Genomic DNA, 112,824 nt, shown 5'->3' on the forward strand with positions numbered 1-112,824 from the left:
CCTGAACGCTGCGACGACTTCCGACGATCGTCGCATCATCGAGGTCCAGTGACAGTATGCCGCCGGACCTCGATGATTCGACCGATCGTCGGCGTATCAGACCGCTTCGGGGACGTGCTCGGCGGAACCTCCGAGTTCAGTGACGAGACCTTGAACTTCTGCGAGAAGATCACCACGGAGGTCACGGGGCGACATCGTGACACAGGCAGACCTTCACCGCGGCGGCCGCAGCAACGGCGTGCTGCGCGCCGTTGCCCATGAACTTGGTGACCGATCCGGCGACGTGGGTGACGCTGATGTGCTTGCCCGCGGCGAGCAGATTGTCGACCCCGTCGGGGTATAGGCAGCGGAGCGGAATCTCGAATGGCAGACCGTCCCTGGTGTCCCACTTCCAGTCCTTGAGCCGGAAATCGTATGTCTCGTGTCCCGGATAGTGCAGACAGAATGCCCCGGAGTTCCAGGCCACGACGTCGTCGAACTGCCGATGGTCGCGGATATCGTTCTCGGTCACAACGTACGCGCCCCGGTATCGACGGAACTCGCCCTGACCGGGGACATGCGCCACCCAGTCGAACGTCAGGTTCGCGTAGGTCTCCGGTTCGAGCTGTTTGACGTTCGCAAGTGTCCCGTACACGGCACGGAACAGGTGATCACGGATCCGCTCAGAGTCGGAGTAGGGATCGAGGTCCTGCCCGTACTCCCAGAAGTGAGTCAGCGGCTGAAGCATCCGACGACGGATGTCCGGATCCGGGGTACGGGCGTGACCTGCGACGGGTCCGGGCGCGTTGTCGATCCCCGGGACGCTCGAGCTGGCCGCCGAGATTCGCATAGTCCTTGGCGACGGTCACCGCCCACGGCACGGCGGGGAACCTCGTGGGTTCATCGGCGTCGCGGGTCCGGAAGAACAATGTGTTGCCGTGGTGGTACTCCCCGCGCTGGTCCGGCGCGAGCGGTTCGTTGTACTCGCTCCGACTCTCCGCGCCGAACATCGTCTCCACCGCCTGCGAGGAGGCCGAGTTTCGCGGGTGCCGGTGCAATCGATGAAGAATCGCCCGCGAAACCGGGTCTCGACTCCGGAACGTGCGGCTCTCGCGTCGATCGACGTGATTCGGTCGCAGTTCCCGGCGAAGGTCGAAGACCTGCTGCTCGACGAACACCGAGATCGTCCGCTCCGCGGTGAGGACTTCATCGCGGCGAGTTCACCCGTCGCCGATCGAGCGGCCAGTTCGTCGACCGAGCGGTCCCGTCTCGCCGCGCGGGGTGAGACCCGATCTCGGTGCTCGCGTTGCCGCCGAGGACAGGCCGATTCTGGACGAGCGCGACACGCAATCACCGATCGGCCCGCGGCGAGCGCCGCCGCACAGCCGGTGATCCCGCCGCCCACGACGACGACGTCGAACTCGCCGCCGTCGACAGGCTCGTCGGGCAGGCCACGGAGACGTCGCCGCCACGTTCCTGGCGTCGGGCCCGCACCGTCGACAGGAAGATCGTCTCACGGTGGTCAGGTAGATCGCGTCGCATCGGCCGTCGAACCCAGTGAGGTCGGTGAGCGTCACCGACACCTCCCCGACCGCGAGATCGACGACGCCTGCGTCCGCCCAGCTCCAGTCCAGCCCGTTCGCCCCGAACTCCATCGGCAGGCGTACCCCGTCGATGGTCACGGCGAACCGGCCCGGGTGATGAGACGGCACCCAGTCCTTGGCGCGCACCCCACACCCGATAGCACCCCGCCGCCGCGACGTCGATCAGGGTGGTCGCGTCAAGCGACCGGCGCGCCGAGTCCGTGGGCCAACAGGTACGACGCGCCCATCTCGAGATCGAACTGGGAGTCGAGGGTCCATCCACCGAAGTGGTCGAACCCGGCGGCCGGCACCAGGATGCCGGTCACGACGCGACCCGTCCGCGATCGCCGAGAACCCGCTCTCGCCCAGTCCTGCGTCCTCCGCAGAGGTCAGCAGGTCGGCCGCCGCGTGCAAGAGGTCGGCGCGACGGCCCGCCGACCGCATCGCGTCCCGGCACAGTCGCGCTCCGGCGGCGAAGACCGCGACGGTGGCCTGGTCGGTGTCATGCCTCCCCGTTTCCACGGCATGCGCCACATCGTCTGTCGCCGACCCGAGCAGCCCGATCACGGCGTCGGTCACACCGCGGAGGTCGCCGACAGCGATCCCTGGTCGAGTGCGTACGACGCCGCCTCGACGTATGCGGCGAGCGCGGTGATGTAGAAGCCTCCGGCCATCGTCACGTCGAGGACACTCGCGCCGCGAGGGTCGGCCGACACGTGCGACGACGGTCGAGCGACGCGAGGGCCGCGGAGTGCTCGGACCACGCGTGCACCGAACCCGAGTAGAGGATCAGCGCGTCTGAGGTGCCGATGTGCTGCGGATAGCAGAGGATCGCGCCGTCGAGATAGTCGATGCCGCGCTCCCCTCGCCCATACGCTCATGGCCTCCGCCTCGTCGGGACTGCCTGTCCCGACGTTCACCAGGGCCGCCGATCCCCAGTCGACGACCGATGCGAGGACGTCTCGCGTTGTGTCGTAGGTCGACGTGCAACTCAGGACGATCCGCGCCTGGCGAACCGCCCCCGAAAGGTCGGCGACCGCGGTGACGCCGCCACCGACTGCCTCCGCCTTGTCCGACGTCCGGTTCCACGCGGCGACGGCGTGACCCTGCACTGCGAGGCTGCGGGCGAGCGCGGTCCCCATGAGACCGCAGCCGACGACGAGCACGTCATGCGCACCCATCGTCAGGCCCCGATTTCGACGGTCGAGTCCACGGCTACCTCGTAGAGAGGGATCGACGGGTCGGGCTGGTCATAGAGCGGCGACAAGGCCTCCATGAGCAGTTCGAACGGGACGATCTCCTCCGGCGTGTTGACGCCGGGGCGGCCGATCTGGCCGCGCAGGATCATCCGGGCCGCCATCGCGGCTGGGATCGCGGTGGCCCCGGCCATCCGGCCGGGCGACCAGCGGGTGGTCCCGACGGCCGCTCGTGCCGGCTGACCGTCCTTCTCGCCCTCCGCGAGCGCCCACAGACTCGGGGTACGGAGTGTCTTCGGCGCGTCGGCCGGGCGCTGGACACCGTTCTCGACTTTCAGTGCGGCCTCCCGCGCCGACAACGTTCCGTCGTCGACGGCGGCCATGATCGGCGCGACTGAGTCGAACCACCAGGCCGGTCCGGCCATCACGTTGTAGCAGGTCTGCAGGTCCGGGAACCGACGAGGCAAGGTCACCGTCTCGGGGTGCCCGATGGTCCGAACGCCGATCTCGCCGATGCCCGGGTACCGCAGGGTGAGCGGCTGCAGTGGCGCGACGAGGGCGGGTCGCCCGTCTTCGAGAACCTGCACGGTCCCGGTGCATTCGTGGACGAGATGCAGCAGCGCCGCGGCCGGACGTGGCCCGCCGGGTTCGCTCTCGGTGCCCGCGACCACCCAGCCGGTGTAGAGGGCGTGCACCGTGTCGAGTTCGTCGGCCGCCCGCACCGCCAACACGTTCGACACTCCTGGGCTGGCGCCCATTCCGATCAGTGCGGTGACGCCTGCGGCCCTCGCGCGGTCGTGCCATTCCAGGGCGGCGAGCGTCGGCTCCCAGTCGTCGTTGATGTCCACGTAGTCGACGCCTGCCTCGATCGCGGCGCTCAGGACGCGTTCGCCGAAGATCGTGAACGGGCCGAGCGCGCTGACCACCACCGACGACCCGGCGAACAAGGCAGCCAGATCGTCCGTCAGGGCGTCGACGACGATCTCCTCGATCTTCCGACGGTCGTCGCCGAGGTCGAGGGCCGCCAGCGGCGCCATGTCTCGGTCGAGGACCCGGACCTGGTCGACGTCGTCGAATCCGGCCAGGGTCTCCACTGCTTTGCGACCCATCGCGCCGGCTCCGCCGACAACTGTTACTCGCATCTTCTTCTCCTTGTATGTCAGCTGAATGTGAGGACGCCGTCGTCGACCGAAGCGAACAGATCGAGCGTGTCGGCGTAGTTCTGCGGATTGATCCACGGCGCCGCATCGCCCTGTCGCGGAAGCAGGCCCTCCGCACGACGCAGGTAGCCGGAGTCGACACCGGAGATGAACGGCAGCGCGGGCTGCTCGCCGTCGGTGAGGTCGGCGACCATCTTCTCGGCGCCGATGTCGTCCATGTGGAATCAGGACCCGACACCAGTAGTCGGTCAGCGCCTCGATGCGGAGAGTCCACGAGGCGTTGATGAAGCCGAAGGCGTACACGAGGTTGGGCACGCCGGAGATCGCGGCGCCCTTGTACGTCCACTCTCGTCCGATCTCCACCGGCCACCCGTCGACGTCGAATTCGGCTTCCCCGCCGAAGCACCACATCGAGTCCAGTCGCTTTGACGATGATGTCGGCCTCGACGCGGGTCCGTCGGCCATCGTCAATCCGGTCGGGGTGATCCTGTCGATCGACCCGGTCACGACGTCCGCCCTGCCGTCGCGGACGGCGTGGAACAGATCCGAGTCGGGGACGACGCATATCCGCTGGTTCCACGGCTCGTAGGTCGGAGTGAAGTGCTGCTTGCGCACGTCCTCGCCGATCTGTGCGTCAATGGCGTCGAACAGCGTCGCCTTGAACGCATCCGGGTCGCCTTTGGCCTGCGCATACACCTCCTGCTGGTTGCGAAGGTTGCGCAGGCGGATGCGCCGGAACGTCTCCTCCGGGCCGACGGTGCGGCGCAGTTCGTCCGCCTCCGGGTCGTCGCCGGTCTCGATGTGGATGTAGGTGGGCGACCGCTGGACCATCGTGACGTTCGCGGCGTCGCGCGCCAGGTTCGGGACGAGGGTGATCGCGGTGGCCCCGGACCCGATGACAGCCACCCGCTTGCCGCGGTGGTCCAAATCGTCGGGCCAGTTCTGGGCATGGAGCATCGGCCCGTCGAATGTGTCCTCGCCATCGATCGTCGGCTCGAATCCTCCGCGGTAGCTGTAGTACCCGCTCCCGAGGAACAGGTGCCTGCATCGGATGACGTCCTCGCCTACGGGCGAGTCGACCACAAGCGTCCACCGGTTGAGTTCGCTGTTCCAGGACGCCTCGGTGAGCCGCGACGAGAACCGGATGTGCTTGTCCACGCCGAACTCTGCCGCGGTGTCGACGAGATACTCCACGGATGGCGCCGCCTGCAGCGATCGCCTCCGGCCGCAGCCACGGCCGGAATGAATAGCCGAGGTGTACAGTCACTGTCGGACCTGATGCCCGGGTACCGAAACAGATCCCAGGTGCCGCCGATGGACGCCCTGGCCTCCAGCACCGCGTATGACTTGTCCGGGCAGTTCTGGCCGAGTGCGACCGCGGCTGCGATGCCGGAGATCCCGGCGCCGACGATCACCACGTCGAGATCTAGTGTGTTGTCGCTGGTCATAGTCGTGCGTCCTGTTCCTGATAGTCGCGGGCCACCGCACGGCGGTCGGCTTTTCCCGAAGCGGTGCGAGGCAATTCGTCGTAGACGCGCCAGTGCTCGGGGACCGCGTAGTCGGGCAAGGTGTCGGCGAGCAGGCGACGAGCGGCGTCCACGTCCAGTGCGGTGTCCGGCCGCAGGATCACCGCGACGCCGACCCGCTGCTGCAGCATCGTGTCGGGTATCGCGAACACCGTGGCCTCGGCAATCGCCGGAAGCTCAGCGACCTTCGACTCGACGTGTGCGGGCAGCACCTTCTCGCCGCCTCGATTGATGACGTCGTCGACGCGACCGGTGAGCCAGAGCAGACCGTCCTCGTCGAGCCGCCCGAGGTCGCCGGTCCGCAGCCAGCGGCCGCTGATCTTGGACGAGGTCAGTCCGGGCTGACCCCAGTACCTGCTCATCCGTGTGGGTCCGGCCACCCACACCTCGCCGTCTACGATCCGAAGCTCGACCCCGGGTGCCGGCCTGCCGACCGATTCGCCCTTCTGCGAGATCAGCTCCGGGGGCAGGATCGTCGCACCCGAGGTGAACTCGGTGAGGCCGTACCCATGCAGGAGGGTGAGGTGCGGCCAGCGGGCGAGCAGTTCGTCCGACCAGGACGCGGGCATCGGGCTGCCGCCGAACAGGACCGACTGTGCACCCGCATAGACGACGTCGGCGTCGGGCGCGACCATGAGGAGCCGCAGAATGCTGGGGACAGCCGTCAGGAACGTCGCCTGCCGTCGACGGAGTTCATCGATCGCGTCCGTCGTCCGGTAGCGACGCAACAGGTGGGTCGTGCCTCCGGACACCAGCAGTGCCCCGAGCTGATCGTTGAAACCGGTGTTGTGAAAGAGCGGTACAAGCACCAGGGTGCTGTCGTCCGCCGTCAGGCCCGCACTGTCGGCGATCAACCGCGCGCCTGCGAGGATCGCGGCATGCGACAGGACCGCGCCCTTCGGCACCCCCGTGGTCCCGGATGTGAGCTGACGACCGCATCGTCAGCGGCATTCGGCCACGGATGGTCGTCTGCCAGTGCCGGGTGACCGGTGGCGGCGAGGTCTTCCACACGCATCCTCGGGCGGACCGTGTGCTCAGCCAGCTCTCGGTGGTCGTCGTCGAACAGGACGGTCACCGCGTCGAGCAACGCGCACTGATCGCGGAACTGGTCGGCGTTGAGTCGGTTGTTCGCGGGCGAGACGATCGCGCCCAGCCGCAGTCCGGCGAGGTAGGCGATCACCCAGCCCACGGTGTTGTGCCCGATGACGACTATTCGATCGCCGGGTCGTACGCCCTCCGCGGACAGCAGTCCCGCGGCGCGGGACACCTGTTCACGCAGGTCCGCGTAGCCGAGTTCGGTGTCGCCGTCCACGAGCGCTCCGGCTCGGGGAGTCAGATCGGCCCGGGCCCACACCGCTTCGATCAGAGTGCTCATGACAGTCCTCCTACCGGGAGGGTCCGCGCTCGATCGACGACCCACTCGAAGCACGGGTCGACGTCCAGGATCGCCTCCGGATGCCACTGGAGTCCGAGGACATCACGGCCAGGGAGTTCGATGGACTCCACAACACCGTCCGGGGCGCGGCCCGAAGCGACCAGCCCGGTGCCGAGCTCTGCCACGGCCTGGTGATGCCACGAATTGACGGCGGCCCGCTCGCCGTACAGGCGTGCGGCGAGGCTCCCCGGTTCGAAGTCGACCGGATGCTCCAACTCCGGGCGCACGTCGGGCATGCTCGCCAGCGAGGCATGGGTGACGCCGGTGTCCGGCAGGTCGGGAATCAGCGTTCCGCCGAGCGCGACGTTGAGCACCTGGTGACCGCGGCAGACGCCGAGGATCGGGATGCCGCGGTCGAGTGCGGCCCGGACCAACGCGATCTCGTAGTCGTCGCGCCGCCGGTCGATCGCGAGGACCTCGCCGTCGGTCTCATACTCGGACGGCGGGCCTCCCCACACCTGCGGATCGACGTCCTGGCCGCCCGTGACGATGAGCGCGTCGATCCGCTCGACGATCTCGTCTCCCACGCTCTCGTACGGCAGTTGGACGGCGAGTCCACCCGCGGCCGACACCTTCACACCGAACTCGGACCAATACATGTCGGCGCGTCCGGACGCCCATCGCGGGTCGAGTCCGACGAGGCCGGTGCCGGAGATCCGACGGCCGGTGATGGCGACGAGCGGTTTCATCTGTCTCTCCTGACGTCGACGACGACGCGGGTGACCCCACCGTCGCGCATGCGGTCGAATCCCTCATTGATCTCGTCCAGGCCGACGAACGCCGACAGCATGTCGTCGAGGTTCAGGCGGCCCTGCTCGTAGAACCGGACGTAGCGGGGGATGTCGGTGGGGAATCTGTTCGATCCCATGAAGGAGCCCTGCAGTCGCTTCTCAGAGACGAAGAGCTCGGACGCCGCGATCGTGAGCGGCTGCGAGTCCGGCACCAGACCGAGCACCGTGGCGGTGCCGCCGGGGCCGAGCATCGCGAACGACTGCTCGACCGTCGTCGCATAGCCGATCGCTTCGAAGGAGTAGTCCACACCACCGGTGAGATCACGGACCTCGGCGACCACGTCGGACGACTTAGCGTCCACCACGTCGGTAGCCCCGAAACCGCGAGCGGCTTCCAGACGAGCGAGGTCGGTGTCGACGGCGACGATCGTCGCGGCGCCCGCGAGACGGGCGCCCTGGATCGCCGCGATCCCGATCCCGCCACAGCCGAGTACCGCGACGCTCGACCCCGGCTTCACCTCGGCGCTGCGGAACACCGCACTCATACCGGTGACGACGGCGCAGCCGAGGACTGCGGCCGGCGCGAGTGGCATGCTGTCGGGAACTCGGACGAGTGACCTCTCGTGCACCACCATCGCGGTGGCGAACGCACCGATTCCCGCCGTCGGATGCACCGACCTTCCATCGGCGTCGGTCAGCACGGGCGTCCGACGCTCGCGCATGCTTCCCCGCCCGGTGCACAGGGTGAGACGACCGTCGAGGCAGAAGCGGCACTCGCCGCAGTACGCACTCAGACAGGTGACGACGTGGTCGCCGGGCCGCAGCGAACGCACCCGGTCGCCGACACGTCGCACCACACCGGATGCCTCGTGGCCGAGCACTGTCGGGCAGGTCGCGGGCCAGATCCCCTCGATCTCGTGGAGGTCCGAACGACAGAGGCCTGCGAAATGAACGTCGACGAGCACTTCGTCGGGAGCCGGCTCGTCGAGCACCAAGGTCTGGGTCACGAGTCGGCCGGGCGCCTCGGCCAGGACCGCCGCGGTGACGTGTTCAGGCATGATTCCTCCCGAGGGCGATCCACGTGTGCTTGAGATGGGTGTACTTGTCGAGCGCGTACACGCCCTTGTCTGCGCCGTTGCCGGAGAGCTTCCGACCGCCGAACGGTGTCGACGGCACGCCCTCCTCATACGAGTTGACCCAGACGTTGCCTGCCTCGATGCCACGCGACATCCGGTGGATGCGCGAGACGTCCGACGTCCACACCGATGCGGCGAGGCCGAAGTCGGTCTCGTTCGCCATGCTCAGTGCCTGCGCCTCGTCGTCGAACGGCGCGACGGCGACCACCGGGCCGAAGATCTCCTCACGGACGATCTGCATGTCGGCACGAACATCGGTGAAGACAGCGGGTGCGACCGTCGACCTGTCGGGATCGAGTGCGTCCGCCGAACCGGCGGCGAGCCTTGCTCCGGCGCGCAATCCGGAGTCGATGTACTCCAGGACGGTGGCGCACTGGCTGCGACTGCTCAACGGACCGAGGTCTGTCGCCGGGTCGAGCGGGTCGCCTACGGTCAGTCGCGCGACACGGTCGCAGATCCCGGCGAGGACATCGTCGTAGACGGCCCGCTCCACGTACAGCCTGGTCCCGGCCGTGCACATCTGGCCGCTGTTGAAGGTGAACGCCCACACCGCGGTGTCGATCGCCTTCTCCAAGTCCGGCGCGTCGGCGAAGACGATGTTCGGAGACTTCCCGCCGAGTTCCAGCGACACCGTCTTGCCGTTCGACGCCGCGGAGTCGGCGAGCAGGCCGAGGCCGACCTCGGTGGACCCGGTGAACGTCAGACACGACACCGCGCTGTGCCGGGCGAGCGCCGTGCCGACAGTCGAACCACGACCCGTGACGACGCTGAGCACACCGTCGGGAAGTCCGGCCTCACGACTGAGTTCGGCGAGGCGCAGCGACGAGGCCGACGTCTGCAGCGCCGGTTTGAGGACCACGCTGTTGCCGGCCATGAGTGCGGGAGCGATCTTGAGCATCGCCAGGCTGAGCGGGAAGTTCCACGGCGTGATCGCCGCGACGACACCGACCGGTTCCCTGGTCACGAGCGCGAGTGCATCGGGCAGGCCGCGCGGCGAGGAGTCCATGAGCTTGTCTGCCAGCTCGCCGTACCAGCGGAGTGTCTTGGCGGTGCTCGCCACTTCGATGTCGCGAGCGTCGCGGACCGGCTTGCCCATCTCCCTCGAGACGAGGACTGCCAGTTCGTCGGCGTGGACTTCGATGAGCCCGGCCCACGCGATCAGCACCCGGCCGCGTTCGGCGGGTGAGACGCGAGACCAGGAGCCGGCGGCGAATGTCGCCCCGGCGTCCGCGACCACCCGGTCGACGTCGTCCGACGCGGCCGCCGGGACGGTGGTGAAGTCGGAGTCGGTCCACGGGTCGTGCAGGGCGAGAGTGTGACCGCCCGCAGCCTCGGCCCACGCGCCCCGCCCCCACATCCCGTGCGACGACGGAATTGCGGCGGCGAGGTCGCGCCAGGTGGTCGCGTCGGACATCAGGCCGTCACTCCCGCGCGCAGGCCCGCGTCGGCGGTGTCGCCGAGGACGACCCCCGGATCCGCCATCTCACCGTTGTATTCCACCCAACCCATGTACGGGTTCGACGCCGCGTACCCGAGGAGGCCGAGGATCTCCCCCGGGATCTCGCGGGCCTCGTCGAGCGTCATCGACAGGTAGTGGTTCTCCTCCTGCCGCAGGTAACCGCGGCAGATCCCGAAGATCACACCGGTCCGGTCGGAGTCGACGGTCCGGTTCTGGCCGCCGCCGTGGTAGGTGCCGCCGAGCCACATCACCGCCGAACCGGCAGTCATCTCGGCGGGGATGGTCTCCTCGACCGTCGGCATCCGCTCGTCGTCCCACAGATGACTACCGGGGATCACGCGGGTCGCACCGTTCTCCTCGGTGAAGTCGGAGACCGCCATCATCATGCCGATCGCATCGGTGGGTCCGGGGTGAACGGTGTAGAAGATGCTGTCGTCGCGATGCAACGGCTGCAGGCCCTGACCGGGGCGGATCTGGATGCACTGGGTGGCGCCGATCTGGAGCGTCGGCGTCTCGTCGACACGATCCTGGCCGTACCACATGCCTTTCGGTGGGCAGAGGAAGTGCTGCGCGGCACCCTGGAAGACCGGATTGAGCGCGGTGGAGTCCAGGGCGCGGGTGTGCTTGAAGATGCGTCCGAGGCGGCGGGTGCTGGTACCCGCGAAGTACTCGTCGGTGCCGGACGGGGTGGCGTCCATCGCCGGCAGGATGTCGGCGCGGACCTGGTCGAGCTGCTCCTCGCTCAAGAGGTTCGGCAGGCGGACGACACCGTCCTCGGCGAGGATCGTGATTGCTTCGTCCGCGGTTGTGGCATCGCGAAGAGTGGTCATGACAGTGCTTCTTTCGTGAGGATGTGGTTGGTGGAGACTCGGGCTCAGGCGAGCTCGAAGTAGCGGTTGGACTCCCAGACCGAGATCTGGTCGTCGTTGCGATCCGTCTCGGTGTGGAACGTGAGCCATTCCCACCGGCGGGTGCCGACCCAGTAGTCGACGAATTCCTCACCGAGGTATTCGCGAAGCACGGTGTCGTCGGCGAGAGCGGCGACGGCCGAGTACAGGTCGGCGGGGACGCGCGGAGCGACCTCGTCGGGGGCTGCCCAGGCCATCAGCTCGTACGCCGGCGGAGGCATCGCCTTACTGTCGATACCCGCGAGTCCGGCGGCGAGGAAGGTGGCGAGAGCTAGGTAGGTATTGGAGTCGGCCGAGGGCAGGCGGTACTCCAGGCGTGTCGCGCCCGGGCCGGCCATGACGGCCCGCACCGCGCACGACTTGTTGCCGACACCCCAGGTCAGAGTGGTCGGTGGGCCTTCCAGATCGATGAGCCTGCGATACGACGTGATCGTCGGGAGCGCGAAGCTCGTACACGCCTTCAACGAGCCCATGACGCCGCCGAGGAAGTGGAGCATCGTCGCGCTCGGCTGCTGCGGATTCGCGGAGTCGAAGAAGACGTTGCCGTTCTCGTCGCAAACCGACACGTTCAGGTGCGAGCCCTGTCCGTATTCCGTCGACCACTTCGACATGAAGGTGATCGACCGGCCGAGTGAGTAGGCCACCTCGCGCATCACCTGTCGGGTGCGGGCCCACAGGTCGGCGGCGGTGACGGCGTCGTCGGGAGCGAGGTTGAACTCGATCTGGCCGCTGGCCGCTTCGTCCGACCACGCCTCCCACGGGATGCCGAGTTCGTCGAGACGCGCGACGACGGCTTCGGCGTATTCGGTGAAGTCGGGCGACTTCGCGAGGATGAGGGCCGCGCCCGCGTTTCCGCCGAGCGGTGTCAGGTCCTGGTACTGCTTGGCCCGTGCCTCGTCGATCGACTCGCGGAAAACGGTGGCCTCGATCTCGACCGATGCAGTGACCGTGTAGCCGCGGTCTGCGTACGCGGCGGCGATGCGCTTGAGGGCCTGGCGGGGATCGGCTTCGACGGGATCGCCGTCGGCGGTCCAGAAGTCGCAGATCACCGAAGCCTGTCCGGGCTTCCACTCGACGAGCGTCTCGAGGTCGGGCCGCGCGAAGAGGTCGGGCATGAAACCTTCGCGCCAGGCCGGGAAGCCGAAGCCCAACTGTGCGTGGTTGGTCAGGTCGAGGCCGAGGACGAGGTCGGCGACGGTGAAGCCCTTGTCCCGGGCCGACAGGTACTTCGTGGGCGACAGCGATTTGCCGAGCAGCGCGCCGTCGTGGTTGGTCATCTCGATGCGGACGCTCCTGACGTCTGTCAGTTCGTCGGTCGCGGAGGTTTCAGAGCTCACCGCACACCACCTTCAGGTCGGCTCCGAACAGTGCGGAGAAATGAGGGAAAGAGAGGTTCATACCGAACTCGCCGCCTTCGAGTGCACCGACGAGCGTCGACCGGCCGTCGAAGAAGGCCGCGAGTGCGGCGGCGGTTCCGAGGACGCCGGAACCTTCGGTGGTGGGGGTGCCGAGAACCGCCTCGGCTTCCTCGTCGACGCAGGTGACGACGAGGCCGGTTGGCATTCCGTCAGACGCTCCGGCACGCGCCCAGAAGTCGGCGGCAGCGGTGCGCCAATCGACGGTCCGTGCGGAGAGCAGCCGGCCCACCACCTTGCCGAAGTCGCCGGCGGCATCACTGTCCGCGGGTTCGGGGTCGAACCAGTTCACCTCCCAGACGAGTTCGGCGTCGCCCACGGCACCGACGACGACAGCGTCGTCGGTGAAGGCGATGTGCGCTCGTTGAGCGTCTCCAGCGGCGCGCAGCACCACCGATCGGGGACCGTCCGCGCCGGGAAGCATCTCGCCGCGGGCGATGCCGTCGCGGAGCCGCCGCGCGACCGACAACACCATCGGCGTGGGCGGGCCCACGACTGCGACTTGTGTGTTCTCTGACATTTCACTTCTCCTACTCACCTGACCTAATCGCTTGATTAGTTCACGTGACTAGGTTCACACTATGGGAGCCGTCACGTCAAGGGGTCGGCGAAAGATTCTCTGAAAGGAAGCGACATGGCACTGACTGTGGAGGCCATCCTGGGCCTCTTGGACGAACCGTCGCGCGGGTACGCCGAGACACTGCTGACGAACGCGCCACCGCCCCCGTACCACCGCTACGGACCGTCGATGATGAGGGCGGTATTCGACGCGAAAGGGGTTCCTGAATCCACCTCAAAAGGCCTCGTGACCAGCGAGTCAATCGTCGAGAAGGACGGCACTCGCGTTCCTGTCCGGTGCTATCGCGAAGTCCTCGACACACCCGCTCCGGCGCTGCTCTACATGCATGGCGGCGGCTTTGTCCTCGGCACTCTCGACGGTGTCGACAGCCTGTGTCGACGTCTCGCGGAGACGACCGGATGCGTCGTGGTGTCGGTTGACTACCGGCGGGCGCCGGAGCACGTCTACCCAGCGGCAGCGGACGACTGTCTCGCCGTCTACGACTGGATGCTCACCGACCATGAACGGCTCGGGATAGACCCCGACCGAGTGGCGTTGGCCGGCGACAGCGCGGGCGGCGCCCTCGCATTGTCGGTGTGCACGTCGCTGCAACAAGCGGGTCGGGGGCTACCCCGGTGCCTCGTGTTGGCGTACCCCGCGACATCGGCGTCGTTCCGCGGCGCTTCGTGGGAGGCGTTCGCGCTCGCACCCGTGTTGTGCAGGTCGGACGCGGAATGGTTCTGGGACAGCTATGCCGGCCCGGAGGTTCGAGATGATCCGCGCGCGGTCCCCGAAGTCTCCGCGGAGCTGGGATCGTTGCCTCCCCTGCTGGTCCTCGGCGCCGAAGTGGACGTACTCCGCTCGGACTACGAACGCTTCGTCGAGATGGTGAATGCCGCGGGCGCCGACGCGCTACTACGGACGACGCCGGGCGTGCTGCACGGATTCATCACCGAGGTGGACGCCGTTCCCGCCGCTCGCGAGGCTCTCGAGGACGCAGCGGCCTTCGTTCGCCGGTTCACTAGACTGGATCCATAGTCGACCCCAGGAGTGGACATGGCGCACATCCCCGCAGCCGAGCGGCGCAGGCAGATCATCGAGGTCGCCGCGCGGGTCATCGGTCGCGAAGGCGTCGCCAAAGCCACCACTCGAAAGATCGGAGCCGAGGCCGGGGCCAACATCGGAACGCTGCACTACACGTTCGGCAGCAAGGAAGATCTGCTCGAGGCGACCTTCGCCTACTGCTGGGACGTCGCCAGCGAGATCGTCGACGAATCGATCGAGGCCGCGGTCGGACCCGCCGACGCCGCCCGCGAACTGCTCACCCGCTACGTCGAATTGGCTATCGCCGATCCAGACATCATCGCCGCTCAGTTCCAGCTGCTGAACTGGGCTCTCGCGGAAGGTCGCCGCGACCAAGCGCTGAACCTCACCCAGCAGCTGGACGTGCTCGTCCAGGAGGCACTTCAGCGTGCCGAATGGTCCGACGAACTCACCGTGACTCACGAACGTGCGGGCCGGATCATCGTCTCGATGCTCGACGGCATCCTCATCCGATTCGGTGTGACCCGGTCGGAGGAGGCGATCCGCGAGGATCTCGCGACTGCGATTCAGTTCGTCGAGGCCGCGCTCATCGGAGCGGGCGCCACACCGTAGACCTGCCGAACCGTCTAGTGTCGCGTCAACCCGCCGGCCTGACGACGAACGCCGACGCCTGAGCACGCTGAGTTCGCGCTGCCCGCGGATTCAGTCCGACGAGGTCCGGCTGGTACACGCGGAATCCGCGCTTGCCCGGATGTCGATCGGAGCTGGTGATCCCCATGTCGGCGAGATGTTCAGCCGTGAACCGGAAGACGCCGCCCTCGACGAACACGAGCAGGCCCGCGACGTCGGCCGAATCGAACGGCTCCGTCCCTCCGTCGACGTCACGCCGCCACACTGCGACGAACGCACCCGGTTTCGTCGGCGTCACGCGCGCTGTCCGCACCCGCCACCGCTGGTCGCCGATCTGCGCGATCCGACCGTCGTAGTCGAGGTTCGTCGCATCGGGCGTGAGCTCGGCATCCTCACCGAGATACCAGTCGCTCATCTCACGACCGCGACGCTGCCGTCCTCCGAAGCCACGACCAGCGAACGGCCGTCGGGCGCTACCGCGACCGACGTCAACGGTCGACCCGCGTTCACCGTGCACCGACTGCCGGTCCGCAGATCGACGACGATCACCTGGCCGGTGGCCGTGGCAGCGGCGATCGCCCGATCGCCCACCAGGGCGAGGTCGTCGACGCTCCCCGGCAGCGGCGCCGTCAGGTCCGCGGCGACTCCCACCCGTTCGGGCGCGCTCAGCGGAATCCGGAGGATCCGACTGGACAGGCTCGACGTCATCGCCACGTAGGCGGTGTCGCCGCTGACGACGACACCGTTCATCCCGGTGCCGTTGACGACGCGGTTCGGTGCGAGATTCTTCGGCGCGCGGGCGGTCCAGGCGCGGTCGATCGTTCCGTTCTTGCGGACCTTCACGACACCGAGGTTCGAGTCACCGACGTACATCGTGCCGTCGGCGGTGATCGCCAGCCCGTTCGGCATGCCGAGCCCACGAGCGATCGTCGTGACCGCCGGCTTCCGCTCGGCCGGGTCGAACGACACGATGCGCCCGGTCAGGGGCAGTCCCGGAACCATGTTGATCGGATTGTCGCCCGATGTCGCGTACATGCGACCGTCCGGCCCGAGGCGGACCGAGCCGGGAGCGTGCACCCGGACCGCGCCGACGTGTCGCCCGTGTGCGTCGTACCTGTCGATCACGTTCTGCAGGGTGCGCGAGACCCAGAGGTCACCGTCCCTGTCGTATCCGATGTTCTCCGCCCAGCTCACCACGGGAACCGGCGCCGGAATCAGCACCCGGACCGACGACCGGCCGCATATCGGGCCGGCGACGGCCTCGGGCACGGACGGCACCGCCATCGCCAGGCCCATCACTGCCGACAGTGCGATCGTCGTGCGCATCATTGTCCCCACCACGACGTGGACTGTACGACGTTCGCGACGCCCGCGACAGGTCCGACGCGAATGTCTGTCGCATGACACGACGCGGCATCCCGAACTTCGGTCGAATCACAGAGGTCCGCCGGCGATCTGCCGGCGGACCTCGATGATGAGACCGATCGTCGGAGCATCAGCCGACGGAGCGGCCCTGGCCCTCCCAGAACTGTGCCCGCAGAGCCTTCTTGTCCGGCTTTCCGAGAGCGGTGAGAGGCAGCGAGTCGGCGAAGACGACCTGCTTCGGCGACTGGACGGCACCCTTGCGCTCCTTGACCGCGGCCTGGACCGCGGTCGTGATCGCGCCCTTCGCCTCGTCGGAAGCGTCGGCGTCCGGCCGCAGCACGACCACAGCGGTGACCGCCTCTCCCCACTTGTCGTCGGGGGTGCCGATCACGCCGACCTGTGCCACCGCCGGATGCTCGGCGATCACGTCTTCGACCTCACGCGGGAACACGTTGAAGCCGCCGGTGACGATCATGTCCTTGGTGCGGTCGACGATGAACCAGAATCCGTCCTCGTCCTCGCGGGCCACGTCGCCGGTGTGCAGCCAGCCGTCGCGGAACGTCTCCGCGGTCTGCTCGGGAAGGTCGAGGTAGCCGCCTGCCAGCAGCGGGCCGGACACGCAGATCTCTCCCGGCTCGCCCTGCGCCACGGGCTCGCCGTCGGGGCCGGCCAGCTTGGTCCGCAGGAACGCCGACGGGCGCCCACAACTGCCCAAGCGGGCCTTGTCGTGCTCGTCCTTCCGCAGGTAGCTGATGACCATCGGACTCTCGGACTGCCCGTAGTACTGAGCGAAGATCGGGCCGAACCGCTCGATCGCCTCGGCGAGCCGGACGGGATTGATCGGCGATGCGCCGTAGTAGACCGTCTCCAGCGACGACAGGTCGCGCGTACGCGAGTCGGGGTGATCCATCAACGCGTACAGCATCGACGGGACCAGCATGGTGGCGCTGATCCGTTCCCGCTCGATCGTCGCGAGGACTTCGGCCGGGTCGAACTTGGGGAGCACGATCATGGTGCCGCCCTTGATCAGGGTCGGGACGAAGAACGCGGCGCCCGCGTGCGACAGCGGCGTGCACATCAGGAACCGCGGCCGCTCGGGCCACTCCCATTCGGCGAGCTGGATCTGCGTCATCGTCGACATGGCGCGGGCGGTTCCGACGACGCCCTTCGGCTTGCCCGTGGTGCCGCCGGTGTAGGTGATCGAGACGACGTGCTCGGGGTCGAGGACCTTCGCGGTCAGCGGGCGCACCGGATACTCGGCGGCTGCGGCGATGACGTCCACCGCGGAGCCGACGAGCGCATCGGGCACCGGTCCGAGCGTGAGGATCTGCGTCAGACTCTCGACCTTCTCGAGCAGGGCGACGGCCCGGTCGACGAACATCGGCACCGGGTCGATGATCAGCGTCGAGACCCCGGCGTCGGAGAGGACGTAGGCGTGATCGTCCAACGATCCGAGGGGATGCAACGCGGTCCGCCGCCAGCCCTGCGTCTGGCCCGCGCCGATGACGAACAGGACTTCCGGGCGGTTCAGCGCGAGGAGGCCGACAGCGGTTCCTGTTCCCGAGCCGAGCCCTTCGCACGCCTGCACGTACTGGCTGATCGCGTCGGCCATCTGACGTCCGGTGAGTTCGACGCCGCCGAGCTGCAGGACCGGGCTGGTCGCGTGCCGTTTGAGGGCGGCGACCATGAGATCACCGAGGTGCACGGGCGTGTGCAGCAGCTCGTCGGCTGCCAGGACAGACTGTTCTCCACTCATGAGATCCACACTAGAACGTGTTCTAACTTTGCGAAAGGCGTGCCGCTCGACTCGTCGCGAAAGGGCCGGATGACGTGCATGTTAGGACTCGGAAAACTACTCGTCGGTAGACGTGCAGGTAACCGAAGAAGCGTGTAACTATCGGTGACATGACTGATGTAGACCAGGCCACGACCCGACGCGACATCACCGACGCCCTGCTCAAGGCATTCGAGCGTAGGCACGACGTCCTGGACGCGATATTCGACGCCGACGATCGCGATTCGGCAGCCGACGCGATCGCGACCCTGCTCGACACGTCTCGCCAGGGTGTCGACGCGGTCCTGCACATGTCTCTGGACCAGCTGACCAAGGAGTCGCGCCGTAGGAATCAGGCGGCGCTCGACGACCTGAACTCGGAACTGACCTTCACCCTGTCCGATCGCCCGGCCAGCGGAGGGGACTCGCTCGACCTGCGTCCGTTCTCGTCGACGGACGACGCGGACATCTTCGCCGAACGCACCGCGGAGCAGGGTGTCGCGGGCGACGGATCGGGCGCTCCGGCGGGTGAGCTCGGCGACGAGATCTCGAAGGCGGCCGACCGCGTGGACGCCGAGGACGCGGTGTGGCTCGTCGCGGTCGACAACGATCAGAAGGTCGGCATCGTGTTCGGCGAACTGTCCGACGGCATCGTCGACGTCCGCATCTGGATCCGTCCGGACAGTCGCAAGAAGGGCTACGGCGTCTCTGCCCTGCGCCGCTCCCGCAGCGAGCTCGCCGCCTACTTCCCCGGCGTCCCCCTCACCATCCGCGCCCCCGGCGCCACCGCCTGACCTCCCATCCGCACGTCGCGGAGACGATGAAGGCCGGACCCCCTCGGGATCCGGCCTTCATTCATTTCCACACTTGATCAAGCTCGCCACTCACGCCGGACCAGGCGGTCGTGGATATTCTCCCGACGAGCCCTCCGCAGCGCGCGAGGCGACAGCCGAGCCCGCGAGGACTGCCGAGGAGGGAGAATCTCCGCGACCGCCGACCCAACGACAAACGGACACGAAATAGAGGTCAGCGAGCGCCGTACGCCTTCACTTGTGCAGGCGACTCGGCGATGAGACCACGAACGACGTCACCCAGCTCGGACGGCTCCCAGCGGGCACCCTTGTCCTTGCTCGCGGCGCGCTGCCAGCCGTCGAGCACGGTGACCGTTCCGCCTTCCACTTCGAAGAGCCGACCGGTCACGTCGCCGGATTCGGCGGAGGCGAGCCAGACGACGAGCGGCGAGATGTTGGCGGGGTCCATGACGTCGAATGAGCCGTCGGCGGGAGCGGCCATCTGTGCGGCCATCGCGTCGCCTGCTCCGAGGGTCATCTGGGTGCGGGCGGCGGGGGCGATGCCGTTGACGGTGATCCCGTATCCGCCGAGCTCGGCCGCGGCCTGGATGGTGAGTTCGGCGATGGCCGCCTTGGCCGCGGCGTAGTTGCCCTGGCCGACGGAGCCGAAGATCCCCGCACCCGACGACGTGTTGATGATGCGGGCTTGCGGAGTGTTTCCGGCCTTGGCCTGTGCGCGCCAGTATTCGGTGGCATGGCGCAGCATCACGAAGTGTCCTTTGAGGTGGACTCGGACGACGGCGTCCCACTCGTCTTCGCTGAGGGAGACGAGCATGCGATCACGCAGGAAGCCCGCGTTGTTGACGAGGGCGTCGAGTCGTCCGAAGGTGTCGACGGCGGTCTTGACGATGGCGGCCCCGGTGTCCCAGTCGGCGACGTCGCCTGCTGCGACGACCGCCTCACCCCCGGCCGCGACGATCTCGTCGACCACCGATGCGGCGGAGTCTGCGGCGTAGTCGTTGACGACCACTTTGGCGCCGTCTGCGGCGAAGGCGAGCGCGTGCGCTCGTCCGATTCCCTGTCCCGCGCCCGTCACGATGACGACACGGCCGGTGTTGATGCTGGTCATGTGGGTTCTCTTTCTGTTCAGACCTGATTGTCGGTGTTGCCCGCGGACAGGAACGCGGGCTTCTCGCCGCCGCCGTGGACGGTGAGGGTGGAGCCGGTGATGTACGACGCGAGCGGCGAGAGCAGGAATGCGACGGCGTTGCCGACGTCGGACGGTTGGGCGAGACGGCCCATCGGAATGGTCCGACCGACGGCGGCGACGCCGTCGGCGTCGCCGAAGTGCAGGTGCGACTGTTCGGTCTCGATGGGACCGCAGATCACGGAGTTGAGACGGACCGACGGCGCCCATTCGACGGCCAGCGATTCGGTCACGTTGTCCAGACCCGCCTTGGCCGCGCCGTACGCGGACGTGCCGGGCGACGGGCGGTGACCGCTGACGCTCGACACGTTGACGATTGCTCCGCCGCCGTCCTGACCTGCCATCACCGCATGTGCGGCGCGCGAGACGATGATCGGCGCGAGCAGGTTGAGCTCGAGGATCTTCTGCGTGAAGCGGTCGGACGCGTCGGCGGCGAGCGCGAACGGCGATCCGCCCGCGTTGTTGACGACGCCGTCGAGCCGTCCGTGTCTCTCGACGATGGCGGCGATCATCGCGGCGACGGCGTCGGAATCGCGGACGTCGCACGAGTGGAATTCTCGGGTCGAGCCGTCGACGGGGCGTCGTGCGCATACCACGGGCGTGGCTCCGAGGTTCTCGAGCACGTCCGCGATTCCGGCTCCGACGCCGCGGACACCACCGGTGACCAGGACGATTCGCCCGGCGAGGCCCAGCTCTACGGGCGTGTGCACTGCTTCAGACATGGTGCTACCCTACCAAACAACCAAGCATTTGCTTGGGTGAGACAACGTTAGGAGCAGGTGTGCCGATCACCACGGCCCGCGCCGAATCGGGCATCGTCACCGTCACGGTCGACTTCCCGCCGGTCAACGCACTGCCGAGTGCAGCGTGGTTCCAACTGGCCGACGAGATCCTCGCCGCCGGGAATCACCCCGAGACCACCGTCGTGATCCTGCGCGCGGAGGGCCGCGGCTTCAACGCGGGCGTCGACATCAAGGAGATGCAGGCCACCACCGGCTTCGACGCCCTCGTCAACGCCAACAAGGGCTGCGCCGCGGCGTTCTCCGCCGTCTACGACTGCGCCGTCCCCGTAATCGTCGCCGTCAACGGCTTCTGCGTCGGCGGCGGCATCGGCCTGGTCGGCAACGCCGACGTGATCGTCGCGTCCGACGACGCCGTCTTCGGACTCCCCGAGGTGGACCGCGGCGCGCTCGGCGCGGCCACCCACCTCGCGCGTCTGGTCCCCCAGCACATGATGCGGACGCTGTACTACACCGCGCAGAACGTGACCGCGCAGCAGTTGGTCCACTTCGGTTCGGTCTACAAGGCCGTCCCCCGCGAGGAACTGCTGGAGACCGCCCTCGAGGTGGCCCGCAAGATCGACGCCAAGGACACGCGTGTGATCCGCGCCGCGAAGGCCGCGATCAACAACATCGACCCCGTCGACGTGAAGACGAGCTACCTGCTCGAACAGCGCTACACGTACGAACTGAACCTGGCCGGCGTCGCCGACGAGCACCGCGATGCGTACGTCGAGACCGGCAAGACCCTGAAGGAGAAGTGACCGTGGCAACCGACAAGACGAGCACACTCGACGACGTCGTCGCCGAGCTGCGCGACGGCATGACGATCGGCATCGGCGGCTGGGGCTCGCGGCGCAAGCCGATGGCCCTCGTCCGTGCGATCGCCCGCAGCGACGTCAAGGATCTCACCGTCGTGACATACGGCGGAGCCGACCTCGGTCTGCTGTGCGCGACGGGCAAGGTCCGTCGCGCCTACTACGGCTTCGTGTCCCTCGACTCGGCGCCGTTCTACGACCCGTGGTTCGCCAAGGCCCGCACCTCCGGCTCCATCGAGGCCCGCGAGATGGACGAGGGCATGGTCAAGTGCGGCCTCGAAGCCGCGGCCGCCCGCCTGCCGTTCCTCCCGATCCGCGCCGGTCTCGGCTCGGACGTCCTGAACTTCTGGGAGGGCGAGCTCAAGACGATCGAGTCGCCGTACGCCGACGCCGACGGCCGCACGCAGACCCTCGTCGCGATGCCTGCCCTCAAGCTCGACGCCGCGTTCGTCCACCTGGACGTCGCCGACGCCCACGGCAACGCGGGCTACACCGGTGTCGACCCGTACTTCGACGACCTGTACCTGGCCGCCGCCGAGCGTCGCTACCTCGAGGTCGACCGTCTCGTCACCACCGAAGAACTGGTCGCCGAACTGCCCAACCAACGGCTGATCGTGAACCGGATGAACGTCGACCGCGTCGTCCACGCACCGAACGGCGCGCACTTCACCTTCGCGGGCGGCTACGGCCGCGACGAGGCGTTCCAGCGCTTCTACGTCGAATCGGCCGGTTCCGACGACACGTGGGCCGCTTTCACGACCCGGTTCCTCGACGTCGACGAGGCCACCTACCAGAACGAAGTCACCAAGTGGCAGGCCGAGCAGGAGGAAGCCAAGTGAGCACCCCTGATAGCACCAACACCGAGATCACCCGCGCCGAGTACTGCGTCACCGCGTGCGCCGACATCTTCACCGGCGCGGGCGAGATCATGGCGTCGCCGATGGCCCCGACTCCGCTGCTCGGCGCGCGCCTGGCACGCTTGACCACCGAGCAGGACCTGTTGATCACCGACGGTGAGGCGCTGATCCTCGCCGACACCCCCGCCATCGGCAAGGTCGGCCCGACCGAGGGCTGGATGCCGTTCCGCAAGGTGTTCGACGTGGTCGCCTCCGGGCGTCGCCACGTGGTGATGGGCGCCAACCAGATCGACCGCTTCGGCAACCAGAACCTGTCGGCTTTCGGCCCGCTGCAGCACCCGACCCGCCAGATGTTCGGCGTCCGCGGGGCTCCCGGCAACACCATCAATCACCCCACCAGCTACTGGGTGGCCCGCCACAGCTCGCGCGTGTTCGTCGACGACGTCGACATCGTGTCGGGTGTCGGCTTCGACAAGGTCGACGAGCGCAACCCCGCGTTCGACTCGCTGAACATCCACCGCGTCGTCACCAACCTCGGCGTGTTCGACTTCAACGGTCCGGGCCACACGATGCAGGCCCTGTCGCTGCATCCCGGCGTCACGGCCGACGAGGTCGCCGAGAACACGAGTTTCCCGATCGCGGGCCTCGACAACGCACCCGTCACCGCAACCCCCACCGACGAGCAGCTCCGCATCATCCGCGAGGTCCTCGACCCCAAGGGTGTCCGCAACCGCGAGGTGAAGTGACCGTGACCGCTCCCGCACTGAACACGCGATTCACCGAACTCGTCGGGGTCAAGTACCCGATCGTGCAGACCGGCATGGGCTGGGTGTCCGGCCCGTCGCTGACCGCGGCCACCGCGAACGCGGGCGGCCTCGGCATCCTCGCGTCTGCGACGATGACGTACGACGAACTCGAGTTCGCGATCAAGAAGACCAAGAGCCTCACCGACAAGCCGTTCGGCGTCAACCTGCGCGCCGACGCGACCGATGCGAACGAGCGAGTCGACCTCATGATCCGTGAGGGCGTCAAGGTCGCATCGTTCGCGCTCGCGCCGAAGAAGGAGCTGATCGCCAAGCTCAAGGACCACGGCCTCGCCGTGATCCCGTCGATCGGCGCTGCCAAGCACGCGGTGAAAGTCGCCTCGTGGGGCGCGGATGCCGTCATCGTCCAGGGCGGCGAAGGCGGCGGCCACACCGGTCCCGTCGCCACCACGCTCCTGCTCCCGTCGGTCGTCGACGCCCTCGGCGGTGCGGGCCAGACGTCGATCCCCGTCGTCGCCGCGGGTGGATTCTTCGACGGACGCGGACTCGTCGCCGCCCTCGGCTACGGCGCCGACGGCGTCGCGATGGGCACCCGCTTCCTGCTGACCTCCGACTCGGCAGTCCCCGACAGCGTCAAACAGGAGTACCTGCAGCGGACGCTCAACGACACCGTCGTCTCCCTCAAGGTCGACGGCATGCCGCACCGCGTCCTGCGTACGGAGCTCGTCAACGCCCTCGAATCCGGCTCGCGCGCCAAGGCCCTCCTCGCCGCCGCCCGCAACGCCAACGAGTTCAAGCAGATGACCGGCATGCGCTGGACCACCATGCTCCGCGACGGGGCATCGATGAAGAAGTCCGGCGAGCGCACCTGGCAGCAGATCATCATGGCGGGCAACACCCCCATGCTGCTCAAGGCCGGCCTCGTCGACGGCAACACCGAGGCTGGAGTTCTCGCGTCCGGCCAGGTGGTGGGCATGATCTCCGATCTGCCCTCCTGCGACGAGCTGATCCAGTCGATCATGTCGCAGGCCCACGAGCGTCTGGATGCTTTGGCCGCGCTTCGGTAGTCGGCCAGTGTGCCGAACCGTTAGTCCGTTGCACAAATGGTCGTACCTCCATGGTGGTTGAGCCGGCCCGGAGCGATAGCGAAGGGCCGAGTCGAAACCTGGTGAGGTCGGCCCGAACTCGGTGACAGCGTCAAATGAAGTCAATGGTGACGCCTGTTTCGTGGTGACGATTCGACAGTAGCCGGGATGCAGTTCCAGCGAATGTCACCGGGTTTCGACGCGGGCCTCCGCTATCGCTCCGGTCCGGCTCAACCACCATGTGCATGTGAATACTTATTCAACGGACTAACGGTTCGGGGCACTACAACTAGGGCAGCACGACGCCTGATCTACAACCGCTCGGGCAGGCCCGCCATCGCGAACAGCTCTGTCTCGAAGAACGCGCCCACGTGCACCAGTTCGCCGTCGACGAACGTCAGCACGTCGAGCTGGAACGGCAGCCAGACGTCGCCGTCTCGCATGTACATGCCCGCGGCGGGCTGACCGTTGCACGTCGTGGGCACCATCTTGATGTCGCCCGCGGCCTTCGCCGGACACTGGGTGAGAGTGAGGACGCCGATCTCCGCCGCGCCGCGGTACCAGCCGGGGAACGGCGGCATCTCCCACACGGCGTCGGCGGCCAGAACCTGCACCAGACCGTCGATGTCGTGATCTTCGAACGCGCGGCAGAACTCCGCGAACACCTCGCGCTCATGGTCGGTCAGTTCGACGGCGCGCCTGCCGTCGCGGACCGCGCCGTCGCCGATCGTCTTGCGTGCGCGAGACAGCGCACTGTTCGCGGAGGCGACCGTCACGTCGAGCATGCCGGCCGTCTCCGCGGCGCTGAACGCGAGGACGTCACGGAGGATCAGCACCGCCCGCTGGCTGGCGGGCAGGTCTTGCATGGCGGCGACCATCGCCAGTCCGACGTTCTCGCGCGCGGCGACGGCGTCGGCCGGATCGCCGAGCGCGGCGTCGGGCAACGGCTGCATCCACAGACGTTCGGTGTCGGCGACGACGGGCACCCGAGGGTCCGACGACTCCGTCCCCAGCCCCGTCGGGAGCGGCCGCCGTGCGCGGCCGTCGAGTGCCGTGATGCACGTGTTGGTCGCGATCCGATACATCCATGTCCGGACGGACGACCGCCCCTCGAAACGGTGAAACGCCTGCCAAGCACGCAGGTAGACGTCCTGCAAGACGTCCTCGGCGTCGGTCGCCGAACCGAGCATCCGGTAGCAGTGCGCGAGCAGTTCGGCCCGCATGCCGCCAGTCGCGGCCTCGAAGTCGCGGTCGTCCGTCATCGTCGTCGGTCTCCTACTGCTTGTCGGCCTGCTGCGCGACGTACTCCTCCGGGCCGGCCTCCGCCGCGGCGGGGTCCATCCACATGATCTCCCAGCCGTGACCGTCGAGATCGTAAAACGACCGACCGTACATGAAACCGTGGTCCTCGGTGTCGCCCGCGGCGGCTCCGGCGGCCATGGCCTTGTCGACTAGCCCGTTCACCTCGTCACGGCTCTCCGCGCTGAGGCAGGTGATGGCGGTGGGCGCCGACGTCGGGTCTCCGGCGGTGCGCCCGGGGATGAACGTCTCGAAGAAGTCGCGGCGCAGGAGCATCGCCACGATCGCATCGCCGAGCACGAGGGCGGCGGCGTTGTCGTCGGAGAACCGGTCGTCGAACGTGTACCCGATCGCGGTGAAGAACTCCCGCGAACGGGCGAGGTCGGCGACGGGCAGGTTCACGAAGATCATCTTGTGCATGGGAGCCTCCAGGGTCTGCGGTCTCGGCTTGTCGAGGCCGTCACAGATATAGACCGTCGTGCTCGCTCGAACTGATCGGTCGGGTGAGAAACAGTTCGAGATGCCGTCGCCCCTACGACGAGCCCGGCCCGGAAGACTGTGTCAGCGCGCCCATTTGGTGACGTCGATGATCGACGGCGCGTCGTCGGGGACGGACAGCACCTCGATCTCGTCGCCCGCGGTGATCGTTCCCCGCTTCACCACGCGAAGGTAGGGGCCGAGGCGTCGGGATTCGCCGAACCGGTTGACCCAACCGTCACCGTCGACGCCCATGCGGCGGGCGAACGTCTGACACGGTATCCGCGGCGACGTCACTTCGACGATCACCTTGTCCCCGATGCGCCACTGCTCACCGATCCGCGCGGCGTTCACATCGATGCCGACGGTGCGAATGTTCTCGCCGAAGAAGCCGGGCGGGATGTCGCGTCGGAGTTCGTCGGCCCAATGGTCGACGTCCTCCTGCGCGTACACGTACAACGCTTTGTCGAGGCCGCCGTGATGTTTGCGATCGGCTTGGACATCGGCGTACACGCCGTAGTCGCCGATCCGGACCGGTCCGTCGACCGGTCGCTTGTCGATGGCTGTCACACCCACCTGCCCCTCGTCCGGAAGCAGTCCGTGGACGACGCAGATGTGCGTGACGTGGGGCATGGACGTCATCGTACCCAGGGCGGTCAGGACGACGCGGCGAGTATTCCGCGGGGATCGAACGTCACATCGACCTCGGTGATCAGACCGTCGGCGACGCGCGTCCAGTTGGCTACCGCAGTGGCCGGAGCACTGCTCATTCCGAGGTCGAACCAGGTGATGACGTCGGTGTCGTCGGCGATCCGTTTGCGGATGACGAGCGAGTCGGTGCTCGCAGCCATCCCGTTCAGCCCGCGGAGGAACTCGTCCGGTCCGTTCGCGACACCGAAGACGCCGGTGAAGGTGCAGTCGGGCGCGAGGTACGGCGCGAGGTCGGTGAAGTCCTTCCGAGCCCAGCAGTCGAAGTAGACGGCGGCGATGTCTGTGGGTGTTGTTGTCATGACTCCACTCTCCCGCCCCGCTTCCCAGCTGTCCAACAGATGGTTCTTCTTGCTACTAGCATTCTTGGTTATGGAGCTTCATCAGTTGAGGTACCTCGTCGCCGTGGCCGACCATGGATCGTTCACCGCCGCCGCGGCGAGTCTGCATGTGAGCCAATCCGGCGTGTCCGCGCAGGTGGCCAAGCTCGAACACGAGGTCGGCCACCGTCTTCTCGACCGTTCGGCAAGGTCGGTGCGGCTGACCGACGCGGGGTCGGAGATCCTGCCGCACGCCCGCGCGGCGCTCGCCTGCGTGTCGTCGATCGGGGCCGTCGCCGACGAACTGGCAGGCGTCGTCCGGGGTTCGCTGCGCATGGGGACGGTCATCGGCTGCACAATCCCCGGCTACCTCGCGGGATTCGCCGACTTCCGCCGGATGCATCCGGGCGTCCGCGTGTCGGTGATCGAGGACAACTCCGACAGGCTGATCGCGGACCTCGCAGCCGGCCTGCTCGACGTCGCACTCGTCGCCCATACCGGCCCGCTGCCCGACGGCGTCGACGGGTGGACGCTGATCCGCGAACCGTTGACGGCCGTCGTCCCGAACGATCACGAATGGGCCGGCAGGACGTCGGTGAGCTGCGCCGATCTCGCCGAGACGACGGTCCTGAGCCTACCCGTCGGCACGGGTGTGCGGTCGGCGCTGGCGTCGACCTGCGCGGCCGAGCACGTCGACGTGCAGCCCGATGTCGCCGCCCACTCGCCCGACTCGATCCTGTCGCTCGTCGAACTCGGGAGCGGCGTGGGAGTGCTGACCGCATCCATGACCGCCCGACCCGGGCTCGTCGCCGTCCCCGTCGCCCGGTCGACACGGACGATGCTGTCACTCGCCACCGGCGCCGGGCCGTCGGCGGCCGCCCGTGCGATGACGGGCGTGCTCCAGGCGCGGCTATCCTGACCGCGAGGCGACGACGAACGACGCTGCCGAGCACACCGCGCACACGCCGATCACAATCGCCATCGGCAGGGCGCTCGACGGCCCACCGATCCCGGCGAGCGGCGGGACGATTGATCCCACGGTGAACTGCAGCGTCCCGAGCAGGGCCGATCCCGAACCCGCGCGGTCGCGGACCTCGCCGATCGCCAGCGCCGTCGCATTGCCCGCGATGAGCCCGAACGACGCGGACAGCGCGAACATCAGCACAAGCATGGGGATGCGGACTCCAGAGGCCACGACGGACACGACGATCATCGCCGTCCCGACCACGAACAGCCCGCCGACACCGACCGTCAGAATCCGCTGCGGCCGCACTCGCCCGACCAGCCGCGAGTTGAGCCAGCTCGCGAGGACGATGCCCATCGCATTGGTCGCGAACAGCATCGAGAAGACGCCGGGCGAGAAGCCCATCAAGTCTTGCAGGACGAACGGCGATGCCGAGATGTACGCGAACAGGGCGCCGAATCCGAACGCGAATGTGAGGACGTAGCCGAGGTATCGGCGTCGCCTCGCCACGGCGACGACGTTCCCGACGACGGTCCGCACGTGCATCGGATGCCTGCGCTCCACCGGCAGCGTCTCGGGGACGAATCGCCATACGGCCAGGAGCATCAGGGCGGCGAGTCCGGTGAGGACGTAGAACACGCCGCGCCATCCGATGGGCCCGACGAGGGATCCTCCGATCAGCGGCGCCACGACCGGTGCGGCACTGCTGATGATCATCATGAGACTGAAGAGCTTGGCCGCCACATCACCGGTCGCACGGTCGGCGATCACGGCACGTGCCACCACGACGCCGACCCCGCCGGTCACACCCTGCACGAAGCGGAACGCGATGAGGACCACCACGGACGGTGCGAGCGCGCACACCAGTCCCGCGACGGTCAGCAGCACCGTGCCGATCAGCATCGGCCGACGGCGACCCGCCGCGTCCGACAGCGGCCCCACCAGCAGCTGCCCGAGCGCGAGGCCGAGCATGAACGTGGTGAGTGTGAGCTGCACGGTCGACGCGGACGCGCCGAGGTCGTCGCCGACCCTCGGCAGACCCGGAAGGTACATGTCGATAGCGAGCGGCGCGATGCCCGACAGCAACGCGAGCGTCAGGAGCATCGGCGTCGGGATGGACCTCGGCTCGACGTCCGGTGCAGCGTTCGACATGGTCTTCGACGCTACCGGTAACGTTCCGATCGTGGATTTCACCCTGCTCCGTCGACATCCCGACGTCGACGGTCCCGGGCTCGCGGCGTCCGACGCCGCCGACCGTCTGATCCTCGACGAGGCCGCCGAGCTCCTGGCCGCGGCGCCCGCGGGTTCGGTGTCGGTGATCGACGACGCCTACGGCGCCCTGGCGCTCGGTTCCGGCGCCGCGGGCGTCCGTGTGCATCAGGACCTGATCACCGGCGAGCGGGCCCTGGCCGCCAACGCGGCGGCCCTCGGTGTCACCGACGTGAGGTCACTGACGTTCGGCCCCGACGTGGTCGACGGGGCGCGCGTGGTGCTGATGCGGCTGCCGCGGTCGCTCGACCGTCTCGCGGAGGTCGCGGCGTTGATCGCCGAGCATGCCGATCCCGACGTCGTCGTGGTCGCGGGCGGCCGGATCAAGCACATGTCGACCGCCATGAACGACGTGCTCTGCGAGTTCTTCGACCGCGTCGACGTCAGCCATGCCCGGCAGAAGTCGCGCGTCTTGTTCGCGCGCGGTCCGCGCGCGACTGCCGCTCCGCGGTGGCCCCGCCTGGAGGCCCATCCCGAGTTGACCGTCGCCGCGCACGGCGGCGCGTTCGCGGGCACCCGGATCGACATCGGGACGCGGCTGCTGCTGACCGTGCTCGACGACGCTCCCACCGCCGGGACCGCCGTCGACCTCGCATGCGGCACCGGGGTGATCGCGACGGCGCTCGCCCGCCGCGGCCTCGAGGTGCTGGCGACCGACCGGTCGGCGGTGGCGGCACGGTCGGCGCGAGCCACCGCCGCGGCGAACGGCGTCGCCGATCTGGTGCGCGTCGAGCAGGCCGACGGCCTCGAGAACGTGACTCCCCGATCGCAGGAACTCGTCGTCCTGAACCCGCCTTTCCACAGCGACGCCGCCCTGTCGACGGGCATCGCTCATCACCTCTTCGGCGACGCCGCCCGCGCCCTCGCACCCAGCGGTGAGCTGTGGTGCGTGTGGAACTCGCATCTGCGGTACCGAGGCGCGCTGGAACGGATCGTCGGTCCCACGCGACAGATCGTGCGGAACTCGAAGTTCACGGTCACCGCGTCGGTTCGTCGTGAAACAGTCGACTGATGGACGTCTCCGAACTCATCGACCGCTACGAGATCACCGCACTGATGACCGCGTACACACGCGCCGTCGACACCCGCTCGTGGGACGCGTTGGACGCCGTGTTCTCCGACGACGCCGTCCTCGACTATTCGTCACCTGGCGGACCGGTCGGCCCGCTCTCCGAAGCGAAGACGTTCATCCGCAGCCTCGAAGGCTTCACCCGCTGGCAGCACATGCTCGGCCAGGTGGACCTCACGTATGCGACCGACTCGGCGTCCGGCACCACCTACTTCTACAACCCGATGATCGCGACCCGCGCGGACGGCGCCGAACAGTTGTGGGAGGTCGGCGGCTACTACCATTTCGACGCAGTCCGCACCCCCGACGGATGGCGTCTGTCGAAGCTCGTCGACGACATCGTCTGGACTCGGGTCGCCCCCTAGTGTCCCAAACCTCTAGTCCGTTGCATAAATGATTGCATCAGTATGCTGGTTGAGCCGGGTCGGAGCGATAGCGGAGGGCCGAGTCGAACCCGGCGACATTCGCTGGAACTGCAGTCAGACTACTGTCGAATCGTCACCACGAAACTTGGCTTGACCAGCCATTTTATCGAACCCTGCCACCAACTTCCAGCCGACCTCACCAGGTTTCGACACGGCCCTCCGCTGGCGCTCCGGTCCGGCTCAACCACCAATGGGGTGCGAATACTTATTCAACGGATTAGCGGTTCGCGGCACTAGGCTCGCCCGGTCAGCCGCGCCGCATACCGCGGTACACGCGGTTGTACGCTTCCTGCGGCATCAGCTCGGGCTCGGCGATGAGCGGGCCACCGTTGAGGTACCGCGTACGCATCACCGTCGCCCGCTTGTAGCGGCGCAGCACTGTGACCTCGGTATAGGCGATCTCGGGCGGGAACTTGTCCGAATGCGGTCCGATGTACGAGAACCCGTGCTCGCGGAAGATCAGCTCCTGGGATCCGCCAGTCTTCAGCATCCGCCGACTCGCGACTACCCCGATCAGCGGCACCGCGATGACCAGCGACGCCGTGATCCCGAGTCCGACGAATCCGTAGACCGGATCGACAAGGGCGATCACCGAATACACGAGGATGCTGAAGGCGAGCAGGCCTGCCAGCAGCGGACGCCGAAGCGTCTCCGGCAGGAGCACCGTCAGTGAGATCAGCAACGTCTCCCGAAGGTTCCAGTCTTCAGGCTCGGCGTCCTGCCGGTACCCGAGCTCCCCCACCGTCTCCGAATCCATCGACACCCTTCCCCCTTTATGTCGTCAATGACGGTATCGGACGCATCTCGACTGCGATCGACGACCCGGGAAAGCCATCCCCGAATCCTCACGCGACGACGCGGAGGTCAGCGCGGGAGGATGCCGTCGAGGACGATGGAGAGGTACTGGTCGGCGATCTGCTCGACGGACTTCGCTCCGCCCGGGCGATACCAGCGGACGGCGACCCAGACGGTGTCGCGCATGAAGCGGTAGACGAGGTCGACGTCGAGGTCCGGACGGAAGTCGCCTTCGACCACGCCGCGTCGCAACACCGACGCCCACAGCTCGCGGTTCTCGCGGTTGCGCTCGTCGATGTAGGCGAAACGCTCCTGACCCGCCAGTTGACGGGCCTCGTTCTGGTAGATGGCGACGGCCGTGTGCCTGGCGTCGATCGCCTCGAACGACGCGATCACCAGTTGACGCAGCGTCTCCGACGCACTCATGCCCGCCGCGTCGATCTCGCGGTACCGCGCGAACAGGGCGTCGAGGAAGCCGCGGAGCAGTTCGTCTACCATCGACTCCTTGGAGTCGAAGTGGTGATACAGGCTCCCCGACAGGATTCCGGCGGTGTCCGCGATGTCGCGGACCGTCGTCGACCGGAGGCCGCGTTCGGCGAACAGTTCACCGGCGATGCCGAGCAGTTCATCGCGTCGGGTCGAACCCGACGTCGTCGTCTTCGACGCCACCTTGCCTCCTCATAAAGCAACTACACCCACCCTAGCAAGTGCTTGGTTGTTTTCTTCCCCTCGACTGCGCTCGGGAGCGGGAGACGCGACGGCCGATCGAGGGAACCGGAAACACGACGGGCCGCCCGCGAATGCGGACGGCCCGTCGAAGAGTGGAGTGGGATCAGCGCTTGGCCGACTTGCGGCTGGCGCGGCCCTGGATGAAGTTCCACATCTTCATCTGGGCGTTCGTCAGGCGGGTGTCGCTCTTGGTGAACGGAGCGGAGACGAGCTCGGCGAACTTGATCGGCATCGTCGAGACGGTGACCGCACGAGCATGGCTGAACGTGTCGAAACCGAACTTGCCGTGGTAGTTGCCCATGCCCGAGCGTCCGACGCCGCCGAACGGAAGACCGTGCGAGAGCAGGTGCAGCGCGAAGTCGTTGCCGCTGATCGACCCGCTGCGGGTGTTGTCGGCGACGCGCTTGAGGTTCTCGTTGTCGTCACCGACCCAGTACAGGGTGAGCGGGTGACCGGCCGAGTTGATCTTGTCGATCGCCTCCGACAGGTTGCGGTACGGGTACACGGTGAGGACCGGGCCGAAGACCTCGTCCTCTTCGATCTTCATACCGGCCTTGACACCGGTCAGGAGGGTCGGCGGGATCTTCCGCGCGTCGGCGTTCGGCAGCGCCTCGCCCGCGGGGATCACCTGATGCTTCGTGGCGCCGAGTTCGACGGCGTCGTCGATCAGGCCGGTGATGCGCGTGTAGTTCTTCTCGTTGATCGTCGACGTGTACTGGTCGTTGGTGAGGATCGTCGGGAAGTTCTTGGTCCAGCGGGCGACGACCTTCTCGGTGAACTCGCCGACCTTGCTCTCCGGCACGAACACATAGTCCGGGCACAGGCACACCTGACCGCCGTTGATCATGCGGGCGTCGGCGATGAAGTTCGCGGCCTCGGTGATGTCCTGGGTGGCGTCGACGATCACCGGGTTCTTGCCGCCGAGTTCCAGCGTCACCGGGATCAGGTTCTTCGCGGCCTCCTGCGCGACCGACGCGCCGACCTCGGGTGAACCGGTGAAGAACATGTGGTCGACCTTCAACTTCGCGAAATCGGAGCCGCCGCCGTGCGCGGAGGTGACCACGGCGAGTTCCTCGATCGAGAAGTAGTCGGGGGCGACGCGGGCGATCACCGCGGTCGTCTTGGCGGTGATCGACGACGGGCGCAGCAGCACGCGGTTGCCCGCGGCGAACGCCGAGCCCGCGGGGACGATCGTCAGCTGCAGCGGGAAGTTCCAGGGGCCCATGATGCCGACCACGCCGAGCGGGTCGTGGCGCAGGCGCTGCTTGTAGCCGAGCGCCCCCTGGATCTTGGAGACGTTGGTCTCCTTCATCCACTTCTCGGCGGAACGACGCTGGTGAGTGAGGTCGATGAGGCAGCCTGCGACGTCGGTGGCGATCGACAGTTCACGCGGGCGGGTGCCGAAGTCCTCGTTGAGGGCCGCGGTGATCTCGTCGGCGTTGTCGAGCAGCATCTGTCCGAGGCGGTTGATCCGGTCGACGCGGGTCGCCGCGTCCGGGATGCCGTCACGCAGGAAGGCGGCCTTCTGGATCTCGAGCAGTTCGGTCAGGCTGTGCGACTCCGACGACACCTTGTCGCCGGCGCGCACCGGGGTTTCTGCAGGCTTGGTCATTCGACCCTCCACTTCACAATCGAACCGCTCGGATGAGACGAATTCTTGAGGTCATTCCATACTAACCATCAGGTGGCTTGAATCACAGTGCCAGCATCAGTGAACTTATAGTGCTCCAGCGGGAAGCGTCGATTGGTCCACGAGGCCTCGATCGTCGTCGACGCGCGGAACGGCACGTCGCCGTTGGCGGTGAAGTAGTAGCTGTTCGCCCCGCCGCACGAGGGGTCGGCGAACACCTGACCGTCCTTGCGCGCGAGAACGCCCGACATGTACTCCTCCTGCGCTGTCTCGGTCACCTCGATCACCGGGGTCCCACGGCGTCGAGCCTCCCGGAGCACGCGCACGATGTGGGCGGCGCTGTTCTCCACGAGCGTGAAGAACGACGCACCGTTGTACCCGTACGGCCCGAACACGGCGAAGATGTTCGGGAACCCGACGGTCGAGACGCCCTGATACGAGTGGAAGCGCGTCGCCTCCCAATGATCCGCGAGGTCGACACCGCCCGGCCCGAGCACCGTGTAGCTCGGCAGTGCGTCCTTGTCGGTCACCTTGAACCCGGTCGCCAGGATCAGCACGTCGAGTTCGTGCACGGTGCCGTCCACGGTCCGGATGCCCTCGGCCGTGATCTCCTCGATCGAGTCGGTGACGAGCGCGACGTCGTCGCGGTTGAACGTCGACAGGTACGAATTGTGGAAACTCGGCCGCTTGCAGCCGAGCGCGTACGTCGGGAGCAGCTTCTCCCGCGTCCGGGGATCGCGCACCTGCGAGGCCATGTACTTGCGCGCGGACGCCGCGGCGACGCCCGCGACCGGGACCCGCTTGTGGAAATGGGCGGCGATCGGGAACGTGACCTCGACGTACGCCTGACTCGCCAGGCGCAGCGCGCCCTTCACTCCGGGCAGACGCATCGCCGACCGCAGGGGGCGCGGCAGGGCGACGTCGAGCTTCGGCAGACACCAGATCGGAGTCCGCTGGAACACCGTGAGATGCCCGGTGATCGGCGCGATCTCCGGGATCACCTGGACCGCGGTGGCGCCGGTGCCGATGATGCCGACCCTCTTGCCCGCGAGATCGACCGAGTGATCCCATCGGCTGGTGTGCATCGTGACGCCGGCGAACGAGTCGAGCCCGGGGATGTCCGGCGACTTCGGCTGACTCAGCGGGCCGCCCGCGTGGACCAACGTCCGCGCGGTGATCGGCCCCCGCGACGTCTCCACCTGCCAGGTCGCCGCCTCCTCGTCGTACGTCGCCGACTGGACGCGGGTGGAGAACTGCATCTGGGACGCCAGACGGTACTTGTCGACGCAGTGCTCGGCGTACGCCTTCAGCTCACGTCCGGGCGCATAGCTCCGCGACCAGTCGGACTCCTGCTCGAACGAGAACTGGTAGCTGAACGACGGGATGTCCACCGCCACACTGGGATAGGTGTTCCAATGCCACACTCCGCCGGGACCATCCGCGTCGTCGACGATCAGGAAGTCGTCGAACCCCGCGTCACGCAGCGCGATGGCCGTTCCGATGCCGGAGAAGCCCGCCCCGACGATGAGTGTGTCCGTGAGTATCGCCATCGGTGAACCATGTCACCGATCGCGACGTTCTGCAACGGGTTCTAGTGTCGCCGCTGGCGACAGCCCGCGCAGCCGCCGCCAGAGCGAGCCACGTCAAACCATCCTGCCCAGTGAGCAAGCACGCACGGGCATCCGCGAGTTCTTCTATCGAACTTACATACTAGACTATTGTGATGAATGACATATTGGCGTAGAGTGGAGATAACGAAGGAAACAGACACCCGGCCAAGGAGGTGGACACCATGACGAACATCGAACTCCCCGACAACCCTCTGGACCTCGTGCGGCTACAGGACGAGGTCGCGCAGAAGCTCGCCGCGGTGTCCCTGGCCGGGCTGTCGGACCGGGAGCTGCTCGTGGCCTCCGAGGTCAATGAGCGGTCCAACCGCCGCGGTGTCGGTGTGGATGCGAGGCTGTTCGCCGAGGTCTCCCAGCGTGGTGCGTACCGTCTGGCAGGGTCGCAGATGCCGGGCAAGTACCTCGAAGGGCAGCTGCGGTTGTCGGTGCGGGCCCGTAAACAGCGCACCGATGCGGCGTTGAGTCTGAGCTCGCTGGTCGCCTTCTCCGGTGAACCACTCGACCCGACGCTCCCGGCCACTGCAGGCGCCGTGGCCGACGGGGACCTCTCCCTCGACCACGTTGCGGAGATCGTCGACGTCATCGACGCGATCCCGGCGGCGATCCCCGCCGATGTGAAGGGCCGCGCCGAAGCCGAACTCGCCGGCGTAGCGCGGACGTTGACTCCCGAGCAGACCCGGACCGCGGGCAAGCGGATTCTGGCCCACCTCGACCCCGACGGCGAGTTGACCGACGACACCGACCGGGCCCGTACCCGCGGTGTGACTCTGGCGCCGCAGGACCGGCGGCTCATGTCGGCGATCAGCGCGAAACTGACCCCGGCGGCCCGCGCCAAACTTGAGGCACTGCTCGTATTGTGGGCGGCTCCCGGGATGAACAATCCCGACGACGAGCAGTCCCCGTCCGGATCATCGGCCAATGTCGACCCCGAGGCGCTCGCTGCGGCCGCCGAGCGGGACACCCGGTCCCAGTCGCAGCGCAATCACGATGCACTGGAGGCGATGTGGACGTTCCTCATCGCCAACGGCGGTCTGGGCGAGGGCACCTCATTGTCGTCGCAGTTGGTGGTGACCGCATCGCTGGACGATCTCGAAGCTCGTACCGGTGTCGCGACTACCGCCACCGGGACTCGTCTGCCGGTCAAAGATCTCGTCGAGATCGCGGCCGACGCGACCCCGTGGTTGGAAGTATTCGCGAACGCCTCAGCACAGGTCCTGTACCTCGGGCGCGGCAAACGCCTCGCGTCCCGGGCTCAGCGCCTGGCCCTGTTCGGCCGCGATCGTGGCTGCACCGCGCCGGGCTGCACTGTCCCGTGGTCGAAGACCCAGGCCCATCACATGCCCGACTGGCAAGACGGCGGCCCGACCGATATCGATCACCTCGGAGGTGCGTGCGGCGGCCACAACAGGTCGGTCTCGACGAAACCTGGCGGATGGGAGACCACCATCCTGCAGACCGGGCCCTTCACAGGCCGGGTCGGGTGGCGACCCACCGGCTCGAACGAGCCGTGGAAGGTCAATCACGCCCTGCAGCCGGAGAAGATCCTCCCCACCTTCGGCGATCGGGTCACCGAATCCGGATCGGCCGTCGAGAAATGGCTCGCCTGCCGAATCCCGGCCCCACCACCGGGGCCACCCGTCCCGCCGGGGACGGACGTGGTGCGGTACCCCGCCTGACAAGGTCAGGCGGGGACACCGTCATGCACTCACATCGAACCCGAGACGACCGCCGGGACCGTCAGCCGAGGCGCTCGATGATGGTGACGTTGGCGGTGCCGCCGCCTTCGCACATCGTCTGCAGGCCGTAGCGGCCGCCCGTGCGTTCGAGTTCGTTGAGCAACGTCGCGAACAGCTTGGCGCCGGTCGCACCGAGAGGGTGACCGAGGGCGATGCCGCCGCCGTTCGGGTTGACGCGTGCCGGGTCGGCTCCGGTCTCCTTGAGCCAGGCGAGGACGACCGGCGCGAAGGCCTCGTTGATCTCGACGACGTCGATGTCGTCGATGCTCATGCCGGTCTTCTCCAGCGCCCACTTCGTGGCCGGGATCGGCGCGGACAGCATCATCACCGGGTCGTCGCCGCGCACGGACATGTGGTGGATGCGGGCGCGCGGGGTGAGCCCGTACTGCTTGAGCGCCTTCTCCGACACGACGAGCGTGGCCGACGATCCGTCGCAGATCTGCGACGCGACGGCCGCGGTGAGGTCCGAGCCCTCGGCCAGGACGTTCAGCGAGGCCATCTTCTCCAGGGTGGTCTCACGCGGGCACTCGTCGACCACGGCATCGCCGAGCGGGACGTACTCGTTGTCGAAACGACCGGCTGCGATCGCAGCCTTCGCCCGCTGGTGACTCTGCAGCGACCACTCCTCCATGTCGAGGCGGCTGATGTCCCACTTCTTCGCCATCATGTCGGCGCCGACGAACTGGCTGATCTCGGCATCGCCGAACCGCTTGTTCCAGCCGACCGACTCGGCGGTCGGCGTGGTGAAGCCAAGCTCCTGCCCCGCGATCATCGCCTGGCTGATCGGGATGGCGCTCATGTTCTGGACACCACCGGCGACGACGACGTCCTGTGTCCCGCTCATCACGGCCTGAGCGGCGAAATGGATGGCCTGCTGGCTCGACCCGCACTGACGATCGACGGTGGTTCCGGGGACGCCGAGCGGCATGCCCGCGGTGAGCCACGCCGTGCGTGCGATGTTGCCTGCCTGCGGTCCGACGGTGTCGACGCAGCCGAAGATCACGTCGTCGACAACCTCGGGGTCGATGCCGGTGCGTTCGACGATCGCCGAGATGACGTGGGCGCCGAGGTCGGCGGGGTGGACGGCGGCGAGCGATCCGCCGCGCTTGCCGACGGGCGTGCGGACGGCGTCGACGATGTAGGCCTGGGGTGCGGTCATGATGTTCCTCCGGGAGTTATGCGCGCTGGCTGGAGATCGAGACGATCTCGCCGGTCAGGTAGGTGGTGTAGTCGCTGGCGAGCATCGCGATGGTGGCGGCGATCTCCCAGACCTCGGCGGCCCGGCCGTACGCCTCACGCGAGGCGAGCTCGTCGAGCAGTTCGTCGGAGGTGACCTTCGCCAGGAACGGGTGACGGGCGATCGACGGGGCGACGGCGTTGATGCGGACGCCGTAGTCGGCGGCCTCTACGGCCGAACAGCGAGTGAGCGCCATGACGCCCGCCTTCGCGGCGGCGTAGTGGGCCTGACCTCGCTGGGCACGCCAGCCGAGGACCGACGCGTTGTTCACCAGAATTCCGCCGTGGCCTGCATCGCGGAAGTAGCGCAGGGCCGCGCGCGTGGCGCGGAACGTGCTCGTCAGCGTGATGTCGACGACGCGGTCCCACTGCTCGTCGGTCATGTCGGCGACCGGCGTCTCGCCGCCGAGTCCCGCGTTGTTGACGAGGACGTCGATGCGGCCGAGCTTGTCCGCGGCGGCCGCGATCAGGGCGTCGACCTGTTCGGTGGACGACACATCACAGACATGGGACGTCACTCGCTCGGCGCCGAACTCGGCGGCGAGCTTCTCGACGGTCTCGCCGAGGCGACGCTCGTGGAAATCGGAGACGAGGACGTCGCCGCCCTCGAGCAGCACGCGACGAGCCGTGGCGAAGCCGATGCCCGTGCCCGCGGCTGCGGTGACGACGACCTTCTTGCCCTTGAGCAGGTCGTGGCCGCCGATCTCCTCGGGCGGAGTGGCGAGCGGGGATGTGGTCATGGACGTGCCTCTCGGGGAAGGCCGAGGACGCGCTCGGCGATGATGTTGCGCTGGACTTCGTTGGAGCCGCCGTAGATGGTGTCAGCGCGGGTGAACAGGAGCAGACGCTGCCATTCGTCCAGTTCGACGTTCTCCGGGTCGGTGATGTCGTTGACGCGGCCCTCGGTGGTCGCGGGTGGACCGATCAACGACGGGGCTCCGGCGACGGCGACGGCGAGTTCGCCGAGATCGCGGTGCCAGTTGCCCCACAGCAGCTTGGTGACCGACGCCGCGCCCGCCTCGGAGACGATGTCGCCGGCGAGGGTTCGTCGGGCATTGGCCTCCATCACCGCCAGGCCAACCTTCGCGCGGCGCAGACGCGAGGCGATCTCCGGGTCAGCGGCGCTGCCGTTGCGCTCGGCGAGGTCGACGAGCTCGTCGAGTTCCCGTCGGAAACCGACCTGCTGGCCGAGCGTGGAGACGCCGCGCTCGAACTGCAGCAGGCCCATCGCGACCTTCCAGCCGTCACCGGGCTCACCGACTATGAGGTCGGCATCGGTCCTGGCGTCGTCGAAGAACACCTCGTTGAACTCGGAGGTTCCGGTGATCTGCTGGATCGGCCGGATGGTAACGCCGTCGGCGTCGAGCGGCACGAGCAGGAAGCTGAGGCCCTTGTGGCGACTCGAGCCCTTCTCCGTGCGCGCGATGACGAAGCACCACTGCGAGAGGTGCGCGAGCGACGTCCAGATCTTCTGACCGTTGATCACCCACTGGCCGTCGTCGAGGACCGCGGACGTCGCCACGCCCGCGAGGTCGCTGCCCGCACCCGGCTCGGAGTAGCCCTGCGCCCACAGTTCGGTGACGTCGACGATGTGCGGGAGGAACCGCGCCTGCTGTTCGGGGGTTCCGTATTCGATGAGCGTCGGGCCGAGGAGCTCCTCACCGAGGTGATTCACGCGCGCGGGCGCATCGGCGCGCGCATACTCCTGGTGGAAGATGATCCGTTGCTCGATCGTCGCGCCACGACCGCCGTGTTCGACGGGCCAGCCGAGGCAGGTCCAGCCCGACTTCGCGAGGTGTCGGTCCCATTCGAGGCGCTCGGCGAAGAACTCGTGCTCGCTGCCGGGGCCGCCGCGACCGCGGAGGGCCGCGAAGTCGCCGACGAGGTTGTCGGTGAGCCAGTCGCGGACGGCCTGCGCGAAGACGGTTGCCGCATCGGGCGTGCGTTCCGCCCATTCGCCGAGGTCGACGGCCCGATCGGCGAGGTTGATCGTCGTCATGATCGCTAGCTTAACCTACCAAGCATTTGCTAGGTTTTGTTCATGCTTCCGACTCCGCTCACCACCCCCGCCGCACTGCACCGCGCGGAGGCCCAGTGGCCCGACCGCCCCGCGATCGTCGACGAGCAGTGGGCCGAGCCCGTCCGTCTCACCTGGAGCGAATTCGCCGGACGTGTGCGACGATTCGCCGCAGGCCTGGTCGGCCTCGGCGTGCGGCCCGGCGACCGCGTCGCCGTCTGGGCGCCCAACAGCCATCACTGGCCGGTGGCCGCGCTCGGAACGCACTACGCCGGCGCCGTCCTCGTGCCGCTGAACACCCGCTACACCGTCAGCGAGGCGTCCGACATCGTCGACCGATCCGGCGCGCGCATCGTCGTCGCGTCCGGCGTGTTCGCGGGGATCGATCGCCTCACCGAAGTGCTCGCCTCACCGATCGCCGAGGGGCGAACCGTGATCGGCGTGCCACTCGAGGAGCCCGTCACCGCCGACGGGGCCGTCGCCTGGGACGAGTTCATGGACGTGAGCGACGAGGCCGCAGACGCTACCCGCGCACTCGCCGACGCCGTGACCGGCGAGGACCTGTCCGACATCCTGTTCACCTCCGGCACCACCGGCGCACCGAAGGGCGTGCTGGCCGAGCACCGTCAGACGATCGCGGGCTCGCACGCGTGGGGCGCCAACGGCGCGCTGACCGAGGACGACCGGTACCTGATGGTGAACCCGTTCTTCCACACGTTCGGCTACAAGGCAGGCATCCTGCCGTGCGTCCTGTTCGGCACCGCGATGTTGCCGCTGGCCGTCTACTCCCCCACCGAGGCGTGCAAGCTCGTGTCGAAGGAGAGGGCGACGGTGTTCCCCGGCGCGCCGACGATCTTCCAGACAGTGCTCGACGACCCGAACCGCGGCGACTACGACCTGTCGAGCCTGCGCCTGATCGTCACCGGCGCGACGATCGTGCCCGTCGTCCTCATCGAGCGGCTGCAGTCCGACCTCGGCGTCGAGACCGTCGTCACCGCCTACGGACAGACCGAGACCAGCGGTTTCATCACCACCTGCCGCCCGGACGACGACGCCGTCACCGTCGCCACCACCTGCGGTCGCGCCTTCGACGGCATGGAGGTGAAGCTGTCCGAGCAGGGTGAGGTCCTCACCCGCGGCGCGATGGTGATGCGCGGCTACCTCGACAATCCGGAGGCGACCGCCGAGACGATCGACGCCGACGGCTGGCTGCACACCGGCGACATCGGGACCCTCGACGAGCGCGGCAACCTGACTATCACCGACCGGCTCAAGGACATGTACATCTGCGGCGGGTTCAACGTCTATCCGGCCGAGGTGGAGCAGACGCTGTCCCGTGTCCCCGGGGTCACCGAAGTCGCCGTGATCGGAGTGCCGGACGAGCGTCTCGGCGAGGTCGGCAAGGCCTTCGTCACCACCCTGCCCGACACGACCGTCACCGTCGACGACGTCCTGGCACACGCCCGCGAGCATCTCGCCAACTTCAAGGTCCCCCGCACCGTCGAGTTCGTCGACGCCTTCCCCCGCAACGCCTCCGGCAAGATCCTCAAGCGCGAGATGACATAGCTGCGTCGACGCGGGTCACCCGCACGGCCGGCGTCGCACGACCGAATGATCACATAGTCCCCTGAACGGTTCATTACCGCTGATCAGAGGATCGTTTCCGGCGGTCACGGGCCTACGCTCGTCGCATGCGATTCAATCCTCCACCGAACTGGCCCGCCTCGCCCCCGAACTGGACTCCACCCGCGGGGTGGCGGCCCGATCCGCGATGGGGTCCGGCTCCCGCCGGATGGCAATTGTGGGTGGCCGATCCACCGGCCGCTCCGGCCCGGACTCCGTCGACCGCACCTCGGCCGGGGATAGCCAATCCGTTCTCGGCCAAGCCCGCGCCGGCTCCGGTGGCCGCATTCGCACCACCGCCGCCGCCTCCTCCTCCGCCGTCGTCACCGGCCCCCGCGATGGTGCAGCACCGGCCGCCGATGCCGATGGCCGGACCGCACCCGGGGATGCCTCCGCAACAGCCGCAACAGCCGTCGAATGGTCGCAGTCCCGCCCTGCAGAACACACTGCGCGCACTCGGCATCCTCGGCGCCGTCCTGATGGCGATCCTGACGGTTCTCGGTTGGCTCCTGGACCAGATCGAACCCGCCATCTACGCCGTCGTCGGCGTGGTCGCCGCCTACTTCGCGATCACGATGGGCGCGCCCGTCCTGTTCATCGTCACCGGGATCTGCGCGCTCGGAATCCTGCTGTACTACCTGCTGGACATCAGCCTGCTCGACATGTTCTGACTGAGATCGGTCTCCTCATCGTCTGTCGACGACGCACTGCCGTCCACTGACGATGAGCAGACCGATCTTCGCGTGGCATGCGCTACGCGTCGCCCCGACGCAGGATGAATCGCTGCACCTTGCCACTCGGGGTCTTCGGGAGCGACTCCACGAAGTGGACACGACGCGGGTAGGCGTGCTTGGAGTACCCGTCGCGGACGAGGGCCTGCAGTTCGGCTTCGAGTTCATCGGAGCCGGTGAATCCCTCGCGCAGGACCACGAACGCCTCGACCACTTCCCCGCGAATGCCCTCCGGATCGGGGCGTCCCACGACGGCGACCTCGATGATCGACGGGTGCTTCACCATGACGCTCTCGACGTCGAATGGGCCGATGCGGTAGCCGGCGGCGAGGATCACGTCGTCGTCCCGGGCGGTGAAGGAGAAGTAGCCGTCGTCGTCGACCTTGCCGGTGTCGGCCGTCAGGTACCAGGCGCCGTCCTTCGTGAACCGTTCGGCCGTCTTCTCCGGAGCCGCGTCGTAGCCGGTGAACCACAGCAGCGGACTGTTCTCCACGTCGAGTGCGATCTGGCCGTCGACGATCCCGGCGGCGTAGCCGGGCATCGGCTGCCCCATCGATCCGGACCTGAGCGGCAGCGCCACGTCGGCGTGCCAGTGATTCCCGATCACCATGCCGAGTTCGGTCTGGCCGTACTGGTCGCGGACCTCGGTGCCCAAGTGCGCGAGCCCGAATTCGACGATGTCCGGAGTCAACGGTTCGCCCGCGGACGAGGCACGGCGCAGCGCCACCCCCGACGTGTCCGCACCCGCGCGCAGCGCCCGGTACATGGTCGGGGCTCCGGCGAAGTTGGTGACGCCGAACGCGGTGAGCACGGCGACCGTCGACTCGGGCGTGAACCCGGCGTTGAACAGCAGACTGGTGCGGCCGCCGACCAGCGGCCCGAGGATCGCGTAGTACAGGCCGTACGCCCAACCGGGGTCGGCGGCGTTCCAGAACACGTCGTCGTCGGCGACGTCGAGCGAGTAGTGCTGGTACGTCTGGAAGGCCGCGAGCGCGCGCAACGGCACCGGAACGCCCTTCGGCTTGCCGGTGGTGCCGCTGGTGTACAGCTGGACGAGGGTGCCGTCGCCACCGATCGCGGCGTCGTCGGTGAACGGTTCCGCATCGACGGCCGCGGCCGCGAGCTCGTCGACGTCGAGGACGGTGACCGCGTCGATCGGGTCGACCTTCGAGCGCTGTGAGGCGTCGGTGATCACGACCGACGCGGAGGCGCCCTCGACGCGCAGGACGATCGCGCCGGTCGCGAACGCCGTGAACAACGGGACGTGGACGGCGCCGATCCGCCACAGCGCCACCAGGGCGACGATCAACTCCCGTCGCTTGCCGAGCAGAACCGGCACTTTGTCGCCGCGCGCGACACCGTTGGCGACGAGCACGGTCGCCATGCGTCGCGACTCGTCGGCCAGCTCGCCGTGTGTGAACGGCGTCGACGTCAGATCCGGTTCGACGAGCGTGAACGCGACGGTCGACGGGTCGTGCCGGTCGCACAGCAGGTGTGCGGCGCCGGCCGTCGGTGCGCTGTACTCGTCGAGCCATTCGCGCACCTGGCGTTCGGCGGCCTGGCGTCCATCGGTCATGTCGGCACTCCATCTCGTCTCGTGGCAAGGAATGGAACAATGATCACTGTGACCCCTACCACGGACAACCCTCTGAAGAGGGGTGCGCCGCACGACGACCTCGCGAGGCGGCTGCGGCAGCCGCTCGAGCGACTGCGCCGATCGACGGGCGCGGGTCTCACATTCGCGGGCCGTATGGTCGACGGCACCGACAACCTGGAGCTCTTCGCGTTCGACGGCGATGTCGTCGGGCCCCTGCGCGGCGCGATGGTCGACCTCGGTCACGGACTCGGCGGGCGAGTCCTCGGCAGACAGCGGGCCGCCGCCGTCAACGACTACGTCCGGTCGCCGCTGATCACCCACACCTACGACGCGATCATCCGCGCGGAGAGCCTGCGGGCGATGGTCGCCGCACCGATCATCGTGGGCCGCAAGCACATCGGCGTCCTCTACGCGGCCCGTCGCAATCCGCACGACGAGTTGGGGATGTCCCTCGACGCCGTCACCGACGAGGCGCGGCGGATCGAACAGCAGTTGGCCGTCGCGGACGTCCTCGCGACCCTGCGAACCGACGACGAGGAACGTGACGTCGCCGCCTGGCGTGCGCGGGTCCAGGAGTCGCACACGCGCCTGCGCGCGCTGGCCGGGTCGACGACCGACGACGCGCTGCGCTCCCAGATGCTGGAGATCGCCGATGCCCTCGCCGACGACGCTCCCGAGTCGGAGGCCGCGGTCCGCCTCACCTCACGCGAGCAGGACGTCCTCGGCCTCATCGCCGCGGGCCTGTCGAACGCCGCCGTCGCCGAGCACCTCGGCATCGGCGTCTACACGGTGAAGGACCACGTGAAACGACTGCTCGTGAAACTCGACGCGTCGACGAGGTTCGAGGCCGTCGTCAATGCCCGTCGGATCCGCCTGATCCCCTGACGTTCACCACTCGGTGACGTCCATCCCGGTCACCGCGACCGACAATCCGGTTTCGCGCCCGGACCGGCCGCCACGCGACGTACCGTCGACGCGCGGCTGAGATCGACGACCTCATCGCATTGTTCGACGACGAGTCCGCCAACTTCCGCATCGCCGTCGACCCGACCGCCGAGTTCGACATGGCGTCGACCGTCCACGCATACGAACTCACCGACGACGAGACGGTCGCCGAATGGGCCGACAAATACGATGTGCAGTACGCGAAGACGGTCGCGGCACTGCGCGCTGACATCATCCGAGAGACCCTCGACGGTCAGAGCACGACGATGACCCACGCCCGCAACGGGGGCATGGACGTCTGAGCGCTCAGCTCCCGAACAGGCCTCCGAGGCTGCCGTTTCCATCGTCGGGATCGACAGGATCGACAGGCGTGACCGGATCGATCGGGAACGGCTCCGCATCCGGCTCCGAACCGTCGAGAGTCAGCAGGAGTTCGGAGTCGCCGGACGACCCGACGACGATCGACCTGGTGAACGTCTGCCCGTCGTCGCGGCGGAAGACGAGCTTGTGGGCTCCGGGTTCGGCGTTCGCCGGGATCGTGATGCTTCCGACCCCGAACCCGTCGTCGCCGATCGTCACTGTTCCCACCTTGACCGGAGTCGAGTACATGAACACGTTGACCAGCTTGGAGATGCCCGCCGACGCTCCCGTTCGGAGGAAGTACATGACGTCGACCTTCTGGCCCGGTCGCGTGGAGTACTGATGATCACGATCCGAATCGGGATCGGCGGGCGCGCTCACGACGTGCCGGTTCAACGGCCAGCCGAGTTTCTGCGACACCGCGTTCGCGGCGCAGACCGTGGTGAACTGCTGCAGGTCAGTCACCGGGCACGGGATGTCACTGTTCTCGTACGACGTGTGGATGCGGGCGCCGAGGCTATTCGTGAGGCTTACACCGAGGAACGCAGACGGATCGCTAAGTCCGTCGGCGAACGAAGCATCGCACACGAGATCACCCGGGCGGCAGATCGACGTCACGACGCCGGGGTGCGCGGCGATGAACGCCGCGCGTCCCGGCTTCGCCGTTCGGATCAGTGCACCGGCCGTCGGGGCTCCGCCCACATTCTCCGGGCCCGTCGCCCGATGAATCGGCGAGGCGATCAGGACGACCTTCTTCAGCAGGGCCGCGAGTGACGGCGAGGAGTCGTTGATCTCGGCGAGCGCGTCCTCGATCACGTGGGCACCCTGGGAATATCCGGCGAGAACGACATTCGGGAGCTTGCCGCGACAGTACGACGCGAGACGTTCCAGGACCGTGACAACCGTGTGCGACCCGAGGTCGACCGACGACCGGTACTCGATCGGGTACACAGGGGATCCCGGACTCACCTTCACCGCCGGGTAGGCAATGCCGAGCGGAATGAACTTGCCCTCCGACGCCTTCGACACGTCACGGACCATCGACCCGACCGGCGTGCCCATCCCCTTGTTCGGTCGGTCGGCGTTGTAGAAGAACTTCCCGTACTCGTCGTCGAGCCGATTCACAATCCCGCCAGGACGGGGACCGGTGTCATCACCGTCAGCGGACGCAGGCTGCGGGTCTTCTCCCGAACCGCGGACGCCCAAGAAATAGGTGGTGTTCAAACAGCCTTCGTCTGTCGGCTCGGGATCGGTGGTCGCACCTTTGCTTAGCACAGTAACCGCTTGCCAGTAGGTACTGTCGGATTGAGCCCAGGCATTGCGGCACACCACCAAGAACACATGTGACGAGGACTCGTTCCAAACACCACCACCCCACCCACCGTCCTCGGCGGTTCGGTACCACTTTGTCGGCTGGACACTGCCAGTAGTTCCGGCATCCACAGACGCACTGTAGTTCGTACCGCCTACAACCTCTGACGAGGTCTCTTCTTCAAGCGATCGAATCTGCGGATCGGAATCTCTCGCTCCGGGCCAGTTATATGCCTCTGCGAGAGCATCCACCCTTGCCGAAATCGCCGGGCGATAAACCTTCGCGGTGCAGTAGAGCGCAAGGGTAGCTCCTGTGCCATATCCAGGGCCGGTCCGCGGATCCGTATTGTTCGACACCGCCAGCACATACTTCTCGCTAGTAGCGGTCGGCCTCTCAGCGATCGAGACCGCGATATCTGCGGACAGGACGTCTGCGGACGCGGATCCTAGAACAATACCGACTAGCCCGGTCGCACCAATCAGCACAACCAATAGGCACACCGCGATCCCAGTCACGATTCGCTTCACAAATACCCCTTTCGGGCCGAGCAGACACCCAAGTTTTTCAATTCTCGCGACAGCTCGCCACGATGATCCCCAGGTTCATACATCCATATGAACCATCTGGCCGAATCAGCCACTTGATGATTGATTCCCGGTGACGACGTAGGTTCCCTGCGTATTTCCACTGGGGCGGATTCAAAGGGTCGGCGCAACAGCTTCTCGACGGTCGGAATCTAGCAGAGCCTGCATCATCTCCACGGTCCACCTCACCTCACGCGAGCAGGACGTCCTCGGCCTCATCGCCGCGGGCCTGTCGAACGCCGCCGTCGCCGAGCACCTCGGCATCGGCGTCTACACGGTGAAAGACCACGTGAAACGACTGCTCGTGAAACTCGACGCGTCGACTCGTTTCGAGGCCGTCGTCAATGCCCGTCGGATCCGCCTGGTGATATAGCGGCCGACCCGCAGCACGGTGGGCGGCCCCGAACGAGACCGCCCACCGTGTCAGCAAATCCGGCTCGCCGGACAGCACGACGTCATGCTGGTTTGGAGCTTCCGACCACCTTCCGAGTCAGGTCGGCTGCCGCCCAACCGTAGTAGGGCGGGAGCACCTGCGACGTGTACGCCGTCGTGTGGATCGCGGCACCGGCGCTGATCGCCGCCGCTCCGGCAATGGGATTCCGGGAGACCAGCGCCGTTGTACCGAAGTCGCACACGAGGTCTGCGAGCACACACACCGAGTACGAGTTGCTCGCGTATTTTCCGGTGACCTTCGCGCGGGTGGCACCGGTTCCGGGGAAGCTCTGCGCAATCCCCTTGGACCGCACATTCACCGGGCTCTTCTGCAGTCCGTCGCCCGGGAACTGATCAGGATCTGCGAACAGGATCGCACCGCCCCAATGCGGTCCGAGACCAAACCGCGTGCCCGGGTTCTCAAGCCAAGTCGGATCCTGTAGGAACCGGTGGACGATGAGCGCGCCTTGTGAGTACCCGCCGAACACGATCTTCGCATTGCGGCAGTTCGCGCCCTTCTCGGACGCCCACAAGAGTTCGTTTGCGATCAGTCGGACCTTAGAACGTAGTAGTTCAAGGCCCGTGTCATAGCTGCCCTTGTAGATCGCCGGATTCGGAAGCAGTGCGAGGACGCTCGCCGACGAGTACCCGAGTTCGACATACGTCGTCGTTCGCTTGGCGCGCTCGGCGGCCGGCCGCAGCGAGTCCCGGTAGTAGCTCCACGCCTGAGCTCCCATTCCAGTCGTCTGGCCCGAACCTCGTACACCGATGTAGATGATGTCGGCGAGCTCACTGCCGCCCTTGTCGGGGTTCGTGCAGCTTGCACCGGTCGGTTGCGGATTGCTCGATTCGACCGCCGACTTGACAGCGTTCGCCAGCTCGTCCTTGTTGGTCGCGGTGACGTACTTGCCTCCGGACACTCGCGCTATGCAGCTCAGTTCGGTCTCTGCCTGATCCGGTGCGTTGAATCCGACCGAGTGGATTCGGAAGTCGATACCGTATTGGTTCTTCAGTTCCTGGGCCGCCGCGCACGGATCACCACACGTGCTCTGACCATCGCTGATCAAGACGATCGTGCGGTCACCGGTAGCGGGCAGATCCGCGGCAGCAGCCCGAAGAGCCTGCGGTGTCGGCGTTCCGCCGCCCGTACCGAGCCCGTTCGTCGCCGACGTCAGGGCCTGACGATTGTTCGTCCCGACCGGAACCAACAGTTGACCGGAACTGGAGCAGTCTCCTTCGAAGGAACGCAGACCAGCGGCTTGCCCCGAGGAGAGCGCACCGATTCCTTCGTGGAGCGCTTCCTTCGCCTGCTGTAGCGGAGCCCCCGACATCGACCCGGAGTTGTCTACGACGAACAGCACACTCGAGCCGGGCGCGGCCGCCGCCGGTGCGGCGACCACCACCATCGTCGCAAGTAGAGCCGCCGAGATCGCAGCACCCACTCCGCTCCAGAATCTTCTGCCGCGCTGATGCCTCTTGTCCACCGGTCCCATGACCTCGCTCCTCGTCGATTCGCCGGAAACTGCGATCGCTTCCATTGAGGAGATATACCGGCCTCCGGAACTGAACTCCATGGAACGAGGCGAGATTGAACCGTTCGGACCCGGTGTCGTGTTTCGGAAGTTCCTAGACGGTCGGTGCTGGTCCGGGACACGAGACCAGCCACCGGCCGCCGCCGCACATCCTTGGGTCGGCTCGACGACCTAGAGACTATTGAACCGGCTTGACCAGCGGAAAGAGGACTGTCTCACGGATGCCGAGTCCGGTGATCGCCATCAGGAGGCGGTCGATGCCCATGCCGGTTCCGGCGGTCGGGGGCATGGCGTACTCCATCGCGGCGAGGAACTCCTCGTCGAGGACCATCGCCTCGTCGTCGCCCGCCGCGGCCAGGCGCGCCTGGTCGACGAAGCGCTCCCGCTGGATGATCGGGTCGATCAGCTCCGAGTAGCCGGTGGCGAGTTCGAAGCCGCGGACGTACAGGTCCCACTTCTCGACGACGCCGGGGATGCTGCGATGCGCGCGGACCAGCGGAGACGTCTCGACGGGGAAGTCCCGGACGAACACGGGCTCGTCGAGCGTGGAGCCGACCATGTGCTCCCACAGCTCTTCGACGAGCTTGCCGTGGCCGTAGCCCTTGCCCTTCGGGATCTCCAGGCCGACGTCGGCGGCGATCGCGAGAAGCTCGTCGACCGTCGTCTCCAACGGCACGATCTCCCGACCCAGTGCCTCCGACAGCGACGGGTACATCGAGACGGACTTCCATTCCCCGGACAGGTCGTAGACGCTGCCGTCGGGCATGGTCGGGGTGAGCGTGCCGACCGCGGCGAGCGCCACCGACTGCACCAGTTCGCGAGTCATGACGGCGGCGTCGTCGTAGGTGCCGTACGCCTGGTAGGTCTCGAGCATCGCGAACTCGGGCGAGTGCGTGGAGTCGGCGCCCTCGTTGCGGAAGTTGCGGTTCACCTCGAAGACTCGCTCGATGCCGCCGACGACCGCCCGCTTGAGGAACAGTTCGGGTGCGATACGCAGGAACAGGTCCATGTCGAACGCGTTGGAGTGCGTGACGAACGGACGGGCCGCCGCGCCGCCGTGCAGCGTCTGCAGCATCGGCGTCTCGATCTCGAGGAAATCGCGCTCGGTCATGAAACGACGCAGCTCGGCCATCGCCTTCACGCGGGTACGTGCGATCTCGCGGGCCTCCGGACGGACGATCAGGTCGACGTACCGCTGGCGGACGCGCGACTCCTCGTTCATCTCCTTGTGCGCGACAGGCAGCGGACGCAGCGACTTGGACGCCATCTCCCAGGCGTCGGCCATGATCGACAGTTCCCCGGTGCGCGAGGAGATGATCTCGCCGTGCACGTAGACGATGTCGCCGAGGTCGACGTCGGCCTTCCAGCTCGCGAGCGAGGACTCCCCGACCTTCGCTTGACTGAGCATCGCCTGCAGCTGCGTGCCGTCGCCCTCCTGGAGGGTGGCGAAGCACAGCTTGCCCTTGTTCCGGACGAAGATCACGCGGCCCGCGACTCCGGCGATCACACCGGTCTCGGCGCCCGCCTCCAGGTGCGAGTACTCGTCGCGGACTCCACGCAACGTGTGGGTGCGAGCGAGTTCGACGGGGTACGCCTCACGTCCTTCGGCCAGAATCCGTTCGCGCTTCTCACGGCGGATCCGCAGCTGCTCGGGAGTCTGGTCGTCGTCGCGGGTCTGATCGTCGTTCTGCTGCTCGCTCACGACACCTAGGTTAGGTGTCCGGGCTGGCCGGACACCAATCGAGACGCCAGGTCAGCGCGGGTCGTACAGGCCGAGCGCATCGGCGCCGATCGAACCGGTCACACCGCGCCGACGCAGCGCCCGGTGGCCTCCGACGACGAACCGCGCACCGCGAACGCCGCGCGCCTGCAGATGCCAGGCGAGCCATTCGGCGTCGTAGCCGTCCTCGGAGACGAGGATCCACTGCGCGTCGACGGTCGCGGCACGCAGCGCCGTCGCCGAGTCGGGGCGCAGGAGGTCGAGCGCCTGATCGGAGTCGACGGCGATCGCGCCGAGGAGTGCGCCGTGGACGCGATGCAGGTCGGCACCGCGGAGATCCACGGCGACGGCGCCCGCGGCGAGTTCGGCGCGGTAGGCGTCGGCCTGGACCGACAGCGGGACGGAGACGAACGGGGCAGAGACGGGTGCGGAGAACGCGACAGTCATGAGGGATTCCTCGAGAAGTGATCGAACGTGCGGGGAGGTTGCCGAAATTCAGGGCGGTCCTCGCTCGAAAGCGGGACGTCAGCCCTGACAACACTCCTGACAGCTCTTGATCACGAAGGCCACTCTGCCACAGCGGCCTGCTCTCGGCCAGCGTTTTGCGCAGCCCAGCGCAAAACGCTGGTGACGTTTTCGGCTGCCACACCGGAAAACGTCACCAACGTTTGCAGGGGTCAGAGCGAACGACCGATGAGTTCCTTCATGATCTCACTGGTGCCGCCGTAGATCGTCTGCACGCGGGTGTCGGCGTACATGCGGGCGATCGGATACTCCGCCATGTAGCCGTAGCCGCCGAACATCTGCAGACAACGGTCGACGATCTCCTTCTGCTTCTCGGTGCCCCACAGCTTCGCCATCGACGCGGTCGCCGGATCGAGGCGGCCCGCGATCTGCTCGCTGATGCAGTGGTCGATCAGCGCCTTGCCCGCGAGGACGTCGGCCTTGCATTCGGCCAGCACGAACCTCGTGTTCTGGAACTTCAGGATCGGCTGTCCGAACGCCTCGCGTTCCTTCACGTACTTCAGCGTCTCGATCAGCGCGGCCTCGGCGACGCCGACCGCCCCGACCGCGATGATCAGACGTTCGCGCTGCAGTTGGCTCATCAGCTGGTAGAAGCCCTGCCCCTCCACGCCGCCGAGCAGATTGGCCGCCGGAACACGCATGTCGGTGAACGACAGCTCGCGGGTGTCCTGACCATGCTGACCGAGCTTCTCCAGCACACGGCCGCGTTCGAAGCCCGGCAGATCCTTCGTCTCGGCCACGATCAGCGAGACGCCCTTCGCGCCCTGCGTCGGGTCCGTCTTGCACACGATGACGAGCAGGTCGCAGTGGGTGCCGTTGGAGATGAACGTCTTCGACCCGTTGATCACGTAGTCGTCGCCCTCCCGCACGGCGGTCGTGCGGACCGACTGCAGGTCGGAGCCGGTGCCGGGTTCGGTCATCGCGATCGCCAGCACCGACTCGCCGGTGACGGCTCCGGGCAGCCAGCGCTTCTTCTGCTCATCGGTGCCGTAGGCGTTGATGTAGTGGGCGACGATCGTCGAATGGACGGCGAAGCCGAACGCGGAGTCCCCTGCCAACGCCAGCTCGTGCGCGACGACCGCCTCGTGACCGAAGTCGCCCCCGGAGCCGCCGAACTCCTCTGGAATGTCCAGGCAGAGCAGTCCGGCGTCTCCCGCCTTGTTCCAGTACTCGCGGTCGACCTTGTGTTGCTTCGCCCATCGCTCCTGATTGGGGACGGACTCCTTGGCGAAGAACGCACGGGCGTGTGCGCGGAGCGCGACTTGGTCGTCGCTCTCCCACGAGGCGCGGTAGGTGGGGAAGAGGGTTGTCGTCATGGTTCTCACTTTCCGGTGAACGCGGGGTCGATTCGCTCGATGATGGTGGTGTTGGCCGTGCCTGCCGCCTCGCACACGGTGAGCAGCCCGATCCGCTTGCCCGTCCGCTCGAGTTCACACAGCAGATCGGTCAACATCCGGGCGCCGGTCGATCCGAGCGGGTGGCCGATGGCGATCGAGCCGCCGTTGACGTTGAGCTTGCCGTCGGGGACTCCGAACTCGCGCTGGAACATCAGCGGGACGCCTGCGAACGCCTCGTTGACCTCGAACAGGTCGATCTCGTCGATCTCCAGGCCCGACCGCTTGAGAGCGCGACGAGTGGATTCGAGCACCGCGGTGAACTGGACGACGGGATCGGCGCCCGCCACGCTGAGCGCGCGGAAGCGCGCCCGCGGCGCGAGCCCGTGCTCGGCGGCGAACGAGCGGCTCGCGATCAGCAGGGCGCCCGCACCGTCACTGATCTGCGACGAGTTGGCCGCGGTCGTCATCCCGTCGTCGGCGAACACCGTGCGCAGCGATGCGATCTTCGCCGGGTCGATGCTGGCGCGCACGCCCTCGTCCCGCGTCACCAGGGGCGACCCGTCGTCGGCCGGGTCGGAGTGCAGCGGCACCGTCTGCGCTTCGAATCGGCCTGCGGCGATCGCCTCAGCGGCCCTCCGGTGACTGCGCATGCTGAAGTCGTCGAGGGCTTCCCGTGTCATGCCGTAGTCGGAGTTCATGAGCTCCGACGACAAGCCCTGCGCCATCAGGCCACCGTCGTAGCGGGCCAGTTCGCGCGGGCTGTACTGCGGGCCGAGCGGCGATCCGGGGATCAGCGACGGAGGGGTCGCGACCTGCGACATCGATTCCACCCCGCACGCCACGACGAGGTCGTGTGAGCCGGCCATGACCGCCTGCGCCGCGAAACTGACGGCCTGCAGTCCGGAACCGCACTGCCTGTCGACCGTCACGGCAGGCACCGATTCCGGGAGTCCCGCGGACAGCATCGCGTGGCGGGCGACATTGCCCGACTGCACATCCGTCTGCAGGACGCAGCCCGCGATCACGTCGTCGATCAGCGCCGGTTCCACGCCGCTGCGGTCGACGACGTCGGCGATCGCCGCTCCGAGCAGGTCGACGGGATGCCAGGCCGCGAGCGCACCGCCGCGCCTGCCGACCGGGGTGCGGACTGCGCCGACGATAACCGCTTCGGACGGGTTGTTCATTTCCAGACTCCTCCACACCGACACCGTGTGGTGTCGATCACCACACGGCTATACACTTGTATCGTAATCAGTGTGGCCGTATCGGTCAATGACTGCTCGTACACTTCTCGCTGTGAAGGAGTTCCGATGAGCGACCCCAGTGCGGCCTCCGGCGACTTGACCGCCAAGGCGAAGATCCGGAACACCGCCCTCGACATGTACGCGCAGTACGGCGAGGACCGCGTCTCGATGCGCGCCGTCGCCGCGGCCGCAGGCGTGACGGTCGGACTCGTCCAGCACCACTTCAAGACGAAGGACGGGATCCGCGACGCCGTCGAACAGCTCGTCGTCGACTACCACGCCTCGGCGATCGCCGAGGCAGGCGACGAGGGAAGTCCCGCCGAGGTCGCGGCCGCGCGCGACGCGTCCGTCGCCGCGATGCTCGAAGCGAACCCCGCCGTCGTGAACTACCTGCGACGCCAGCTGCTCGACCCGGCGGGAGGCGGACGCCTGCTCGCCCGCCTCACCGAACTGAGCCGAGTCCAGGTCGTCGGACTGCGGGAATCGGGCCAGGCGTCCACCGACCGGAGCGTCGCGGAGCAGACCGTCGGACTCATGGTGCGCCAGGTCGGACACCTGTTCCTGCAGCCGATGGTCGACGCCATGTGGACCCAGTTGACCGCCGACGACGCCGACTCCGGCGAGAAACCGACCCTGAGCGTGCGCGCACGAGTGCCCGACCGGGCCGACCAGTAGGGCGTCGAGGGTGAGGGAGGTTACAGTTCCTTCATATCCCGTTCGCTCTCACGTCATGTGGAGGTCTCCAGAATGAGCATGTCCCGCCGTTCGTTCCTGCGCCGCACCGGTGCCGCCGCAGGCGCTGTCGCGGCGTCGTCGCTGATCCCGGGCGTCGGCCGCGCCGAGCCGGGGGCCGCGTCGTCGGCGAACACGGCCGGAACCACGCTCGAACAGGTCGGTGTCGGCGGTCGCGCCAACGCCAAGGGATACCGGAAGCTCGTCGCGGGCAAGGGCTGGCCGCTGTACATCCGCGAGGAACTGGCGACCGCCAAGTCCGGACGCGACAACCGCAGGACCGCCGTCGGGTCGTTCGTGCAGCTCACCGACATCCACATCACCGATGTGCAGAGTCCGGCGCGTTTCGAGTACGTCCACCCGATTCAGGGACCGGCGTTCCGCCCGCAGGAGTCGCTCGGCACCCAGGCCGGCGTGGCCCTGGTGAACCGCATCAACGCGCTCGCCAGGGGCCCGTTCACCGGCCGCGCGTTCGACTGCGTCGTCTCGACCGGCGACAACACCGACAATCACGAGATCGTCGAACTCGGCTGGTACCAGCACCTCCTGTCCGGCGGATCGATCACCGCCAACACCGGTTCGAAGACGAAGTTCGAAGGCGTGCAGGCACTGGGTTCGGCCGAGTACTACCGCCCCGAGCTCGACTTCCCCGACATCTACAAGGACCGCGGATTCCCGACGATCCCCGGCATGCTGCACGCCGCCATCCGCACCCATGTCAGCCCAGGACTCAAGACGCCCTGGTACTCGGTGTTCGGCAACCACGACGATCAGCTCCTGGGCACCGTGCCGAACGGCATCGTCGACTGGCTGTACCTGTCGGACGTGAAGTACGACCTGCCCGGCACCGACCCCACGGCCGTCGCGATCGGTCGGGCCCTCGGCTCGGACCCGAGCGCGGTCCCCGGCCTCCTGGCGACCCTGCGCCGGACCGGCCCCGTCCTGCCTGCGACGCGCGATCTGCGGCGTCGCCCGTACACGGCGCAGGAGTTCGTCCGCAAGCACTTCGACCCGGCGATCACCGGCCCGGGCCCCGTCGGTCACGGGTTCTCCGATCCCGACGGCCCCACCTGGTACCGGTTCCAGATCGCCCCGGGACTCGTCGGCATCGCGATGAACACCACCAACAGCATGGGGATCGCCGACGGCTCGATCAGCGAGAAGCAGCTCGCGTGGATCGAGCGTCAGATCTCCTCGCACAGCGACCAGCTGGTCATGGTGTTCAGCCATCACACGTCGCAGACGATGACCGCCAAGCTCCCCAACCCGGAGACGCCGGGCGAGGCCACGTTCGACGGCACGCATCTCGTCGAACGCCTCAAGTCGCACACCAACGTCATCGCCTGGGTGAACGGCCACACGCACAAGAATCAGATCTTCGCGCACAAGGGATCGACGCCGAAGCACAGCTTCTGGGAGATCAACACGGCGAGTCACATCGACTTCCCACAGCTCGCCCGGATCATCGAGGTCGCCGACAACAAGGACGGCACGCTGAGCATCTTCACCCCGCTCATCGAGGCGGACAGCCCGTACACGGCCGACACGTCCGACCTGTCGCAGAAGGGCCTCGCGAGCCTGTACCGCGAGCTCGCGTTCAACGACATCCACGCCGATCCGGCCCTCCTCGGCGTGCCGTCGGACCGCAACTGCGAGCTGATCCTCACACATCCGCTGAGGTAGGGGCCGTCTTCCGCGTCACAAAAACGACGCCCCCGACTTTGCGATCGAACCTCCCCCGGAATAGGGTTGCCTGACCTTAGTGACCATTCCAGGTGGAGGACTCGCATGCGACTCCCGATCATCCGACTGTCCGTCGTCGCCGCCGCGGCCGCGCTCACCGCGGCGTTCGGCGCCGTGCCCGCGCACGCGTCGCCCATCGACGACGGGCTCGCCGTCATCGGCGACCTCGTGCCCGGCGCGAACCAGAAGTCGAAGCCGCGCGATCGCACCACCACGCCGACGACCACCCCTGTGCCGTCGACGACGACCCCGTCGACGAGCGCTCCTCGCCCCACCGCGCCGGAGACGACGCCGCGGCCGGAGTCCGGCGAGCGGGTCGACCTGATCGACGGGACGTCGATCCTGCTGCCGCACCAGGCGTCGACCGCCACCAAAGTGTCGATGCTGACCGACGTCCGCGAGCGTCTGACCGCGCAGGGCATGGCCCTGCTGAACAGCCTGATGGCGTTGATGCCGGGCGGCAACGGCCCGAGCCGCGGCACTCCGGTGCTGACCGTGACGCCGACGACCGGGCTGAAGTCCGGCGCGACGGTGACCGTCAGCGGCACCGGCTACAAGGCGGGCGAGAACATCTACGTCACGCAGACCATCGCCAAACCGTCGTCCGGCTATCCCAGCACCTACGCCGACGCGAAGAAGGTCACCACGTCCGGATCGGGGACCTTCTCCACACAGATCACCGTGACCTCGACGTTCGCCAAGGTCGACTGCCGGAAGACGGCGTGCTTCGTCGCATCGTTCACCGCGTTCCCGAAGCTCGCCGACCGCAGTCAAGACGCATGGGTGCCGATCTCGTTCGCCGCCGGAGGCCCGACCACGCCCACCGCACCGGGGACGACCGCGCCCGGCTCGCCGACGACGCCCGTCAAGCCCCGACCGGGCGCGGGCCCGTCGGTCAGCGTCGATCGCACCTCCGGACTCAACCCCGCGGGCGACACCGTCACCGTGTCGGGCACCGGATTCTCCACGAGCGGGCCCGGTGTGTACGTCGGCCTCGCGCAGACCGATCAGTTCTCCGTCACCGACCAGTCGTCGTTCGGCGACCAGGCCGTCTGGGTCGCGACGAGCAACGGCCGGATGCGCGGCGACGGCTCGTTCAGTGTGCAACTGCCGGTGAAGGCCAAGTTCGCCCGCGCCGACTGCACGAAGGCCGCGTGCGCGGTCTACACGTTCGCCGCGCACGGCTCGTCCGACCGCAGCCAGGACACCGCGACCGGCGTCTCGTTCACCGGGGGTCCGGCCGCGCGCGGCGTCGTGAACGTCCCCCAGGACGGTGGCGCGTCCCGCCGGGGCCCGGTCCCGCAGAACAGCGGCCCGAGCACCGCCTCGGCGTCGCTGTCGACGTCGACGATCGCCGCGACCGGCACCACCGCCGTCACCGTGAACGGCACGGGATTCGCCACCACCGGCCCCGGCGTGTACGTCGGCGTCGCCGAGACCGGCAAGTACTCGACCACCGATTCGAGCGTCTACAGCCCCGTCACCTGGGTGCCGTCGACGCAGATCTCCGGCGGCTCGTTCTCGGTGACCCTCGAGATCGCGCCGGTGTTCGCCGCGGGCAACTGCATCGAGAACTCGTGCGCCGTGTACACGTTCGCCGCGCACGGTTCGTCCGATCGCAGCCAGGACACGTCGTCGCCGTTCACCGTCGCGGGCACCGAGGAGGAGAAGGCACGCGCGGTCACCGACGCCAAGAAGAAGGCCGCGGCACCGTCGAGCACGGCGCCGTCGTCGTCGACCTCGCCGACCGCGCTGGCGGGCGACAAGACGTCCGCGACGCCAGACAACGCGATCGCCACCGGGTCGACCACCAACTGGTGGGCGTGGGGCGGCGGGGCGGCCGCAGTCGTCATCGCCGCGACGGCGGGATACGCGGCCGCACGACTGCGAAGCTGACCGACACTACGACCGGGGCGCCAGGTGCACGTACAGATCCGTCGAGGCGGTGAGCACCGGGCGCCCCGTCCCGTTCGTGACGGTCATCGCCACGCCGACCACGGCGCGACCGCGATCCGGTTCGGGCGCGACGGCCGTGATCTCCGCGTGGCCGGACAGAACGTCACCCGCCCGCACCGGTCGCACGAACCGGACGTCGCCGAGACTGTGCCCCGCGATGACGTGCCAGTGCCGGTAGACGGCCTCGACGCTCAGTCGTTGGTTGATCGCGATCGTGTGCACGCCGCTCGCGATGAGTCCGCCGTACACGCTGCGCGCGGCCGCGTCCGCGTCGGTGTGGAAGTCCTGCGGGTCCCACTGCGTCGCGAACTCGATCAGTTCGTCGAGCGTCACCTCGTACGTGCCGAACGGATAGACGGCGCCCACATGCAGGTCGTCGGCGTAGATCTTGTCCATCACCCGACGGTATACCGGCCGCCGTCAGCGCTTGCGCGAGCGTTCGTGGACGCGGCGGAGACCGTCCAGTGTGAGGTGCGGATGGTGATCGGTGAGCGTGGAGCACTCGTCGAACACCAGCGGCGCGAGATACCCGGTGGCGACGACGGCCACGTTCGGCCCGTCGAAGCCGGGGACGTCTCGCCGGATGCGGCCGACGAGGCCGTCGATCTGGCCCGCGAACCCGTATAGGATGCCCGACTGCAGCGCCTCGACGGTGTTCTTGCCGACCACGCTGCGCGGCGGCCGCAACTCCACCTTCCGCACGGTGACGGTGTGATCGCTGAGCGCACCGACCGCCAGGTCGATTCCCGGCGCGATCGCGCCGCCGAGGAACTCGCCGGTCGCCGACACCGCGTCGATCACCGTCGCCGTTCCGCAGGCCACGACGATGCACGGGCGATCGGGGAAGCCCTCGTGTGCCGCCAACGCGTTGGCGACCCGATCGGTGCCGACTTCCTTCGGGTTGTCGACGAGCAGCGGGACGCCGGTCCGGACGCCGGGCTCGAGCAGCACGTGCGGGCCGTTGCCGAAGTAGCGGGGCAGCATGACGCGCATCTCCCGCAGCAGCGACGGGACCGTCGACAACGCGGCGACGGCCGTCACCTGCTCCACGTCGCGCCCCAGCAGACCGCGCAGGGTGAGCGCGAGTTCGTCGGCCGTGTAGTTCGGCTGCGTGTGGATACGCCAGTCGCGGACGAGTTCCGCGTGGTCGCCGATGCCCGCGAACACCCCGAGGTGGATGTTCGTGTTGCCGATGTCGACGGTCAGCAGCATCAGACCGTGGCGAGCTCGGGGCGCCGAGGGTCCTTGAGACCGGAGTCGGCCGGCACGTCGGCCGGGTCGTCGCCGACGCTGATCTGGGCGTTGTCGGCGTCGACGAACACCACGCGCGGCGAGTACGCGGCCACCTCGGCCTCGTTCATCACGCCGTACGCGATGATGATCACGAGGTCGCCGGGGTGGACGAGATGCGCCGCGGCGCCGTTGATCCCGATGACACCCGTGCCGCGCTCACCGGCGATCGCATACGTCTCCAGGCGGTTGCCGTTGTCGATGTCGACGATCGTCACCTGCTCGCCTTCGAGGATGTCGGACGCTTCGAGCAGGTCGGCGTCGATGGTCACCGAGCCGACGTAGTGCAGGTCGGCCTGGGTGACCGTCGCCCGGTGGATCTTGGACTTCATCATGGTGCGGAACATGATCAACCTTCTTCTCTTCCGATGAAACCGGTGCCGATGGCGACGCCGACGTTGTCGAGCAGACGTGTGGAACCCAAGCGGGCGGCGACGAGCAGCCGCCCGTCCCCCACCTCCGGGGGCTCCTCGAGATTGCGGCCGCGCAGCGCGAGGTAGTCGACCTCGATGCCTGGTTCGGTGTCGAGCACCGCCTGCGCCGCGGCGAGGATCGCCGTCTCACCGTGCTCGGCGGCGTGGGTGCCCGCCAGGAGGGCCGCGGACAGCGTCGTCGCCAGTTCGCGGTCGTCCGGGGACAGGTAGCGGTTGCGCGAGGACAACGCGAGGCCGTCGGCCTCGCGGACCGTGGGCACGCCGACGACGGACACGTCGATGTTCAGGTCGTTGACCATCTGATTGATCAACACCAGCTGCTGGTAGTCCTTCTCGCCGAAGTACGCGACGTGCGGCGCGACGATGTTGAACAGCTTGTTGACGACGGTCAGCATGCCCGCGAAGTGCGTGGGACGAGCCGCGCCCTCGAGGATGGCGCCCGCCGGACCCGGGTGCACCGTGGTCCGCTGACCCACCGGGTACATGTGCGCGGCCGTCGGCGCGAACACGAGTTCCACGCCGAGGGCGCGCAGCTTGGCGACGTCGTCGTCGAAGGTGCGCGGGTAGGCGTCGAGGTCTTCGCCCTCGCCGAACTGAAGCGGGTTCACGAAGATCGACACCACCACGACGGTGCCCAGATCCTGCGCGGTACGCACCAACTGCAGGTGCCCCTCGTGGAGGGCGCCCATCGTCGGGACGAGTGCGACACGCTTGCCGGTGCCGCGCAGAGCCTTGGTGATGCGGCGCATCACGGCAGGGTCGCGGTGGACCGTCAGCTCGCCTGGGGTGAAGAGGGGTGCATCGGTCACGGTTGTGCCTCCAGCAGGTCGCGGAGGGCCGGAGCCGCGTCGTGCTGGGCTGCAGCGCGACCGGCGAGCACGCGGTATCCGCGTGCGATGCCCTCGTGTACGTCGGACAGTTCTTCGATGTGTCGGGCGACGGTGTCGACGTCGCCGCGTGCGACGGGGCCGGTCAGCGCGGACCGTCCCTGCGCGAGCACGTTCTCCAGGGACGCGGTGACCAGCGGCGCGAGCAACTGCTCGGCGAGGCCGATGGTTCCGCCGTCGACCGTCGCCGATCCCGCGGCGTCGCCGGACGGTCCGCCGATCGCGGCCTGCAGCGCGGTGACGGCGTCGGTGATCAGGGCGTTCAGGTTGTTCGCACCGTGCGCGAGCGCCGCGTGATAGAGCGTGCGGCTGGTCTCCGCGATGCGAATCGGAGTGGCGCCGAGCTCCATGACGAGAGTCATGGCGATCGCGTCACCGATCTCGTCCGCCGCGGTCACCCCGAAGCACGATGCGGCCAGACGTTTCGTGTCGTCCGGTGCGCCGATGAACGTCATCGCCGGATGGGTCGCCAGGACGATGCCGCCACGGTGCGCGATCGGTGACAGGACCGATACGCCGTGCGCGCCCGCCGTGTGGGTGACGATGGTCCCGGGTCGGAACGAGTCGACGGCCGCGATCTCGGCGGCGACCTTGTCCAGTTCCGTGTCGGGGACGGCGATCACGATGAGGTCGGAGACCGCCACCAGGTCGGGGAGTTCACGGATGCGGGCGGACGGGAGCCGCTGCGCGGCACGAGCGGCCGACTGCGGGGAACCCGCGACGACGGAGTCGACGCGGTGGCCTGCCGCGGCGAGGGCCTCGCCGAGCGCGGTGCCCACTCGGCCCGCGCTCACGATCCCGACGCGCAGACGCGCCGGCGCCATCGGTGAATCCACCGTTGCCTCCACACTCCGTTCCAGTCCCTCGCACGCGCGGTTCGCACGCTCCGGGTACCAGACGTTCGGACACCACGATAGGCCCACGGTCACGGACCCGCCACACCGCTGTGATCGGCCTCACGCGACGGTGGTTTAGCGGAAGCGGTCAGTCCCGACGGCGACGGCGACCACCGGACTGGCGGTCGGGGTCGTCCGGGGTCTCCCGCAGCCTGGAGAACAGTTCGCTCGCGGGTCGGCCCGCGGCGTGCGCGCCGTCCTCGTTCGGGTGCGGCTGCTGCGGCCCGGGGGCCTGACGCGGCGGCTGGGGGCGTCCCGGAGCCTGCCGGACCGGGCCCGACGGCGGCTCGTACGCGCCCGGACCGAACGCGGCGCGCTGATGACCGCCGGTCTGCGGACCCGACGGAAACTGCGGTCGCGGCTGCTGTCCGGTCTGCGGGCGCGGCTCGGGGCGCGGACGCAGATCGCCCTGCGGGCGCTGCGGAGTCTGCGGGACCGGCGGCGGCTGCGGGAAGCGACCCGACGGTGTCTGCTGCGGCTGCGGCGGCTGCTGCGGCGCGGGACGCGGCTCCGGTTCGCGTTCGGGCTCCTCGGTCACGACCGGGATGATCTCCGTCATGCCCGACGGCGGCGCATCGTCGCTCGGCACGTGGCGACCCGACTCGACGGGCGGCGCGGTGGTCGCGAAGTCGCGTTCGGCCGCGGCCCGATCGTCGGACGCCTCCGCGTACGACGCACCGGCCAGACCCGATCCCAGCTCACGGGGACGTTCGAGCCCGATGGCGATCCGCGACGCCGGAAGCGGCTCGCCCAACAACTGCTCGAGGCTCGACCGCAGTGCCAGGACCTGGATCTTCAACTCCTCGAGCTCGTGGTTCGACTCGGTCGCCAGCTCGTGGCGGATCGACGCCTCCACGTCCGACTCGTACTGGCGGCGGGCCGCGATCTCGCGTTCGAGCTGCAGTTCGTAGACCAGCCGCAGGTCGCGGGTGCGGTTCTCCGCCACATCGGCCTGACGGCGATACTTCGTCACCAGCACCGCGCCGATCACCGCGGCCCACAGCGCGGCGATCACCGCGAGCGAGGCCTGCATGGACAGATCGTTGCCGACCACCATCAGCACGCTGGCGACCAGGGCGAGGACCACGAACAGCGCGATCACCCACTGGCCTGCGGAAGGACGCGAACCCTGCTTGGAGTCGGAGTGTGCATCGTCGGTCATGCCCGCTAACTTACCGGCACGTAGACGTGAGCGGAGGAACCGCACCTAAAGTCAGGCCGGCGCGGCGTCGGACGCGTCGGTGTCGGACTCCGGGTCGTCCGGCGCCCGGCAGCAGTGTTCGAGCCAGACCGCCGCGACGGCGAGGACGACGCCGCCGACCGCTCCGACCACGGCGGCGGGACGGTCCGCGCGCGCCGCGTCGAGCAGGCCGTTGTTCAGCAGGAACACGAGCACTCCGACCCAGCCGCCCGCGGCGACGGCCCCGAGGATCGCCGACGCCTTCGCCAGCACCATCACCCGCGCCACGGCGATCGGGTGGAGCTGCCCTCGGGCCCGTCCGATGTCACGTCCGGCGACGCGGGCGCGAACGACGAACCCGGTGACGAACTCGATGACGGCGAGTATGTACAGCGAGACGCCCGCGGGCCACGGCAGGGACGGGAACGCCCCGTAGTTGTAGCGGATCACGATCCACAGGGCGACACCCGCGACCAGCGCGATCACCAGCAGATCGCGGATCCTCGTGGAGCCGAGGCGGTTCTCGTCGTCGGACGTCACGACAGCGCTCCCCCGCGGCGGACACCGGCCACCTCGGCCGGGTCGAGGCGCGCGACCAGATCCGCGACGGCCCGCACGCCGTCGGACGTCGCGAGGGTGGCGGACGGGTCGATCTCGAGCCACGGGACCAGCACGAACGCGCGCAGTTCCGCGCGTGGGTGGGGAAGGATGAGTTCCTCCTCGTCCGACACCACGGTCACGCCGTCGACGTCGACGGAGATCACGTCGACGTCCAGGGTCCGCGGTCCCCAGCGCACGTCGCGGACCCGCTCGGCGGCCAGCTCACACGACCGGCAGAACTCGAGCCAGTCACGGGGACCGCGGTCGCCGTCGACGATCAGCGTCACGTTGGCGAAGTCGTCCTGTTCCACGCCGCCCCACGGTGCGGTCAGATACACGTCCGAGACGGCCACGAGACCGTCTCCGGCCGCGTCGACCACCGACCGCAGGAATCCCTCGCGGTCTCCGATGTTCGAGCCCGCGGACAGGACGGCCCTGCTGGTCACGCTCCGCGCGGCTTCCGTGAGCGGCGGGCGACGACGGCCACGTCGTCGAAGGTCAGCGGGATCGGCGCGGACGGCTTGTGCAGCGTCACCTCGCACGCCGTGATCCGCTCGTCGTCGGCCATCACGGCGTCGGCGATCTCGGCGCTGACCGTCTCGATGAGGTCGCGGGACGGACCCGCGACGATGTCGTTGGCGCGCTGCGCGAGCGTGCCGTAGTCGACGGTGTCGGCGAGGTCGTCCGACGCGGCGGCCGCCCTCAGGTCGACCCACAGGGTGATGTCGACGACGAACTCCTGTCCGTCGCGCTTCTCGTGGTCGAAGACGCCGTGGTTTCCGCGGACGCGCAGTCCGCGGAGTTCGATCCGATCAGCCATGACTACCTCTCCGTCCGCCCACGCGCCACGCGGCGGCCACTTCGATGGCGTCGCGACTGGCCGCGACATCGTGCACTCGAACACCCCATGCGCCGCCCGCGGCCGACAGCGCGGACACCGCGGCGGTCGCCACTTCGCGTCCCGCGGGCGGACGGTCGCGACCGTCGGCGGCCAGCAGTGAACCGAGGAACCGTTTCCGGGACGCCCCGATGAGCACCGGGAAACCGAGGCCGACCAGCGTCGGGAGGGCGTGCAGCAACGCCCAGTTGTGATCGGCGGTCTTCGCGAATCCGAGACCGGGATCGAGGACGATCCGGTCGGGGTCGACGCCCGCCGCGACGGCCGCGTCGACCTGGCCGAGCAGTTCACCGGACACTTCGGCGACCACGTCGCGGTATCCGCCCGCGTCCTCGACACGGTGGGTGAAATGACGGTCGCCCCCGTCGCCCGCGGGCCGCCAGTGCATGAGGATCCAGGGGACGCCCGCTTCGGCGAGGACGCGTCCCATCTCGGGATCGGCCCGCCCGCCGGACACGTCGTTGACGATGCTCGCGCCCGCCTCCAGCGCCGCGGCTGCGACCGAGGCCCGCATCGTGTCGACGGACACCCGCACTCCGGCGGCGCTGAGGGCCGAGATCACCGGGACCACGCGTTGCGCCTCGGTTCCGGGGTCGACGCGGACCGCGCCCGGCCGTGTCGACTCGCCGCCGACGTCCACGATGTCGGCGCCCGCTCGGGCGAGCGACTGTCCGTGGCGGACGGCGTCGTCCACGTCGAGGTACCGACCACCGTCGGAGAACGAGTCGGCCGTCACGTTCAGCACACCCATCACGAGGGTGCGCTCGTCCGCCGGTGGACTGCCGGTCACCGAGTGATCAGGTCCAGGGCTTCGCCGCGCGAGGTGGCGTTGGTCTTGAACAGTCCGCGGACCGCCGACGTGGTGGTCGTCGCACCCGGTTTGCGGATGCCGCGCATCGCCATGCACAGGTGCTCGGCCTCGATGACGACGATCACGCCGCGCGGATCGAGACGACGCACGAGGGCGTCGGCGATCTGGCTGGTGAGACGTTCCTGGACCTGCGGCCGCTTGGCGTACAGGTCGACGACGCGCGCCAGTTTCGACAGCCCCGTCACCTGCCCGGACTCGCCAGGGATGTAGCCGACGTGGGCGACGCCGCGGAATGCGACGAGGTGATGCTCGCACGTCGAGTACATCGGGATGTCCTTGACGAGCACCAACTCCTGGTGGCCTTCGTCGAAGACGGTCGCGAGCACTTCGTCCGGCTCGGTGTAGAGGCCCGCGAACATCTCGCGGTAGGCGTTGGCGACGCGTGCGGGCGTGCGCTTGAGCCCTTCCCTGTCGGGGTCCTCGCCGACGGCGATGAGGAGTTCCCGCACCGCCGCTTCGGCGCGCGGCTGGTCGAAGGCTCCGATCGCGGCGTGTCCCGGCGCGGACACGCCGTCCACCGTGTGGCTGTCGTCGACGCTGGTCATCGTTCTCCTCGTTCGCCCGAACGGTCGTCGGACGGCTCGTCGGGCGGCCAGCCGGGGGCCGACCAGTCGCGGGGCGCACCGTAGTCGGGGCGGGTGCCGTGCGTCTGCGGCGCGGCTCCGGGGGCCTGCGCACCCGGGTACAGGTATCCCTGGCCGGGGTGCCCGACCGCGGGCTGCTGCCCGGTGTGCTGCTGCCCCGCGACGGGCTGCTGTCCTGTCGGCGGCCCGTACTGCGGCTGGCCGTACTGGGGCTGCCCGTACTGGGGCTGGCCGTATCCGTTCGGCGGCGCGTACTGCTGAGGCTGGCCGTACTGGGGCAGACCGTTCTGAGGCGGCTGCTGGTACATCGGCGGGAACTGCGGCACCGGCGGAACGCCGACGGGCTCCGGCGTCGGCTCGGGGGCCTTCGGCGGCCACTCCTCGCCGCGTTCGACCGCCAGTTCGCCCGGCGTCTTGATCGGCGGCTTGGTGCTGGGCGTGCGGTCGCCGAAGACGTCGAACTTGGTGATCCGGGGACGCTTGACGACGCCGTCCAGGATCTCCTCGAGGTCCTTGCGCAGCAGCGTCTCCTTCTCCAGGAGTGCGCCCGCGAGGACGTCGAGGACGTCGCGGTTGTCGTTGAGGATCGCCCACGCCTCGGTGTGCGCGGCCTCGATGAGGTCGCGGACCTCGGCGTCGATCTCGGCGGCGACGCCCGACGAGTAGTCGACGCTCGAGCCCATGCCGCGTCCGAGGAACGGGTCGCCCTGTTCCTGGCCGTAGCGGACGGCTCCGAGCTTGGCGCTCATGCCGTATTCGGTGACCATCGCGCGGGAGATCTTCGTCGCCTGGTCGATGTCGGAGCTGGCTCCGGTCGTCGGCTCGTGGAAGACGAGTTCCTCGGCGGCACGGCCGCCCATCGCCATCACCAGTCGGGCGAGCATCTCCGAGCGGGTCATCAGCTCCTTGTCCTGCTCGGGGACGGCGAGCGCGTGTCCGCCGGTCTTGCCGCGCGCCAGGATGGTGACCTTGTAGATCGGGTCGAGATCGGGCATGGCCCACGCGGCCAGGGTGTGACCGCTCTCGTGGTAGGCGACGACCTTCTTCTCGTGCTCGCTGATGATGCGGCTCTTGCGGCGGGGCCCGCCGATCACGCGGTCGACGGCCTCTTCCAGGGCCTCACCGGTGATGACGTTCTTGTGCTCACGCGCGGTGAGCAGGGCGGCCTCGTTGATGACGTTCGCGAGGTCGGCTCCGGACATGCCGGGCGTGCGCTTGCCGAGTCCGTCGAGGTCGGCGTCGGGCGCGATCGGCTTGCCCTTCGCGTGGACGGCGAGGATCGCGCGTCGCCCCGCGATGTCCGGGTTCGACACCGGGATCTGACGGTCGAAACGGCCGGGGCGCAACAGCGCCGGGTCGAGGATGTCGGGGCGGTTGGTCGCGGCCATCACGATGACGCCCGACCTGTCGCCGAAGCCGTCCATCTCGACGAGCAGCTGGTTCAGGGTCTGCTCGCGCTCGTCGTGTCCGCCGCCCATGCCGGCGCCGCGCTGGCGTCCGACGGCGTCGATCTCGTCGACGAAGATGATGCAGGGACTGTTCTCCTTGGCCTGTTCGAACAGGTCGCGGACGCGGGACGCGCCGACGCCGACGAACATCTCGACGAAGTCCGAGCCGGAGATCGTGTAGAACGGAACGCCCGCTTCGCCCGCGACCGCGCGCGCGAGGAGGGTTTTGCCGGTTCCGGGCGGACCGTACAGCAGGACGCCCTTGGGGATCTTCGCGCCGAGGGCCTGATAGCGGGCCGGGTTCTGCAGGAAGTCGCGGATCTCGTCGAGTTCTTCGACGGCCTCGTCCGCGCCTGCGACGTCGGCGAACGTCGTCTTCGGCATGTCTTTGGACAGTTGCTTGGCCTTCGACTTGCCGAAGCCCATCACGCCGCCGCGACCGCCGCCCTGCACCCGGTTCATCAGGAAGAAGAACAGGGCGAACAGGATCACCATCGGCAGGACGAAGATCAGGATCGACTGCCAGATCCCGGAGTCCTTGGTGATGTTCGTCTGGTAGGTGGCCCCCGACTGCTGGGCAGCGGTGAAGACCTTCGCCGACACACCCGACGGGTACTGCGCGGTGATCTTGGTCTGATCGGAGTCGTCGACCTTGACCGGCTTCTTCAGCTCGAGGCGGACCCGCTGTTCGCGGTCGTCGATCTGGACCGACTTCACGTTCTTGTCGGTCAGCTGCGTCATAGCCACGGACGTGTCGACGCCCTTGTACTCGCTGTCGGGGTTCCGCAACACGCTCCAGCCCCACAGGGCGAGCAGGATCACGGCCACGATAGCCAGGTTTCGGAACAGTTTCTTACGGTTCATGGGTGTGCTCGTGGACCGGCGCTCCTGGCGTTCTCAACGCTCCCGGCGAGCACCGGACCTCTGGTCCTTCCCGTCGTCTGACGAATACGAGGCTACCTGTCAACGCTCGGGCGACCCGCAGTGTTCCCGACGCCGTCGATCAGGACGAATAGACGCTCGGGTGCAGGGTTCCGATGTACGGCAGGTCACGGTAGCGCTCGGCGTAGTCGAGGCCGTAGCCGACGACGAACTCGTTGCCCACGTCGAACCCGACGTCGGCCACATCGATCACCGCGCGCATGGCGTCGGGCTTGCGCAGCAGCGTCACCACTTCGAGCGACCGCGGCGAGCGGGTCGCGAGGTTCTTCATCAGCCACGACAGGGTGAGGCCGGAGTCGATGACGTCTTCGACGATCAGCACGTCGCGACCGGCGATGTCGCGGTCGAGGTCCTTGAGGATGCGGACGACGCCCGACGACGACGTCGACGACCCGTAGCTCGACACCGCCATGAACTCCATCTGCGACGGGATCGGCAGTGCGCGGGCGAAATCGGTCATGAACATGATGGCGCCCTTGAGGACGCCGATCAGGACCAGGTCTTCCTCCGCGTCCTTGTACCGTTCACCGACGGCCTGCGCCATCTCGACGGTGCGAGCATGAATCTGCTCGCCGCTGATCAGGACGGACTCGATGTCTCCGCCGTAACCGCTTTCCGAACCCAGGGCGTTGTCGTCAGATGCCACGTCTCTAGCTTGTCACGACGGACGTGCCCGTGGCACATCGGGACGTGTGCGCCGACGTCGCGCCCGCTCGAGCCGGAGCGCATCGGCGCGTCTGACGACCACCAGTCTGGTGTCCGCGTCGCCGCCGACGGCGATCGGCCCCTGTCCTCGCCAGTCGACGACCAGCGCGTCGACAGCAGCCACGATCCGCCCGTGTGGGGCGTCGATCCCGTTCTCCCGCAACCACATCCGGATGACGCGCGTGCGCAGCGCGGCGGGCAGCGCGGCGAGGTCCCCGGTGTTGACGATCCCGGTGTCCACGACTTCGGCGAGGTGACCGCGGGCGAGGGCGTCGAGGGCGTCGGCGTCGGCCGTGAGCAGCGTCGCAGTGCGCGCGAGGGCCTCGGCGACGCCGCCGGACAGGACGTCCTCCATCAGCGGAAGCACCTCGTTGCGCAGGCGGACCCTGGTGAAGCGCGGATCGTCGTTGTGCGGGTCGTCCCACACGGGCAGGCCCCAGCCCGCGCAGGCGGCGCGGGTCTGATCACGGCGGACGTCGAGCAGCGGTCTCCCCCACGGCGACGACCACGGGCGCATCCCCGCCAACGACCGTCCACCCGACCCCCGACCGAGGCCGAGCAGCACGGTCTCGGCCTGGTCGTCGAGGGTGTGGCCTACGAGCACCGGGCGGTCGCCGCGCGCGTCGTCGAGCGCGCGGTACCTGGCGTCGCGGGCGGCGGCCTCGAGGCCGCCCGCCCCGTCCACGATCACCCGCCTGACCTCGGCCGTCGCACCGAGTGCGCGCGCCACGGACGCCGCGGAGGCCGCGACGTCGGCCGAGGCGTCCTGCAGTCCGTGGTCGACGACGATCGCGTGCACGTCCAGTCCCGCGCGGACGGCGCCCGCCGTCAACGCCAGCGAGTCGGCCCCGCCCGAGAGCGCCACGCACACCGGTCCGGGCGTCAGGTGTGCGGCCGAGAAGGCGCGTACGGCGCCGATCACCGCGCGCTCGCTCGCGGCGGTCAGAGCACGCGGTCGATCCACGTCGACGGCTCGTCGATCTCGCTCATCAGCGGCAACGTGTCGGGCGAGGTCCAGATCGTGTTGAAGCGCTCCATCCCGACGGTGTCGACGACCTCGTCGACGAACGCCTTGCCGCGCACGTACTGCGCCATCTTCGCGTCCATGCCGATCAACGCGCGGAACAGTCGCTGGAGCGGATTGCGGGCCGCGGTGCGACGGGCGTCGAAGCCCGCGCGGATCTGCTCGACCGACGGGACGTGCGCCGGTCCGACCGCGTCCATGACGTGGTCGGCGTGGCCCTCCAGGAGAGTGCCGAGGGCGAGCATCCGCTCGAACGCCGCATACTGCTCCGGCGACTGCAGGAGCTGCATGACGCCGATCATGCCCTTCTCCCTCGGCTTGCCGCTGCGCAGCGCCTCGGTGACGCGCGCGAGCATCTCGGTCATCGAGTCCTCGTCGCCGCCTGCGAGCGAGCCGACGGTGTCGCGCATGTACCCGCTGATCCACGGGTTGGCCGAGAACTGCACACGGTGCGTCACCTCGTGCAGGCACACCCACAGCCGGAAGTCTGCGGGCGCGGCCCGCAGCTGCCTCTCCACGGCGATGATGTTGGGCGCCACCAGCAGCAGGACTCCGGGCTCACCGGTCTCGGCGTCGACGGTGAACGGATCGTACTGGCCGAGGATCGCGCTCGACAGGAACGCGAGCAGTCCGCCCGCCTGCAGACCTGCGAGCTTCGCACCGACGCCGGTGGCGGGTTCGTCGCTGTCCGACACCATCGCGGGCATCGACGTCGACGCCGCGTCGATCCATCCGGCGCGGTCGACGACGCGTGCCGCGGGCACCCGCAGGCCGTCGGCCAGTCCGGTCACCTCGCGGACCGGCCCCTCCGCCCGGACCGCGGCGTCGGTGAGCTCGGCGCGCGCCTGCTCCATCGTGTAGCGGGTCACCCGCGGGCCGGGACGGGCGATGCGCCGCCCGACGGACGCCGCGAAGGCCCAGTCGACGTCCACCGGGATCGACGACGCCGTCTCCGTCGTATCGTCTGCGATGGTCTCGGCCATGTGTCGGCTCCTCGTGTCGGACATCAATTGCGGCAGCCGCATTCGCGGAGCGCTCCGGCCACCGAGTCGATGGCCGGGCGGGCGTCCGCGGGCGAGGTGCCGCCGGACATCAACGCGAACGACAGCACGCGGCCGTCGACGGTCTGCACTATCCCCGTCAACGACGTGACGCCCGTCAATGTTCCGGTCTTGGCGCGGACCCAGCCCGCGCCCGGCATCTGCGACGGATCGAAACGGTCCGAGAGGGTCCCCGTGCCGTGTGCGACGGGCAGTGTGTCGAGCAGGGACCGCAGCTTCGTCGACCGGTCGCCGCCGACGGTTGCCGCCATCACCGAGTCGAGGACGCCCGCGGGCACCTTGTCGGCGTACGACAGCCCCGACAGGTCGTTCAGCTTCACGTCGTCGACGTCGAACCCGGCGTGGCGCAGCGCCTCGAGCACCGCCGCGACGCCGCCCGCCGTGCTGGCCTCCTTGCCGGTGGCCTCGGCGAGCTCGACGCCGAGCATTTCGGCGAGCACGTTGTCGCTGAACCGCATCATGTCGCCGACCCGAACCGACAGGGGCGCCGACTGCACCGACGCGATGGTCCGCGCCCCCGTCGGCGCGTCGACCTGCTTCACCTCACCGTGCACGCCGAGGGCGTCGGCGAGGGCCCGCCCGGCCTCTTCGGCCGGCTGGTCGGTGCGAGGCGAGTACTCGTTCATCGGGTCGCGTCGACCCGCGTCGATCATCAGCGACGACAGCGGCGCGATGTCGCCGCCCTCGATGTCGCGGCGGTCCCAGGTCCGGACCATCGACGGGCCGGTGAAGCCCGGAGTCGCGAACGCGACCGATGTGACGGGGACCCCGGACCGCTTGATCTGCGCGGCGAGGTCGGAGATGCGCCCGGGGTCGGAGTAGAAGGTCTGCTCGTCGTCGCCGGAGGTGAGGGTCGGATCGCCGGCGCCGACGAGGATCGCCTGACCGTCGTCGCCGAGGACGACGGTCGTGGTGATCCGCTTGTCGTGGGGCAACGCCATCAGCGCGGCGGCGGCGGTCAGGATCTTGGCGTTGGATGCGGGCGTCCGCGCCTGGTCGGCATGCCGACTCCACAGCACCGTCCCGGTGACCGGGTCGGTCACCTGACCGGTGAAGTCGCCGAGTTCGGCGGCCCGCGACGGTTTGGCGAGTGCACCGCGGACGCCGGCGGCGGTAGGGATCGGAGCCGAATCGGAGACGGCCCTGATCACCTGGTCGACGGTCACCGGGCCCGGGCGCGCCGGGGTTCCGGCAGGCACCGGGTCCGGGCGCTGCGACGTGAACCACCATGCGGCCGTTCCGCCGCCCGCGAGCAGGACGACGAGCAGCAGGCTCAGCGCGATCCACAGTCCCTTCCTGGACTTCCGGACGGGCTCGGCCGTCGGCTCGATCACGGTCGGCGGGGTGCGCGAAGCCACATGACCTCCGGTCTGGGAACTGCAGGGACAGGACTAACAGTATCGTTGTAGGCCGTCGCCCGTGTTTTCCGCTGGCACGAGGCCCCACACACGAGAAGAAGGAGCGTACGCATGGAGTTCGAGGTCACCGTCGAGATCCCCAAGGGCGCACGGAACAAGTACGAGGTCGATCACGAGACGGGCAAGATCTACCTCGACCGCTACCTGTACACGTCGATGGGCTACCCGGCAGACTACGGCTACATCGACCACACCCTCGGCGAGGACGGCGACCCGCTCGACGCGATGGTCCTGCTCCCCGAGTCGGTGTACCCGGGCGTGATCGTCAAGGCGCGCATCGTCGGCATGTACACGATGACCGATGAGGCCGGCGGCGACGACAAGCTGCTCGCCGTCCCCGCGGGCGATCCGCGGTGGGATCACATCCAGGACGTCGGCGACGTCAACGAGTTCGAGCTGAAGGCCATCGCGCACTTCTTCGAGCGCTACAAGGACCTCGAGCCCGGCAAGTCCGTGACTCCCGGCGGCTGGGTCGGCAAGGATGAGGCGATCAAGGTCGCCGAGGCCGCCGTCGCCCGCTACCAGGGCTGACTCTCCCGCCCGTCGAGCGGAGTTCTCCCGCCCGTCGAGCGCAGTCGAGACGACGACGCCGCGCACCCGAGTCGGGTGCGCGGCGTCTTCGTATTCCCTACCGGGCGGCGCCACCCGTCACGACGTGGGTCCGTCGATCGTGATCCCCTGCGCCGCCGCGACGTCGTACGCGTCGTGCACATCCAGGATCGGCGCGGTGTCGGAGATCTTCGAGACGCCCGGAACCCGATCGAAGTCGTCGCCCAGCTGCCATCGCCAGACGTTCGCGTATTCGAGGTCGGCGTACTGGCGCTCGCCGATGATCAGGCGCTCGACGGGATCGAATGCGAGGATCACGCAGTAGAGTCCGGTCTTCCGCACGCCCGTGTGCGGATCGTTGAAGGTCATGTACGCCTCCCTCAGGAGAGTGTTCGGCGCGATCGGCGTGCACTCGCTTGCGGGCCGCGAAGTCGAGGGACAGCGTCGGCAGGAGACGTCGATAGAGTTCGCGCACCGCGGACCGCCCGTCGACCTGAAGGCCCAACGGCGGAAGCTCGTAGTGCGGATTCTCGACGACGGTCGCCATCGTGGCGTCGATGTCTTGATTGAGTTCGGCGATCTCGTGCGCGAGCAGGAGTTCTTCCATCTCGTCGAGCGTGAGATCGGGACGATGTCCGGACATGAGTGAATCCCTTCCAGTAGTACTTCGTTGGGGTCGAATCCGTCAGTGCGCGGCTGCGCGGCGCCACACCACGGCGGGATCCCACACCACGCCGTTTCGGCGGAACGGCTCCGCACCGAGCGCCAGATTGCGCTCGGTGCGGAGGCGGATGCGGCGGACCCGATCGGTGCCCACCCAGTTCGGGAACAGCGATGCGGCGACGAGGTGGTGAACGGTCAGTCCGTCGTCCTCGAGTCGATAGCGACCGCTGTACGCCAGGTAGCCACCCGCGGCCGCGGCCAGTTCGTCCGACGTCCCCGCGTGCACGTCCGGCCCCGCGAACGGCGCACGATCCGGGTTCATCAGCTGCGCGGACATGTGTCCGTCCGCGGTGTACATGATCAGACCCGTCGTATTCGGCCCGAGCGGGCGATGGACCCGGCCCGCGTCCGACGTGATCGAGTACTCGACGAGTTCCCAGGTTCCGACGAGCCGATCCCGCGCAGCCTCCACCATCGGTGACACCATCCTTCGACTAGATAGATCAATCTACTTAGTCCGAACGTAATGTGCCGCCGGTCACGCGTCAAGAAGAACCGCCCGCCTCTCCCGTTCCGTGGAGCGGGTGAGGCGGGCGGTGCGTGGGAGCGGAGACGGTCGCGCTACGCGACCTCGACCTCGCCGTCGTCCTTCTTGCTCGGCCCGCCGCGCAGCGGGACCTCCGACCAGGTGATGGTGCCGATGATCGCGAGAAGCGACAGGATCGACACCGACAGGAACACGCGATCCATCGAGTCCGCGAAACCCTGCTTGATCGGGTGCGACAGCCCCTCGGGCAGACGTTCGATGATGGTGGTGTCCTTCATCAGTCCGTCGGTCTTCCCACCGGCGTCGGCGTTCGGATCCGCCGCGGCGGCCTTCAGTGCCTCGCCGAACGCCCGAACGTCCTTGTCGTCGCTCTGGATCGCCTGCACGACGGCGGTGCGGAACTCCGGAGTCTGTGCCGCCGACTGCATCTGGTCCTGAATGTTCGGACCCACCGTCGAGAACAGCAGCGAGAAGAACACCGCGACGCCCAACGTTCCGCCGATCTGACGGAAGAAGGTGGCGGTGCCGGTCGCCATGCCGACATCGCGCATCGGCAGGATGTTCTGCATCGCCAGCATCATCGGCTGCATCAGATTGCCCAGACCGAAGCCGAGACCGAACGCGGCCAGCATCACCAGGTACAGCGGCGTCTCCGTGCTCAGGTAGTGCAACGCGAACGCCATCGTGGTGATCAGGATGGAGCCGAAGATCGGGAACTTCTTGTAGTGCCCGGTCCGAGAGATCAGCTGACCGGACAGGATCGACGCGCTCATCATGCCGAGCACCATCGGCAGCATCTGCAGGCCCGCCATCATCGGCGACGATCCGCGGAGCACCTGGAAGTACTGCGGCAGCATCGAGATGCCGCCGAACATCACGGCGCCGACGACCAACGAGATGAACACGCCCTGCGTGAACACCCGGTTCTTGAAGACGCGGAGCGGAATGATCGCCTCATCGCCCATCTTCGACTCGACGAACACGAACAATGCGAGACCGATCAAACCGATGGCGTAGCAGATGATCGCATTGGTCGACGTCCATCCCCAGTCGCGGCCCTGTTCGGCGACGATCAGCAGCGGCGTGACGGCGACGGCCACCGTGGCGGCGCCCCAGTAGTCGGTGCGGTGTCCGACGAGCTTGTTCTGCGGATAGTTGAGGACCTTGTAGACGACGACGAGCGCGATCAGGCCGATCGGCACGTTCACCAGGAACACCCAGCGCCAGCCGGACACGCCGAGGATCGAGTCGGCGCCCGCGAACAGGCCGCCGAGCACCGGGCCGAGGACGCTCGACGTGCCGAACACCGCGAGGAAGTAGCCCTGGTACTTGGCGCGTTCGAGCGGCGGGACGATGTCGGCGATCGTCGTCAACGCCAGCGTGAAGAGACCGCCCGCGCCGAGGCCCTGCAGGGCCCGGAAGCCGGCGAGCTCGTACATCGACGTCGCCATCGAACAGGCGAGGGAGCCGATCACGAAGATCGTGATGGCGACGAGGAAGAACGGCTTGCGGCCGTAGATATCGGACACCTTGCCGTAGAGCGGCGTCACGACTGTCGAGGTCACGAGGTAGGCGGTGGTGACCCACGCCTGCATGTCGTAGCCGTTGAGGTCGTCGGAGATGGTCCGGATGGCGGTCGACACGATCGTCTGATCGAGCGCGGCGAGGAACATGCCGATCATCAGTCCGGCCATCACCGTGAGGATCTGACGGTGCGTCAGTCCTCGTCCGGGGAAGTCGGCCGTGGTTGCTGAAGTCATCGGGCGTCTCCTTTCTCCATACAGGGGTTGATTCGGTCTTCGATCGCGTCGACGAAGCGGGTCAGGAGAGCCGAGAAGGTGTCGAACTCCTCGTCTGACCAGTCGGCGACCATGTCGCCGACCACTTCGCGGCGTCGCGCGCCGAGTTCGGCGACACGGGCGCGGCCCGCATCGGTCAGCAGCAGTCGATAGGCCCGGCCGTCGTCCGGGTCGGGTTCCCGGCGGACGAATCCCTCGGCGACGAGCGTGGCGACGTGCCTGCTCGTGGTCGACGGGTCGGCCGCCATGGACGCCGCCAGTTCGCTGGCCCGCATGGGCCCGTGCTTGAGGACGAAGAGCCCCCGGTAGGCGGCGGTCTCGACGTCGCCGTCGGCCGACCGGAACGACGTCTGGACGCCGCGGTCCCGGAGACGGATGAACCGTCCGAGAGCGAGGAAGACCTCGTCGATGCGTTCGGGCGCGGGCACGTGGGGACTCCATTTACTTGCGTATGGCAACTAACTCGGGCCATAAGCATGCACCCCGCAACTATCTGCGAGCAACTGCACCGATAGCCGCCGTTTCCCCTGGAAACGACAACCGGCCCGACACCGTCACGGTGTCGGGCCGGGTCGCTCGCCGGACCTCAGCCCAAGTCGGCGAGGGCCGCCAGCAGGCGGTCGACGTCGTCGGACGACGTCCCGACACCGAAGCTCGCGCGGACCGCTCCATCGGCGTGGCCGAGCTTGGTCAGCAGCGGGTGCGCGCAGAACTTGCCGTCGCGCACACCGATCCCGTGGTCGCTGAGATGCTCGGCCACCTCGCGCGGAGTGCGGCCGTCGACGCTGAAACTCGCGATCGCCACCCGGTCGACGCCGTCGTCGAACGCTCGCAGGGGCCGGATGTGCGGCAACGCGGCCAGCCCGGCGTCGAGCCTGCGGAGGAGGACGTCGTCGTGCTCGCCGATGCGCTCGAAACCGATGGCGCGCAGCTCGTCGGCGGCCGCCGCGATCGACACCGCGCCGAGGACGTTAGGCGAACCGGCCTCGTGTCGGGCGGCTCCGGTGTGCCACGCGACGTCGTCGACCGACACGTTCGCGCTGGCGCCGCCGCCCGCCAGGTAGGGCGGAGCCGCGTCGAGCCAGTCGGGCCGTCCCACGAGGACGCCCGCACCGAACGGCGCGTACACCTTGTGCCCGGAGAACACCAGGTAGTCGATGCCGAAGCTCGCGATCGACACCCCGCGGTGCGCGACCAGCTGGGCTGCGTCGACGAGGATCCGCGCGCCGTGACGGTGCGCCAGACCCGCGAGCCGCGCCAGCGGAAGCACCTCGCCGGTCACGTTCGACGCGGCGGTCACCGCGAGGAGCGCGGCGGGCGACGACGCCAGCTCCGACTCCAGCGCCGCGAGGGTCTCGTCGATGCTCGGCCGCGACGCCACGACGCGAGCGCGGCCGGTGCGCGTCCACGGCAGCAGATTGGCGTGATGCTCGATGTCGAGGACGACGACGTCGCCCGGGACGACGGTCGCGGCGAGGTTGATCGAGTCGGTCGTGTTGCGGGTGAAGACGACGGTGTCGTCGGCACGACCCCCGACGAAGGCCCGGATGGTCTCGCGGGCCCGCTCGTAGCGGGCCGTCGTCACCTGCGACAGATGACCGGCGCCGCGGTGGACGCTCGCGTACTCGGCGAGCGCCCCGGCCAGCTGCTCGGCGACGGCGGACAACGCGGGCGCGGACGCCGCATAGTCCAGGTTGGCGTACGACACCCCGGCGGGATGTCCGGTGGCGGGCACCGAGACGTCGGCGCCCACCACCGGGGCCAGGGCGAGAACGGGGGCGGGACGGCACGCGGGCGCGTCGAGGACAGCGGTCATGACAAGGCTCCTTGGAATCCACACTTGCCGCGCACTGCCGTGCGCGGCCGGGTCGTCACCCGGAGCACCCCACCGTGGTGGAGGGTTGCCGACCAGCGAGCCGGGGCTTGTCGCTGATACTCGTGACCCGCGGAGAACAATGCCCTGCCGATCCCGCCGCGGCGAGGGTTTCGCGCACGGTGACCGCAATCGGCGTCATTCGTTCGACTCGGCGGCCCGCTCGCATCCGTGCGAGACGGATAGAGTCGACGACAGAACTCTGTCGATGAAAGGCCCGCCGTCGTGACGTACCCGCAGGATCCGCGCATGGGGAACCGGGGTGCCCCGATCCCGCCCGGACCGCCGCAGACGTGGGCTCCGTGGAACGGTCCCCGCCCCCAGCCGCCGACGGCGCCGAGCCCGTTCGGCGCGCCCGGGCGATACGGCCCGCCTCAGCAGTACGGCGCGCCGGGACAGTTCGGCGCGCCCCCGCCTTTCGGGGGACCGTCGCCGCTGCCGTACGCACAGCCGCCGCGCAAGTCCCGGACCGGTCTGATCATCGGCCTCATCACTCTGGTCGCCGTCGTCGGTGCGGGCGTCGGCGTCCTCGTGTGGCAGCCGTGGAAGTCGACCGACTCGTCGGGCGGCCCGCACACCGAGACGGCGATGCTCGACGACAACGTCTCGCTCACGGTCGAACTGCCCGCCGACTGGCGCCTCGAGACCGGGACCATCAAGGGCAAGGTCGCCGCGATGGCGATCCCCGACACGGACACGCGCACCGTGGCGCAGATCGACTCCGACGGCTCGGCCCTCGCCAACGGCGGCAACGGCAGGCAGGTCCACGCCGTCATCGCACAGGCCGGCCCCTGCTCGGAGTCGGCGGCGACGGTGGCCGTCGGACGTTGGTCGCAGGACTCGGACGACCAGTCGTCGCACGGGCAGGCCGACCGCAGCGGCGCGACCACCCGCATCGACGACTCCCGCTGCGTACGCGTCGTGGGCGTCGACTTCGCGCACTCGACGGACGCGCTCACCAGCGAGGCGTCCGAACTTCTCCCCAAACTCATCGCGAACGATAAGATCACCGCTGCTCGCGCGGTCTGACCGGCACTTTCCACCAGCGAACGGAGACTAGAACCATGGGCATCATCGACAAGATGCGCGGAGAACTCGTCGACATCATCGAATGGGTCGACGATTCGCGTTCCACGCTGGCGTGGCGGTTCCCGCGCTACAACAACGAGATCAAGAACGGCGCACAGCTGATCGTCCGAGAGGGCCAGCAGGCGGTGTTCGTCTACCGCGGTCAGCTCGCCGACACGTTCGGCCCGGGTCACTACGAACTGACCAGCGAGAACCTGCCGATCATGAGCACCATCCAGGGATGGAAGCACGGGTTCAACAGCCCGTTCCGTTCCGAGGTGTACTTCATCAATCGCAGACCCGTCACCGACCTGCGGTGGGGCACGCCGAACCCGATCACCCTGCGCGACCCCGACTTCGGGATGGTCCAGGTCCGCGCCAACGGCCTGTGCGTCATCCGGATCGCCGACCCGGCGATCTTCTTGCGCGAAGTGATCGGCGCCGACAGTCAGGTGAACGCCGACGAGATCGCCGAGCTCCTGCGCCGCGTCATCTCCACGGCGTTCTCCGACATGATCCTGGAGACGGGCGTCGGAGCCATCGACCTGCAGGGCAAGCAGGTCGAGCTCAGCGACAAGCTCCGCGAGTACGTCCAGACGCGCGTCGACGACGAGTACGGCCTCGCCATCGAGTCGGTGACGATGAACATCTCGCTGCCCGACGAGATCACCGCGGCCATGACGCGGGGCGTCGCACGCGGTGTGGAGGAGCGCGGGTTCCTCAACAACGTCGGCGACATGAACCGCTTCCAGCAGGGACGGGCGGGCGACGCGATGCTGGCCGCCGCGCAGAACCCCGGAGGCGGCACCGCGGGCGACATGATGGGCATGGGCGTCGGCATGGCGATGGCGGGCCAGTTCGCGAACCAGTTCAACCAGCAGCAACAGCAGGCTCCCGCGGGCCCTCCGCCGATCCCGGCGGCACAGACGTTCCACGTCGACCAGAACGGCGCCGCGGCCGGTCCGTTCACGATCGATCAGCTTCGCGGCGTCCTCACCCCGACGACGCTCGTCTGGTCGCAGGGCATGGCCGGGTGGACCCAAGCCGGACAGGTCCCCGCCCTCGCCCCGCTGTTCGCGCCCACCGGTCCCCCGCCGCTGCCCCCGCAGACGCCGCAGGCTCCGCCGACCGGGCAGTGATCCGGTGACCCAGCCTCCCCCGCTCCCACCGAGCGGGCCGCCGCCCGTTCCACGGCCGCAGGGTGTCGTGGGGCGCCCGCAGCCCACCCCGGCGAACGCCGCCGATCGGGCTCAGCGCCAGGTGACCGAGCAGACCCGCACCTATCCGTGCGGCAACTGCGGCGCGCCCCTCGCATACGCACCCGACCAGCAGCGACTCGCGTGCGCGTCGTGCGGCACCACATACCCGATCGAACTCGATCCGAACGCGCGGATCGTCAAACACGACCTGCAGACGGCGATGAATCAGCTCGCCGGAAACCGGGCTCTCGGCCTCGCGTCGATCGGCGGGAACGAGCACGTCGTCACCTGTCAGGCGTGCGGCGGCAAGACCATCTTCAACGGCAGTCTCACCGCCACCCGCTGCCCGTACTGCGCGACGCCGATCCAGCGCGACGACATCCAGGACGCGCCGGAACGTCTGGCACTCGACGCGGTCCTACCGTTGCAGGTGGCGCAGCCGCAGGCTCAGGCGGCGATCGAGAAGTGGATCAACAGTCGGTGGTTCGCTCCGAGCGAGTTCAAGAAGTACCGCACGCTCGGGTCGTTCACCAGCGTCTACATGTCGTACTACTCGTATGACGTCGAGGCGACGACCGGCTACTCCGGGCAACGCGGTGACGACTACACCGTCGTCGTGGGGTCGGGCGACGATCAGCACACCGAGACGCGGACGGCGTGGCGCCCGGTGTCGGGCCGGGTGCACGACAGCATCCGCGACCTCCCCGAGATGGCGAACACCGGAATGGACGACGACCGCGTCCGCGAGCTCGAACCGTGGCCCGTCCAGGCCGCCGTCCCGTACACGCCGGAGTTCGTGGCCGGGCATCTGTCGAGGACCTACGACCGTGACCCCGGCGACGTGTTCGACAAGAACGCCCGACCGCGCGTCGACTCGCAGATCGACGGCACCATCCGCCGCGACATCGGCGGCGACCATCAGCAGATCCACCACAAGCAGACGGTGTTCGACCAGTTGGCGTTCATGTACCTGCTGCTCCCGATGTGGCTGCTGACCGTGAACTTCGAGGGACGCCCCTTCCAGGTGTTCGTCAACGGACTGACCGGCGAAGTGCAGGGCGACCGGCCGTGGAGCAAGGTCAAGATCGCGGCCGCCGTCGTCGCCGCGCTGATCCTGATCGGCGTCCTGGTGTTCCTGTTCATGAGGATGAGGTAGACGATGACCATCATCGTGATCGTGATCCTGCTGTTCCTGGTGGTGATCGCCGGGGCGGCCGTCGCATTCGGCGTCGCGCTGGCTCGATCGGGGACCAAGGCGCAGGCGCAGGGAGCACGCATCCCCGGCGTCGACGTCGTGGTGCCGGTGTCGTGGGCCGGTTCGCACGATCCGGAACCGCGTCTGCACCGTCGGATCCGGGATGCCGCCGCGGCGCTGGACAAGACGATCGGCATGGCCGACGTCGCGCAACTCGACGAACGGGCCCGGCTGTTGGTCACCGCGCAGGAACTCGATCAGCTCTTGGTGACGATCTCGACGCTGCCCGCGAACGCGAAGGCCGAACCGCTGGCCCGGGCCGAGGCGCAGGTCGCGCAGTTCGAGAGGGACGCTGCCGCGATCGCCGCGGCACCGGGCCTGGACGCCGGCCTCGGGTACGCACCGCCCTCGCCGCCGCTTCCTCCGCTCCCCCGACAGGAGCCCGCGCCTCGCCGCGACGACACACCGGAGCCGCCGGCCGGTCTGGCCCAGTGACGGTCACGTCGTACTTCGCCACGACTGCCAGAGCTCTTCGGGGCCGCGGCGTGGCCGCCGAGTTCCCGAGCGTCGCGGCCGCTCGCGCGGCCCTGCTCACGGGCGAGGTGACGGCCGTGACCGGTGCATTCGGCTTCGACTCGACGGGGAAGGCCGCGCTCCTGGCGCCACACGAATTCGGCGAGACGACACCACTGCGCTCCCGACCCGTCGACACCGTCGTCACCGACCGCGACATCACTCCCGCCGCCGTCCACGCCGACCGCGTGCGGGCCGTGCTCGACGCCATCGATGAGGGCCGCGTCGGGAAGGCCGTCCTCGCGCGCACGCTGCATCTGACACTCGACGCCCCGCTCGACCCGGAGGCGCTCGCCGCCCGGTTCACCCCGGGCTCGGACGCCGCCACGACGACCGCGTTCGCCGTCCCCCTCGACGCCGCGGGCCGTGTCGGCCACTGGCTGATCGGCGCGAGCCCGGAACTGCTGGTCCGCCGCACCGGGCGCGTGGTCACCTGCCATCCGTTCGCGGGCACCGCGCCGCGCGGCACCGACGCCGTCTCCGACCGGGCGGCCGTCGAATCGCTTCGCGCCTCGGACAAGGACCTCCGTGAGCACGCGTTCGTCGTCGACTCGCTGGTCGACGCCCTGCGCCCGCTCTGCTGCGAACTCGACGTCCCCGATGCGCCGCGAATCGAGTCGACTCCGGCGGTCTGGCATCTGGCGACGCCGATCCGCGGGGTGCTGGCCGACGAGTCGGTCACCGCTCTCGACCTCGCCGCGCTGCTCTCCCCCACTCCCGCCGTCTGCGGGACCCCGACGGCGGCTGCGGCCGACCTGATCGCCGAGATCGAGGGCTCACGCGATTTCTACGCCGGGGCCGTCGGCTGGTGTGACGCCTCGGGTGACGGCGAGTGGTTGGTGTCGATCCGCTGCCTCGAACTGGACGCCGCGCACACCGGCGTGACCACCTGGGCGGGCGGCGGCGTCGTCGCAGGCTCCGACCCCGACGCCGAAGTGGCCGAGACCGAGGCCAAGTTCCGTACCGTCCTCACCGCCCTCGGGCTCTGATCCGGCTCATAAGTCCACTGACCTGCCGTTTCCTGTCATCTGGTGACAGGAAACGACAGGTCAGCGGACGTATGTCGTCAGCCGAGCGCGATGTCGAGGTCGCGGAGAAGGTCGTCGACGCCTTCCAGACCGACGGAGAGGCGGACCATCGCATCGGTGAGACCGATCGACGCGCGGCCCTCCGGTCCCATCGCGCGGTGCGTGGTTGTCGCGGGATGCGTGATGAGGCTCTTCGAGTCGCCGAGGTTGTTCGAGATGTCGATCACCCGCAGCTTGTTCAGCACCTCGAACGCCCGCTCCTTGCCCGACTTGCCCGGCTGGGCTCCGAGTTCGAAGGTCACGACGGTGCCGCCGCCCGCCATCTGGGCGCGAGCGAGGTCGTACTGCGGATGCGAGGGCAGGAACGGGTAGATGGCGTTCCGCACGCGAGGGTCGCCGTCGAGGAACTCAGCGATCCGTTGCGCCGACGCCACCGACTGGTCGAGGCGCACCTTCATCGTCTCCAGACCCTTGAGCATGGTCCACGCGTTGAACGGGCTCAGTGCGGGCCCGGTGTGACGCATCAGCTCCCGCACCGGGCCGTCGATGAACTCGCTCGTACCGAGGACGGCCCCGCCCATCACCCGGCCCTGGCCGTCGATGTGCTTGGTCCCCGAGTACACGATCACGTCGGCGCCGAAGTCGAGTCCGCGCTGCAGCAGCGGCGTCGCGAAGACGTTGTCGAGCACCACCTTCGCGCCCGCGGCGTGCGCCATGTCGGCGACGGCGCGGATGTCGACGAGCGTCTGCATCGGGTTGGACGGCGTCTCGAAGAACACCGCGTCGGTCGGCTTCGACAGCGCCTCCTCCCACTGGGAGAGGTCGTCACCGTCGACGAAGACCGTCTCGACACCCCACGACGGCAGGATCTCGTTGCAGATCACGAAGCACGAGCCGAACAGGCTGCGGGCCGCGACGAGCCGGGTTCCGCTCTTGCAGATCGCGCCGAGTGCGACGAACACCGCGGCCATGCCGCTGGCCGTCGCGAACGCGGCCTCGGTGCCCTCGATCTGGCGCAGACGCTCCTGGAACATCGCGACCGTCGGGTTTCCGTAGCGGGTGTAGACGAACCGCTCGTCCTCGCCGGTGAAGGCGCGTTCGGCGGCTTCGGCCGAGTCGTACACGTAGCCGCTGTTCAGGTACAGGGCCTCGGACGTCTCGAAGAAGCCCGACCGCATCAGTCCGCCACGGACGGCGAGCGTCTCGGGCGACACCCAATCGGGAAGCTTGTTGCTCATGGTGATGCTCCTTAGGGCTGACGCCAGGGAAGGGACTCGGCGCGCCATCCGACCGCGCCGCGATGACCGTCGGCGTCGGTCGCGCCTTCGAATCCGTCGAGAACGTTGTACGCGGTGACGAACCCGGCCGCGGTGGCGGCCTGGGCCGCTCCGATGGACCGCTGGCCGGACCGGCAGAGGAACAGGACCTCGTCGTCGTCGGCCACTCCGGCGGCGCGGAGCTCCTCGACGAACCGCGGGTTCACCGCGCCGTTCGGGTAGTCGACCCATTCGACGAAGACGGTCCGCTTGCCGAGCGAACCGATGTCGGGCACTCCGACGAAGTTCCATTCGGCCGCCGTCCGGCAGTCGACGAGGACGGCCTTCGGGTTGTCGGACAACCGGGTCCACGCGTCACCCACGGTGACGTCTCCGGCGTAGGTCATGCGGCACACACCTTCCAGTCGTCGCCGATCTTGACGACGGTCAGTTCGGTCTTGGTGACTTTGTCTCCGGTGTTCTTCCGCTTCTCGTGGACGGTGACGGCGGCGCGGTCACCCGCCACTTCGACGTCCATCTCGGGGATGACGAACGCGCCGTCGCGCGGATCCCGGTTGGCTTCGGCGAACTGCGCGGCCGTGGGGAAACCTTCCGCGGACAGGTTCTTCTCGCATTGGGAACTGCGGTACAGCTCGTAGTTGAGCGAATTGCGCGCGCTGTACATGTCGTTGACGACGTACTGGACCTTGGTGGAGTCGCTGACGCGGTCCTCGGAGGGCTGCACCTTGTGCGAGATGAAGATCGCTCCGACGGCGATGACCACCACGACGAGCGCGATGATGAACGGCAGCGCGTCCTTCCACGTCTTCGGTCGCTCGTCGTCGACGGGCGTCTCGGGGTTGTCGGACTGTTTCGCGCTCATGGGTTCCGATTCTATCGACCCGGGAGACGATGCCGGGCGGCGCGTCCACCGCAGTTCAGCGCGGCATATCGACCATCGAACGTCAAGAGTTAGCCTCACGTCCGGACGTACTGAGGCTGACCTCATTAACAGATTTTGGCCGTGGCGGCACACGACTTAACGTAGAGGCGACAGCATTCCATCCAGTCCGAGGAAGCACCAGCACATGACTGACACCAACCGCCCGCTGCGGGTCGCCATCGTCGGCGCCGGACCGGCAGGCATCTACTGTGCCGATGCCCTGATGAAGTCCGACACCGCGGGCGAACGCGGCGTGAGCATCGACCTGTACGAGCGGATGCCCGCACCGTTCGGCCTGATCCGCTACGGCGTCGCCCCCGACCACCCGCGCATCAAGGGCATCATCAACGCCCTGCACAAGGTGCTCGACAAGCCGCAGATCCGCCTGCTCGGCAACATCGACTACGGCACCGACATCACGCTGGACGACCTCCGCGCGCACTACGACGCGATCGTCTTCTCGACGGGCGCCACCGACGACCGCGGCATGGACATCCCCGGCATCGATCTCGAACGCAGCTACGGCGCGGGAGAGTTCGTCGCCTGGTACGACGGCCACCCGGACTTCTCGCGCACCTGGCCGCTGGAGGAGGAGAAGGTCGCCGTCATCGGCGTGGGCAACGTCGCCCTCGACGTGGCGCGCGTCCTCGCCAAGACCGGCGACGAGCTGCTCCCGACCGAGATCCCGGACAACGTCTACCAGGGACTGAAGGCGAACAAGGCGATCGAGGTGCACGTCTTCGGCCGTCGCGGCCCCGCGCAGGCCAAGTTCACGCCGCTCGAGCTCAAGGAGCTCGACCACTCGCCGAACATCGAGGTGATCGTCGACCCCGAGGACATCGAGTACGACGAGGGTTCGGCCGTCGCCCGCCGCAGCAGCAAGATCACCGATCAGGTCGCGACGATCATCGAGAACTACGCGATCCGTGAGCCGAAGCAGGGCGCGATCCACAAGCTGTTCCTGCACTTCTTCGAGAACCCGGTCGAGGTCCTCGGCGAAGACGGCAAGGTCGTCGGTCTGCGCACCGAGCGCACCGAACTCGACGGGACCGGCAATGTGAAGTCGACCGGCACGGTCCGCGACTGGGACGTCACCGCCATCTACCGCGCGGTCGGCTACCTGTCGGACAACCTGCCGGAGATCCCGTTCGACAGCCAGGCGGGCGTGATCCCGAACGAAGCGGGACGCGTCTTCGACGACGGAGCCCACCTCACCGGCCTGTACACGACCGGCTGGATCAAGCGCGGCCCCGTCGGCCTCATCGGCCACACCAAGGGCGACGCCAACGAGACCGTCGAGTGCATCCTCGAGGACATGAAGGCCGACTCTCTGAACGCTCCCGCTCAGCCGTCGGAGGACGCGATCATCGCGCTGCTCGAGGAGCGGAAGATCGCATTCACCACGTGGGACGGTTGGAACCGTCTCGACGAGCACGAGCGCGCCCTCGGAGCCGAACAGGGCCGCGAGCGCATCAAGGTGGTCGAGCGCCACGACATGCTGGCCGCGTCGGAGCCCGACAAGGTCTAGGGTGTGTTGCCAAACTCTTCCGCCTCGGATCGGCGGATCCGATGGATGGCTGGCAAGGCGGAGGAGGGAGGGATACCGGTAGGTATCTCGACCGACGACAACGCGGCCAGGCGTCCATCGGGCCGTCGAGACAGGCGAAGAGAGTTTGGCAACACACCCTAGCCCACACGACGAGAAAGGGCCGTTCCCCCGCGGGGGAACGGCCCTTTCTCCATCGTCGGCCCGCGTATGCGGCGGGCATCGATGCGACTACGGCTGCACCTTGCGGGTGTTCTGCCAGAAGCCGGCGTTGTTGAACGGGTTCTCGACCTGCTGGCCGATGGTGTAGCCGGAGATCGACGACGGCCAGCAGCCCTTCCACGTGGTGTCGAACAGGATCGCCGTCTGACCGGCCTTGAGCTGGCCCGCCGAGGTGCCCTTCGCCTTGTCTGCCTTCACCGTCTTGGTCGCGCCGCCGAACTCGGTGACCGTCACGCCGGTCATCGTCGATCCGCCGATGTTCTTGACGCCCATGAAGCGATGCATCTGCCAGACGGGGCCGTCGGACCACTTGGGTCCCCACAGCTTGAAGGTGCAGGTGACGCCGCCGATGATCTGCAGGTCGCCGGGGCCTGCGGCCTGTGCGGGCGCCGCCATGAGGGAGCTCGCGCCGATCGCGCCCGCGGCCGCGATGCCCGCGACCATCCGTGTCAGGTTCTTCTTCATGTCGAAAGCCTTCCGTCTCGTCGACTGCGGCGGCAGTGAACCGCCGCGCTAACCGGAATATCGACAGAAAGCCAAGTGTTCGTTACGAACCGGCGCGGAAATCGCTGTGAGACGACACAGAAACCGCTAAACCGGCGGACCGGGGCGCTGCGGCGGGCCCGGGGTCCCGGGCGCACCGGGCGGGGGCGGAGCCATCGGCCGGGGTCCGGCCGGACCCGCGGGGCCCGGGCGCCCTGGCCCCGGGCGACCCATCGGGGGCCGACCGCCCATCGGACCGGGCCCCATCGGTCCACCGCGCGGCGGCATCGGCGGACGTGGACCCGGCTGCGGCGGCCGCGTGACACCGACGGTGTCCTGTGCGACGGTCGGCGGCGCGGACGGCTCGTCGGCGTCGGCCAGGAGCGGTTGGACGAGCTCCGCCGCCCGCGACGCCTTCTGGCGCGCCACGTCGGTGGTCGGGGCGATCGCCACGGCCACGCCCATGCGTCGTTTCGCGAAGCTCTCCGGCTTGCCGAACAGCCGCAGGTCGACGGACGGGTCGGCGAGGGCCTGCGCGACGCCCGCGAACTTGATCGCCTCGGCGTCGTGCCTGCCGTAGATGACGGCCGACGCGCCGGGCGACACCGCGCGCGTGTCGACGGGCAGCCCGAGGACGGCCCGCGCGTGGAGTTCGAACTCGGAGAGACGCTGGGTGGCGAGCGTGACCAGCCCGGTGTCGTGCGGGCGCGGGCTGACCTCGGAGAAGTACACCTCGTCGCCCTTGACGAACAGTTCCACGCCGAACACGCCGCGCCCGGTGGTCTCGCCGTCGCCCATCGCCGTGGCGATGCGGGCGGCGACCGATCGCGCGGTGCCGTATGCGATCTGGCTCATCGGCTGCGGCTGCCAGCTCTCCACGTAGTCGCCCGCCACCTGTCGGTGTCCGATCGGGTCGCAGAAGTACGTGGTGAGCTTTCCGGTGGCCGGGTCGACGGCGCGGACCGTCAGCAGGGTGATCTCGTAGTCGAAGTCGACGAAGCCCTCGACGATCACGCGGTCGTTGTTGACGCGCGCTCCCGTGCGGGCGGCCTCCCACGCCGCGTCGACGTCGTCGGGTCCGCGGAGCACGCTCTGCCCCTTGCCCGACGACGACATGACGGGCTTCACGACGCAGGGGAATCCGATGCTCGTGGCGGCGCGCCGCATCTCGTCCAACGAACCCGCGAACAGGTACGGCGACGTCGGCAGGCCGAGTTCCTCGTCGGCCAGGCGCCGGATCCTCTCGCGGTCCAACGTCGCCGACACCGCCTTCGCACTGGGGATCACCTCGGCGATCCCGTCGCGTTCGACGTCTTCGAGAGCGTCCGTCGCGATCGCCTCGATCTCCGGGAGCACGTAGTGCGGCTTGTGCTTGTCGATGACGGCGCGGACCTGTTCCGCGTCGGTCATGTCGATGACCTCGGCGTGATGAGCCACCTGGTGGGCCGGCGCATCGGCGTATCGGTCGACGGCGATCACCTCGACGCCGAACCGCTGCAACGCGATCGTCACCTCTTTGCCGAGCTCGCCCGAACCGAGCATGAGGACCTTGACCGCCGTCGAACTCAGAGGGGTGCCGATCACCGTAGACGCCATACCGGCCAGTTTACGGTCACTTCCGAGGTGCGTCGTCTGCGCACCATTCCATCGTCGTACGCTGCAAGGCATGGGAGACGTCAGCGACGGCCGCACGAGCCGCGAGATCCAGGTCACGTTCGACGCCCACGACCCGCGCGCGCAGTCGGTGTTCTGGGCGTCGGTCCTGGACTACCGGGTGCCCGGCCCGCCCGGCGTGAGCGTCGAACCCGGCGACGATCCGCTCGCCGCATGGGACGCGTTCCTCGCGAAGCTCGGCGTCCCGGAGTCGGAGTGGAACTCCCGCTCGGCCGCCGAGGATCCCGACGGTGTCGGGCCGCGCCTGTTCTTCCAGCGCGTCCCGGAGGACAAGGTGGTCAAGAACCGCGTCCACCTCGACGTTCGGGGAGCCGCGGGGCTCGTGGGCGACGACCGCATGGCCGCCCTCGAAGCGCTGTGCGGCAGGCTCGAGACTCTCGGGGCCACGCGGATCCGACGCCAGGAGCCCGCTCCGCCCATGGAGAGCGGCTACATCGTGATGACCGACCCCGAGGGCAACGAGTTCTGCCTCGACTGACGCTCAGGGCCTGTCGGCCCGATACACCTGCGTCGGCTCGGTGCGTCCGCGTAAGACCACCGCCCGCAGGGGCGACCAGCGCGACGCCTCGACGTCCGAGGCCGCGGCGATCGCCCGCTCCGACGCCACCGGGTGCCGCGGATCGTCCTTCGCGACTTCGGAGAGGCGGGCGCTCTCGTTCACCGGGTCGCCGATCACCGTGTACTCGAAGCGCTGCACGGCGCCGACATTGCCCGCGACGACCGTCCCGTGACTGACACCGACTCCCGCCGACAGCTCCGGCACGTCAGCCGCCAGCCCGTCCGCGATCTGGCGGGCCGCGGCGAGCGCCGCCGACGCCGGGTCGTCGAGGTCGACGGGCGCGCCGAATATCGACAGCACCGCGTCGCCCTCGAACTTGTTGACCAGTCCCCCGTTGCGTTCGGTCGCGTCGACGATGACGGCGAAGAACCTGTTGAGGAGGGCCACGACCTCGGTGGGCGAGCGCTTCTCGGCGATCGTCGTCGACCCGATGACGTCGACGAACACCACCGCCACCACCCGTTCGGCTCCCCCGAGCTCCGGGTCGGTGCGCAGTGCCGCGGCGGCGACGTCGCGTCCGACGTGTTTGCCGAACAGGTCGCGGACGCGTTCGCGTTCCCGGAGTCCGTCGACCATCGTGTTGAACCCGTACTGGAGTTCGCCGAGTTCGGAGCCGTCGTAGACGACGAGGTCGGCGTCGCCGTCCACCTGGCCGGTGCGTACCCTCGCCATGCCCGCACGGACGCTCTGCAGCGGACCGGTGATGCTCCAGACGAACAGGTACGTGGTCAGCAGACCGACAGCCCCGGCGATCAGGGCGAGCACCGTGACCGACACGAAGACGCTGGTGCTGGACGTCTCCTCGCGGATCGCGGCGAACAGCACGACGAACGTGATGCCGAGCAGCGGAACGCCCGTCCCGATGAACCAGCTGGTGAACGCCCTCGACCGCACGGTGCTGCCGCGGACGCCGAGGCCCGCCTCCATGATCTTGGCCCACACCGGACGCAGCAGGATCTCGGTGAAGAGGCTCGAGATCGACACCACGACGAGGCCGCACATTCCGGTGACGAGGACCGTCTTCGGGATCAGTTCGGCGTCGACCAGCCCGTACAGCAGGCCGAGGACTGCGGCCGCACCGACCCACAGCGCTCCCTGCAGCAGGACGAGCTTGCGTTGCGCACGGCGTGCACGGCGGGCGTCCTCGCGCGACGGAATCTCGTCGACGATCGCCCAACGGACGGCCCTCACCGTCGTCGCCGTCCCGACGACCACACCGATGAGCAGCGCGACGCAGATGTAGACGGGCACGGCGAGGAAATTGATCAGCACCAGATCGCGCCGCAGGAACGACGGCTCCGGTATCCCGAACAACATCAGGTTGATCGCGATCACGATCCCGATGACGTTGGCGATGACGATCGCACCCGTCAGGAACGTCTGGATCCGAACTCGCTGACTACGGGCCGACTGGTCGGCCGACCCGAGCAGAACGGAACCGTAGTCCCGGCTGATCAACGGCATCCTCATGAGAGGAATCTAGCCAGTCTCAGACGATCTCACGTCGGACGATGGTCTGATCGCGGCCCGGACCGACGCCGATGCAGGAGATGTGCGCCCCGGACAGCTCTTCGAGTCGAAGCACGTAGTTCTGCGCGTTCTGCGGCAGGTCCTCGAACGTCCGGCAGCCGGAGATGTCCTCCCACCAGCCGGGCATCTCCTCGTAGACCGGCTTCGCGTGATGGAAGCCGGTCTGCGTCATCGGCATGTCGTCGACGCGCTCGCCGTCCACCTCGTAGGCGACGCAGATCGGGATCGTGTCGAGGCTCGACAGGACGTCGAGCTTGGTGAGGAAGTAGTCGGTGATGCCGTTGACGCGCGTCGCATAGCGCGCGACGACGGCGTCGAACCAGCCGGTGCGACGGGCGCGGCCGGTGGTCACGCCGACCTCGCCGCCCGTCTTCGCCAGGTACTGGCCCCACTCGTCGAACAGCTCCGTCGGGAACGGGCCCTCGCCGACACGCGTGGTGTACGCCTTCAGGATGCCGAGGACGGTGTCGATCCGGCCGGGGCCGATTCCCGCGCCGACGGCCGCACCGCCCGCCGTCGGGTTCGACGACGTCACGTACGGGTACGTGCCGTGGTCGACGTCCAGGAGCGTGCCCTGCGAGCCTTCGAGCAGGATCGTCTCGCCGCGCTCGAGCGCCTGGTTGAGCAGCAGCCGCGTGTCGGAGATGCGGTGCTTGAAGCCTTCGGCGAGCTCGAGCGTGCCGTCGACGACCTCATTGGGGTCGAGGCCCTTGCGGTTGTAGATCTTGGTGAGGATCTGGTTCTTCACCTCGAGAGCGGCCTCGACCTTCTGGGCGAGGATCTTCTCGTCGAGCACGTCGGCCACGCGGACGCCGACGCGCGCGATCTTGTCCTGGTAGCAGGGGCCGATGCCGCGGCCCGTGGTGCCGATCTTGCTGTTGCCGAGGAATCGCTCGGTCACCTTGTCGATCGCCACGTGGTACGGCATCAACAGGTGCGCGTCGGCCGACAGCAGGAGTCGCGAGGTGTCGACGTCGCGGTCCTCGAGGCCTTTGAGCTCGGTGAGGAGCACGCTCGGGTCGACGACGACGCCGTTGCCGATCACATTGTTGACGCCGGGCGTCAGAATGCCCGACGGGATCAGGTGGAGGGCGAACGTCTCACCGTTCGGCAGGACGACGGTGTGTCCCGCGTTGTTTCCGCCCTGATAGCGGACGACCCACTGCAGCTTCTCGCCGAGCAGATCCGTCGCCTTGCCCTTGCCTTCGTCGCCCCACTGGGCGCCGATCAGCACAATCGCAGCCATGTCTGGTGCCTCCTGTTCGGCACCACCCTATCGGGTCGACCGCGTCCCGCGTGCCAGGAGGCCCAACCCCGCCTCGTTACGCTGGGGTCGTGACTGTCATCCACCTAGCACCGTCGACGGCGGACGACGACGGCCGCACTCCCGCCGCACTCGTCGCCGAGGCGACCGTCGACCCGGACCTGACGCGCATCGTCGTCGTCCCGCCCGCCGCGTCGGAGTCGGGCGTCGAGCCCGACGTGTTCCTGTCGCAGGTGGTTGCGGCGTTGATGAAGACTGAGCGGCTGGATGTCGAGATCGCTTACGTCGCACCGCATTCCACTCCGGCGACCAAGGCGTATCGCCTCAAACACGGCGCCGGGGCCCTGGCCGTAGCCGAGTCGGGTGTCGCTCGGGCATTGCCCCTGATCCGCGACGACGCGGCGACGGTCCTCGTCGGGCGTGCCCGCCACCTCGGGTCGGGCGGCGACAAACTGCACGGGGAGACGTACGTCGACTCCGAGCGGCTCTTCGACGGCGAGGTGGCGGCGATCGAGATCGAACCGACCGTCGACGAGCCGGGAGTCCGCGGACGTGTCGCGCGCTGGATTCCGGGCGGATGGAGGTCGGGCCGGGCCGTCCAGACCGGCGGGACCAATGTGACGGTCGAACGCGAGGGCGTCCTGACCGATCGGGTCGTCAAGCGGTCGACGTTCTACCGCCATCACGTCGACTGGAAACTGGTGTGCCCGTGACGACGCCTACCGCCGCGGCCCTGCAGTCGGTGCGCCCGGGGGCGGTGTTCCTCGGTCTGTGCGCCACATTCGCGGCCGGGGTGTACCTGCTCGTCTCGTCCGGAGCCGAGAACGACGGGACCGCGAAGTTCGGGGCGGTCCTGCTGGTGCTGAGCGGCTGGGTGATCTCGCTGTCGTTGCACGAGTTCGCGCATGCGTTCACCGCGTTCCGCTACGGCGACCGGTCGGCCCAGGTCCGCGGATACCTGACGCTGAATCCGCTGAAGTACACGCACCCGGCCCTGTCGATCGGCCTCCCGCTGCTGATCATCGCGCTCGGCGGCATCGGTTTCCCCGGCGGAGCCGTGTACCTGAACGAGTCGGGCTTCACCAAGGCCCAGCGCACCAAGGTGTCGCTCGCCGGTCCGTGCGCCAACCTGGTCCTCGGTCTGCTCCTGTGCGTCGTGCTCGCGTCGACGCCCGAGACGCTCGGGACCGCGAATCTCCGGTCGGCGGTAGCCGCCCTGACGTTCCTGCAGTTCACCGCGTTGATCCTGAATCTGATCCCGATGCCCGGTTTCGACGGGTACGGCGCGATCGAGCCTTATCTGTCGTGGGAGACCCGCCGATCGGCGGCCACGATCGCACCGTTCGGATTCCTGATCGTGTTCGTCCTGCTCGCGGTCCCGATGCTCAACTCCGCGTTCTTCGACATGGTCTACCGCGTGATGGAACTCCTCGGCGTCGATGCGGGCTACGTCGCATACGGAATGCACCTGTTCACCTTCTGGCGCTGATCGCCTGCGAACTTCGGCACTCGCGGCCGCGCCTGGCGCGGCCGCGAGTGCCGAAGTTCCGAAGCGGCCGGACTCACCAGGTGAGCTCGCCCGAGCAGCGGTTCCCGCCGGCTTCGATCTGGACGGTGGCGTGTTCGAGACCGTGGGCGTCGAGGACCGCGCGGGCGGCGTCGAGGACCGCGGGCTGATCACCCGACGCGGTCAGGTGCACGGTCGCCACGTCCATGCCGGTGGTGACGGACCAGACGTGCAGGTCGTGGACGTCATCGACCCCGGGCAGCTCCGACAGCTCGGCGCGCAGAGCCGCGAGGTCCAGGTGGGCCGGGGCCTGTTGGTTGAGGATCTTGAGGGCGTCGCGGGCGAGCTTCACCGCCCGCGGCACCACCCAGAGGGCGATCAGGACGGCGACGATGAGGTCGGCGTATCCCCAGCCCGTCGTCAACGCGACGACGCCCGCGACCAGCACACCGACACTTCCGACGGCGTCGGCGAGCACTTCGAGGTAGGCGCCGCGGACCGCGATCGACCCCTCCGAGTCGGCGCGCAGCAGGAGCATGACGACGACGTTGGCGAGCAGACCGAGCGACGCGACGATGATCATCGGACCGCCGGGGACCTCGGGGGCCTCGCCGATGCGGCGGATCGCCTCGACGAGCACGAACACCCCTACCCCGATCAGCAGGACGGCGTTGACGACTGCGGTGAACACCTCGGCGCGGTACCAGCCGAAGCTGCGGCCGTCGGTGATCCGCCCGTGCCGGGCGAGCAAGAGCGCGGAGAGTCCCATGCAGAGGGCGACGACGTCGGTCAGCATGTGGCCCGCGTCCGCGACGAGCGCCAGCGATCCGAAGACCAGCCCGGCGACGAGTTCGACGACGAAGAAGCCGCCGATGATCACCACGGACACGACCATCGGCCACAGCCTGCGGTTCACCGCCCCCGACGCGAGGTCGGCCGCACTCGGTCCGTGACTGTGCCCTTCGTGCGAATGCTCATTGCCCATGACCTCAATATATGCGTGAAACTGCATATGTCAAGGGTGGCGTCAACGGTTCAGGTGCAGCTGCGCGATCGCCGACGACCGCTTCAAACCGGCCACCATCAGCATGTCGACGAGCAGGGACCGGAGTTCGACGAGGACCGCGGTCTCCGAGATGTCCTCGACGTTGTCGGCGATGGACGTGCGTGCCTTCCGCACGATCGAGCGGATCACCCTGGCGGCGTCCGCCTGGTCGGGCGACTCCCCCGGCTCGGCCATCATCATGGCGCGCAGGATCTCGAAACCTTCCGACAGCGAGTCGATGACCTCGACGATCGCGGGCTCGATCGTCACCCCTCGCTGGGTGACGCCGAGACAACGACGGGTGATGACACGGAAGTTGCGGACCGCGTTGTCGATCGGGTCGGCGGTCGCCGCGATGCGTTTGAGCCTGCCGCGCGACGACCAGTAGAGCGGCGACAGGCGTCCGACCTCGCGGCCCGCGGCCACGTCGTTGCGCAGGGCCTCGATCGACGACTGGGTGCCCCTGGCCGACGCCAGGACCCGGTAGATCGCGTCCTCGTCGCCGGTCCGCAGTCCGACCGCGAGGTCGGCGGACAGGTTGCGCAGGGTCTCCAGGATCGCCGCCGCGTCACGTCGCGCGCGTCGAGCGGGATTCACCGGGACCACCGCGACGACGAGGATGCCGATCCCGCCGCCGATCAGCGCGTCGACGGCGCGGTCGAGGCTGCCCGGTCCCGGCGGGATCAGCGTCGCGATGAGAACGGCGGACGACGCCGCCTGGATCGGGATCATCACACCGCCGTCGAGGAACACGGCGACCGACATCGCGACGGCGACGACCACCACGATCTGCCAGGCGCCCGACCCGATCCACGAGATCAGCAGGTCGCCGACGAAGATGCCGATGAGCACTCCGCCGATGAGCTCCACCGAACGCCGCCACCGCTTGGCGAGCGAGAGCCCGAGCGAGACGACCGCTGCGATCGGCGCGAAGAACGGTCGCGAGTGCTGCAGCACCTCGTCGGCGAGCCACCACGCGAGGCCCGCGGCGATGGCGCACTGCGTGATCGGCACGAGCGACAGCCACAACCGGCGGAGGCGGATGAACAGCCACCGGGGGATGCGCCTCCCGATCCGGCCGCGCAACGTCTGCAACGCCTGGTCACCGGCGTGATGGGCGTCGCGGATCGACTGCGGGGTGTTGGTCAGCGGGGCCTCCGGTCAGTCGAGACCGAGTTCGGCGATGGCGCGGGGATCGCTGTCGTTGAGCAGGTCCAGGCAGCGGAGGTGCTCGTCTTCCTCGCCGATCGCCTCGGCCGCACGTGCGAGCGCGCCGACGCACCGCAGGAAGCCCTGGTTCTGCTCGTGGCTCCACGGAACCGGCCCGAAGCCCTTCCACCCGTGGCGACGCAGCTGGTCGAGTCCGCGGTGGTAGCCGGTGCGCGCGTAGGCGTATCCGGCGATGATTCGTGCCGTATCGGGTTCGGCTCCCGTCGTCGCACCGTCGAGCGCGGCTTCGGCGAGGTAGGCCCACGCGATCGACGCGGTGGGGTGTTCGGCGGCGACCGACGCCGGGTCGGCACCGTTGAGCAGGTCTGATTCGGCCTCGTCGTCTCCGGTGAGGAGAGTGGGCTGCGGTCCGAGAAGGTCTCCGAATGACGTCACGCCTCCATTGAATCATTCAACCGAAGCCTCCGAAGGGGACGTTGACCGAGTAGTTCGATAGTCTCGACACCGCGCGTACTGCGCGTTGCACCGTTTACACCTCATGGGATTGAGCCATATGCCTGACTCCGACAACGACAAGTCGCTGACCGACCAGACCGCGGACGACGCCGCCGCGTCGACCCCAACGCCGGTCGTGAAGCTGGGCGACGCCCCGGAGCCGAAGGGCGGAGACGCCGATTCGCCGACCAAGGCGTTCGCGGTTCCGGCCGAGGCCGCGACGTCCGATGCGGGAACGGAGGCCGAGGAGTCGGACGCCGAGTCGCAGACCCCGGAAGCGAACGACTCGACCACCGGTTCGGTCGAGTCGAGCGCCGACGTGACCGACACCGTTCAGATCTCGAAGTCGGACGTCGCCGAGGCAGCCGCCGCCGTCGACGACGACGCGGACAAGACGACTCAGTTCGCGGTGCCGCCGAAGGCCGCACCCGCGCAGCCGACCGCGCCCGCCGCCGCACCCCAGCAGGCCGCACCGGCGCAGCAGCCCGCACCGCAGGTGATCCCGCCCGCCGCCGCGGCGCCCGCCGAGAAGAAGGGCAAGGGCAAGCTGATCGGCATCGTCGTCGCCGCGCTCGTCGTCATCGCGGCGATCGCCGTCGGCATCTGGTACATGACGATCGGCACGTCGCCGGAGACCAAGGTCGCCGACGCCGCCAAGGACTACCAGCAGGCGATGAACGACGGCGACCTCGTCAAGCTGCGCGACATCACGTGCGGCGACGAGAACACCACGTACACGTCGATGGACGAGGCCGAGTTCAAGAAGGCCTACGCGGCGCAGAAGGCCAATAACGAGCTGATGCAGTTCGACGACGTGAACGCCGTCTCGATCAACGGCGACACCGCCAAGGTCGGCGTCGACATGTACCCGTCGGGCGACCCGTCGAAGAAGGCCCCCGTGCAGATCACCCTGCACAAGGTCGGCGACGATTGGAAGGTCTGCAAAGACCTGAAGTGACCCCGAGACGAAAGGGGCGCCCGGATCACTCCGGGCGCCCCTTCTCGTGTGCGGTGTCGGTCAGCGACCGATGGTCTTGCCCGCCGAACCGAGGTCGTTGCACGCTTCGACGACACGCTCGGCCATCGAGGTCTCGGCCTTCTTCAGGTAGCTGCGCGGATCGTAGACCTTCTTGTTGCCGACTTCGCCGTCGACCTTCAGGACTCCGTCGTAGTTGGCGAACATGTGTGCCGCGACGGGACGCGTGAAGGCGTACTGGGTGTCGGTGTCGACGTTCATCTTGATGACGCCGTAGCTGACGGCCTCTTCGATCTCGCTCTTGAGCGAGCCGGAGCCGCCGTGGAAGACGAAGTCGAACGGCTTGGCGTCGGCGTCGAGGCCGAGCTTGGCGATCGCGGCGTCCTGCCCCTCCTTGAGGACCGCCGGACGCAGCTTGACGCCACCCGGCTTGTACACGCCGTGCACGTTGCCGAAGGTCGCGGCCAGCAGGTACTGGCCGTTCTCGCCTGCGCCGAGCGCGTCGACGGTCTTCTCGAAGTCTTCGACCGAGGTGTACAGCTTGTCGTTGATCTCGTTCTCGACGCCGTCCTCTTCGCCGCCGACGACGCCGATCTCGACCTCGAGGATGATGTTGGCTTCCTTGGTCTTGGCGAGGAGGTCCTTGGCGATCTCGAGGTTCTCGTCGATCGGCACGGCCGAGCCGTCCCACATGTGCGACTGGAACAGCGGGTTCTGGCCGTTCGCGACGCGCTCGCGCGAGATCTCGATGAGCGGGCGGACGAAGCCGTCGAGCTTGTCCTTCGGGCAGTGGTCGGTGTGCAGCGCGATCGTCACGTCGTACTGCTCGGCGACGACGTGCGCGAACTCGGCGAGAGCGACCGCGCCGACGACCATGTCCTTCACGTTCAGGCCCGAACCGAACTCGGCGCCGCCGGTGGAGAACTGGATGATGCCGTCGCTGCCCGCGTCGGCGAAGCCCTTGATGGCTGCGTTGATCGTCTCCGACGAGGTGCAGTTGATGGCGGGGAAGGCGTAGCCCTCCGACTTCGCCTTCGCCAGCATCTCGGCGTACTTGGCGGGTGTTGCGATGGGCATGCTGATTATTCCTGTCGAGCCGGTGGATGTTTTCCACGCGTGAAATAGGGATCGGTCACCAGTCTGCCAGGTCGGGTCGCGACCCGACTCGCTCCCCACCGATCTCCTATAAGGGTTCTGGAAGGTTTCACCGGTATCGTGAGGGCCTGTGATCGACACTTTGCTTGCCGAGTCAACCTCGCACGTGGCTTTGATGCCCGGATTCATGGACCCGTTCAACCTCATCGGCTACTTCGGCGCCGCCGCATTCTGGGGTCTGCTGCTGGTTGTCCTCATCGAGTCGGGTGTCCTGTTCCCCGTCCTGCCCGGCGACTCGCTGCTCTTCGTCGCGGGCCTCATCGCGGCAGGCAGTGCGACCGCCGAGAACGCCGACAAGGTCGCCAAATCCGGGCTCACCTTGTGGCCGCTGTTGATCGGCGTCCCCATCGCCGCGATCATCGGCGGTCAGATCGGCTACTGGATCGGCCGGTACGCGGGCACCGCCATGTTCAAGCCGGACGCCCGCTTCCTGAAGCAGAAGTACCTCGACGAGGCCCACGTGTTCTTCGAGAAGCGCGGCCCGATCGCCATCTTCCTGGCACGTTTCGTCCCGATCGTGCGCACCCTCGCGCCGATCGTCGCGGGCGCCGCCAGGATGAAGTTCAGCGTCTTCACCATCTACAACGTCGTCGGCGCGATCGTCTGGGGCGCGGGCATCACGCTCCTCGGCTACTGGCTCGGCCAGTTCGAGATCGTCCAGAAGCTGATCGAGCCGATCTTCATCCTGATCGTCTTGGTCTCGGTGCTGCCGATGGTCTTCGAATGGCTGCGTCGCAGGCGCAACGGCTCGTCGGACGACGCCGCGGCCGCCTGACCTGCAGCCACGGCAACTTCTCCGCTACATTCGCTCCCCTCGGCGCATCCCCTCCCCTTCGCGGGTGAGCGGCGTCACCGAGGGGAGCGAATCGCATCCATAACGTTCACAGGCGATTCCCACCTGCCGTGGATGCGAATCCCAACGTCAGAGGCCATCGTTGGGGCATGAGAAACCACCGCAGGATCACCCCGACCGACATCCCACTGATCGTGCTCGACGACGAGACCGTCGAGTACGCCCGAACGCTCGCGGCCGCGGGCACCCCGATGGCCGTCGTGAGCGATCGGTACACACCGGTGCTTCCGTTCATGATCGGCAACAACGGCTACACCGTCGCACTCGTCGCCGACGTCGACGATCCGATCCAACTCGCCGAGGTCCTCGGACGCGTCGAGTCGCGGATCGGACCGGTCACGCGGACCGTCCGAGGGCATCACACGCAGCCGGCCGCCTGACGGCGTGGTCCGCTCACGTCACCAACGGTTCGCTGGGGTGTCACCACAGGTCGAATCCGGCGTTGACGGTGGGAGCGGATGCGGTGACGGTCTCGGTGGCGTACGGGGCCAGGGTGTGCCGGGGTGCGTTGATCCACTGGCCGCCGCCCGCCGGGGCGCGAGAACCTCAGACGATCGAGCCGATGTCGTTGGCGACGATGTCGTCGAGCGCCCGTTCGGCGATCGCCGCGATCGTCATCGACGGATTGCACGCGGCCGCGGTACCCGGGACGAGCGCCCCGTCGACCACGTAGAGGCCCTTCTGACCGCGGACCCGCCCCGACAGGTCGCATACCGCGCCCATCGCCGCCCCGCCGAGCGGATGCCAGGTGGTGTCGACGAACCGGTTCGAATCGGTGAGGACGGACCCCGGCCCGGCGATCTTGAGCGCGGTCGGATGGATGTGACGCCACTGGATGCGGGTGTCGCCGCTCGCCGGCCACACGAGCCGTGCATCACCGGTCGACGCGTCGTACCTGAATCGTCCGCGTGACTCGCTGACGCCGTACCCGACCATCATCGTGCTGTGCACGTCCACGCCGAACGGCGGGATTGACGCCTGGATCACGGTGTGTGCGGTGGACGGCGAGTCCCAGTTGAGGCTGCCGAAGACGACCGGTCCGCCCTGTTTGATCCCGAAGTCGAGCCCCGGGTTGCTCCACACGTAGATGCGGTCGGCGTTGGTCCCCCACCCGCTGCCGATGGCGTCGGGCAGGTCACGCGCCGAGTGAGCCCGCGCCCGCATCAGCAGACGTGTGGTGTGCACACTGCCCGCTGCCATGAACAGCGAGGGCGTGACGAGCTTCTTCCGCGCGATCGTCGTGCCATGGACGTCGGTCTGCGCCACGTCGAGCGCCCACCGACCGTCCCGGCGGCGTTCGACGTCGAGCACTTCGTGAAGAGTCGCGACGGTGAGCAGCCCGTTGGCCCGCGCCTGTCGGATGTACGTGGTGTCGACGCTGTGCTTGCCGCCGTTGTTGACGCCGAGCGCCCCCGAGCCGTCGGTGTACGACGCCGTCATCTTCCCGTCGATCTCGGCCTGAGCGTACCGCCAGTCGATGGGCATCGGGATCTTGGAGACCGGCAGGCCAGCCCGTCGCGCGTGGTCAGCGAAGATGCGCGCCGCGCGGTACTCCGGCCGTCGGACCAACGAGTCGGGTGCGGTGGCGAGTCCGAGCATCCGCGCCACCCGCGGGTAGTACACGCGGTCCAGCAGGCCCCAGTCGAGCGACTCGGGCAGATGCTCGTTGAAGACGTCACGCGTGGGCTGCAGGGACATGCCCTGGTAGATGAGGCTTCCACCGCCAAGACCCGCCGCCGTCACCGCGGTCATCCCGTCGCCGACGACGGCGTCGATGAGACCCGCGTAGGGCTCGAAGACGGCCGGCTCACCGAAGAGCTGAGGGTCGCTGCGATGCCACAGCACGCGTTTGTCTGGGGCCGCCGGGTTCGGGAAAGTGGTCGCGTTCGGTCCCGTCTTCCATTCACGTCCGCGTTCGAGCAGAAGTACGGGCACTCCGGCTCGAGTCAGGCGCAGCGCGGTGATCGCTCCGCCGAATCCGGAGCCGACGACGATCACTCGATGCTCGGATGACGCCGTCGTGACGCGGGCCGGCGCGGCCGTGGCCGATGCGGCGGCCGCGAGGCCGGCTGTTCCGGCTGCGAGGGCCGCGGCCCCGGCGAGGAACCCGCGGCGGCTGACGGCGTCGGACGGGGTGACAGACATGGATGCGCCTTTCATTCTTCGGTCAGGTGACTTAACAGGTGAACCGGCAGCCTCGGCGGGATGCGGGTGAGGGATCATGGATGCGTGAGTGTCGATCGCAACAGCAGGGCCGATGAGACCCGCGCTCGACTCTTGAGCGCGGCCGAACGACTGTTCGCCGAACGAGGGCTGTCGGCGGTGTCGAACCGCCAGATCAGCGAGGCGGCGGGCCAGGGGAACAACTTCGCGGTCGGCTACCACTTCGGCACCCGGTCCGACCTGCTGCTGGCGCTTCTCAAGGCGCATCAAGAGCCGATCGACGCCATCCGCGCACGCATGGTCTCCGAGGTCGGCTACGTGTCCGAGCTCAGGGACTGGCTCCGATGCCTGGTCCAACCCCAGCTGGAGCACATCGGGACCAGCCCCGGCCCGACGTACTACGGCCAGTTCTGGCAGCAGTTCCTCAACGATCCGGGCTCGGTCGAACTCGTCTACCGCGAGGCCTTCGAGTCGGGCCCGTTGACGACGATCCTCACCGAGATGTATCGCCGACTCCCGACGCTCCCCGAGGAGACCGTCCGCGTCCGCAATCTGATGTCGCAGAACACCCTGATCTCGACCTTCGCCGACTTCGAACGCAGCAGGAACGAACTCGGCGCCCTCGACACGACGTCATGGTCAGGGTTCTCCGACTCGATGGTCGACGGACTCGTCGGACTCTGGCTGGCACCGGTCACCACCGACTGACCGGTCGCGCCCTCTTCCGCGACCACCTCCGTTTCCTTTGTTCGCCTCGCGGCATCACGCTCGTCAATAATCAGTCACACGACTTAAAAATGGAAGACGCCGATCGCAATGTGATGCAGGACACTACTTGCCGGCAATTCCTGGCCCGTCACCTTCGCATGGCACATACTCACTTCTCGACAGTCCAGTTCGTGCCGACGATGCGGCATCACGCACCCCGCATCCCTTCGCACTCCAGGACGGTTCCATGTCTGCTCCACGTTTCCTCACGGTCGTCGTCGCCGCATTGTCGGCCGCGGCGCTGCTCGTCGCTGCTCCGGCGACGGCCGCTCCCCCACAAGCCGCCGACCCCGCACACTGCGGGCCCGGCTCGGCCCCGACCTCCGGCCTGCAGGGCGAGGTGACGGCCGCCGAACGCGCGTCCGGCCGGTCGAAACGCGGTTTCACGTGCAACGTCGTGCCTGTCTCGGCGTACGCGGGACACGGCGGCGGGATCGTCGCGGCCGCGTACGGCACATGCGGATACACCGGCACGGTGTTCCCCGGCTCCGCCGTCGGCCGGAACGGCGGGGTCCAGGTGATCGACGCGGCCACCCCGAGCCGACTGCGCACCACCGCAACCCTGGACGCGCCCGCCCTTCAGGCGGGCACCTGGGAGACGCTCAAAGTGAACGCCCGACGACGACTACTCGTCGGGACCGGGGTCCCGTTCCTGTTCGGGGCCGGTCTGATGGCGGTGTACGACGTCTCCGACTGCGCGCATCCCCGTCTCCTCAACACGACGGCGGGCACGCCTGCCGCCCCGCTCCCGATCACCTCGCACGAAGGCGGGTTCTCCCCCGACGGGCGCACCTACTGGACATCCGGCATGGGCCCCGGCCTGCTCAGCGCCGTCGACCTGTCCGATCCGGCGCGGCCCCGCGTGATCTGGCAGGGCCTCACCGGCCTCGAAGCACACGGGTTCGGCATCAGCGCCGACGGGTCCACGCTGTACCTGTCCCACAACTTCGGCGGCATCAGCGTCTACGACATCAGCCAGGTGACGGCCCGCCGCACCGATCCACAGGTGCCGCTGCTGTCGAACCTGTCCTGGGACGACGCGGGCTGGGCCACCCAGCACTCGGTCCCGGTCGCCTACGGCGAACGGACGGTCCTGTACACGCCGACCGAAGGTGGATCCGGAGGCGTCAAGGTGATCGACGCGACGGACCCGCGCCGCCCTCGACTCATCAACACGATCAAGCTCGCCGTCAACCTGCCGGAGAACCAGGACCGGGCGGTCGCGTCGAGTTCGGGCGGCGGAGTCTTCGCGTACGAGTCGCACTACTGCTCCGCGGACCGCCCGGTGAATCCGACGGCCTTGGCGTGCGGATGGACGTCGTCGGGCGTACGCGTCTTCGACATCCGAGATCCTAGGCGGGTCAAGGAGATCGCCTACTACGTTCCGCCGTCGAAGCCGGCGAGCCCGTTGACCGCATGGAACTCCCCGCACGTGATGAGCGCCGTAGTCGGCGTCCCGGTACTGAGCGCACCGTCGATCCTGGACGCGTTGCGGCGCGGCGAGTTCGATCCGGCGCAGGCGCGCAGCAACCGCACCTCGATGGTGCTCAGCGACCTGTCGACGGACATGTGCTTCTCCCCTCCGGAGTGGCGCGGCAACCGCCTGTACGTCACCTGTTCGGATAACGGCTTCCAGGTGATCGAGCTGACCAACGACGTGTACCGAGCACCCGCCGATCAGCGGACGACGGTGGGATCATGACCGCCCGCACGGTCGTGACCGGGGCGGCGGCCACCATGCTGGCCGCCCTGGTGTTCGTGCTCGGCATCGCACTCCGGCCCGCGCTGGTGAGCGAGTCTCCGGCCGCGCCGTCCCTGTCGGCCGTCGAGATCGGCTACCTGCAGGACATGATCGCGCACCACCAGCAGGCCGTCACGATGGCGCAGTCCATCGACCGTGACGGGATGTCCGTCCCGATCCGCGGCCTGTCCAGGCAGATGGTGCAGGAGCAGTCGGGCGAGATCGGCACGATGATCGGCTTCCTGCAGATGGCCGACCAGCAGATCCAGTCGTCGTCGTCGATGGCGTGGATGCACGGACGCGGCCACGACCACTCCTCGAACGACGATCACGGCATGCCCGGTTCCGCCACGTCGGACGAGGTCGCCTCCCTCGGCTCACTCGGCGGAACAGCCGCGGAGAATCAGTTCCTACGTCTCATGCAACGTCACCACTACGGCGGCATCGCGATGACACAAGACCTTCTCGCCTACGGTCCGTCCGACGGCCCGGTGGTGCGACTGGCTCGGACGATCCTCGCCGTGCAGACACGTGAGACCGGGCTGATCGGCTCAATGCTGGTGGTCCGCGGCGTGACGGACTGATCGAGGCGATGACTGCGCGGTCCGCTCACATGGCAGCGGATGGTCACCACTGGGTGAAGTGGGCGTTGACCGACGGGTATCCGGTGGCGATGTGGGCGTCGATGAAGTGGTGTGCGTAGCCCGCGCCGTTGATGCCGGACATCGCGGTGTTCACATCACCTGCGGTGTCTTGGACCTCGTAGGTGGCGGTGGGTCCGGTCAGGCCGAGGCGGTAGTCGACGAAGTCGGTTTCGGATCGGCTGGTCGGTGCGGTGGAGACGACGGTCTCGCTGGTGTGGGGCGCCAGGACGATGCGGGGTGCGGTGATCCACTGGCCGCTGCCTGCGGTGGCACCTGCGAAGTACTCGTTCTGGTCGGTGTTGTTGGTGATCGTCATGGCGACGGTCGGTTCGCCGGGGTGGGTGATGGGCATGGTGCCCGCGTGAGCCGCGCCGGCTCCGACGGCCGCCGCTGCGGTGATGCCCGCGGCGACGGCGACGGCTGCGCCCGCGGCGGCGAGGCGGTTGTGGGAGAGGCGGCGTCCGGCGGTGGTGCTGTTCATGGTGGTTCCTCGTCTCTGGCGTGTGGCCGGTGGTGTGTCGTTGTCTGACACCCATGACTCTGCCCGCCGGAGAGGTCGGTGAACGTCCCCACGACGGGGGATGCACCGGTGGAAACACAGGTCCACCGATCGGGGGAAGACGTCCGGTCGACGGCGCGCCGCGCGGCACTCCGCCCGTCGGACCAGCGACTCGGGCACGCGCGGTCAAGGGGTGAATCGGTGTCGCGTGGTGACACCGATTCACCCCTTGAGCCTCAAATCATCGTCCCGGGAATCGAATCACCTAGGCTCGTGGACGACCGCACCGAACGAGGATGGAGACCGCAGTGAGCGATTGGAACACCCAGATCATCGACGAGTTTCGCGCCAACGAGGGCCGCGTCGGCGGGCCCTTCGAGGGCGCCCCGATGCTGCTGGTGCATCATGTGGGACGCAAGTCGGGCAAGCAGACGGTCTCCCCCATGATGTATCTGCAGTCCGACGACGACCCCGCCACGATCTACGTCTTCGCCTCCAAGGCCGGCGCGCCGACGCACCCGGCCTGGTACTTCAACCTCGTCGCCGCGGGCCGGGCCACCGTCGAGCGCGGCACGCAGACCTACGACGTCACCGTCGCCGAACTGACAGGTGACGACCGCGACCGCGTGTACGCCGAACAGGCCTCCCGCTACCCGGGCTTCGCCGAGTACGCCGAGAAGACCGCGGGCGTCCGCGTGATCCCCGTGCTCGCACTCACCCGAGTCTGAATCGACCTACCAGGCCTGATCGAGGTCGGCGTGGCGGGCGATCCACGAGTGCATGACGATCCCCGCGGCGACACCCGCGTTGATGCTGCGCGTGGACCCGAACTGGGCGATGGACACGGTGAGGTCGGCGCGGGACTGCGCGTCGTCGCTGACGCCTGGACCTTCCTGTCCGAACAGCAGGACGCACCTGCGCGGAAGGTCGGTGCGCTCCACCGGCACCGAGCCGGGGGTGTTGTCGACGGCGACGACAGTCAGACCGTTGTCCCGCGCCCACGCGATGAGCTCGTCGACCGTGTCGTGGTGGCGCAGATGCTGGTAGCGGTCGGTGACCATCGCTCCGCGACGGTTCCAGCGGCGGCGGCCGACGATGTGCACCTCGGCGGCCAGGAACGCGTTGGCCGTCCGCACCACGGTGCCGATGTTGGCGTCGTGCGCCCAGTTCTCGATGGCTACGTGGAAGTCATGGCGGCGCGTGTCGAGGTCGGCGACGATGGCCTCACGCCGCCAGTACCGGTAGTCGTCGACCACGTTGCGCCGGTCCCCGTCCGCGACCAGCTCCGGGTCGAGCCGCGGATCGTCGGGAGACTGACCCGGACGTTCGACGGCCCACGGGCCCACTCCGACGGCGGGCCCCACACCGGTGACCCACTCGGTGGGTCCGGTCGTCTCGACTGCGCTCGACGGGCCGGAGGACTGGCTCAACGGGCCGGAGGACTCGCTCGACGAGCCCGGAACGTCAGGCAAGGCCGAGGTCGGCCAGCCCCAGCAGCGAGCGGTACGGCACGCCGAGCGCGCCGATCACCTCGTCGGCTCCGGTGGCCCGGTCGACGACGGTGGCGACACCGACGACCTCGGCACCGATCTCACGCGCGGCCTCCACGGCCTGCGACGGAGACGCACCGGTTGTCGACGTGTCCTCGACGACGAGCACCTTCTTGCCGACGATGTCCGGGCCCTCGATGCGGCGCTGCATGCCGTGCGCCTTGGCGGCCTTGCGGACCACGAACGTGTCGATCGGGCGACCGTCCGCGTGCATGATCGACGTCGCCACGGGATCGGCGCCGAGGGTGAGGCCGCCGACCGACACGTAGTCCCAGTCGGCGGTCAGCTCGCGCATGAGCTTGCCGATGAGGCGGCTCGCCTCGTGGTGGAGGGTCGCGCGGCGCAGGTCGACGTAGTAGTCGGCCTCCTTGCCCGACGAGAGGGTCACCCTGCCGTGGACGACGGCGAGTTCGGTGACGAGTTCGGCGAGGCGCGCGCGATCGGCGTCCGACATGATGCTCCTGTTCTAGGTGACGCCGGTCAGCGGTGACGCGGGTCGTTCAGCGGCGGCAGCGTCGGGGGTGCGACACGCTCGCGACGCTGCTCCGGGATGGCTGTGGTCGGCTCGGCGCGGCGCGGCGCGGCGCGGCGGATCGGCTCCACACGCGACGGCTCGTCCGCCACCGGCTGGGGCCGGGCCGCGGGACGCGACGGGTTGCGCGGTCCGCCGAGCGGTGCGCTCGCGGCATCGGCCGCGGCGGCCTCGATGCGGCGACGACGTTCCTTGTCGCGCATCGACTCCGTCTTCTCATCGGCGAGTTCCTCGCGGGCCGGACCGTGCGGGTCGCGCGGATCGGGCGCGTCCTGCGGGTCGATCGCGGGCGGCAGCACGCGCAGCAGGTCGGCGAAGCGGCGGACCGTGTCGAGTGCCACGTCCAGACGCGAGTCGTCTGCGGTCACCGGCATCGAACCGAGAACCCAGTTGCCCTCGTTCCAGAGGACCTCGATGTAGGCGGGAGCCTCGGTCGCGAGCGTCACCATGCGGCGGTCGCAGATGCGGCGCGCCGCGTCCAGGTTCGACGCGAACATGACGCGGGAACCCATGGCGCCGAGCAGATCGACGTCGTCCTCGGCGGGCGCGAGGACGTCCTCGTACCGCAGGTCGACGGTGACCGACGATGCGGCCGGGCGCCGGACCGCGATGACGGTGGCCGTCTCCTCGAGGTCGAACACGACGGCCTCCGCACCCTCGTACACGCCGTACGCGACGTCGCGCACGAGAACGTGCTCGGGGGCGTCCATCGCGGCACGCTGGAAGACGGTGCGCAGCTTGGAGTCGCTGTCGCGGAACTTGAAGGAGTGCGTCTGCCCCCACACGGCCCGCTGGTGGTGCACCTGCTCGGACCGGTTCCGGTCGAGCCACAGCAGTACCGCCGCACCGGCCAGTGCGAGCGCCGCAATCACGAAATAGACAATGGTCATCGCAGATAGCCTACTATCGAACGCCCCGCGAGCCATGACGACGCGGTCGTCAAGAAGGGAAACCCCATGACCGAACGACGCGACGATGCCGTCAGGCGGCTCGTCGACAGCGTCGACGCCTCCGCTATCGACGCGCTGACCTGCGCATTGATCGCCGAGCCGAGCGTCAACCCGGGTGGAACAGAGGCGTCGGCCGTCGCGGTGCTCGCCGACGCCTGTCGGGCCGCCGGATTCGACGTCGATGTCGACGACGCCGCTCCGGGGCGCCCGAACCTCGTCGCGACCGCGCACGTCGGCGGCGACGGACCGGGCCTCATGCTGCTCGGTCATTCGGACGTGGTGCCCGCCGGACCGGGGTGGACGGGCGACCCGTTCGTCCCCCGCCGTGACGGCGACCTGATCATCGGGCGGGGCGCGTCCGACATGAAGGGCGGCATCGCCTCGGCGGTCGCCGCGATGACCGCGTTGACCCGCGCCGCCGAGTTCGGCCTCGAATTGTCCGGTCCGGTCCGGCTGGTCGTGACCGTCGACGAGGAGGAGCACGGCTCGGGTGTGCGGCGTCTCGTGGCGTCCGGCAGGCGCGACCCCTACGTCGGCTGCATCGTCGCCGAGCCGACTCGCATGGACGTGGTGCGCGGGTGCCGCGGCGCGTCGTACTTCGACATCGAGATCACCGGACGGGCCGCCCACTCGGGCAGGCCGACCGACGGGGTGAGCGCCATCGACGCCGCGGCCCGCGTGATCGACGTGATCCGCGCCGATCAGGCCCGTCTGGCCGCCGACCCCGATCCGCTTCTCGGCTTCGGAACATGGAACGTCGGCACCATCGAGGGCGGCCAGGGCATCTCCGTCGTCGCGCCCTCGTGCTCACTCGGCGTCGACCGCCGTCTCATGCCCGGCGAGGACGTCGAGCAGATCGGCCGCGACCTGTCCGACGCGATCCGCGCGGCGGGCGTCGAGTCGGACGGGGTGACGGTCACGGTGACGCCGACGATGTTCCTGCCCGGCTTCGCGACCGACGCCGACCATCCCATCGTCGCGGCGGCCGCCGACGCGGGCGGTGGGACGATCGGCGGCTGGACCGCGGCATGCGACGGCGGTTTCATCAGCACGGCCCTCGGCGTCCCGACCGTCGTCATGGGCCCGGGCGACATCAACACCCAGGCACACCAGCCCGACGAGTCGGTCGGGCTGTCCGAACTCGTCTCCGCGGCTCAGGCATACGTCCGGGCCGCCGTGACCCTGCTGTCCTGAGTCCCCGCGCGGCAGGCGACGTCACCGCGGTCAGCGGAGGAGGAAGAGCTCGCGGGAGGCGGGGGTCGGGCCGTCGCAGCGCAGGAGGACTCCCGCGCCGACTCCGAACACGCGACCGCGGCCGGTGCGGGTCAGGCGGCACGGCGACGCCTTGACCGTGACCGCGGGCAGCGGCTGCAGGGTGCCGCTGCCCGGAACCGGGGCTCCGACGAAGGTCAGCGGAGCCACCTGCGGAAATGACGTCGAATCGTCGACGACCGCCGGAATCGTGTACGACGACGTGGTGAGCAGCGACCCGCCGATGGGCGCCCAGTCGTCACCGTCCCGGTCGCCGTCGGCGCCCGTCGGCACGATCGACTGCGTGTGCCGCGCCGGGTTCGCGTAGACGACGGCTGCCCGGCCGTTCGGGTCGACACCGGTGATCGCCCAGTCGTCACCCGTTCGGGCCAACCCGGTCACCGTCCACCCGTCGGGCAGGTCGGGCGCCACCACGTCCGATGCCGTGAGGAACACGTTCTTGCGGTCGGTGTCGCCGCGGACGTCGATCGCGGCGACGCTGCCGACCGACGCCGTCACCCGGACATCGGCGCCTGCGACGCCGAAGTCGGCCCCGGTGTAGCTGCGGAACTCAGTCCCGCTGGCGTAGTCGTACGAGTCGATGCGGTCCGCGGCGCCCGCGCACACAACGGGGACGGCGATCGCGCCGTCGACGAAATCGAACCGGGCGGGCCGCGCGCATCCGGGGGCCTGCGGGCCGATGCGGACGCGGGTGGTGACCGAGCCGTCCGAGAGCGCCAGTTCCACGACGGCGGACGATCCGTCGTCGCCCCAGGTCAACACGGATCCTCCCGACTGGTCGAATCGTCCGAACTCGATCGGGGCGAGCGCATCGGTGGTCCAGTCGATCCGCCCGGAGTCGCCGTCGACACGGTAGGTCAGGACGGTCGCTGTCGGCAGGTCCCGGACCTGGACGATCACCGGCGACGACGTGTTCGTCTCGGACACCGTCGATCCCCACACGCCGAGCACGGGCCGCGCGAACTGCACCGTCCAGTTCTCGGCCCCGCCGACGAAACCCGTCACCGACGTGTCGCCGGCGAGCGCGAACCCGCCCGCGATCGGCGCGGGCGTCAACCGACCCCACGCGTCGCCGCGGACCGCGTGGTGCCAGTCGATGCGGATCTGGTCGCCGCGATAGCCCTCCGACACCCATCCCGCGCCGCGCTGCGACGCCTGCGACACCGTCGGCGACTCGCCGAGCGGCCAGGCGACGGCCGTCGCGATCACGCCGAGAGTCGTCACCGAGACCAGCACCCCGAAACCGAAACGGCGGCGCAGGCGATGCCGGCTGCGGCGCTCCAGACGTGCCCGCCGCGCCAGCAGGTTGACCGCGCCGAACACCACGCCCAACACGCAGACGAGCGCGACCACGCGGCCGATGTTGACGACGTCCGGCAACGACTGCCGGTCGGCCGCCGACATCCGTGCGGTGCGAGACGCGAACAGGATCGCCACCGAGGCGACGACACCGGCCGACGACGCGACGATGTCGAGCAGATCCACCCACCGTGTGCGACGCGTCCGCGCGACGATGTGCACCGCCATCGGCACCACGGCCGCCACCACCGCGCCCAGCAGCGGCCACCGCAGGTCGGAGCCGGGAGACGGTCCCGGCGCGTGGTGCCAGGTCGGCGACGCCATGATCGCCGCCGCACTCGCTGCGACCACGATGACCAGCATCGATCCGACCATGACACCGGTCCACACGGCACGGAACCGGCGCACCTCGCGGACCGTTGACCGATCCCGATCGTCCACCCTCATGGGACGAGCAAACACCGCCGAGCCGCGTAGATCACGTTATTCGGACGTTCGGACGACAGTCGTCGTGTCGCGGGTCAGACGACGTCGCGGACTCGGATCTCCACCGTCGCGCCCGAACCGCGCCTGATCTTCGATCCCCACACCGTGAGTCGACCCAGGATTCCGTACTTCGCGACGATCAGATCGGCGGCCCGCGACGAGTCGTCGATCACCTCGCCGACGCCCGCGACCTCGGGGCCGGACGTCTTCTTGCCTCGCGCGTCGCAGGTCTGCACGAGCACCCTGTTGTCGCGCCGCAGACGCTTGACCTTCCACGAGTCGCCGACGGTCCACATGACGAGGTCGTCGCCGTCGCGCGCCGCCCACAACGGCGTCGGGACGGCCGTCCCGTTCTTCCGGTACGTCGTCAGCATGACGTACGTCGATTCAGCGATCTCGCCCACGGTTGCACTCATGTGTGCAGACTACGCGTGCCCCGAGGCTCGGGCTCGCAACAGATTTGGTGCTCAAAAGGCGTATATCCGCCTTTTGAGCACCAAATATGATCAGCGGAGGAAGCGGTAGCCCATGCCGGCTTCGGTGATGAGGTGGCGGGGATTCGAGGGGTCGTCCTCGAGTTTACGGCGGAGACCCGCGAGGTAGACGCGCAGGTAGTTGGTCTGGTTCACATAGG

115 protein-coding genes, 2 pseudogenes and 1 riboswitch (1 of these 118 only partly in view) are annotated in these 112,824 nt (G+C 68.4%); of the genes and pseudogenes, 39 read left to right on the plus strand and 78 right to left on the minus strand.

From position 1 onward, the window contains the following. Positions 1-181: 181 nt before the first annotated feature. Positions 182-829 (minus strand): FAD-dependent oxidoreductase, encoded by a 648-nt coding sequence (locus tag GYB83_RS01950; protein WP_161893905.1) that lies wholly within the window; start codon positions 827-829, stop codon positions 182-184. Between the two features lie 456 nt (positions 830-1,285). On the opposite strand from GYB83_RS01950, the gene GYB83_RS01955 reads away from it, so the two are divergent. Continuing rightward, positions 1,286-1,540, plus strand: coding sequence for a hypothetical protein (locus GYB83_RS01955; protein WP_161893906.1), 255 nt, complete (start codon positions 1,286-1,288; stop codon positions 1,538-1,540). A gap of 219 nt (positions 1,541-1,759) precedes the next feature. On the opposite strand, the gene GYB83_RS23785 is transcribed toward GYB83_RS01955, so the two are convergent. From GYB83_RS23785 to GYB83_RS02010, 13 genes and pseudogenes are all read right to left on the minus strand, one after another. Continuing rightward, a complete protein-coding gene (locus GYB83_RS23785) occupies positions 1,760-1,888 on the minus strand; it encodes a hypothetical protein (RefSeq protein WP_267130308.1) in 129 nt (42 codons plus the stop codon). Positions 1,889-1,949: 61 nt separating this feature from the next. After that, positions 1,950-2,141: pseudogene (locus tag GYB83_RS24040) on the minus strand (hypothetical protein); the annotation flags it as partial. Continuing rightward, complete coding sequence (locus GYB83_RS01960; protein ID WP_161893907.1) at positions 2,138-2,743, minus strand: NAD(P)-binding domain-containing protein; 606 nt, start codon at positions 2,741-2,743, stop codon at positions 2,138-2,140. The gene GYB83_RS01960 and the pseudogene GYB83_RS24040, both read right to left, overlap by 4 nt. A gap of 2 nt (positions 2,744-2,745) precedes the next feature. Further along, entirely contained in the window at positions 2,746-5,112 is a 2,367-nt protein-coding gene (locus tag GYB83_RS01965) for a saccharopine dehydrogenase NADP-binding domain-containing protein (protein ID WP_161893908.1), read from the minus strand. 110 nt (positions 5,113-5,222) lie between these two features. Then, positions 5,223-5,366 (minus strand): annotated as a pseudogene (locus GYB83_RS24045) (NAD(P)-binding protein); the annotation flags it as partial. Then, complete coding sequence (locus GYB83_RS01975; protein ID WP_161893910.1) at positions 5,363-6,349, minus strand: class I adenylate-forming enzyme family protein; 987 nt, start codon at positions 6,347-6,349, stop codon at positions 5,363-5,365. The gene GYB83_RS01975 and the pseudogene GYB83_RS24045, both read right to left, overlap by 4 nt. Next, positions 6,295-6,819: an AMP-binding protein gene (locus GYB83_RS01980; protein ID WP_161893911.1), complete on the minus strand. Its 525-nt coding sequence runs from the start codon at positions 6,817-6,819 to the stop codon at positions 6,295-6,297. The genes GYB83_RS01975 and GYB83_RS01980 overlap by 55 nt, the downstream gene beginning before the upstream one ends. After that, positions 6,816-7,568 carry a gamma-glutamyl-gamma-aminobutyrate hydrolase family protein gene (locus tag GYB83_RS01985; protein ID WP_161893912.1) on the minus strand — a complete coding sequence of 251 codons (753 nt, stop codon included), beginning with the start codon at positions 7,566-7,568 and terminating at the stop codon, positions 6,816-6,818. The genes GYB83_RS01980 and GYB83_RS01985 overlap by 4 nt, the downstream gene beginning before the upstream one ends. After that, positions 7,565-8,668 carry a Zn-dependent alcohol dehydrogenase gene (locus tag GYB83_RS01990; protein ID WP_161893913.1) on the minus strand — a complete coding sequence of 368 codons (1,104 nt, stop codon included), beginning with the start codon at positions 8,666-8,668 and terminating at the stop codon, positions 7,565-7,567. The genes GYB83_RS01985 and GYB83_RS01990 overlap by 4 nt, the downstream gene beginning before the upstream one ends. Next, complete coding sequence (locus tag GYB83_RS01995; protein ID WP_161893914.1) at positions 8,661-10,160, minus strand: aldehyde dehydrogenase family protein; 1,500 nt, start codon at positions 10,158-10,160, stop codon at positions 8,661-8,663. Before GYB83_RS01995 ends, GYB83_RS01990 begins: the two co-directional genes overlap by 8 nt. Further along, the gene (locus tag GYB83_RS02000) at positions 10,160-11,035 is read right to left on the minus strand and encodes a phytanoyl-CoA dioxygenase family protein (RefSeq protein ID WP_161893543.1); all 876 of its coding nucleotides are present in this window, start codon (positions 11,033-11,035) and stop codon (positions 10,160-10,162) included. The genes GYB83_RS01995 and GYB83_RS02000 overlap by 1 nt, the downstream gene beginning before the upstream one ends. A 44-nt stretch (positions 11,036-11,079) precedes the next feature. Next, on the minus strand, positions 11,080-12,450 hold the full coding sequence (locus GYB83_RS02005) for a glutamine synthetase family protein (protein ID WP_228461099.1): 1,371 nt from the start codon (positions 12,448-12,450) through the stop codon (positions 11,080-11,082). Continuing rightward, on the minus strand, positions 12,440-13,048 hold the full coding sequence (locus tag GYB83_RS02010; RefSeq protein ID WP_161893542.1) for a hypothetical protein: 609 nt from the start codon (positions 13,046-13,048) through the stop codon (positions 12,440-12,442). The genes GYB83_RS02005 and GYB83_RS02010 overlap by 11 nt, the downstream gene beginning before the upstream one ends. A 114-nt stretch (positions 13,049-13,162) precedes the next feature. Here GYB83_RS02010 and GYB83_RS02015 point away from each other — a divergent pair, with 114 nt between their 5' ends. Together GYB83_RS02015 and GYB83_RS23790 are read left to right on the plus strand one after the other, a co-directional pair. Then, positions 13,163-14,125 (plus strand): alpha/beta hydrolase, encoded by a 963-nt coding sequence (locus tag GYB83_RS02015; RefSeq protein ID WP_161893541.1) that lies wholly within the window; start codon positions 13,163-13,165, stop codon positions 14,123-14,125. An 18-nt stretch (positions 14,126-14,143) separates the two neighbouring features. Then, the gene (locus GYB83_RS23790; protein WP_161893915.1) at positions 14,144-14,743 is read left to right on the plus strand and encodes a TetR/AcrR family transcriptional regulator; all 600 of its coding nucleotides are present in this window, start codon (positions 14,144-14,146) and stop codon (positions 14,741-14,743) included. Positions 14,744-14,768: 25 nt separating this feature from the next. Here the strand turns inward: GYB83_RS23790 and GYB83_RS02025 are convergent, their stop codons facing one another. The 3 genes from GYB83_RS02025 to fadD8 form a co-directional block, all read right to left on the minus strand. Then, positions 14,769-15,176 (minus strand): MepB family protein, encoded by a 408-nt coding sequence (locus GYB83_RS02025; RefSeq protein ID WP_161893540.1) that lies wholly within the window; start codon positions 15,174-15,176, stop codon positions 14,769-14,771. Then, on the minus strand, positions 15,173-16,102 hold the full coding sequence (locus GYB83_RS02030) for an SMP-30/gluconolactonase/LRE family protein (protein ID WP_228461131.1): 930 nt from the start codon (positions 16,100-16,102) through the stop codon (positions 15,173-15,175). Before GYB83_RS02030 ends, GYB83_RS02025 begins: the two co-directional genes overlap by 4 nt. A gap of 154 nt (positions 16,103-16,256) precedes the next feature. Beyond that, the gene (gene fadD8 / locus GYB83_RS02035) at positions 16,257-17,882 is read right to left on the minus strand and encodes a fatty-acid--CoA ligase FadD8 (protein WP_161893916.1); all 1,626 of its coding nucleotides are present in this window, start codon (positions 17,880-17,882) and stop codon (positions 16,257-16,259) included. A 149-nt stretch (positions 17,883-18,031) separates the two neighbouring features. On the opposite strand from fadD8, the gene GYB83_RS02040 reads away from it, so the two are divergent. Next, positions 18,032-18,694, plus strand: coding sequence for a GNAT family N-acetyltransferase (locus GYB83_RS02040; protein WP_161893917.1), 663 nt, complete (start codon positions 18,032-18,034; stop codon positions 18,692-18,694). A gap of 232 nt (positions 18,695-18,926) precedes the next feature. Here GYB83_RS02040 and GYB83_RS02045 read toward each other — a convergent pair whose 3' ends face one another. Together GYB83_RS02045 and GYB83_RS02050 are read right to left on the minus strand one after the other, a co-directional pair. After that, positions 18,927-19,820, minus strand: a complete 894-nt coding sequence (locus GYB83_RS02045) for an SDR family oxidoreductase (RefSeq protein WP_161893918.1) — start codon at positions 19,818-19,820, stop codon at positions 18,927-18,929. Positions 19,821-19,837: 17 nt separating this feature from the next. Continuing rightward, positions 19,838-20,620 (minus strand): SDR family oxidoreductase, encoded by a 783-nt coding sequence (locus GYB83_RS02050; protein ID WP_161893919.1) that lies wholly within the window; start codon positions 20,618-20,620, stop codon positions 19,838-19,840. A 59-nt stretch (positions 20,621-20,679) separates the two neighbouring features. Here GYB83_RS02050 and echA20 point away from each other — a divergent pair, with 59 nt between their 5' ends. Genes echA20 through GYB83_RS02070 form a run of 4 tightly spaced genes read left to right on the plus strand, consistent with a single transcriptional unit; the run spans position 20,680 to position 24,183 of the window. Beyond that, complete coding sequence (echA20, locus tag GYB83_RS02055; protein WP_161893920.1) at positions 20,680-21,441, plus strand: (7aS)-7a-methyl-1,5-dioxo-2,3,5,6,7,7a-hexahydro-1H-indene-carboxyl-CoA hydrolase; 762 nt, start codon at positions 20,680-20,682, stop codon at positions 21,439-21,441. Positions 21,442-21,443: 2 nt separating this feature from the next. Then, complete coding sequence (locus tag GYB83_RS02060) at positions 21,444-22,334, plus strand: CoA transferase subunit A (RefSeq protein ID WP_161893921.1); 891 nt, start codon at positions 21,444-21,446, stop codon at positions 22,332-22,334. Next, the gene (locus GYB83_RS02065) at positions 22,331-23,098 is read left to right on the plus strand and encodes a CoA-transferase subunit beta (protein WP_161893922.1); all 768 of its coding nucleotides are present in this window, start codon (positions 22,331-22,333) and stop codon (positions 23,096-23,098) included. The genes GYB83_RS02060 and GYB83_RS02065 overlap by 4 nt, the downstream gene beginning before the upstream one ends. A 2-nt stretch (positions 23,099-23,100) precedes the next feature. Continuing rightward, entirely contained in the window at positions 23,101-24,183 is a 1,083-nt protein-coding gene (locus GYB83_RS02070) for an NAD(P)H-dependent flavin oxidoreductase (RefSeq protein ID WP_161893923.1), read from the plus strand. A gap of 329 nt (positions 24,184-24,512) precedes the next feature. Here the strand turns inward: GYB83_RS02070 and GYB83_RS02075 are convergent, their stop codons facing one another. The 4 genes from GYB83_RS02075 to GYB83_RS02090 all read right to left on the minus strand — a co-directional run bounded on the left by GYB83_RS02075 (position 24,513) and on the right by GYB83_RS02090 (position 26,987). Next, on the minus strand, positions 24,513-25,463 hold the full coding sequence (locus tag GYB83_RS02075; RefSeq protein WP_161893924.1) for a sigma-70 family RNA polymerase sigma factor: 951 nt from the start codon (positions 25,461-25,463) through the stop codon (positions 24,513-24,515). 13 nt (positions 25,464-25,476) lie between these two features. Then, complete coding sequence (locus tag GYB83_RS02080; protein ID WP_161893925.1) at positions 25,477-25,920, minus strand: VOC family protein; 444 nt, start codon at positions 25,918-25,920, stop codon at positions 25,477-25,479. A 141-nt stretch (positions 25,921-26,061) separates the two neighbouring features. After that, positions 26,062-26,610, minus strand: coding sequence for an MOSC domain-containing protein (locus tag GYB83_RS02085; RefSeq protein ID WP_161893926.1), 549 nt, complete (start codon positions 26,608-26,610; stop codon positions 26,062-26,064). 23 nt (positions 26,611-26,633) lie between these two features. Further along, a complete protein-coding gene (locus GYB83_RS02090) occupies positions 26,634-26,987 on the minus strand; it encodes a nuclear transport factor 2 family protein (protein ID WP_161893927.1) in 354 nt (117 codons plus the stop codon). 70 nt (positions 26,988-27,057) lie between these two features. Between GYB83_RS02090 and GYB83_RS02095 the strand changes: the two genes are divergently transcribed. Further along, positions 27,058-27,924: a LysR family transcriptional regulator gene (locus GYB83_RS02095; RefSeq protein ID WP_161893928.1), complete on the plus strand. Its 867-nt coding sequence runs from the start codon at positions 27,058-27,060 to the stop codon at positions 27,922-27,924. On the opposite strand, the gene GYB83_RS02100 is transcribed toward GYB83_RS02095, so the two are convergent. Beyond that, positions 27,916-29,121 carry a multidrug effflux MFS transporter gene (locus GYB83_RS02100; protein WP_228461132.1) on the minus strand — a complete coding sequence of 402 codons (1,206 nt, stop codon included), beginning with the start codon at positions 29,119-29,121 and terminating at the stop codon, positions 27,916-27,918. The genes GYB83_RS02095 and GYB83_RS02100 overlap by 9 nt on opposite strands. A gap of 31 nt (positions 29,122-29,152) precedes the next feature. Between GYB83_RS02100 and GYB83_RS02105 the strand changes: the two genes are divergently transcribed. After that, on the plus strand, positions 29,153-30,250 hold the full coding sequence (locus tag GYB83_RS02105) for a class I SAM-dependent methyltransferase (RefSeq protein ID WP_228461133.1): 1,098 nt from the start codon (positions 29,153-29,155) through the stop codon (positions 30,248-30,250). Further along, positions 30,250-30,672: a nuclear transport factor 2 family protein gene (locus GYB83_RS02110; RefSeq protein ID WP_161893930.1), complete on the plus strand. Its 423-nt coding sequence runs from the start codon at positions 30,250-30,252 to the stop codon at positions 30,670-30,672. The genes GYB83_RS02105 and GYB83_RS02110 overlap by 1 nt, the downstream gene beginning before the upstream one ends. 307 nt (positions 30,673-30,979) lie before the next feature. Here the strand turns inward: GYB83_RS02110 and GYB83_RS02115 are convergent, their stop codons facing one another. The 4 genes from GYB83_RS02115 to GYB83_RS02130 form a co-directional block, all read right to left on the minus strand. Beyond that, a complete protein-coding gene (locus GYB83_RS02115) occupies positions 30,980-31,495 on the minus strand; it encodes a hypothetical protein (RefSeq protein ID WP_161893931.1) in 516 nt (171 codons plus the stop codon). 101 nt (positions 31,496-31,596) lie between these two features. Beyond that, positions 31,597-32,196, minus strand: a complete 600-nt coding sequence (locus GYB83_RS02120; RefSeq protein ID WP_161893932.1) for a TetR/AcrR family transcriptional regulator — start codon at positions 32,194-32,196, stop codon at positions 31,597-31,599. Positions 32,197-32,359: 163 nt separating this feature from the next. After that, positions 32,360-33,868 (minus strand): aldehyde dehydrogenase family protein, encoded by a 1,509-nt coding sequence (locus GYB83_RS02125; protein WP_161893933.1) that lies wholly within the window; start codon positions 33,866-33,868, stop codon positions 32,360-32,362. A 68-nt stretch (positions 33,869-33,936) separates the two neighbouring features. Further along, positions 33,937-35,436, minus strand: coding sequence for a flavin-containing monooxygenase (locus GYB83_RS02130; protein ID WP_161893934.1), 1,500 nt, complete (start codon positions 35,434-35,436; stop codon positions 33,937-33,939). A gap of 242 nt (positions 35,437-35,678) precedes the next feature. Between GYB83_RS02130 and GYB83_RS02135 the strand changes: the two genes are divergently transcribed. Next, on the plus strand, positions 35,679-37,190 hold the full coding sequence (locus GYB83_RS02135) for an HNH endonuclease signature motif containing protein (protein ID WP_161893935.1): 1,512 nt from the start codon (positions 35,679-35,681) through the stop codon (positions 37,188-37,190). A 61-nt stretch (positions 37,191-37,251) separates the two neighbouring features. Here GYB83_RS02135 and GYB83_RS02140 read toward each other — a convergent pair whose 3' ends face one another. From GYB83_RS02140 to GYB83_RS02150, 3 genes are read right to left on the minus strand one after another with little or no spacing between them, the layout of a single operon-like run. After that, a complete protein-coding gene (locus GYB83_RS02140; protein WP_161893936.1) occupies positions 37,252-38,409 on the minus strand; it encodes an acetyl-CoA C-acetyltransferase in 1,158 nt (385 codons plus the stop codon). A 16-nt stretch (positions 38,410-38,425) separates the two neighbouring features. After that, positions 38,426-39,226: an SDR family oxidoreductase gene (locus tag GYB83_RS02145; RefSeq protein ID WP_161893937.1), complete on the minus strand. Its 801-nt coding sequence runs from the start codon at positions 39,224-39,226 to the stop codon at positions 38,426-38,428. After that, positions 39,223-40,485, minus strand: a complete 1,263-nt coding sequence (locus GYB83_RS02150) for an acyl-CoA dehydrogenase family protein (protein ID WP_161893938.1) — start codon at positions 40,483-40,485, stop codon at positions 39,223-39,225. The genes GYB83_RS02145 and GYB83_RS02150 overlap by 4 nt, the downstream gene beginning before the upstream one ends. Positions 40,486-40,527: 42 nt before the next feature. Here GYB83_RS02150 and GYB83_RS02155 point away from each other — a divergent pair, with 42 nt between their 5' ends. Together GYB83_RS02155 and GYB83_RS23320 are read left to right on the plus strand one after the other, a co-directional pair. Next, positions 40,528-42,069: a FadD3 family acyl-CoA ligase gene (locus GYB83_RS02155; RefSeq protein WP_161893939.1), complete on the plus strand. Its 1,542-nt coding sequence runs from the start codon at positions 40,528-40,530 to the stop codon at positions 42,067-42,069. Between the two features lie 125 nt (positions 42,070-42,194). Further along, a complete protein-coding gene (locus GYB83_RS23320; RefSeq protein WP_186349698.1) occupies positions 42,195-42,797 on the plus strand; it encodes a hypothetical protein in 603 nt (200 codons plus the stop codon). Between the two features lie 82 nt (positions 42,798-42,879). Here the strand turns inward: GYB83_RS23320 and GYB83_RS02165 are convergent, their stop codons facing one another. Then, positions 42,880-44,433, minus strand: coding sequence for an AMP-binding protein (locus tag GYB83_RS02165; RefSeq protein WP_161893940.1), 1,554 nt, complete (start codon positions 44,431-44,433; stop codon positions 42,880-42,882). A 39-nt stretch (positions 44,434-44,472) separates the two neighbouring features. Between GYB83_RS02165 and GYB83_RS02170 the strand changes: the two genes are divergently transcribed. Together GYB83_RS02170 and GYB83_RS02175 are read left to right on the plus strand one after the other, a co-directional pair. Continuing rightward, positions 44,473-45,339, plus strand: a complete 867-nt coding sequence (locus tag GYB83_RS02170) for a LuxR C-terminal-related transcriptional regulator (RefSeq protein WP_161893941.1) — start codon at positions 44,473-44,475, stop codon at positions 45,337-45,339. A 119-nt stretch (positions 45,340-45,458) separates the two neighbouring features. Further along, on the plus strand, positions 45,459-45,701 hold the full coding sequence (locus GYB83_RS02175; protein ID WP_228461134.1) for a hypothetical protein: 243 nt from the start codon (positions 45,459-45,461) through the stop codon (positions 45,699-45,701). A 4-nt stretch (positions 45,702-45,705) separates the two neighbouring features. Here GYB83_RS02175 and GYB83_RS02180 read toward each other — a convergent pair whose 3' ends face one another. Continuing rightward, positions 45,706-46,884 (minus strand): cutinase family protein, encoded by a 1,179-nt coding sequence (locus tag GYB83_RS02180; RefSeq protein ID WP_161893942.1) that lies wholly within the window; start codon positions 46,882-46,884, stop codon positions 45,706-45,708. A 1,000-nt stretch (positions 46,885-47,884) separates the two neighbouring features. Here GYB83_RS02180 and GYB83_RS02185 point away from each other — a divergent pair. Beyond that, positions 47,885-48,028 carry a LuxR C-terminal-related transcriptional regulator gene (locus GYB83_RS02185; protein WP_267130314.1) on the plus strand — a complete coding sequence of 48 codons (144 nt, stop codon included), beginning with the start codon at positions 47,885-47,887 and terminating at the stop codon, positions 48,026-48,028. 82 nt (positions 48,029-48,110) lie between these two features. Here GYB83_RS02185 and GYB83_RS02190 read toward each other — a convergent pair whose 3' ends face one another. The 5 genes from GYB83_RS02190 to GYB83_RS02210 form a co-directional block, all read right to left on the minus strand. Beyond that, positions 48,111-49,529 (minus strand): VWA domain-containing protein, encoded by a 1,419-nt coding sequence (locus GYB83_RS02190; protein ID WP_161893943.1) that lies wholly within the window; start codon positions 49,527-49,529, stop codon positions 48,111-48,113. 268 nt (positions 49,530-49,797) lie between these two features. Continuing rightward, positions 49,798-51,321 carry a lysine--tRNA ligase gene (lysS, locus tag GYB83_RS02195; protein WP_161893944.1) on the minus strand — a complete coding sequence of 508 codons (1,524 nt, stop codon included), beginning with the start codon at positions 51,319-51,321 and terminating at the stop codon, positions 49,798-49,800. Between the two features lie 51 nt (positions 51,322-51,372). Beyond that, positions 51,373-51,786: a rhodanese-like domain-containing protein gene (locus GYB83_RS02200; protein ID WP_161893945.1), complete on the minus strand. Its 414-nt coding sequence runs from the start codon at positions 51,784-51,786 to the stop codon at positions 51,373-51,375. A 230-nt stretch (positions 51,787-52,016) separates the two neighbouring features. Beyond that, positions 52,017-53,180, minus strand: a complete 1,164-nt coding sequence (locus GYB83_RS02205) for an acyl-CoA dehydrogenase family protein (RefSeq protein WP_161893946.1) — start codon at positions 53,178-53,180, stop codon at positions 52,017-52,019. Between the two features lie 5 nt (positions 53,181-53,185). Continuing rightward, positions 53,186-54,385 (minus strand): thiolase family protein, encoded by a 1,200-nt coding sequence (locus tag GYB83_RS02210; RefSeq protein WP_161893947.1) that lies wholly within the window; start codon positions 54,383-54,385, stop codon positions 53,186-53,188. A gap of 126 nt (positions 54,386-54,511) precedes the next feature. On the opposite strand from GYB83_RS02210, the gene GYB83_RS02215 reads away from it, so the two are divergent. From GYB83_RS02215 to GYB83_RS02225, 3 genes are all read left to right on the plus strand, one after another. Beyond that, positions 54,512-55,120: a TetR/AcrR family transcriptional regulator gene (locus tag GYB83_RS02215; protein WP_161893948.1), complete on the plus strand. Its 609-nt coding sequence runs from the start codon at positions 54,512-54,514 to the stop codon at positions 55,118-55,120. Between the two features lie 72 nt (positions 55,121-55,192). After that, entirely contained in the window at positions 55,193-56,860 is a 1,668-nt protein-coding gene (locus GYB83_RS02220) for a TIGR03767 family metallophosphoesterase (RefSeq protein WP_161893949.1), read from the plus strand. Between the two features lie 105 nt (positions 56,861-56,965). Next, the gene (locus GYB83_RS02225; protein WP_161893950.1) at positions 56,966-58,816 is read left to right on the plus strand and encodes a neocarzinostatin apoprotein domain-containing protein; all 1,851 of its coding nucleotides are present in this window, start codon (positions 56,966-56,968) and stop codon (positions 58,814-58,816) included. Between the two features lie 6 nt (positions 58,817-58,822). Here GYB83_RS02225 and GYB83_RS02230 read toward each other — a convergent pair whose 3' ends face one another. The 16 genes from GYB83_RS02230 to dacB form a co-directional block, all read right to left on the minus strand. Then, a complete protein-coding gene (locus GYB83_RS02230) occupies positions 58,823-59,272 on the minus strand; it encodes a MaoC/PaaZ C-terminal domain-containing protein (protein WP_161893951.1) in 450 nt (149 codons plus the stop codon). A 24-nt stretch (positions 59,273-59,296) separates the two neighbouring features. After that, positions 59,297-60,088, minus strand: coding sequence for a type III pantothenate kinase (locus GYB83_RS02235; protein ID WP_161893952.1), 792 nt, complete (start codon positions 60,086-60,088; stop codon positions 59,297-59,299). Continuing rightward, positions 60,088-60,513, minus strand: coding sequence for an aspartate 1-decarboxylase (panD, locus tag GYB83_RS02240; RefSeq protein ID WP_161893953.1), 426 nt, complete (start codon positions 60,511-60,513; stop codon positions 60,088-60,090). Before panD ends, GYB83_RS02235 begins: the two co-directional genes overlap by 1 nt. 2 nt (positions 60,514-60,515) lie before the next feature. Then, the gene (gene panC / locus GYB83_RS02245; RefSeq protein WP_161893954.1) at positions 60,516-61,409 is read right to left on the minus strand and encodes a pantoate--beta-alanine ligase; all 894 of its coding nucleotides are present in this window, start codon (positions 61,407-61,409) and stop codon (positions 60,516-60,518) included. Next, positions 61,406-62,311 carry a Rossmann-like and DUF2520 domain-containing protein gene (locus GYB83_RS02250; protein ID WP_161893955.1) on the minus strand — a complete coding sequence of 302 codons (906 nt, stop codon included), beginning with the start codon at positions 62,309-62,311 and terminating at the stop codon, positions 61,406-61,408. The genes panC and GYB83_RS02250 overlap by 4 nt, the downstream gene beginning before the upstream one ends. Before the next feature lie 160 nt (positions 62,312-62,471). After that, on the minus strand, positions 62,472-63,545 hold the full coding sequence (locus GYB83_RS02255) for a DUF6779 domain-containing protein (protein WP_161893956.1): 1,074 nt from the start codon (positions 63,543-63,545) through the stop codon (positions 62,472-62,474). Between the two features lie 51 nt (positions 63,546-63,596). Beyond that, positions 63,597-64,103 (minus strand): DUF3180 domain-containing protein, encoded by a 507-nt coding sequence (locus tag GYB83_RS02260; protein WP_161893957.1) that lies wholly within the window; start codon positions 64,101-64,103, stop codon positions 63,597-63,599. Next, positions 64,100-64,609, minus strand: a complete 510-nt coding sequence (gene folK / locus GYB83_RS02265; RefSeq protein WP_161893958.1) for a 2-amino-4-hydroxy-6-hydroxymethyldihydropteridine diphosphokinase — start codon at positions 64,607-64,609, stop codon at positions 64,100-64,102. The genes GYB83_RS02260 and folK overlap by 4 nt, the downstream gene beginning before the upstream one ends. After that, positions 64,606-64,983, minus strand: coding sequence for a dihydroneopterin aldolase (gene folB, locus GYB83_RS02270; RefSeq protein WP_161893959.1), 378 nt, complete (start codon positions 64,981-64,983; stop codon positions 64,606-64,608). Before folB ends, folK begins: the two co-directional genes overlap by 4 nt. Next, positions 64,976-65,812 (minus strand): dihydropteroate synthase, encoded by an 837-nt coding sequence (gene folP / locus GYB83_RS02275; protein ID WP_161894613.1) that lies wholly within the window; start codon positions 65,810-65,812, stop codon positions 64,976-64,978. The genes folB and folP overlap by 8 nt, the downstream gene beginning before the upstream one ends. A 35-nt stretch (positions 65,813-65,847) precedes the next feature. Further along, the gene (gene folE, locus GYB83_RS02280; protein WP_228461135.1) at positions 65,848-66,477 is read right to left on the minus strand and encodes a GTP cyclohydrolase I FolE; all 630 of its coding nucleotides are present in this window, start codon (positions 66,475-66,477) and stop codon (positions 65,848-65,850) included. Then, complete coding sequence (ftsH, locus tag GYB83_RS02285; RefSeq protein ID WP_161893960.1) at positions 66,474-68,828, minus strand: ATP-dependent zinc metalloprotease FtsH; 2,355 nt, start codon at positions 68,826-68,828, stop codon at positions 66,474-66,476. Before ftsH ends, folE begins: the two co-directional genes overlap by 4 nt. Positions 68,829-68,967: 139 nt before the next feature. Continuing rightward, on the minus strand, positions 68,968-69,552 hold the full coding sequence (gene hpt, locus GYB83_RS02290; RefSeq protein WP_186349699.1) for a hypoxanthine phosphoribosyltransferase: 585 nt from the start codon (positions 69,550-69,552) through the stop codon (positions 68,968-68,970). A gap of 12 nt (positions 69,553-69,564) precedes the next feature. Next, entirely contained in the window at positions 69,565-70,575 is a 1,011-nt protein-coding gene (tilS, locus tag GYB83_RS02295) for a tRNA lysidine(34) synthetase TilS (RefSeq protein ID WP_371864986.1), read from the minus strand. Beyond that, complete coding sequence (locus tag GYB83_RS02300) at positions 70,554-71,618, minus strand: Rv3626c family coenzyme F420 biosynthesis-associated protein (protein WP_186349700.1); 1,065 nt, start codon at positions 71,616-71,618, stop codon at positions 70,554-70,556. The genes tilS and GYB83_RS02300 overlap by 22 nt, the downstream gene beginning before the upstream one ends. A 23-nt stretch (positions 71,619-71,641) precedes the next feature. After that, on the minus strand, positions 71,642-73,054 hold the full coding sequence (gene dacB / locus GYB83_RS02305) for a D-alanyl-D-alanine carboxypeptidase/D-alanyl-D-alanine endopeptidase (RefSeq protein ID WP_161893962.1): 1,413 nt from the start codon (positions 73,052-73,054) through the stop codon (positions 71,642-71,644). Positions 73,055-73,165: 111 nt separating this feature from the next. Between dacB and GYB83_RS02310 the strand changes: the two genes are divergently transcribed. Beyond that, positions 73,166-73,645, plus strand: coding sequence for an inorganic diphosphatase (locus GYB83_RS02310; RefSeq protein ID WP_161893963.1), 480 nt, complete (start codon positions 73,166-73,168; stop codon positions 73,643-73,645). Between the two features lie 117 nt (positions 73,646-73,762). Here the strand turns inward: GYB83_RS02310 and GYB83_RS23480 are convergent, their stop codons facing one another. Beyond that, entirely contained in the window at positions 73,763-74,032 is a 270-nt protein-coding gene (locus tag GYB83_RS23480; RefSeq protein WP_228461136.1) for a hypothetical protein, read from the minus strand. Between GYB83_RS23480 and GYB83_RS23485 the strand changes: the two genes are divergently transcribed. Beyond that, the gene (locus GYB83_RS23485) at positions 74,031-74,312 is read left to right on the plus strand and encodes a hypothetical protein (protein WP_228461137.1); all 282 of its coding nucleotides are present in this window, start codon (positions 74,031-74,033) and stop codon (positions 74,310-74,312) included. The genes GYB83_RS23480 and GYB83_RS23485 overlap by 2 nt on opposite strands. 36 nt (positions 74,313-74,348) lie before the next feature. Here GYB83_RS23485 and GYB83_RS02320 read toward each other — a convergent pair whose 3' ends face one another. The 4 genes from GYB83_RS02320 to GYB83_RS02335 form a co-directional block, all read right to left on the minus strand. Further along, positions 74,349-74,813 carry a lipocalin-like domain-containing protein gene (locus GYB83_RS02320; RefSeq protein WP_161893964.1) on the minus strand — a complete coding sequence of 155 codons (465 nt, stop codon included), beginning with the start codon at positions 74,811-74,813 and terminating at the stop codon, positions 74,349-74,351. A gap of 134 nt (positions 74,814-74,947) precedes the next feature. Continuing rightward, a complete protein-coding gene (locus tag GYB83_RS02325; RefSeq protein ID WP_161893965.1) occupies positions 74,948-76,633 on the minus strand; it encodes an MDR family MFS transporter in 1,686 nt (561 codons plus the stop codon). Continuing rightward, a complete protein-coding gene (locus GYB83_RS02330) occupies positions 76,630-77,100 on the minus strand; it encodes a MarR family winged helix-turn-helix transcriptional regulator (RefSeq protein ID WP_161893966.1) in 471 nt (156 codons plus the stop codon). The genes GYB83_RS02325 and GYB83_RS02330 overlap by 4 nt, the downstream gene beginning before the upstream one ends. A gap of 158 nt (positions 77,101-77,258) precedes the next feature. Beyond that, positions 77,259-78,488 (minus strand): aminotransferase class V-fold PLP-dependent enzyme, encoded by a 1,230-nt coding sequence (locus tag GYB83_RS02335; protein ID WP_161893967.1) that lies wholly within the window; start codon positions 78,486-78,488, stop codon positions 77,259-77,261. A 15-nt stretch (positions 78,489-78,503) separates the two neighbouring features. Further along, positions 78,504-78,616, minus strand: a riboswitch (SAM riboswitch). A gap of 154 nt (positions 78,617-78,770) precedes the next feature. Between GYB83_RS02335 and GYB83_RS02340 the strand changes: the two genes are divergently transcribed. From GYB83_RS02340 to GYB83_RS02360, 5 genes are all read left to right on the plus strand, one after another. Continuing rightward, a complete protein-coding gene (locus GYB83_RS02340) occupies positions 78,771-79,574 on the plus strand; it encodes a hypothetical protein (protein ID WP_161893968.1) in 804 nt (267 codons plus the stop codon). A gap of 35 nt (positions 79,575-79,609) precedes the next feature. Next, positions 79,610-80,752, plus strand: a complete 1,143-nt coding sequence (locus GYB83_RS02345) for an SPFH domain-containing protein (RefSeq protein ID WP_161893969.1) — start codon at positions 79,610-79,612, stop codon at positions 80,750-80,752. A 67-nt stretch (positions 80,753-80,819) separates the two neighbouring features. Further along, positions 80,820-81,968 carry a TFIIB-type zinc ribbon-containing protein gene (locus GYB83_RS02350; protein WP_228461138.1) on the plus strand — a complete coding sequence of 383 codons (1,149 nt, stop codon included), beginning with the start codon at positions 80,820-80,822 and terminating at the stop codon, positions 81,966-81,968. Between the two features lie 3 nt (positions 81,969-81,971). Next, positions 81,972-82,502, plus strand: a complete 531-nt coding sequence (locus tag GYB83_RS02355; protein WP_161893971.1) for a hypothetical protein — start codon at positions 81,972-81,974, stop codon at positions 82,500-82,502. After that, positions 82,499-83,569 (plus strand): isochorismate synthase, encoded by a 1,071-nt coding sequence (locus GYB83_RS02360; RefSeq protein ID WP_161893972.1) that lies wholly within the window; start codon positions 82,499-82,501, stop codon positions 83,567-83,569. The genes GYB83_RS02355 and GYB83_RS02360 overlap by 4 nt, the downstream gene beginning before the upstream one ends. Positions 83,570-83,646: 77 nt before the next feature. On the opposite strand, the gene GYB83_RS02365 is transcribed toward GYB83_RS02360, so the two are convergent. The 3 genes from GYB83_RS02365 to GYB83_RS02375 are packed head-to-tail and all read right to left on the minus strand — an operon-like array spanning position 83,647 to position 85,747. Next, positions 83,647-84,846, minus strand: coding sequence for an O-succinylhomoserine sulfhydrylase (locus GYB83_RS02365; protein WP_161893973.1), 1,200 nt, complete (start codon positions 84,844-84,846; stop codon positions 83,647-83,649). An 11-nt stretch (positions 84,847-84,857) separates the two neighbouring features. Further along, positions 84,858-85,271: a rhodanese-like domain-containing protein gene (locus GYB83_RS02370; RefSeq protein ID WP_161893974.1), complete on the minus strand. Its 414-nt coding sequence runs from the start codon at positions 85,269-85,271 to the stop codon at positions 84,858-84,860. Then, positions 85,268-85,747, minus strand: a complete 480-nt coding sequence (locus GYB83_RS02375; protein WP_161893975.1) for an Rv0361 family membrane protein — start codon at positions 85,745-85,747, stop codon at positions 85,268-85,270. Before GYB83_RS02375 ends, GYB83_RS02370 begins: the two co-directional genes overlap by 4 nt. 205 nt (positions 85,748-85,952) lie before the next feature. On the opposite strand from GYB83_RS02375, the gene GYB83_RS02380 reads away from it, so the two are divergent. Further along, the gene (locus GYB83_RS02380) at positions 85,953-87,335 is read left to right on the plus strand and encodes an FAD-dependent oxidoreductase (protein WP_161893976.1); all 1,383 of its coding nucleotides are present in this window, start codon (positions 85,953-85,955) and stop codon (positions 87,333-87,335) included. 249 nt (positions 87,336-87,584) lie between these two features. Here the strand turns inward: GYB83_RS02380 and GYB83_RS02385 are convergent, their stop codons facing one another. Together GYB83_RS02385 and purT are read right to left on the minus strand one after the other, a co-directional pair. Continuing rightward, entirely contained in the window at positions 87,585-88,040 is a 456-nt protein-coding gene (locus tag GYB83_RS02385) for a hypothetical protein (protein ID WP_161893977.1), read from the minus strand. Positions 88,041-88,166: 126 nt separating this feature from the next. Continuing rightward, positions 88,167-89,654 (minus strand): formate-dependent phosphoribosylglycinamide formyltransferase, encoded by a 1,488-nt coding sequence (purT, locus tag GYB83_RS02390; protein WP_161893978.1) that lies wholly within the window; start codon positions 89,652-89,654, stop codon positions 88,167-88,169. A 70-nt stretch (positions 89,655-89,724) separates the two neighbouring features. On the opposite strand from purT, the gene GYB83_RS02395 reads away from it, so the two are divergent. After that, positions 89,725-90,210: a VOC family protein gene (locus GYB83_RS02395; protein WP_161893979.1), complete on the plus strand. Its 486-nt coding sequence runs from the start codon at positions 89,725-89,727 to the stop codon at positions 90,208-90,210. A 3-nt stretch (positions 90,211-90,213) separates the two neighbouring features. On the opposite strand, the gene GYB83_RS02400 is transcribed toward GYB83_RS02395, so the two are convergent. Both GYB83_RS02400 and GYB83_RS02405 read right to left on the minus strand, forming a co-directional pair. Further along, entirely contained in the window at positions 90,214-91,761 is a 1,548-nt protein-coding gene (locus GYB83_RS02400) for an adenylate/guanylate cyclase domain-containing protein (protein ID WP_371864988.1), read from the minus strand. 19 nt (positions 91,762-91,780) lie between these two features. Next, the gene (locus GYB83_RS02405) at positions 91,781-93,067 is read right to left on the minus strand and encodes an adenylosuccinate synthase (RefSeq protein WP_161893980.1); all 1,287 of its coding nucleotides are present in this window, start codon (positions 93,065-93,067) and stop codon (positions 91,781-91,783) included. A gap of 89 nt (positions 93,068-93,156) precedes the next feature. On the opposite strand from GYB83_RS02405, the gene GYB83_RS02410 reads away from it, so the two are divergent. Together GYB83_RS02410 and GYB83_RS02415 are read left to right on the plus strand one after the other, a co-directional pair. After that, positions 93,157-93,798 (plus strand): hypothetical protein, encoded by a 642-nt coding sequence (locus GYB83_RS02410; protein WP_161893981.1) that lies wholly within the window; start codon positions 93,157-93,159, stop codon positions 93,796-93,798. Then, positions 93,795-94,574: a site-2 protease family protein gene (locus GYB83_RS02415; protein WP_161893982.1), complete on the plus strand. Its 780-nt coding sequence runs from the start codon at positions 93,795-93,797 to the stop codon at positions 94,572-94,574. Before GYB83_RS02410 ends, GYB83_RS02415 begins: the two co-directional genes overlap by 4 nt. Positions 94,575-94,647: 73 nt before the next feature. Here GYB83_RS02415 and GYB83_RS02420 read toward each other — a convergent pair whose 3' ends face one another. The 3 genes from GYB83_RS02420 to GYB83_RS02430 all read right to left on the minus strand — a co-directional run bounded on the left by GYB83_RS02420 (position 94,648) and on the right by GYB83_RS02430 (position 97,242). Next, positions 94,648-95,577, minus strand: a complete 930-nt coding sequence (locus GYB83_RS02420) for a cation diffusion facilitator family transporter (RefSeq protein WP_161893983.1) — start codon at positions 95,575-95,577, stop codon at positions 94,648-94,650. A 42-nt stretch (positions 95,578-95,619) separates the two neighbouring features. After that, a complete protein-coding gene (locus tag GYB83_RS02425) occupies positions 95,620-96,732 on the minus strand; it encodes an FUSC family protein (RefSeq protein ID WP_371864989.1) in 1,113 nt (370 codons plus the stop codon). A gap of 66 nt (positions 96,733-96,798) precedes the next feature. After that, the gene (locus GYB83_RS02430) at positions 96,799-97,242 is read right to left on the minus strand and encodes a DUF3151 domain-containing protein (RefSeq protein ID WP_161893984.1); all 444 of its coding nucleotides are present in this window, start codon (positions 97,240-97,242) and stop codon (positions 96,799-96,801) included. Positions 97,243-97,360: 118 nt separating this feature from the next. On the opposite strand from GYB83_RS02430, the gene GYB83_RS02435 reads away from it, so the two are divergent. Continuing rightward, positions 97,361-98,260: an Rv0361 family membrane protein gene (locus tag GYB83_RS02435; protein ID WP_161893985.1), complete on the plus strand. Its 900-nt coding sequence runs from the start codon at positions 97,361-97,363 to the stop codon at positions 98,258-98,260. A gap of 60 nt (positions 98,261-98,320) precedes the next feature. Here the strand turns inward: GYB83_RS02435 and fbaA are convergent, their stop codons facing one another. After that, positions 98,321-99,355, minus strand: coding sequence for a class II fructose-bisphosphate aldolase (fbaA, locus tag GYB83_RS02440; RefSeq protein WP_161893986.1), 1,035 nt, complete (start codon positions 99,353-99,355; stop codon positions 98,321-98,323). Positions 99,356-99,503: 148 nt separating this feature from the next. On the opposite strand from fbaA, the gene GYB83_RS02445 reads away from it, so the two are divergent. Then, the gene (locus GYB83_RS02445) at positions 99,504-100,208 is read left to right on the plus strand and encodes a DedA family protein (protein ID WP_161893987.1); all 705 of its coding nucleotides are present in this window, start codon (positions 99,504-99,506) and stop codon (positions 100,206-100,208) included. 167 nt (positions 100,209-100,375) lie between these two features. Beyond that, on the plus strand, positions 100,376-100,666 hold the full coding sequence (locus tag GYB83_RS02450) for a hypothetical protein (RefSeq protein ID WP_161893988.1): 291 nt from the start codon (positions 100,376-100,378) through the stop codon (positions 100,664-100,666). A gap of 166 nt (positions 100,667-100,832) precedes the next feature. On the opposite strand, the gene GYB83_RS02455 is transcribed toward GYB83_RS02450, so the two are convergent. Beyond that, positions 100,833-102,431 carry a GMC oxidoreductase gene (locus tag GYB83_RS02455; RefSeq protein WP_161893989.1) on the minus strand — a complete coding sequence of 533 codons (1,599 nt, stop codon included), beginning with the start codon at positions 102,429-102,431 and terminating at the stop codon, positions 100,833-100,835. Between the two features lie 84 nt (positions 102,432-102,515). Between GYB83_RS02455 and GYB83_RS02460 the strand changes: the two genes are divergently transcribed. The 3 genes from GYB83_RS02460 (at position 102,516) to GYB83_RS02470 (ending at position 105,542) form a co-directional block, all read left to right on the plus strand. Continuing rightward, on the plus strand, positions 102,516-103,157 hold the full coding sequence (locus GYB83_RS02460; RefSeq protein ID WP_161893990.1) for a TetR/AcrR family transcriptional regulator: 642 nt from the start codon (positions 102,516-102,518) through the stop codon (positions 103,155-103,157). Between the two features lie 247 nt (positions 103,158-103,404). Beyond that, complete coding sequence (locus GYB83_RS02465; protein ID WP_161893991.1) at positions 103,405-104,919, plus strand: LVIVD repeat-containing protein; 1,515 nt, start codon at positions 103,405-103,407, stop codon at positions 104,917-104,919. Then, positions 104,916-105,542 carry a DUF305 domain-containing protein gene (locus tag GYB83_RS02470; protein WP_161893992.1) on the plus strand — a complete coding sequence of 209 codons (627 nt, stop codon included), beginning with the start codon at positions 104,916-104,918 and terminating at the stop codon, positions 105,540-105,542. The genes GYB83_RS02465 and GYB83_RS02470 overlap by 4 nt, the downstream gene beginning before the upstream one ends. A 43-nt stretch (positions 105,543-105,585) precedes the next feature. Here GYB83_RS02470 and GYB83_RS02475 read toward each other — a convergent pair whose 3' ends face one another. Then, entirely contained in the window at positions 105,586-106,083 is a 498-nt protein-coding gene (locus GYB83_RS02475; protein WP_161893993.1) for a hypothetical protein, read from the minus strand. Positions 106,084-106,397: 314 nt separating this feature from the next. On the opposite strand from GYB83_RS02475, the gene GYB83_RS02480 reads away from it, so the two are divergent. Continuing rightward, positions 106,398-106,829 (plus strand): nitroreductase/quinone reductase family protein, encoded by a 432-nt coding sequence (locus tag GYB83_RS02480; protein ID WP_161893994.1) that lies wholly within the window; start codon positions 106,398-106,400, stop codon positions 106,827-106,829. 6 nt (positions 106,830-106,835) lie between these two features. On the opposite strand, the gene GYB83_RS02485 is transcribed toward GYB83_RS02480, so the two are convergent. From GYB83_RS02485 to GYB83_RS02495, 3 genes are read right to left on the minus strand one after another with little or no spacing between them, the layout of a single operon-like run. Next, positions 106,836-107,531: a TrmH family RNA methyltransferase gene (locus GYB83_RS02485; protein WP_161894619.1), complete on the minus strand. Its 696-nt coding sequence runs from the start codon at positions 107,529-107,531 to the stop codon at positions 106,836-106,838. Positions 107,532-107,565: 34 nt separating this feature from the next. Next, complete coding sequence (pyrE, locus tag GYB83_RS02490) at positions 107,566-108,105, minus strand: orotate phosphoribosyltransferase (RefSeq protein WP_161893995.1); 540 nt, start codon at positions 108,103-108,105, stop codon at positions 107,566-107,568. A 26-nt stretch (positions 108,106-108,131) separates the two neighbouring features. After that, a complete protein-coding gene (locus GYB83_RS02495; RefSeq protein ID WP_161893996.1) occupies positions 108,132-109,073 on the minus strand; it encodes a TtfA family protein in 942 nt (313 codons plus the stop codon). A gap of 66 nt (positions 109,074-109,139) precedes the next feature. Here GYB83_RS02495 and GYB83_RS02500 point away from each other — a divergent pair, with 66 nt between their 5' ends. After that, positions 109,140-110,327, plus strand: a complete 1,188-nt coding sequence (locus tag GYB83_RS02500; protein ID WP_161893997.1) for a M20 family metallopeptidase — start codon at positions 109,140-109,142, stop codon at positions 110,325-110,327. A 30-nt stretch (positions 110,328-110,357) separates the two neighbouring features. Here GYB83_RS02500 and GYB83_RS02505 read toward each other — a convergent pair whose 3' ends face one another. From GYB83_RS02505 to GYB83_RS02515, 3 genes are all read right to left on the minus strand, one after another. After that, positions 110,358-112,151, minus strand: coding sequence for a hypothetical protein (locus GYB83_RS02505; RefSeq protein ID WP_161893998.1), 1,794 nt, complete (start codon positions 112,149-112,151; stop codon positions 110,358-110,360). A 74-nt stretch (positions 112,152-112,225) separates the two neighbouring features. Continuing rightward, complete coding sequence (locus GYB83_RS02510) at positions 112,226-112,606, minus strand: PPOX class F420-dependent oxidoreductase (RefSeq protein ID WP_161893999.1); 381 nt, start codon at positions 112,604-112,606, stop codon at positions 112,226-112,228. 90 nt (positions 112,607-112,696) lie between these two features. Continuing rightward, positions 112,697-112,824, minus strand: the end of a protein-coding gene (locus tag GYB83_RS02515; protein ID WP_161894000.1) for a response regulator. Its footprint extends 568 nt past the window's final position; only the last 128 of its 696 coding nucleotides appear in the window; its start codon lies off the right edge, out of view; it ends in the stop codon at positions 112,697-112,699.

This window comes from Gordonia spumicola, from assembly GCF_009932475.1.
GTDB lineage: Bacteria > Actinomycetota > Actinomycetes > Mycobacteriales > Mycobacteriaceae > Gordonia > Gordonia spumicola.

Excerpts from the sequence above, each read along its gene's own strand:
- GYB83_RS01950 (WP_161893905.1), bottom strand. The coding sequence starts at position 829 with ATGCGAATCTCGGCGGCCAGCTCGAGCGTCCCGGGGATCGACAACGCG.
- GYB83_RS01960 (WP_161893907.1), bottom strand. The coding sequence starts at position 2,743 with ATGGGTGCGCATGACGTGCTCGTCGTCGGCTGCGGTCTCATGGGGACC.
- GYB83_RS01980 (WP_161893911.1), bottom strand. The coding sequence starts at position 6,819 with ATGAGCACTCTGATCGAAGCGGTGTGGGCCCGGGCCGATCTGACTCCC.
- GYB83_RS01985 (WP_161893912.1), bottom strand. The coding sequence starts at position 7,568 with ATGAAACCGCTCGTCGCCATCACCGGCCGTCGGATCTCCGGCACCGGC.
- GYB83_RS01990 (WP_161893913.1), bottom strand. The coding sequence starts at position 8,668 with ATGCCTGAACACGTCACCGCGGCGGTCCTGGCCGAGGCGCCCGGCCGA.
- GYB83_RS01995 (WP_161893914.1), bottom strand. The coding sequence starts at position 10,160 with ATGTCCGACGCGACCACCTGGCGCGACCTCGCCGCCGCAATTCCGTCG.
- GYB83_RS02000 (WP_161893543.1), bottom strand. The coding sequence starts at position 11,035 with ATGACCACTCTTCGCGATGCCACAACCGCGGACGAAGCAATCACGATC.
- GYB83_RS02010 (WP_161893542.1), bottom strand. The coding sequence starts at position 13,048 with ATGTCAGAGAACACACAAGTCGCAGTCGTGGGCCCGCCCACGCCGATG.
- GYB83_RS02015 (WP_161893541.1), top strand. The coding sequence starts at position 13,163 with ATGGCACTGACTGTGGAGGCCATCCTGGGCCTCTTGGACGAACCGTCG.
- GYB83_RS23790 (WP_161893915.1), top strand. The coding sequence starts at position 14,144 with ATGGCGCACATCCCCGCAGCCGAGCGGCGCAGGCAGATCATCGAGGTC.
- GYB83_RS02025 (WP_161893540.1), bottom strand. The coding sequence starts at position 15,176 with ATGAGCGACTGGTATCTCGGTGAGGATGCCGAGCTCACGCCCGATGCG.
- fadD8 (WP_161893916.1), bottom strand. The coding sequence starts at position 17,882 with ATGAGTGGAGAACAGTCTGTCCTGGCAGCCGACGAGCTGCTGCACACG.
- GYB83_RS02040 (WP_161893917.1), top strand. The coding sequence starts at position 18,032 with ATGACTGATGTAGACCAGGCCACGACCCGACGCGACATCACCGACGCC.
- GYB83_RS02045 (WP_161893918.1), bottom strand. The coding sequence starts at position 19,820 with ATGACCAGCATCAACACCGGCCGTGTCGTCATCGTGACGGGCGCGGGA.
- GYB83_RS02050 (WP_161893919.1), bottom strand. The coding sequence starts at position 20,620 with ATGTCTGAAGCAGTGCACACGCCCGTAGAGCTGGGCCTCGCCGGGCGA.
- GYB83_RS02075 (WP_161893924.1), bottom strand. The coding sequence starts at position 25,463 with ATGACGGACGACCGCGACTTCGAGGCCGCGACTGGCGGCATGCGGGCC.
- GYB83_RS02080 (WP_161893925.1), bottom strand. The coding sequence starts at position 25,920 with ATGCACAAGATGATCTTCGTGAACCTGCCCGTCGCCGACCTCGCCCGT.
- GYB83_RS02085 (WP_161893926.1), bottom strand. The coding sequence starts at position 26,610 with ATGCCCCACGTCACGCACATCTGCGTCGTCCACGGACTGCTTCCGGAC.
- GYB83_RS02090 (WP_161893927.1), bottom strand. The coding sequence starts at position 26,987 with ATGACAACAACACCCACAGACATCGCCGCCGTCTACTTCGACTGCTGG.
- GYB83_RS02095 (WP_161893928.1), top strand. The coding sequence starts at position 27,058 with ATGGAGCTTCATCAGTTGAGGTACCTCGTCGCCGTGGCCGACCATGGA.
- GYB83_RS02100 (WP_228461132.1), bottom strand. The coding sequence starts at position 29,121 with ATGTCGAACGCTGCACCGGACGTCGAGCCGAGGTCCATCCCGACGCCG.
- GYB83_RS02110 (WP_161893930.1), top strand. The coding sequence starts at position 30,250 with ATGGACGTCTCCGAACTCATCGACCGCTACGAGATCACCGCACTGATG.
- GYB83_RS02125 (WP_161893933.1), bottom strand. The coding sequence starts at position 33,868 with ATGACCAAGCCTGCAGAAACCCCGGTGCGCGCCGGCGACAAGGTGTCG.
- GYB83_RS02130 (WP_161893934.1), bottom strand. The coding sequence starts at position 35,436 with ATGGCGATACTCACGGACACACTCATCGTCGGGGCGGGCTTCTCCGGC.
- GYB83_RS02135 (WP_161893935.1), top strand. The coding sequence starts at position 35,679 with ATGACGAACATCGAACTCCCCGACAACCCTCTGGACCTCGTGCGGCTA.
- GYB83_RS02140 (WP_161893936.1), bottom strand. The coding sequence starts at position 38,409 with ATGACCGCACCCCAGGCCTACATCGTCGACGCCGTCCGCACGCCCGTC.
- GYB83_RS02145 (WP_161893937.1), bottom strand. The coding sequence starts at position 39,226 with ATGACCACATCCCCGCTCGCCACTCCGCCCGAGGAGATCGGCGGCCAC.
- GYB83_RS02150 (WP_161893938.1), bottom strand. The coding sequence starts at position 40,485 with ATGACGACGATCAACCTCGCCGATCGGGCCGTCGACCTCGGCGAATGG.
- GYB83_RS02155 (WP_161893939.1), top strand. The coding sequence starts at position 40,528 with ATGCTTCCGACTCCGCTCACCACCCCCGCCGCACTGCACCGCGCGGAG.
- GYB83_RS23320 (WP_186349698.1), top strand. The coding sequence starts at position 42,195 with ATGCGATTCAATCCTCCACCGAACTGGCCCGCCTCGCCCCCGAACTGG.
- GYB83_RS02165 (WP_161893940.1), bottom strand. The coding sequence starts at position 44,433 with ATGACCGATGGACGCCAGGCCGCCGAACGCCAGGTGCGCGAATGGCTC.
- GYB83_RS02170 (WP_161893941.1), top strand. The coding sequence starts at position 44,473 with ATGATCACTGTGACCCCTACCACGGACAACCCTCTGAAGAGGGGTGCG.
- GYB83_RS02200 (WP_161893945.1), bottom strand. The coding sequence starts at position 51,786 with ATGACTGTCGCGTTCTCCGCACCCGTCTCTGCCCCGTTCGTCTCCGTC.
- GYB83_RS02205 (WP_161893946.1), bottom strand. The coding sequence starts at position 53,180 with ATGACGACAACCCTCTTCCCCACCTACCGCGCCTCGTGGGAGAGCGAC.
- GYB83_RS02210 (WP_161893947.1), bottom strand. The coding sequence starts at position 54,385 with ATGAACAACCCGTCCGAAGCGGTTATCGTCGGCGCAGTCCGCACCCCG.
- GYB83_RS02215 (WP_161893948.1), top strand. The coding sequence starts at position 54,512 with ATGAGCGACCCCAGTGCGGCCTCCGGCGACTTGACCGCCAAGGCGAAG.
- GYB83_RS02220 (WP_161893949.1), top strand. The coding sequence starts at position 55,193 with ATGAGCATGTCCCGCCGTTCGTTCCTGCGCCGCACCGGTGCCGCCGCA.
- GYB83_RS02225 (WP_161893950.1), top strand. The coding sequence starts at position 56,966 with ATGCGACTCCCGATCATCCGACTGTCCGTCGTCGCCGCCGCGGCCGCG.
- GYB83_RS02230 (WP_161893951.1), bottom strand. The coding sequence starts at position 59,272 with ATGGACAAGATCTACGCCGACGACCTGCATGTGGGCGCCGTCTATCCG.
- GYB83_RS02235 (WP_161893952.1), bottom strand. The coding sequence starts at position 60,088 with ATGCTGCTGACCGTCGACATCGGCAACACGAACATCCACCTCGGGGTG.
- panD (WP_161893953.1), bottom strand. The coding sequence starts at position 60,513 with ATGTTCCGCACCATGATGAAGTCCAAGATCCACCGGGCGACGGTCACC.
- GYB83_RS02250 (WP_161893955.1), bottom strand. The coding sequence starts at position 62,311 with ATGGCGCCGGCGCGTCTGCGCGTCGGGATCGTGAGCGCGGGCCGAGTG.
- GYB83_RS02255 (WP_161893956.1), bottom strand. The coding sequence starts at position 63,545 with ATGACCGACGATGCACACTCCGACTCCAAGCAGGGTTCGCGTCCTTCC.
- folB (WP_161893959.1), bottom strand. The coding sequence starts at position 64,983 with ATGGCTGATCGGATCGAACTCCGCGGACTGCGCGTCCGCGGAAACCAC.
- folP (WP_161894613.1), bottom strand. The coding sequence starts at position 65,812 with ATGGGTGTGCTGAACGTGACGGCCGACTCGTTCTCCGACGGTGGTCGG.
- folE (WP_228461135.1), bottom strand. The coding sequence starts at position 66,477 with ATGACCAGCGTCGACGACAGCCACACGGTGGACGGCGTGTCCGCGCCG.
- ftsH (WP_161893960.1), bottom strand. The coding sequence starts at position 68,828 with ATGAACCGTAAGAAACTGTTCCGAAACCTGGCTATCGTGGCCGTGATC.
- GYB83_RS02300 (WP_186349700.1), bottom strand. The coding sequence starts at position 71,618 with ATGGCCGAGACCATCGCAGACGATACGACGGAGACGGCGTCGTCGATC.
- GYB83_RS02310 (WP_161893963.1), top strand. The coding sequence starts at position 73,166 with ATGGAGTTCGAGGTCACCGTCGAGATCCCCAAGGGCGCACGGAACAAG.
- GYB83_RS23485 (WP_228461137.1), top strand. The coding sequence starts at position 74,031 with ATGTACGCCTCCCTCAGGAGAGTGTTCGGCGCGATCGGCGTGCACTCG.
- GYB83_RS23480 (WP_228461136.1), bottom strand. The coding sequence starts at position 74,032 with ATGACCTTCAACGATCCGCACACGGGCGTGCGGAAGACCGGACTCTAC.
- GYB83_RS02320 (WP_161893964.1), bottom strand. The coding sequence starts at position 74,813 with ATGGTGTCACCGATGGTGGAGGCTGCGCGGGATCGGCTCGTCGGAACC.
- GYB83_RS02325 (WP_161893965.1), bottom strand. The coding sequence starts at position 76,633 with ATGACTTCAGCAACCACGGCCGACTTCCCCGGACGAGGACTGACGCAC.
- GYB83_RS02335 (WP_161893967.1), bottom strand. The coding sequence starts at position 78,488 with ATGACCGCTGTCCTCGACGCGCCCGCGTGCCGTCCCGCCCCCGTTCTC.
- GYB83_RS02345 (WP_161893969.1), top strand. The coding sequence starts at position 79,610 with ATGGGCATCATCGACAAGATGCGCGGAGAACTCGTCGACATCATCGAA.
- GYB83_RS02355 (WP_161893971.1), top strand. The coding sequence starts at position 81,972 with ATGACCATCATCGTGATCGTGATCCTGCTGTTCCTGGTGGTGATCGCC.
- GYB83_RS02365 (WP_161893973.1), bottom strand. The coding sequence starts at position 84,846 with ATGAGCAACAAGCTTCCCGATTGGGTGTCGCCCGAGACGCTCGCCGTC.
- GYB83_RS02370 (WP_161893974.1), bottom strand. The coding sequence starts at position 85,271 with ATGACCTACGCCGGAGACGTCACCGTGGGTGACGCGTGGACCCGGTTG.
- GYB83_RS02375 (WP_161893975.1), bottom strand. The coding sequence starts at position 85,747 with ATGAGCGCGAAACAGTCCGACAACCCCGAGACGCCCGTCGACGACGAG.
- GYB83_RS02380 (WP_161893976.1), top strand. The coding sequence starts at position 85,953 with ATGACTGACACCAACCGCCCGCTGCGGGTCGCCATCGTCGGCGCCGGA.
- GYB83_RS02385 (WP_161893977.1), bottom strand. The coding sequence starts at position 88,040 with ATGAAGAAGAACCTGACACGGATGGTCGCGGGCATCGCGGCCGCGGGC.
- purT (WP_161893978.1), bottom strand. The coding sequence starts at position 89,654 with ATGGCGTCTACGGTGATCGGCACCCCTCTGAGTTCGACGGCGGTCAAG.
- GYB83_RS02395 (WP_161893979.1), top strand. The coding sequence starts at position 89,725 with ATGGGAGACGTCAGCGACGGCCGCACGAGCCGCGAGATCCAGGTCACG.
- GYB83_RS02400 (WP_371864988.1), bottom strand. The coding sequence starts at position 91,761 with ATGAGGATGCCGTTGATCAGCCGGGACTACGGTTCCGTTCTGCTCGGG.
- GYB83_RS02405 (WP_161893980.1), bottom strand. The coding sequence starts at position 93,067 with ATGGCTGCGATTGTGCTGATCGGCGCCCAGTGGGGCGACGAAGGCAAG.
- GYB83_RS02420 (WP_161893983.1), bottom strand. The coding sequence starts at position 95,577 with ATGGGCAATGAGCATTCGCACGAAGGGCACAGTCACGGACCGAGTGCG.
- GYB83_RS02435 (WP_161893985.1), top strand. The coding sequence starts at position 97,361 with ATGCCTGACTCCGACAACGACAAGTCGCTGACCGACCAGACCGCGGAC.
- fbaA (WP_161893986.1), bottom strand. The coding sequence starts at position 99,355 with ATGCCCATCGCAACACCCGCCAAGTACGCCGAGATGCTGGCGAAGGCG.
- GYB83_RS02450 (WP_161893988.1), top strand. The coding sequence starts at position 100,376 with ATGAGAAACCACCGCAGGATCACCCCGACCGACATCCCACTGATCGTG.
- GYB83_RS02455 (WP_161893989.1), bottom strand. The coding sequence starts at position 102,431 with ATGTCTGTCACCCCGTCCGACGCCGTCAGCCGCCGCGGGTTCCTCGCC.
- GYB83_RS02465 (WP_161893991.1), top strand. The coding sequence starts at position 103,405 with ATGTCTGCTCCACGTTTCCTCACGGTCGTCGTCGCCGCATTGTCGGCC.
- GYB83_RS02470 (WP_161893992.1), top strand. The coding sequence starts at position 104,916 with ATGACCGCCCGCACGGTCGTGACCGGGGCGGCGGCCACCATGCTGGCC.
- GYB83_RS02475 (WP_161893993.1), bottom strand. The coding sequence starts at position 106,083 with ATGAACAGCACCACCGCCGGACGCCGCCTCTCCCACAACCGCCTCGCC.
- GYB83_RS02480 (WP_161893994.1), top strand. The coding sequence starts at position 106,398 with ATGGAGACCGCAGTGAGCGATTGGAACACCCAGATCATCGACGAGTTT.
- pyrE (WP_161893995.1), bottom strand. The coding sequence starts at position 108,105 with ATGTCGGACGCCGATCGCGCGCGCCTCGCCGAACTCGTCACCGAACTC.
- GYB83_RS02495 (WP_161893996.1), bottom strand. The coding sequence starts at position 109,073 with ATGACCATTGTCTATTTCGTGATTGCGGCGCTCGCACTGGCCGGTGCG.
- GYB83_RS02500 (WP_161893997.1), top strand. The coding sequence starts at position 109,140 with ATGACCGAACGACGCGACGATGCCGTCAGGCGGCTCGTCGACAGCGTC.
- GYB83_RS02505 (WP_161893998.1), bottom strand. The coding sequence starts at position 112,151 with ATGAGGGTGGACGATCGGGATCGGTCAACGGTCCGCGAGGTGCGCCGG.
- GYB83_RS02510 (WP_161893999.1), bottom strand. The coding sequence starts at position 112,606 with ATGAGTGCAACCGTGGGCGAGATCGCTGAATCGACGTACGTCATGCTG.